The 113004-nt window shown below is 63.9% G+C and carries 103 protein-coding genes (2 of these 103 cut by a window edge); 54 read left to right on the top strand and 49 right to left on the bottom strand.

What is annotated here, in order from left to right; translation table 11 throughout:
- The 3 genes from DNK59_RS17805 to fba all read left to right on the top strand — a co-directional run.
- Positions 1 to 82 carry the 3' end of a hypothetical protein gene (locus DNK59_RS17805; protein ID WP_092308959.1) on the top strand. It extends 140 nt beyond the left edge of the window, so the window shows 82 of its 222 coding nt (coding positions 141–222); its start codon lies off the left edge, out of view; it ends in the stop codon at positions 80 to 82.
- 60 nt (positions 83 to 142) lie between these two features.
- Positions 143 to 472 carry an MliC family protein gene (locus DNK59_RS17800; protein ID WP_110724084.1) on the top strand — a complete coding sequence of 110 codons (330 nt, stop codon included), beginning with the start codon at positions 143 to 145 and terminating at the stop codon, positions 470 to 472.
- A 211-nt stretch (positions 473 to 683) separates the two neighbouring features.
- Entirely contained in the window at positions 684 to 1748 is a 1065-nt protein-coding gene (gene fba, locus DNK59_RS17790; RefSeq protein WP_003229012.1) for a class II fructose-bisphosphate aldolase, read from the top strand.
- A 142-nt stretch (positions 1749 to 1890) separates the two neighbouring features.
- Here fba and DNK59_RS17785 read toward each other — a convergent pair whose 3' ends face one another.
- Positions 1891 to 2562, bottom strand: a complete 672-nt coding sequence (locus DNK59_RS17785; RefSeq protein WP_092308965.1) for a polysaccharide lyase family 7 protein — start codon at positions 2560 to 2562, stop codon at positions 1891 to 1893.
- Between the two features lie 317 nt (positions 2563 to 2879).
- Here DNK59_RS17785 and DNK59_RS17780 point away from each other — a divergent pair, with 317 nt between their 5' ends.
- Genes DNK59_RS17780 through DNK59_RS17770 form a run of 3 tightly spaced genes read left to right on the top strand, consistent with a single transcriptional unit; the run spans position 2880 to position 5878 of the window.
- Positions 2880 to 5003: a bifunctional diguanylate cyclase/phosphodiesterase gene (locus DNK59_RS17780; protein WP_092308968.1), complete on the top strand. Its 2124-nt coding sequence runs from the start codon at positions 2880 to 2882 to the stop codon at positions 5001 to 5003.
- Between the two features lie 42 nt (positions 5004 to 5045).
- Positions 5046 to 5558 (top strand): M48 family metallopeptidase, encoded by a 513-nt coding sequence (locus DNK59_RS17775; RefSeq protein ID WP_110724082.1) that lies wholly within the window; start codon positions 5046 to 5048, stop codon positions 5556 to 5558.
- Positions 5559 to 5581: 23 nt separating this feature from the next.
- Positions 5582 to 5878, top strand: coding sequence for a helix-turn-helix domain-containing protein (locus DNK59_RS17770; protein WP_011063952.1), 297 nt, complete (start codon positions 5582 to 5584; stop codon positions 5876 to 5878).
- Between the two features lie 3 nt (positions 5879 to 5881).
- Here DNK59_RS17770 and DNK59_RS17765 read toward each other — a convergent pair whose 3' ends face one another.
- Complete coding sequence (locus tag DNK59_RS17765) at positions 5882 to 6334, bottom strand: GNAT family N-acetyltransferase (protein ID WP_092308974.1); 453 nt, start codon at positions 6332 to 6334, stop codon at positions 5882 to 5884.
- A gap of 277 nt (positions 6335 to 6611) precedes the next feature.
- Here DNK59_RS17765 and DNK59_RS17760 point away from each other — a divergent pair, with 277 nt between their 5' ends.
- On the top strand, positions 6612 to 7349 hold the full coding sequence (locus DNK59_RS17760; RefSeq protein WP_110724081.1) for an ABC transporter substrate-binding protein: 738 nt from the start codon (positions 6612 to 6614) through the stop codon (positions 7347 to 7349).
- Between the two features lie 105 nt (positions 7350 to 7454).
- Here the strand turns inward: DNK59_RS17760 and yccS are convergent, their stop codons facing one another.
- From yccS to betI, 9 genes are all read right to left on the bottom strand, one after another.
- The gene (yccS, locus tag DNK59_RS17755) at positions 7455 to 9629 is read right to left on the bottom strand and encodes a YccS family putative transporter (RefSeq protein ID WP_110724080.1); all 2175 of its coding nucleotides are present in this window, start codon (positions 9627 to 9629) and stop codon (positions 7455 to 7457) included.
- Positions 9630 to 9827: 198 nt separating this feature from the next.
- Positions 9828 to 11006, bottom strand: a complete 1179-nt coding sequence (locus tag DNK59_RS17750) for an NAD(P)/FAD-dependent oxidoreductase (protein ID WP_110724079.1) — start codon at positions 11004 to 11006, stop codon at positions 9828 to 9830.
- A 39-nt stretch (positions 11007 to 11045) separates the two neighbouring features.
- Entirely contained in the window at positions 11046 to 12383 is a 1338-nt protein-coding gene (dbpA, locus tag DNK59_RS17745) for an ATP-dependent RNA helicase DbpA (protein ID WP_256596449.1), read from the bottom strand.
- Positions 12384 to 12558: 175 nt separating this feature from the next.
- Positions 12559 to 13989 (bottom strand): multidrug transporter subunit MdtD, encoded by a 1431-nt coding sequence (gene mdtD, locus DNK59_RS17740; RefSeq protein ID WP_110724077.1) that lies wholly within the window; start codon positions 13987 to 13989, stop codon positions 12559 to 12561.
- A gap of 75 nt (positions 13990 to 14064) precedes the next feature.
- Entirely contained in the window at positions 14065 to 15402 is a 1338-nt protein-coding gene (locus DNK59_RS17735; RefSeq protein ID WP_110724076.1) for a TldD/PmbA family protein, read from the bottom strand.
- Positions 15402 to 16844 (bottom strand): TldD/PmbA family protein, encoded by a 1443-nt coding sequence (locus DNK59_RS17730; RefSeq protein WP_110724075.1) that lies wholly within the window; start codon positions 16842 to 16844, stop codon positions 15402 to 15404. Before DNK59_RS17730 ends, DNK59_RS17735 begins: the two co-directional genes overlap by 1 nt.
- Before the next feature lie 212 nt (positions 16845 to 17056).
- Positions 17057 to 18760, bottom strand: a complete 1704-nt coding sequence (betA, locus tag DNK59_RS17725) for a choline dehydrogenase (protein ID WP_110724074.1) — start codon at positions 18758 to 18760, stop codon at positions 17057 to 17059.
- 142 nt (positions 18761 to 18902) lie between these two features.
- Positions 18903 to 20375, bottom strand: a complete 1473-nt coding sequence (gene betB, locus DNK59_RS17720) for a betaine-aldehyde dehydrogenase (RefSeq protein ID WP_110724073.1) — start codon at positions 20373 to 20375, stop codon at positions 18903 to 18905.
- Between the two features lie 81 nt (positions 20376 to 20456).
- On the bottom strand, positions 20457 to 21077 hold the full coding sequence (gene betI / locus DNK59_RS17715; RefSeq protein ID WP_092309001.1) for a transcriptional regulator BetI: 621 nt from the start codon (positions 21075 to 21077) through the stop codon (positions 20457 to 20459).
- Between the two features lie 486 nt (positions 21078 to 21563).
- On the opposite strand from betI, the gene DNK59_RS17710 reads away from it, so the two are divergent.
- Complete coding sequence (locus DNK59_RS17710) at positions 21564 to 23516, top strand: BCCT family transporter (RefSeq protein WP_256596448.1); 1953 nt, start codon at positions 21564 to 21566, stop codon at positions 23514 to 23516.
- Positions 23517 to 23703: 187 nt separating this feature from the next.
- Here the strand turns inward: DNK59_RS17710 and choV are convergent, their stop codons facing one another.
- The 3 genes from choV to DNK59_RS17695 form a co-directional block, all read right to left on the bottom strand.
- Entirely contained in the window at positions 23704 to 24882 is a 1179-nt protein-coding gene (gene choV, locus DNK59_RS17705) for a choline ABC transporter ATP-binding protein (RefSeq protein ID WP_092309004.1), read from the bottom strand.
- Positions 24879 to 25724, bottom strand: coding sequence for a choline ABC transporter permease subunit (choW, locus tag DNK59_RS17700; RefSeq protein ID WP_060841472.1), 846 nt, complete (start codon positions 25722 to 25724; stop codon positions 24879 to 24881). Before choW ends, choV begins: the two co-directional genes overlap by 4 nt.
- 65 nt (positions 25725 to 25789) lie before the next feature.
- The gene (locus tag DNK59_RS17695) at positions 25790 to 26734 is read right to left on the bottom strand and encodes a choline ABC transporter substrate-binding protein (protein ID WP_110724071.1); all 945 of its coding nucleotides are present in this window, start codon (positions 26732 to 26734) and stop codon (positions 25790 to 25792) included.
- 427 nt (positions 26735 to 27161) lie between these two features.
- On the opposite strand from DNK59_RS17695, the gene DNK59_RS17690 reads away from it, so the two are divergent.
- Together DNK59_RS17690 and DNK59_RS17685 are read left to right on the top strand one after the other, a co-directional pair.
- Positions 27162 to 28538 carry an L-serine ammonia-lyase gene (locus tag DNK59_RS17690; protein WP_110724070.1) on the top strand — a complete coding sequence of 459 codons (1377 nt, stop codon included), beginning with the start codon at positions 27162 to 27164 and terminating at the stop codon, positions 28536 to 28538.
- A gap of 446 nt (positions 28539 to 28984) precedes the next feature.
- Positions 28985 to 30088, top strand: a complete 1104-nt coding sequence (locus tag DNK59_RS17685) for a GlxA family transcriptional regulator (RefSeq protein ID WP_060841469.1) — start codon at positions 28985 to 28987, stop codon at positions 30086 to 30088.
- Here DNK59_RS17685 and aac(6') read toward each other — a convergent pair whose 3' ends face one another.
- Positions 30089 to 30535 (bottom strand): aminoglycoside 6'-N-acetyltransferase, encoded by a 447-nt coding sequence (gene aac(6'), locus DNK59_RS17680; RefSeq protein WP_092309012.1) that lies wholly within the window; start codon positions 30533 to 30535, stop codon positions 30089 to 30091. It abuts the gene before it with no gap.
- 66 nt (positions 30536 to 30601) lie between these two features.
- Positions 30602 to 30865: a hypothetical protein gene (locus DNK59_RS17675; protein WP_016962894.1), complete on the bottom strand. Its 264-nt coding sequence runs from the start codon at positions 30863 to 30865 to the stop codon at positions 30602 to 30604.
- A 271-nt stretch (positions 30866 to 31136) separates the two neighbouring features.
- On the opposite strand from DNK59_RS17675, the gene DNK59_RS17670 reads away from it, so the two are divergent.
- Genes DNK59_RS17670 through DNK59_RS17665 form a run of 3 tightly spaced genes read left to right on the top strand, consistent with a single transcriptional unit; the run spans position 31137 to position 32853 of the window.
- Positions 31137 to 31643 carry a PAAR domain-containing protein gene (locus DNK59_RS17670; protein WP_110724069.1) on the top strand — a complete coding sequence of 169 codons (507 nt, stop codon included), beginning with the start codon at positions 31137 to 31139 and terminating at the stop codon, positions 31641 to 31643.
- A 10-nt stretch (positions 31644 to 31653) separates the two neighbouring features.
- Positions 31654 to 32421: a hypothetical protein gene (locus tag DNK59_RS31675; RefSeq protein ID WP_146249912.1), complete on the top strand. Its 768-nt coding sequence runs from the start codon at positions 31654 to 31656 to the stop codon at positions 32419 to 32421.
- A 3-nt stretch (positions 32422 to 32424) separates the two neighbouring features.
- On the top strand, positions 32425 to 32853 hold the full coding sequence (locus DNK59_RS17665) for a DUF4952 domain-containing protein (protein ID WP_110724068.1): 429 nt from the start codon (positions 32425 to 32427) through the stop codon (positions 32851 to 32853).
- A 333-nt stretch (positions 32854 to 33186) separates the two neighbouring features.
- Here DNK59_RS17665 and DNK59_RS17660 read toward each other — a convergent pair whose 3' ends face one another.
- The 5 genes from DNK59_RS17660 to DNK59_RS17640 all read right to left on the bottom strand — a co-directional run bounded on the left by DNK59_RS17660 (position 33187) and on the right by DNK59_RS17640 (position 37955).
- Positions 33187 to 34347 (bottom strand): gamma-butyrobetaine dioxygenase, encoded by a 1161-nt coding sequence (locus DNK59_RS17660; protein ID WP_110724067.1) that lies wholly within the window; start codon positions 34345 to 34347, stop codon positions 33187 to 33189.
- 25 nt (positions 34348 to 34372) lie between these two features.
- Positions 34373 to 34849, bottom strand: coding sequence for a thioesterase family protein (locus DNK59_RS17655; protein WP_110724066.1), 477 nt, complete (start codon positions 34847 to 34849; stop codon positions 34373 to 34375).
- A gap of 108 nt (positions 34850 to 34957) precedes the next feature.
- On the bottom strand, positions 34958 to 35923 hold the full coding sequence (locus DNK59_RS17650) for an L-carnitine dehydrogenase (RefSeq protein ID WP_092309021.1): 966 nt from the start codon (positions 35921 to 35923) through the stop codon (positions 34958 to 34960).
- A 111-nt stretch (positions 35924 to 36034) separates the two neighbouring features.
- Positions 36035 to 36922: a 3-keto-5-aminohexanoate cleavage protein gene (locus DNK59_RS17645; protein ID WP_060844836.1), complete on the bottom strand. Its 888-nt coding sequence runs from the start codon at positions 36920 to 36922 to the stop codon at positions 36035 to 36037.
- Positions 36923 to 37010: 88 nt separating this feature from the next.
- Positions 37011 to 37955 (bottom strand): choline ABC transporter substrate-binding protein, encoded by a 945-nt coding sequence (locus DNK59_RS17640; protein ID WP_110724065.1) that lies wholly within the window; start codon positions 37953 to 37955, stop codon positions 37011 to 37013.
- Between the two features lie 194 nt (positions 37956 to 38149).
- Between DNK59_RS17640 and DNK59_RS17635 the strand changes: the two genes are divergently transcribed.
- Positions 38150 to 39109: a GlxA family transcriptional regulator gene (locus DNK59_RS17635; protein WP_110724064.1), complete on the top strand. Its 960-nt coding sequence runs from the start codon at positions 38150 to 38152 to the stop codon at positions 39107 to 39109.
- A gap of 53 nt (positions 39110 to 39162) precedes the next feature.
- On the opposite strand, the gene DNK59_RS17630 is transcribed toward DNK59_RS17635, so the two are convergent.
- From DNK59_RS17630 to DNK59_RS17615, 4 genes are all read right to left on the bottom strand, one after another.
- Positions 39163 to 39579: a DUF3010 family protein gene (locus DNK59_RS17630; RefSeq protein WP_110724063.1), complete on the bottom strand. Its 417-nt coding sequence runs from the start codon at positions 39577 to 39579 to the stop codon at positions 39163 to 39165.
- Between the two features lie 34 nt (positions 39580 to 39613).
- Positions 39614 to 39937, bottom strand: a complete 324-nt coding sequence (locus DNK59_RS17625) for a helix-turn-helix domain-containing protein (RefSeq protein WP_092309031.1) — start codon at positions 39935 to 39937, stop codon at positions 39614 to 39616.
- On the bottom strand, positions 39921 to 40175 hold the full coding sequence (locus DNK59_RS17620) for a type II toxin-antitoxin system RelE/ParE family toxin (RefSeq protein ID WP_110724062.1): 255 nt from the start codon (positions 40173 to 40175) through the stop codon (positions 39921 to 39923). The genes DNK59_RS17625 and DNK59_RS17620 overlap by 17 nt, the downstream gene beginning before the upstream one ends.
- Positions 40176 to 40274: 99 nt before the next feature.
- A complete protein-coding gene (locus tag DNK59_RS17615) occupies positions 40275 to 41189 on the bottom strand; it encodes a LysR family transcriptional regulator (RefSeq protein ID WP_110724061.1) in 915 nt (304 codons plus the stop codon).
- Between the two features lie 181 nt (positions 41190 to 41370).
- Between DNK59_RS17615 and DNK59_RS17610 the strand changes: the two genes are divergently transcribed.
- Genes DNK59_RS17610 through DNK59_RS17600 form a run of 3 tightly spaced genes read left to right on the top strand, consistent with a single transcriptional unit; the run spans position 41371 to position 43623 of the window.
- On the top strand, positions 41371 to 42708 hold the full coding sequence (locus tag DNK59_RS17610) for a nucleobase:cation symporter-2 family protein (RefSeq protein ID WP_110724060.1): 1338 nt from the start codon (positions 41371 to 41373) through the stop codon (positions 42706 to 42708).
- Positions 42709 to 42766: 58 nt separating this feature from the next.
- Positions 42767 to 43276 (top strand): nucleoside deaminase, encoded by a 510-nt coding sequence (locus DNK59_RS17605; RefSeq protein WP_110724059.1) that lies wholly within the window; start codon positions 42767 to 42769, stop codon positions 43274 to 43276.
- Complete coding sequence (locus DNK59_RS17600; protein WP_110724058.1) at positions 43273 to 43623, top strand: hydroxyisourate hydrolase; 351 nt, start codon at positions 43273 to 43275, stop codon at positions 43621 to 43623. The genes DNK59_RS17605 and DNK59_RS17600 overlap by 4 nt, the downstream gene beginning before the upstream one ends.
- 40 nt (positions 43624 to 43663) lie before the next feature.
- On the opposite strand, the gene DNK59_RS17595 is transcribed toward DNK59_RS17600, so the two are convergent.
- Positions 43664 to 44065, bottom strand: coding sequence for a lysozyme inhibitor LprI family protein (locus DNK59_RS17595; RefSeq protein ID WP_110724057.1), 402 nt, complete (start codon positions 44063 to 44065; stop codon positions 43664 to 43666).
- 235 nt (positions 44066 to 44300) lie between these two features.
- Here DNK59_RS17595 and DNK59_RS17590 point away from each other — a divergent pair, with 235 nt between their 5' ends.
- From DNK59_RS17590 to DNK59_RS17540, 11 genes are all read left to right on the top strand, one after another.
- Positions 44301 to 45278: a dipeptidase gene (locus DNK59_RS17590; protein WP_053154285.1), complete on the top strand. Its 978-nt coding sequence runs from the start codon at positions 44301 to 44303 to the stop codon at positions 45276 to 45278.
- Between the two features lie 78 nt (positions 45279 to 45356).
- The gene (locus tag DNK59_RS17585) at positions 45357 to 45887 is read left to right on the top strand and encodes a 4-vinyl reductase (protein ID WP_016962810.1); all 531 of its coding nucleotides are present in this window, start codon (positions 45357 to 45359) and stop codon (positions 45885 to 45887) included.
- A gap of 15 nt (positions 45888 to 45902) precedes the next feature.
- Entirely contained in the window at positions 45903 to 47963 is a 2061-nt protein-coding gene (gene dgcA / locus DNK59_RS17580; RefSeq protein WP_110724056.1) for a dimethylglycine demethylation protein DgcA, read from the top strand.
- A 204-nt stretch (positions 47964 to 48167) separates the two neighbouring features.
- Complete coding sequence (gene dgcB / locus DNK59_RS17575; RefSeq protein ID WP_110724055.1) at positions 48168 to 50117, top strand: dimethylglycine demethylation protein DgcB; 1950 nt, start codon at positions 48168 to 48170, stop codon at positions 50115 to 50117.
- Positions 50117 to 51337, top strand: a complete 1221-nt coding sequence (locus DNK59_RS17570) for an electron transfer flavoprotein subunit alpha/FixB family protein (RefSeq protein ID WP_110724054.1) — start codon at positions 50117 to 50119, stop codon at positions 51335 to 51337. The genes dgcB and DNK59_RS17570 overlap by 1 nt, the downstream gene beginning before the upstream one ends.
- A 9-nt stretch (positions 51338 to 51346) precedes the next feature.
- Complete coding sequence (locus DNK59_RS17565; protein WP_092309051.1) at positions 51347 to 52117, top strand: electron transfer flavoprotein subunit beta; 771 nt, start codon at positions 51347 to 51349, stop codon at positions 52115 to 52117.
- 1129 nt (positions 52118 to 53246) lie between these two features.
- Complete coding sequence (locus tag DNK59_RS17560) at positions 53247 to 56699, top strand: GMC oxidoreductase (protein WP_110724053.1); 3453 nt, start codon at positions 53247 to 53249, stop codon at positions 56697 to 56699.
- A gap of 129 nt (positions 56700 to 56828) precedes the next feature.
- Positions 56829 to 58697, top strand: coding sequence for a hypothetical protein (locus tag DNK59_RS17555; protein ID WP_110724052.1), 1869 nt, complete (start codon positions 56829 to 56831; stop codon positions 58695 to 58697).
- A 47-nt stretch (positions 58698 to 58744) separates the two neighbouring features.
- Positions 58745 to 60001 carry a metallophosphoesterase gene (locus DNK59_RS17550; RefSeq protein WP_110724051.1) on the top strand — a complete coding sequence of 419 codons (1257 nt, stop codon included), beginning with the start codon at positions 58745 to 58747 and terminating at the stop codon, positions 59999 to 60001.
- Positions 60002 to 60444: 443 nt separating this feature from the next.
- Positions 60445 to 61680 carry a molybdopterin-dependent oxidoreductase gene (locus DNK59_RS17545; protein ID WP_110724050.1) on the top strand — a complete coding sequence of 412 codons (1236 nt, stop codon included), beginning with the start codon at positions 60445 to 60447 and terminating at the stop codon, positions 61678 to 61680.
- A 14-nt stretch (positions 61681 to 61694) separates the two neighbouring features.
- Positions 61695 to 62078, top strand: a complete 384-nt coding sequence (locus DNK59_RS17540) for a hypothetical protein (RefSeq protein ID WP_110774690.1) — start codon at positions 61695 to 61697, stop codon at positions 62076 to 62078.
- Between the two features lie 159 nt (positions 62079 to 62237).
- On the opposite strand, the gene gbcA is transcribed toward DNK59_RS17540, so the two are convergent.
- Positions 62238 to 63533, bottom strand: a complete 1296-nt coding sequence (gene gbcA / locus DNK59_RS17535; RefSeq protein WP_110724048.1) for a glycine-betaine demethylase subunit GbcA — start codon at positions 63531 to 63533, stop codon at positions 62238 to 62240.
- A gap of 290 nt (positions 63534 to 63823) precedes the next feature.
- Between gbcA and gbcB the strand changes: the two genes are divergently transcribed.
- The gene (gbcB, locus tag DNK59_RS17525; RefSeq protein WP_092309067.1) at positions 63824 to 64924 is read left to right on the top strand and encodes a glycine-betaine demethylase subunit GbcB; all 1101 of its coding nucleotides are present in this window, start codon (positions 63824 to 63826) and stop codon (positions 64922 to 64924) included.
- A gap of 70 nt (positions 64925 to 64994) precedes the next feature.
- Here gbcB and DNK59_RS17520 read toward each other — a convergent pair whose 3' ends face one another.
- The 3 genes from DNK59_RS17520 to DNK59_RS17510 form a co-directional block, all read right to left on the bottom strand.
- Complete coding sequence (locus tag DNK59_RS17520) at positions 64995 to 65822, bottom strand: nitrilase-related carbon-nitrogen hydrolase (protein WP_110724047.1); 828 nt, start codon at positions 65820 to 65822, stop codon at positions 64995 to 64997.
- A complete protein-coding gene (locus DNK59_RS17515; RefSeq protein WP_110724046.1) occupies positions 65819 to 67264 on the bottom strand; it encodes a cytosine permease in 1446 nt (481 codons plus the stop codon). The genes DNK59_RS17520 and DNK59_RS17515 overlap by 4 nt, the downstream gene beginning before the upstream one ends.
- Positions 67265 to 67546: 282 nt before the next feature.
- The gene (locus DNK59_RS17510) at positions 67547 to 68587 is read right to left on the bottom strand and encodes a low specificity L-threonine aldolase (protein ID WP_110724045.1); all 1041 of its coding nucleotides are present in this window, start codon (positions 68585 to 68587) and stop codon (positions 67547 to 67549) included.
- 100 nt (positions 68588 to 68687) lie between these two features.
- Between DNK59_RS17510 and DNK59_RS17505 the strand changes: the two genes are divergently transcribed.
- From DNK59_RS17505 to fdhA, 8 genes are all read left to right on the top strand, one after another.
- Positions 68688 to 69428, top strand: a complete 741-nt coding sequence (locus tag DNK59_RS17505; protein WP_110724044.1) for a TraX family protein — start codon at positions 68688 to 68690, stop codon at positions 69426 to 69428.
- Between the two features lie 399 nt (positions 69429 to 69827).
- Complete coding sequence (locus DNK59_RS17500; RefSeq protein ID WP_047306418.1) at positions 69828 to 71081, top strand: serine hydroxymethyltransferase; 1254 nt, start codon at positions 69828 to 69830, stop codon at positions 71079 to 71081.
- Positions 71082 to 71104: 23 nt separating this feature from the next.
- Positions 71105 to 72355, top strand: a complete 1251-nt coding sequence (locus DNK59_RS17495) for a sarcosine oxidase subunit beta family protein (protein WP_016964291.1) — start codon at positions 71105 to 71107, stop codon at positions 72353 to 72355.
- 14 nt (positions 72356 to 72369) lie between these two features.
- On the top strand, positions 72370 to 72672 hold the full coding sequence (locus tag DNK59_RS17490) for a sarcosine oxidase subunit delta (protein ID WP_011063902.1): 303 nt from the start codon (positions 72370 to 72372) through the stop codon (positions 72670 to 72672).
- Positions 72669 to 75686: a sarcosine oxidase subunit alpha gene (locus tag DNK59_RS17485; RefSeq protein WP_110724043.1), complete on the top strand. Its 3018-nt coding sequence runs from the start codon at positions 72669 to 72671 to the stop codon at positions 75684 to 75686. The genes DNK59_RS17490 and DNK59_RS17485 overlap by 4 nt, the downstream gene beginning before the upstream one ends.
- A gap of 157 nt (positions 75687 to 75843) precedes the next feature.
- Positions 75844 to 76476 carry a sarcosine oxidase subunit gamma gene (locus tag DNK59_RS17480; RefSeq protein ID WP_110724042.1) on the top strand — a complete coding sequence of 211 codons (633 nt, stop codon included), beginning with the start codon at positions 75844 to 75846 and terminating at the stop codon, positions 76474 to 76476.
- A gap of 155 nt (positions 76477 to 76631) precedes the next feature.
- Positions 76632 to 77489: a formyltetrahydrofolate deformylase gene (purU, locus tag DNK59_RS17475; RefSeq protein ID WP_110724041.1), complete on the top strand. Its 858-nt coding sequence runs from the start codon at positions 76632 to 76634 to the stop codon at positions 77487 to 77489.
- Positions 77490 to 77610: 121 nt separating this feature from the next.
- The gene (fdhA, locus tag DNK59_RS17470) at positions 77611 to 78810 is read left to right on the top strand and encodes a formaldehyde dehydrogenase, glutathione-independent (protein ID WP_110724040.1); all 1200 of its coding nucleotides are present in this window, start codon (positions 77611 to 77613) and stop codon (positions 78808 to 78810) included.
- A 205-nt stretch (positions 78811 to 79015) separates the two neighbouring features.
- On the opposite strand, the gene DNK59_RS17465 is transcribed toward fdhA, so the two are convergent.
- Complete coding sequence (locus DNK59_RS17465; protein ID WP_092309094.1) at positions 79016 to 79288, bottom strand: hypothetical protein; 273 nt, start codon at positions 79286 to 79288, stop codon at positions 79016 to 79018.
- Positions 79289 to 79581: 293 nt separating this feature from the next.
- On the opposite strand from DNK59_RS17465, the gene DNK59_RS17455 reads away from it, so the two are divergent.
- Both DNK59_RS17455 and DNK59_RS17450 read left to right on the top strand, forming a co-directional pair.
- On the top strand, positions 79582 to 79872 hold the full coding sequence (locus DNK59_RS17455) for a type II toxin-antitoxin system RelB/DinJ family antitoxin (protein ID WP_016963051.1): 291 nt from the start codon (positions 79582 to 79584) through the stop codon (positions 79870 to 79872).
- Entirely contained in the window at positions 79832 to 80152 is a 321-nt protein-coding gene (locus DNK59_RS17450; protein ID WP_371920300.1) for a type II toxin-antitoxin system YafQ family toxin, read from the top strand. The genes DNK59_RS17455 and DNK59_RS17450 overlap by 41 nt, the downstream gene beginning before the upstream one ends.
- A 62-nt stretch (positions 80153 to 80214) precedes the next feature.
- Here DNK59_RS17450 and DNK59_RS17445 read toward each other — a convergent pair whose 3' ends face one another.
- From DNK59_RS17445 to DNK59_RS17435, 3 genes are all read right to left on the bottom strand, one after another.
- Positions 80215 to 80778, bottom strand: a complete 564-nt coding sequence (locus tag DNK59_RS17445; RefSeq protein ID WP_110724038.1) for a hypothetical protein — start codon at positions 80776 to 80778, stop codon at positions 80215 to 80217.
- A 150-nt stretch (positions 80779 to 80928) separates the two neighbouring features.
- Entirely contained in the window at positions 80929 to 81603 is a 675-nt protein-coding gene (locus DNK59_RS17440) for an anti-sigma factor domain-containing protein (RefSeq protein ID WP_110724037.1), read from the bottom strand.
- Positions 81600 to 82244: a sigma-70 family RNA polymerase sigma factor gene (locus DNK59_RS17435; protein WP_256596447.1), complete on the bottom strand. Its 645-nt coding sequence runs from the start codon at positions 82242 to 82244 to the stop codon at positions 81600 to 81602. Before DNK59_RS17435 ends, DNK59_RS17440 begins: the two co-directional genes overlap by 4 nt.
- Before the next feature lie 185 nt (positions 82245 to 82429).
- Between DNK59_RS17435 and DNK59_RS17430 the strand changes: the two genes are divergently transcribed.
- The 4 genes from DNK59_RS17430 to DNK59_RS17415 all read left to right on the top strand — a co-directional run bounded on the left by DNK59_RS17430 (position 82430) and on the right by DNK59_RS17415 (position 85439).
- Entirely contained in the window at positions 82430 to 82993 is a 564-nt protein-coding gene (locus DNK59_RS17430) for a DUF2780 domain-containing protein (protein ID WP_092309112.1), read from the top strand.
- 145 nt (positions 82994 to 83138) lie between these two features.
- Complete coding sequence (locus tag DNK59_RS17425; protein ID WP_047306408.1) at positions 83139 to 83567, top strand: DUF350 domain-containing protein; 429 nt, start codon at positions 83139 to 83141, stop codon at positions 83565 to 83567.
- A 10-nt stretch (positions 83568 to 83577) separates the two neighbouring features.
- Positions 83578 to 84285, top strand: a complete 708-nt coding sequence (locus DNK59_RS17420) for a DUF1190 domain-containing protein (protein ID WP_110724035.1) — start codon at positions 83578 to 83580, stop codon at positions 84283 to 84285.
- Positions 84282 to 85439: a glutathionylspermidine synthase family protein gene (locus tag DNK59_RS17415; protein ID WP_110724034.1), complete on the top strand. Its 1158-nt coding sequence runs from the start codon at positions 84282 to 84284 to the stop codon at positions 85437 to 85439. The genes DNK59_RS17420 and DNK59_RS17415 overlap by 4 nt, the downstream gene beginning before the upstream one ends.
- Here DNK59_RS17415 and DNK59_RS17410 read toward each other — a convergent pair whose 3' ends face one another.
- Entirely contained in the window at positions 85440 to 86327 is an 888-nt protein-coding gene (locus DNK59_RS17410; protein ID WP_110724033.1) for an acyltransferase, read from the bottom strand.
- Between the two features lie 204 nt (positions 86328 to 86531).
- On the opposite strand from DNK59_RS17410, the gene DNK59_RS17405 reads away from it, so the two are divergent.
- From DNK59_RS17405 to DNK59_RS31815, 5 genes are all read left to right on the top strand, one after another.
- A complete protein-coding gene (locus tag DNK59_RS17405) occupies positions 86532 to 87032 on the top strand; it encodes an ATP-dependent zinc protease (RefSeq protein WP_110724032.1) in 501 nt (166 codons plus the stop codon).
- 59 nt (positions 87033 to 87091) lie between these two features.
- A complete protein-coding gene (gene creB / locus DNK59_RS17400; RefSeq protein WP_110724113.1) occupies positions 87092 to 87772 on the top strand; it encodes a two-component system response regulator CreB in 681 nt (226 codons plus the stop codon).
- A complete protein-coding gene (gene creC / locus DNK59_RS17395; RefSeq protein WP_110724031.1) occupies positions 87772 to 89190 on the top strand; it encodes a two-component system sensor histidine kinase CreC in 1419 nt (472 codons plus the stop codon). The genes creB and creC overlap by 1 nt, the downstream gene beginning before the upstream one ends.
- Positions 89191 to 89281: 91 nt before the next feature.
- Positions 89282 to 90658, top strand: coding sequence for a cell envelope integrity protein CreD (gene creD / locus DNK59_RS17390; protein WP_256596446.1), 1377 nt, complete (start codon positions 89282 to 89284; stop codon positions 90656 to 90658).
- Entirely contained in the window at positions 90651 to 90821 is a 171-nt protein-coding gene (locus DNK59_RS31815; RefSeq protein WP_158288756.1) for a hypothetical protein, read from the top strand. The genes creD and DNK59_RS31815 overlap by 8 nt, the downstream gene beginning before the upstream one ends.
- Here the strand turns inward: DNK59_RS31815 and DNK59_RS17385 are convergent.
- Entirely contained in the window at positions 90818 to 91447 is a 630-nt protein-coding gene (locus DNK59_RS17385) for a glutathione S-transferase N-terminal domain-containing protein (protein ID WP_110724029.1), read from the bottom strand. The two genes, DNK59_RS31815 and DNK59_RS17385, sit on opposite strands and share 4 nt — an antisense overlap.
- A 100-nt stretch (positions 91448 to 91547) precedes the next feature.
- Here DNK59_RS17385 and DNK59_RS17380 point away from each other — a divergent pair, with 100 nt between their 5' ends.
- Positions 91548 to 92000, top strand: a complete 453-nt coding sequence (locus tag DNK59_RS17380; protein ID WP_110724028.1) for a hypothetical protein — start codon at positions 91548 to 91550, stop codon at positions 91998 to 92000.
- On the opposite strand, the gene DNK59_RS17375 is transcribed toward DNK59_RS17380, so the two are convergent.
- From DNK59_RS17375 to DNK59_RS17345, 7 genes are all read right to left on the bottom strand, one after another.
- Positions 91947 to 92135 (bottom strand): hypothetical protein, encoded by a 189-nt coding sequence (locus tag DNK59_RS17375; RefSeq protein ID WP_110724027.1) that lies wholly within the window; start codon positions 92133 to 92135, stop codon positions 91947 to 91949. The genes DNK59_RS17380 and DNK59_RS17375 overlap by 54 nt on opposite strands.
- Positions 92132 to 93253, bottom strand: coding sequence for a PepSY domain-containing protein (locus DNK59_RS17370; RefSeq protein WP_110724026.1), 1122 nt, complete (start codon positions 93251 to 93253; stop codon positions 92132 to 92134). The genes DNK59_RS17375 and DNK59_RS17370 overlap by 4 nt, the downstream gene beginning before the upstream one ends.
- A 63-nt stretch (positions 93254 to 93316) precedes the next feature.
- On the bottom strand, positions 93317 to 95746 hold the full coding sequence (locus DNK59_RS17365; RefSeq protein ID WP_110724025.1) for a TonB-dependent siderophore receptor: 2430 nt from the start codon (positions 95744 to 95746) through the stop codon (positions 93317 to 93319).
- A 180-nt stretch (positions 95747 to 95926) separates the two neighbouring features.
- Complete coding sequence (locus DNK59_RS17360) at positions 95927 to 96904, bottom strand: FecR domain-containing protein (protein ID WP_110724024.1); 978 nt, start codon at positions 96902 to 96904, stop codon at positions 95927 to 95929.
- Positions 96901 to 97419, bottom strand: coding sequence for an RNA polymerase sigma factor (locus DNK59_RS17355; protein ID WP_110724023.1), 519 nt, complete (start codon positions 97417 to 97419; stop codon positions 96901 to 96903). Before DNK59_RS17355 ends, DNK59_RS17360 begins: the two co-directional genes overlap by 4 nt.
- Positions 97420 to 97711: 292 nt before the next feature.
- Positions 97712 to 98419, bottom strand: coding sequence for a PolC-type DNA polymerase III (locus tag DNK59_RS17350; protein ID WP_110724022.1), 708 nt, complete (start codon positions 98417 to 98419; stop codon positions 97712 to 97714).
- On the bottom strand, positions 98416 to 100350 hold the full coding sequence (locus tag DNK59_RS17345; RefSeq protein ID WP_110724021.1) for a putative nucleotidyltransferase substrate binding domain-containing protein: 1935 nt from the start codon (positions 100348 to 100350) through the stop codon (positions 98416 to 98418). Before DNK59_RS17345 ends, DNK59_RS17350 begins: the two co-directional genes overlap by 4 nt.
- Positions 100351 to 100609: 259 nt before the next feature.
- On the opposite strand from DNK59_RS17345, the gene DNK59_RS17340 reads away from it, so the two are divergent.
- Entirely contained in the window at positions 100610 to 101056 is a 447-nt protein-coding gene (locus DNK59_RS17340; RefSeq protein WP_092309163.1) for a response regulator, read from the top strand.
- A 76-nt stretch (positions 101057 to 101132) separates the two neighbouring features.
- On the opposite strand, the gene DNK59_RS17335 is transcribed toward DNK59_RS17340, so the two are convergent.
- Positions 101133 to 103310, bottom strand: coding sequence for a malate synthase G (locus DNK59_RS17335; RefSeq protein WP_110724020.1), 2178 nt, complete (start codon positions 103308 to 103310; stop codon positions 101133 to 101135).
- Between the two features lie 555 nt (positions 103311 to 103865).
- Between DNK59_RS17335 and DNK59_RS17330 the strand changes: the two genes are divergently transcribed.
- Complete coding sequence (locus DNK59_RS17330; protein WP_092309169.1) at positions 103866 to 104384, top strand: glycine cleavage system protein R; 519 nt, start codon at positions 103866 to 103868, stop codon at positions 104382 to 104384.
- Positions 104385 to 104609: 225 nt separating this feature from the next.
- Here DNK59_RS17330 and rarD read toward each other — a convergent pair whose 3' ends face one another.
- The 5 genes from rarD to DNK59_RS17305 all read right to left on the bottom strand — a co-directional run bounded on the left by rarD (position 104610) and on the right by DNK59_RS17305 (position 110421).
- A complete protein-coding gene (rarD, locus tag DNK59_RS17325; protein WP_110724019.1) occupies positions 104610 to 105497 on the bottom strand; it encodes an EamA family transporter RarD in 888 nt (295 codons plus the stop codon).
- Positions 105498 to 105747: 250 nt separating this feature from the next.
- On the bottom strand, positions 105748 to 106722 hold the full coding sequence (locus DNK59_RS17320) for a serine/threonine protein kinase (protein ID WP_110724018.1): 975 nt from the start codon (positions 106720 to 106722) through the stop codon (positions 105748 to 105750).
- A 141-nt stretch (positions 106723 to 106863) separates the two neighbouring features.
- The gene (locus DNK59_RS17315) at positions 106864 to 108768 is read right to left on the bottom strand and encodes a PhoX family phosphatase (RefSeq protein WP_110724017.1); all 1905 of its coding nucleotides are present in this window, start codon (positions 108766 to 108768) and stop codon (positions 106864 to 106866) included.
- Positions 108769 to 108851: 83 nt separating this feature from the next.
- Positions 108852 to 109616: a TOBE domain-containing protein gene (locus tag DNK59_RS17310; RefSeq protein WP_110724016.1), complete on the bottom strand. Its 765-nt coding sequence runs from the start codon at positions 109614 to 109616 to the stop codon at positions 108852 to 108854.
- 64 nt (positions 109617 to 109680) lie between these two features.
- Positions 109681 to 110421, bottom strand: a complete 741-nt coding sequence (locus tag DNK59_RS17305) for a ComF family protein (protein WP_110724015.1) — start codon at positions 110419 to 110421, stop codon at positions 109681 to 109683.
- Positions 110422 to 110512: 91 nt separating this feature from the next.
- Between DNK59_RS17305 and bioB the strand changes: the two genes are divergently transcribed.
- The 3 genes from bioB to DNK59_RS17290 all read left to right on the top strand — a co-directional run.
- Positions 110513 to 111568: a biotin synthase BioB gene (bioB, locus tag DNK59_RS17300; RefSeq protein WP_060844800.1), complete on the top strand. Its 1056-nt coding sequence runs from the start codon at positions 110513 to 110515 to the stop codon at positions 111566 to 111568.
- Positions 111569 to 111700: 132 nt separating this feature from the next.
- Positions 111701 to 112879 (top strand): 8-amino-7-oxononanoate synthase, encoded by a 1179-nt coding sequence (gene bioF, locus DNK59_RS17295; protein ID WP_110724014.1) that lies wholly within the window; start codon positions 111701 to 111703, stop codon positions 112877 to 112879.
- Positions 112872 to 113004 carry the 5' portion of an alpha/beta fold hydrolase gene (locus tag DNK59_RS17290; RefSeq protein WP_110724013.1) on the top strand. 599 nt of this gene lie beyond the right edge of the window, so 133 of the gene's 732 nt are visible here — the first part of the coding sequence; the start codon lies at positions 112872 to 112874; its stop codon lies off the right edge, out of view. Before bioF ends, DNK59_RS17290 begins: the two co-directional genes overlap by 8 nt.

Raw genomic sequence — 113004 nt, 5'->3', positions numbered from 1 at the left:
GGTGATCAACAAACGCCTGGGCCCCGAAGGCCTGGAGAAGTACGAGACACCGTCAAAGACCAGGGAACAGGGTTGCCCTTGACCGGTCAGATCGGATAACGCAATGCGCTGGAGCCTCCGGGCTGTCGGCCGAGGAACATTGATGAAAGCTTTGATCGCCGTGGCGATGCTGGGAGCCTTGGCCGGTTGCGCCAGCCTGAACCTGCTCAAGTCGCCGGCCACCGACAACTGGACGACCTGGACCTGCGACAGCCAGGCCCAGGTGCTGTGGCGCTATACCGACGACAGCCGCAAGGCAGTCGACGTGCGCCTGGGGGGCGACGACCAGGTGCGGCGCCTGAAGCTTGAGCCCAGTGGTTCGGGCTCGCTGTACAGCGACGACATGCTGGCGTTTCACGTCAAGGGCGAGGAGGGCCTGGTCTACTGGGTCGCCACCAACGACCTGATCGGCCGCGGCTGCAAGGCCATGTAGGAGCTGGCTTGCCAGCGAATGCGGCCTTCCAGACCTGTGCAAGGTTCAAGGTCGCTTTCGCCGGCGAGCCGGCTCCTACAGGGCTGTAGAGAATTGGTTTTAACGGATACAACAGAGCGGGCCGACCCCCGATCTGCAATCACTTGAACAGCAGTCGCCGCTACGGCAGGCTTGCACGATTAACGACCCTCGACCGGGAGAGACACACACAATGGCACTCATCAGCATGCGCCAGATGCTGGACCACGCAGCCGAGTTCGGCTACGGCGTTCCAGCCTTCAACGTCAACAACCTTGAGCAGATGCGCGCCATCATGGAAGCCGCTGACAAGACTGACTCTCCGGTGATCGTCCAGGCTTCGGCCGGCGCCCGCAAATACGCCGGTGCGCCGTTCCTGCGCCACCTGATCCTGGCCGCCATCGAAGAATTCCCCCATATCCCGGTGTGCATGCACCAGGACCACGGCACCAGCCCTGACGTCTGCCAGCGTTCCATCCAGCTGGGCTTTTCCTCGGTGATGATGGATGGCTCCCTCGGCGAAGACGGCAAGACCCCGACCGACTACGAGTACAACGTGCGCGTCACCCAGCAGACCGTGGCCATGGCCCACGCCTGCGGCGTGTCGGTAGAAGGCGAGCTGGGCTGCCTGGGCTCCCTGGAAACCGGCATGGCCGGTGAAGAAGACGGCATCGGCGCCGAAGGCGTGCTGGATCACAGCCAGATGCTGACCGACCCGGAGGAAGCCGCGGACTTCGTCAAGAAGACCCAGGTTGACGCCCTGGCCATCGCCATCGGCACCAGCCACGGCGCCTACAAGTTCACCAAGCCGCCTACCGGCGACGTGCTGGCCATCGACCGCATCAAGGAAATCCACAAGCGCATCCCCAACACCCACCTGGTGATGCACGGTTCGTCCTCGGTTCCGCAAGAGTGGCTGGCGATCATCAACCAGTACGGCGGCGACATCAAAGAAACCTACGGCGTGCCGGTTGAGGAAATTGTCGAAGGCATCAAGTACGGCGTGCGCAAGGTCAACATCGACACCGACCTGCGCCTGGCGTCCACCGGTGCCATGCGCCGCCTGATGGCCACCAACCCGAGCGAGTTCGACCCGCGTAAATTCTTTGGCGCCACCGTGACCGCCATGCGCGATGTGTGTATCGCTCGTTACGAAGCCTTCGGCACCGCCGGCAACGCTTCGAAGATCAAGCCGATCTCCCTGGAAGCGATGTTCCAGCGTTACCTCAAAGGTGAGCTGAACGCCAAGGTCAACTAAGCCTTGGGGTCATCCGGAAAGCCCGCAGCGATGCGGGCTTTTTTTGTGTCCGGCATTTCTGTCTCCGCGGGCGTTGGCTGGCCAGCGAAGAGGCCTCTGGGCATGCGCAGGGCTCAAGGCAGCCTGCGCCGGCAGGAGGGGCCTATATTTTGTTGTGGTCGATATCCAGCTTGGAGAAGGTCACCTTGCCGCCTTCACTGGTGTAGCCGCTGTTGTCCTGTACATAAACCCCGGCCTTGAAATACAGCGGCTTGTCGCGCCAGCTCGCGCTCAACTGCCCGTCCCATTGCTGGCCGGCGGCACTGAGTTCCAGGGCGCCGCCTGGGCTCAGATGGATCAGGTAGGAAAAATCGCGATTCAGGGGCACGTTTTCGGCCAGGGTGATGACCCGGCCCTCTTCGTCGTCCGGGCGCATGCGCACCTTGGCCACGATAGTGCCGCTGCCTTTGCTGGTCTTGTACTGGTACTCCACTTTGACCAGGGGCTTGGTGCTGTTGTAGGCGTGAATCTGGCCCACGACGATCTTGCCCGACGACGGCACCTGGTTCACCGCTAGGGTGGCGTGCAGCAGGTTGTCGGCTTCGGGGTAGGTCCAATTGCGCAAAGTGCCGTCGGCGTAGGTTTCGCGCAGCTCGGTGCGCGGATAGATGGCGTTCTCGGTCTTCGAGCCGGTGACTGGTGACCAGAAGAACAGGGTGCCACTGTCGGAGTGGAAGTACCGGTCCTTGAAGCCTTTGACCAGTGTCGGGGTGTCGATGGTCGCCGGTGGGTTGCCGACGGGAACGCTGAGGTTCCAGGTTGCCAGATCGATCATGCTGGAGACTCCGCAATGGGGAAGGTCTGGTGCAGGGCGCCGAAGGCTTTAGCCTGCGCTTCTCAGGGCGTCTTTATAGCGTAGAAGCGGCTGCCTGGAATGTCCGTATGGCGGATAAATGGCGTCAGCAAAATGTCTAAATGCCATCTTCCCCGGGTTCTATAAGGCATAACTGTGACCGTTAGTCGGGTGCCGGGGCCATTGGTGAAGCGATGGCGGGGTGGCAGCTTCTGCTTTTCAGGATCCGGGTCTAGAGTGCTTTCGTATTTGTCAGGTTTTCTCACCCGTTCAGTCTTATTACAGACAAGAGAAGCAGCATGGAATGCGTGCAACCGGAGGCCCTCGAAGGCGACTCCACTCTTCTGATCGTTGATGACTATCCTGAAAACCTCCTGAGCATGCGGGCACTGTTGCAGCGCCAGGACTGGCGGGTGATGACCGCGGCCTCTGGTCTTGAGGCCCTGAGCCTGCTGCTCGAGCATGAAGTGGATCTGGTCCTGCTGGATGTGCAGATGCCCGGCATGGATGGTTTCGAAGTGGCCCGCCTGATGCGCGGCAGCCAGCGCACGCGTTTGACCCCGATCATCTTCCTCACCGCCAACGAACAGTCCCAGGACGCCGTGATCAAGGGTTATGCCAGTGGCGCGGTGGATTACCTGTTCAAGCCGTTCGACCCGCAGATTCTCAAGCCCAAGGTCCAGGCGCTGCTGGAGCACCAGCGCAATCGTCGCGCTCTGCAGCAGCTCAGTCATGATCTGGAGGTGGCGCGGGCGTTCAACGCCTCGGTGCTGGACAACGCTGCCGAAGGCATCCTGGTGGTGGACGAGAGCGGACGGGTGCGCTACGCCAATCCGGCGGTTTCGCGCTTGCTCAATGCCCAGGTGAAAGAGCTGGAGGGGTCGCTGTTCCTCGACTATCTGCAAAAACCCCATGTTCCCGACTGGAGCGAATCCGAGCTCCTGGCCTGCTATCGACGCGGGCAGACCTATCGCCTGCATGACGCTCTGCTGCGTACCGTGCCCGGCCAGCAGCTCAGCGTGGCGTTGTCCTGTGCGCCCTTGCCCAGTGAGCAGAAGGCCATGGTGGTGACCCTGCTGGACATGTCCGAAGTACGTCACCTGCATCAGCAACTGGAATATCAGGCGGTCACCGACCCGCTCACCGGGCTGCTCAACCGCCGCGGTTTCTACCAGACGGTGGAAAACATCCTGTTGCGCGGTGATCGTCCGGGCAAGACGCTGGTCCTGCTCTACCTGGACCTTGACGGCTTCAAGCGGGTCAACGACTCCCTGGGGCACGATGCCGGCGATCGGGTGCTGCGCTGGGTGTCCGAGCAGTTGAAGGAGTGCCTGCATTCCTTCGACATTCTCGGACGCATGGGCGGTGATGAGTTCACGGCCCTGCTGGAACTGAGCTTCCCCGAGCAGGCGGCGAAAATCGCCGAGAGGCTGATCGAGCGCCTGTCCATCAGCCAGCAGATCGACGGTCTGGAGGTGGTGCTGGGCGCCAGCATCGGCATCGCCATCTATCCCGACTGCGGCTCCAATCTGGACGGCCTGCTGCGGGCGGCGGACATCGCCATGTACGAAGCCAAGCGCGCGGGCCGCCAGCAATACCGCTACTACGATCACGAGATGAATGGCCGTGCACGTTCCCGGCTGATGCTCGAAGAAAGCGTGCGCAGCGCCGTGGAGCGCAAGGAATTCACCCTGGTGTATCAACCTCAGGTGGCCATCGCCGATGGTCGTTTGCGCGGCTTCGAAGCCTTGTTGCGCTGGCGCCACCCGAGTGTCGGCGATGTGCCGCCGGGGCTGTTCCTGCCGCTGCTGGAAGAGGCGCGGCTGATCAGTCGCCTGGGCAGTTGGATCTATCAGCAGGGGGCCGCCCAGCGCAAGGACTGGGAGCAGGTGTTCAGCCCCGATCTGGTGCTGGGGGTCAGTCTCAGCGCCACCCAGTTCGGCATGCCCAATCTGGCCAATGAACTGCGTCAGGTGCTGGTGCGCCATGGCTTGCAGCCGCGCCAGCTGGAAGTGGAGGTCACCGAGGCGGCGTTGACCCAGAACCTGGCCGAGACCCGCAAGCAGTTGCAGCAGTTGCATCAACTGGGAGTGCGGGTGGCCCTGGACGACTTCGGCTCGGGCAGTTGCTGCCTGGCCTATCTGCGTGACCTGCAACTGGACACCCTCAAGCTCGACCGGCACCTGATCGCCCGCTTGTTGACCTCGCCGCGTGACGCCGCCATCGCCCGCAGCGTGATCGACCTGTGCAAGCAGTTCGGCTTGCTGGTGATCGCCGAAGGCGTGGAAACCCACGAGCAGTACCAATGGCTCAAGGCCAACGGTTGCGAATACGTGCAGGGGTTCCTGGTGGCCCGGCCGCTGACCGCCGCCAGCGCCAGCCAGTTTGCCCAGCCCTTTGACTGGAGCGCGTTGCCGGCCTGAATTCGCTACACTGGCGGCCTTCGTACCTTGCGCTGCCCCTCCATGACCGCACTCAAATACCTCCAGGCCTATCCCGTCGCCCTGCAACAGCAAGTGCGTCAGCTGATCGTCGAAGATCGCCTGGGGGAGTACCTCAGCGGGCGTTATCCACACAAGCATGCGGTGCAGAGCGACAAGGCGCTGTACAGCTACGCCCTGGAGCTGAAGCAGGAATACCTGCGCAACGCGCCGGCCATCGACAAGGTGCTGTTCGACAACCGCCTGGACCTGACCCACCGCGCCCTTGGCCTGCACACCACGGTGTCCCGGGTGCAGGGCGGCAAGCTCAAGGCCAAGAAGGAGATCCGCATTGCCTCGCTGTTCAAGGAGGCGGCGCCGGAATTCTTGCGGATGATCGTGGTGCACGAGTTGGCGCACTTCAAGGAGTCGGAGCACAACAAGGCGTTCTACAAGCTCTGCGAGCACATGCTGCCGGGCTATCACCAGCTGGAATTCGACCTGCGGGTCTACCTGACCTGGCGCGACTTGCAAGCCAGGGCGGGGACGGCGGATTAATTCATGGCAATAGGGAGTGAGCGATGGATGTAAGCAAGACCAAGAGCAGTTTCTACCGCCGCCTGTATGTGGCGTATCTGATCGACAGCGGGCTGGCCAGCAGCGTACCGGCGCTCACCGAAGTCACCGGCATGCCCCGGCGCACCGCCCAGGACACCATCGCCGCCCTGGCGGACCTGGACATCCTCTGCGAATTCGAACAGCAAGATGGCGCCCGCAATCACGCCGGGCGCTACCGGATCCACAACTGGGGCGCCATCGACAAGGGCTGGATCGAGCCCAACCTGCGGCAGATCAAGGCCGTGCTGGGCTATCCCTGATACTCAGGACCGGCGCATGCCAATGTGCGCAATACCGTCTTCCAGGTATTGCTCGCCCGCCACCACGAAACCGTAGCGACTGTAGTAGGCCTGCAAGTGAGCCTGGGCCGAGAGGTAGATCGGGGTGTCGGGCCAATGCCGTTCTGCCTGCTTCAGCGCCTGCTCCATCAGGGTGTGGCCCAGGCCCTGGCCGCGCGCCTGTTCAGCAATGAGCACGCGGCCGATCACCACATCACCGCCCTGGGAGATCGGGTCCAGCAGGCGCAGGTAAGCCACTAGCCGGTCACCGTCCCAGGCCATCAGGTGGCAGGTGTCGCCCTCCAGGTCACGGCCGTCGACCTCTTGATAGGGGCATTTCTGTTCCACGACAAAGACTTCGGTGCGCAGTTGCAGGATGGCGTACAGCTGTTCCTTGCCCAGATCGGTGTGATGCTTGCAGACCCATTCGATGGTCATTTCCAGCTCCTCTAGAAAGTGCTGCGCGAAATACTAGGCACATCGCCCGAGGATGTCTTGTGGGTTAACGCGGTGAAGTTGTTTCTGTGAGATAGGTCAAAATGCCATTACTGCGCTAACCGGCATTTGTCTTCTTTGTGTAATCTGTTTTCAAGTCCTGCGCATTGGCTTTGATGAGCTAATGTTAGGACCTGGGGCGAGCCGTCGAGCGCGGGTCGCTTCCCTTGAGTGTGGGCTGGAACGCGCCGGGCTCAGTGCCCGCTAAGGATCTATTAGCATGCTGCGATTGCATCGAGCGTTAGCCTTGATCGGATTGCTGTTGCTGGGCCACAGCGCTTCTGCGGAGAAATTGCGACTGGTCGCTGATGCCTGGCCGCCCTTCACCGACGCGACCCTGGTCAATGGTGGCGTGGCCACCGACATCGTCAGTACCGCACTGTCCCGCGCCGGCTATGCCAGCGAGTTCGAGCAGGTGCCCTGGGCCCGGGCCCTGCTGGGCATCGGCGAGGGTCGCTACGACGTGCTGGTCAATGCCTGGTACAACGAGGAGCGCACCCACCTGGGGCAGTTCTCCGCGGAGTACATGCTCAACCGGGTGCGCTTCCTCAAGCGCAAGGACGCCCCGCTGGAATACAGCAACCTCAAGCAGTTGCACGATTACCCGGTGGCCGTGGTGCGTGGCTATGCCTATTCCCCGGAGTTCGACAACGACCCGGACCTGCAGAAGGTCCCGGTGCACAACTTCGCCATGGCGGTGCGCATGCTGGCGGCGGACCGGGTCAAGCTGACCCTGGAAGATGAGTACGTCGCCCGTTACTACCTGGCCCGCGAGTCACCGCGGGTGCGCAACGCCGTGGAGTTCCTGCCCAAGCCGTTGAGCGAGAACAGCCTGCATATCCTGGTGAGCCTGAAGAATCCCGAGCATGCGCAGATCGTGGCCCGGTTCGACCGGGAGATTGCCGCCATGAAAGCCGACGGCAGCTACGATCGCCTGCTGCGCCAGCACGGTATGTGAGAGGGGCAGCGGCAAGCTTCGAGCGGCAAGCGCCAAGCTAAAGCCGTTCGCACAGTTCTTGCCGCTTGTAGCTTGTAGCTTGTAGCTTGAAGCTTGCCGCTGCTCTCAAGCTGCCTTGATCAAGTGCGCCGCCAGGGTCCGCAACGGGCCCAGTTGGCGGCAGATCAGTGCCAGTTGGGTCTGCACCAGACGCTGGCCTTCGTCGATCTCATCCGGCATCTGCTCCAGCTCATTGGCCAGCGCTTCCTCGGCATCGCTGTGGATGGCGATCGGGGTCTTGTTGGACAGGCCCTGGGCGATTTCATCGATGCTCGCCGCCAGGCTGACGCCCGCGCCATTGATCAGCTGTTCGCGAACCTCGTCTGGGAGTCGGGTTTCCCGGTGTGCGCCCAGGCCCGACAGGTAGCTGAGCAGGGTGTGGGACAGCACCAGGAAGCGGAAGCCCACGTCGGCCTCCTTACGGAAATGCCCCGGCTCCATGAGCATGTTGGCCAGGGTGGTGGACAGCGCCGCATCGGCGTTGTGGGCATTGCGCCGGGCCAGGCGGTAGGCCAGGTCGTCGCTCTTGCCGGCGGCGTACTGCTGCATGATCTGGCGCAGGTAGATGCTGTTGCAGGTCAGGGTGTTGGCCAGCACCTTGTTCAGGCGCCGGCCCTGCCAGTCCGGCAGGAACAGGAACACCGCCAGCCCGGCGATCAGGCTGCCCAGCAGGGTATCGAACAGCCGCGGCAGGAACAGCCCGTAACCGTCGCCCACCTGGTTGAAGCAGAACAGCACCATCAGGGTGATCGCGGCGGTGGCCAGGGTGTAGCGGGTGGTGCGGTTGGTAAAGAACACCACCCCGGCGGCGATGGCGAACAACGACTGCACCAGGGGGCTGGGGAACAGGTCGAACAGCGCCCAGGCGATGGTCAGGCCGATGGCCGTGCCGACGATCCGCTGGCCCAGCTTGCGCCGGGTGGCGCCGTAGTTGGGCTGGCAGACGAACAGCGTGGTGAGGATGATCCAGTAGCCCTGGGACGGGTGGATCAAATGCACCATGCCGTAGCCGATGCTCAGCGCCAGGGGCAGGCGCAGGGCATGGCGAAACAGCAGCGAAGTTGGCGTCATCTGGGTGCGCAGGCGGGTCCAGACATCCTTGAGGTTGCGTGGCGAGCGATCCAGCAGGCTGCTGTCGGTGGCGTCGGCCAGGGCGTCGGGGTTGCTCGCGTCGCTGAGCAGGCGATCGAGGGTGCCGAGGTTCGCCGCCAGGGCCCGCAGCGAGCGCAACAGCCCGCGCCAGGCCGGGTTGCTCTGGATCCGCAGGTGCTCCAGGGACGCGTCCAGGTCGCTCAGGGCCTCGGCGAAGCTGGCGTCATAGACGAATGGCTGGCGCAGCTGGATGGATTCCGCCAGCGCCCGGCAGGCCTTGCCCTGTTGGCGCAGCAGGCGCTGGCAGCGGAACAGCACGTCGCTGTGGAAGAACGCATCGGCCAGGGCGTTGTACGGGTAATGGGACGAGCTGGCGCGTTCGTGGATGTCCTGGGCGAGGAAGTACAGCTTCAGGTAGCGACTGACCTTCGACCCCGGCCGGCCATTGCCGACCCGGTGCAGGATGATCTCCTTGGCCGCGTTGAGGGCCGCCACCACCTTGCCGTTCTGCTGGGCCAGCTCCAGGCGCCGGGCCTCCACATCCAGCTGGCGGATCGGCTCGAACAGCGACGACTTGAGCTTGAGGTAGAAACCCAGCTCGCGAAACAGCCGGGCCAGGCTCTGTTGCACCGGCTGGTTGGAAAACAGCGCCTGCCACAGCACCGAGAGCAGGCCGTACCAGGCGGCGCCGGCCACCAGCAGCACCGGCTCGTGCCAGAAATCGATCACCGCGCCGCCGCGCTGGTCGACGCCGATCATGGTGTAGACCGAGAGAATCAGGGTCGCCGAGGCAATGGCGCCATAACGTTCCCCCAGCGCCCCGAGCATGGTCAGGCCGAAGCTGGCCAGGGCCAGGGCAATGGCGAAGATCCAGGGGTAGGGGAACAGCAGCTCCACCGACAGCGCGGCAATGCTGAAACACACCAGGGTCACGGCCAGGGCGTTGAGCCGGCCTTGCCAGCTGTCGTCGGTTTCCGCCAGGGCGCTGGCGATGATGCCGAGGAACAGCGGGATCAGCAGGCCCATTTCATCCTGATACCAGCACAGCGCCATGCTGCCGGTCAGGGCGATGAACACCCGCACGCTGTAGCTGAATTTATCCAGCGCCCAGAGGCGGCGCAGAGACTGACGAAAAGAGGTCGATGACATGGAGTGGGACAGGCCTTCCGGGGCGATGCAGCTAAATTGAGCCAGTATTGACGACGGCGCAATGCCGCCGTCACATCTGCCAGCAAATTCTGTTCCGTGAATGCCAGGCGTCGCCCGCTGTCATGCCCCACGGGCGTGCTGGCGAAAAATGCCGGCGCTTTCGCGAGCAAGCTCGCTCCTACAGGGGAGGGGGTGGAATCAGACGTATTGTGCTGCCGCGTAGCCCGAGGCCCAGGCCCACTGGAAGTTGAAGCCGCCCAGGTGGCCGGTGACGTCCAGCACTTCACCGATGAAATACAGCCCCGGGCTTTTCAGCGATTCCATGGTCTTGGACGACACTTCGCGGGTGTCGACCCCGCCCAGGGTCACTTCGGCGGTGCGGTAGCCTTCGGTGCCCGCCGGCACCAGTTGCCAGTTGCCGAGTTTCTGCGCCACGTCCGCCAGCTCCGCCGGGGTGTACTGCTTCATGGGCTTGGAGACGAACAAGTGCTCGGCCAGCAGGCCGGCCATCTTCTTGGTGAAGATCTCCCCCAGCAGGGTTTTCAGTTCGCTGTTGGGGCGCTCGGCCTGCTGCTGTTGCAACCAGCCCAGGGCATCGTGGTCCGGCAGCAGATTGATCTCGACGCTGTCGCCGGGCTGCCAATAGGACGAAATCTGCAGGATCGCCGGACCACTGAGGCCGCGGTGAGTGAAGAGGATGTTCTCGCGGAAGCTCTGCCCGTTGCAGCTCACCAGGCAGTCCACCGATGTGCCCGACAGCTCGCCGCACAGTTCCTTGAGCTGGTTGGTGATGGTGAACGGCACCAGGCCGGCGCGGGTCGGCAGCAGCTCGTGGCCGAACTGCCTGGCCACTTGATAGCCGAAGCCGGTGGCGCCCAGGGTCGGGATCGACAGGCCGCCGGTGGCGATCACCAGGGACTGGCACTGCACCGCGCCCAGGGTGGTCTGCAGCAGGTAGCCGGACTCAAGCTTCTCGATCTGCTGGATCGAGGTGTCCAGGCGCAGTTCCACGCCCACCTGATCGCATTCGTCGAGCAGCATGCCGAGGATGTCGCTGGACTTGTTGTCGCAGAACAGCTGGCCGAGCTTCTTCTCGTGGTAAGGCACGCCGTGCTTGGCCACCAGGCCGATGAAGTCCCACTGGGTGTAGCGGGCCAGGGCCGATTTGCAGAAATGCGGGTTCTGCGAAAGGAAGTTGGCGGGCTCGGTGTACATATTGGTGAAATTGCAGCGGCCACCGCCGGACATCAGGATCTTCTTGCCGGCCTTGTTGGCGTGGTCCAGCAGCAGTACTTCACGACCCCGGCCGGCCGCGGTCAGGGCGCACATCAGCCCGGCCGCGCCAGCGCCGATGATCACGACTTGGGTAGAACGCAAAACGGTGTCCTCGCACAAATTTGTGTAGGGGCGGTGGGGTTAGAGGACGCGTACGCGCAGCGAGCGGCCCTTGATCTTGCCGTTGTTCAAACGCTGCAGCGCCTGCATGCCCACGGTGCGTTCAACCGCCACATACGACTGGAAGTCGAAGATCGCAATCTTGCCGACCTGGGCGCCAGGGATCCCGGCGTCGCCAGTCAGTGCACCGAGAATATCGCCCGGGCGCACTTTGTCCTTGCGCCCGCCAGCGATGCACAGCGTGCTCATCGGTGGCTGCAGCGGGGCGCCGCCCTGGGACTTGAGGTTGTCGATCTGATCCCAGTTCAGTGGGGTTTTCTGCAGCTGTTCGATGGCTTGCGCGCGATGGGCTTCGGACGGCGCGACAAGGCTGACCGCGATACCTTTTTCGCCCGCGCGACCGGTACGGCCAACGCGGTGAATGTGGATTTCCGAATCGCGGGCCAGCTCGACGTTGATCACCATGTCCAGCGCATCGATGTCCAGGCCACGGGCGGCCACGTCGGTGGCGACCAGTACCGAGGTACTGCGGTTGGCGAACATTGCCAGCACCTGATCGCGGTCACGTTGTTCCAGATCGCCGTGCAGGCCGACCGCAGAGATGCCTTTGGCGGTCAGGTGATCGACGGTTTCCTGCACTTGCTGCTTGGTGAAGCAGAAAGCGACGCAGGAAGCCGGACGGAAGTGGTGCAGGACCTTGGTCACTGCGCTCATGCGTTCTTCCGGGGAAATCTCGTAGAAACGCTGTTCGATCTGGGTGTCGTCGTGGAACGCTTCGGCTTTCACCGTCTGCGGATCACGCATGAATTTCGACGCCAGTTGCTTGATGCCCACCGGGTACGTGGCGGAGAACAGCAGGGTCTGCCGGCGCGACGGGGTCTGCTCGATGATGTCTTCGATGGCGTCGTAGAAACCCATGTCGAGCATGCGGTCGGCTTCGTCGAGGATCAGCGTGTTCAGGCCATCAAGCACCAGCGAACCCTTGCGCAGGTGTTGCTGGATACGCCCCGGGGTGCCGACGATGATGTGGGCGCCGTGTTCCAGGGAAGCGATCTGCGGGCCGAAGGACACGCCGCCACACAGGGTCAGCACCTTGATGTTGTCTTCGGCGCGGGCCAGGCGGCGGATTTCCTTGGCCACCTGGTCGGCCAGTTCGCGGGTCGGACAGATCACCAGGGCCTGGCAGCCGAAGTAGCGCGGGTTGATCGGGTTCAGCAGGCCGATGCCGAAGGCTGCGGTCTTGCCGCTGCCGGTCTTGGCCTGGGCGATCAGGTCCATGCCCTTGAGAATCACCGGCAAGCTTTGCGCCTGGATCGGCGTCATCTGGGCATACCCGAGGGAGTCGAGGTTAGCCAGCATGGCGGGAGACAGGGGCAAAGTATTAAAAGCGGTGGCAATGGTGGTCACGGGACTGGCCTGCAAAACAAAATGTCGCGCAGTGTATCAGTCCCGCTCCCAGAACCTGCAAGTTCTGGACGAGCAACCGCACTAGTGGCAAGTGGCGAGCTGCAAGCTGCAAGTGGTTTGCCGCTGCTCAGTGTTCGATGTGCTGTTCCTCGACCTTGCGCGCCCTTCGGCCATCGGTGGGCGACAGCTGGAGGAAGATCGCCGCCGCCAGCATCGCCATGATGCCCACTGTGAGGAAGGTCAGCTGGAAGGCACCGAGCACGGTGTCCACGCCGTCATTGCCCACTTGTGCAGTGAAACCACCCAGCAGCGCACCGGCACAGGCGACCCCGAGGCTCAGGGACAGTTGCGCCACCACCGACAGCAGGCTGTTGCCGCTGCTGGCGGCGGCGTCGTCGAGATCGATCAGGGTCACGGTGTTCATGGCCGTGAACTGCAGCGAGTTGATCGCTCCCAGTACCGCCAGCATGGCCAGCAGCAGCGGGTAGGGCGTCTGTTCGCTGACCAGCCCCATGCTCGCCAGCATCAGGCCCAGGGCCAGGGTGTTGCCGGTGAGCACGATGCGGTAGCCCAGGCGCTCGATCAGTGGCCGGGCGATGGATTTGGCGAACATGGCCGCGGCCGCCAGGGGCAGCATGCTCATCCCCGCCTGGGACGGTGAATAGCCCAGGGCCACCTGCAGCAGCAGCGGCACCAGGAACGGCAGGGCGCCGCTGCCCAGGCGCGCGAACAGGTTGCCGAGGATGCCCACGGCAAAGGTTCGGACCTTGAACAGCGACGGGGCGAACAGCGGATTGTCGACATGTCCGGCCCGCAACCAGTAGGCCGCCAGGCAGGCCAGGCCGCCGAACAGCAGCAACATCACCCGCAGGTGCGGCAGGTGCAGTTCACCCAGGCCTTCCATGGCGATGGTGATCAGCACCATCGCCGCGCCGAACAGCACGAAGCCCAGGCCGTCGAAGCGCGTGCGTTCGCTGCCCCGCAGGTCGGGAATGAAGCGCCATACCGCGTAGCAGCCCACGGCGCCCACCGGCAGGTTGATCAGGAAGATCCAGTGCCAGGTCAGGTACTGCACCATCCAGCCGCCCATGGTCGGGCCGATCAACGGCCCCAGAAGCCCCGGAATGGTAATGAAGCCCATGATCCGTACCAGCTCCGAGCGCGGGTAGGCCCGCAGCACCACCAGCCGCCCTACCGGCAACATCAGTGCCCCGCCCAGGCCCTGGATCACCCGGGCGCCGATCAGTTGGCTCAGGGTGTTGGACAGGGCGCACAGCAGCGAACCGACGCTGAACAGCAAGATGGCGCCGAAGAAGATCTTCTTGGTGCCGAAGCGGTCGGCGATCCAGCCCGAGGCCGGGATCAGCAGGGCCACGGTGAGCATGTAGGCGATGATCACCCCCTGCATGCGCAGCGGGTCCTCCGCCAGGTCCTGGGCCATGGCCGGCAGCGCGGTGTTGAGGATGGTGCCGTCCAGGGACTGCATGAAGAAGGCGATGGCCACTACCCAGGGCAGCCAGCGGGCAGTGGTGGCATCGAGCGGCGAGCGTTCGGGCATGGGGTCTCCAAAGGGCAGCGACAAGCGGCAAGCCATAAGCCTCAAGCTTGCCGCTGACAGCTTGCGGCTTGTCGCTTACAAGGTCAGGGTCAGGCGGCTGATCAGTGCTCCGGGCAGGTGCATTGAGGCGGTCTGGCGCTGGCCGTAGGTACTGGCCGACAGCAGCAGCTCCCGCTGTTCGGTCAGCGCTTCCAGCTGCGAACCCAGCAGGCTGTAGACGCTGTCGTCGAAACGCATGGTGCTGACCGGGGCCTGGATCTCGCCGTTTTCCACCCAGAAGGTGGCGAAGCGGGTCATGCCGGTCAGGCGCGCCGCCGGCAGGTCCGAGTAGTTCAGGTACCAGAGGTTGCTGATGTACAGGCCGGTGCCCAACTGCTTGAGGATCTCCTGCTGGGGCAATTGCCCCGCCGCCATGTTCAGCGCGCTGGGGTATTCGCCGCTGCCGGCGCCATTGCTGCTCAGGTCGTATTCGGCGGCGCTGCGGGAGTTGATCAAGCGCTCATTGGCCGCGCCCCGGGCGATCAGCGACAGGTCGCTGCGCGGGTAGCCTTCGTCGGAAAACGCCGGGCTCAGGGAGCCGCTGACCTGTTCGTCGAGGGCTATCAGCGGGCTCAGGGCGGCGTCGCCGGCATAGAGTTTCTGCAAGGGGCTGTGCTTGCTGGCAATCGATTGGGCCGAGAAGCCGCCCCAGGCCAGCATGCCCATGATCTCCTCCAGGGCTGCCGGTGCCAGGTAGGCCCGGTACTGCCCGGGCGCCAGGGTGCGCAGCGGGCGACCGAGGAACTCCAGTTGCCGGCGGGCCTGATCGAAGCGCTGGGCAAAGGCGTCGCTGTCCCAGGCGTGTCCGGCATAGCTGGCCTTCACCGCTTCGCCGTTGGCGTGGAACAGGCTGAAGTCGAAATTGAAGCTATTGGCCTGGTGCCAGCCGAAAGCCCCGGCGGAGCTGGCGAAGCCGCGACTGATGGGGCCGGCGGCGTAGATGCCCACCAGATCCAGGCCTGCCGCCGCGCGGCCGATCTGCGCCACCACCTGTTCGCTGCCGGGCAGCGGGTGTTCCTGTACGTGATGGGATTGCCACTGGCTGTGGTTGAGCATCAGGTAGGGGTCCGCCGGTAGTAACGGCAGGGTGTCCCGCAACTGTTGCAAGCCCTCGGCCAGGCGCTGGCGATCGACCTCGGGGTCATTGCTCAGGGTGATGTCCAGGTCGGCGTGACGGCCATCATCGATCAGCTTGAAACGCAGGCTGGCCTGTTGCACCTGCCCGGCCTGGCGCACCTTGGCGTGGTTGAAGCGGATGAACTCCGAGGCTTCGGCCGAGTAGCTGAGGGTGAACTGCTCCGGCGCCCTGATTGTCTCCCGCAGCCAGTGCACCAGATCCTTGAACTGCTGGGCCTGATTCATCGTCCTGGTCATCAGGCGTCTCCTCCGAATACGTCAATCTTGCCGAACACGCAGGCCGGCGAAGCATGGCCGACGCGGATCACCTGGTTGGGCTCGCCCTTGCCGCAGTTGGGCGTGCCCAGGACCTGAAAGGTGCTGCGATCGCCCACCGCGCTGAGGTTGCGCCAGAACTGCGCGGAAATGCCCCGGTAGTTGGGGTTCTTGACCACGCCCTTGAGCTCGCCGTTTTCGATCAGTTGGCCCCATTCGCAGCCGAACTGAAACTTGTTGCGCGCATCGTCGATGGACCAGGAGCGGTTGGTGGACATCAGGATGCCGTTTTCGATCTGGCCGATCAGGCGTTCCAGTGGCTGGTCGCCGGGTTCGACGTTGAGGTTGGCCATACGGTCGATCGGTGCGCGGTTCCAACTGCTGGCGCGGCTGTTGGCAACGCCATCCAGGCCGCTGCGGTATTGCGACAAGGCGCCGCCCAGGGGACGCACCAGCAGGCCCTCGCGAATCAGGAACTGCTTGCTCGCCGCGGTGCCGTCGTCGTCATGGCCGTAGCTGGCCAGCTCCTCTGGAATCTGTGGGTCGAAGGTCACGTTGAGCAGGGAGGAGCCATATTGCAGGCGGCCGAAGTCTTCCTGTTTGACGAAGCTGGTGCCCGCGTAGTTGCGTTCGTCGCCGAGAATGCGGTCCAGCTCCAGGGGGTGGCCGATGGATTCGTGGATCTGCAGCATCATCTGGTCCGGCATCAGCAGCAGGTCCCGCTGGCCTTGCGGGGTGTTCGGCGCCAGCAGCAGTTGCAGGGCCTGGTCGGCCACCCGGGGCGCGGCCCCCAGCAGGCCGCAGCGGCTGATCACATCGCCGGCGCCCTGCTGGCCGAAATTCTCCCGTCCCAGGCTGCGGGTCTGGCTGTCGCTGCCGTCGTAGGCAGTCACGTCCAGGCCCGGGTAGACGAAACGCTGGGCCTGGCGCAGCTCGGCGCCGGCGCTGTTGAGGTAGATCTGCTCGACCTGGGTCACGCCGATGCCCACCTGCCAGTTCACCAGGCGTTCATCCTTGGGCACCGAGGCCGACTCGTCGCCCAGTAACTGGTAGCAATCGCTGAGGGACGGGAAAGCTTGCTCCAGGTTCGGCGACAGGTAGTCCGCACGGTGGCTGGACACCGGCTGCTCGCGCAGGTCCAGCAGGGCATGGGCGGCAATCACCCGGGCCTGTTGCTCGGCGCGGTCGAGGGCCGCTTGCAGGCCGCGCGGCGACAGGTCGTTGGTGGCGGCGTAGGCTTCCACGCCACGTACCCGCACGGTCAGCATCGCCCCTTCGTCACGGCCCAGGCTCGGTGGTTCGGCAATGTTCTTGCGTACCGACAGGTACTGGTTCGACTCGCGCACATAGCGCAGGGAAAAGAATTCGGCGCCCGTGCGCAAGGCAGCGAAGCGCTGCTTGAGCTGGGGGTGAAAGTCGAACATGGGGACCTCCTTGTGAGGCGCGCGAGCGGGCTGGCGCGTTTCGCCAGCAAGCCGGCTTCTACAGGTGTAGAGGCTGATGGGCTCTGGGGCGAAGGGGATGTGCAAGTTGCAGAACTGTAGCCGCTGCCGAAGGCTGCGATCAAGGATGTCGTTCGGGGGGAGGCGGGGAAGTGAAGAAGGGCGCCGACCCTTGCGGTCGGCGCCCGTGTCGCTTACTGAGCGGTCGCTGTGACGTCGCGCAGAGGCTTGCCACGTACCGGAGCCTCGCCGGCTACGTAGTAGTCGGCCTTGCTGCGGGGCAGCGGCTGACGGCCACGGATCTTGTCGGCGATTTTCTCGGCCATCATGATGGTCGGCGCGTTGAGGTTGCCGGTGGTGATGATCGGCATGATCGAGGCATCCACCACGCGCAGGCCCTGCATGCCGTGCACGCGACCCTGGCCGTCGACTACCGCCATGTCGTCGGTGCCCATCTTGCACGAGCAGGATGGGTGGAACGCGGTCTCGGCGTGCTCGCGGATGAACGTGTCCAGTTGCTCATCGGTTTGCACGTCGATACCCGGGCTGATTTCGCGACCGCGGAAGGCGTCCAGGGCCGGCTGCTGCATGATTTCCCGGGTCAGGCGGATGCCGTCGCGGAATTCCTGCCAGTCCTGCTCGGTGGCCATGTAGTTGAAGAGGATGCTCGGGTGCTGGCGCGGGTCCTTGGACTTGAGCTGCACGCGACCACGGCTCGGCGAGCGCATGGAGCCCATGTGCGCCTGGAAACCGTGCTCTTTCACACCGTTGCTGCCGTTGTAGTTAATCGCCACGGGCAGGAAGTGGTACTGGATGTTCGGCCAGGCGAATTCCGGACGGGTACGGATGAAACCGCCGGCTTCGAACTGGTTGCTGGCGCCGATGCCGGTGCCGTTGAACAGCCACTCGGCACCGATGGCCGGCTGGTTCCACCACAGCAGCGATGGGTACAGCGAGACAGGCTGGGTGCAGGCGTATTGCAGGTACAGCTCCAGGTGGTCCTGCAGGTTCTCGCCGACGCCCGGCAGGTCGTGAACCACCGGGATGTCCAGGCTTTCCAGCAGGGCCCGCGGGCCGACGCCGGAGCGTTGCAGCAGTTGCGGCGAGGCGATGGCGCCGGAGCTGACGATCACTTCCTTGCGGGCGCGGGCTTCCACGCGCTCTTCGGTGCTGCCTTGCAGGTAGCTCACGCCCACGGCGCGCTTGCCCTCGAAGAGGATCTTGTCGGTCAGGGCGTGGGTGACGATGGTCAGGGTCGAACGCTTCTTGGCGATGTCCAGGTAGCCACGGGCAGTGCTGGAGCGACGGCCTTTGGGGGTCACGGTACGGTCCATCGGGCCGAAGCCTTCCTGCTGGTAGCCGTTCAGGTCTTCGGTACGCGGGTAACCGGCCTGCACGCCGGCTTCGACCATGGCGTGGAACAGCGGGTTGTTGCCGGCCTTGGGCGTGGTCACGCTGACCGGGCCTTCGCCACCGTGGTAGTCGTTGGGGCCGATATCACGGGTTTCCGCCTTGCGGAAATACGGTAGGCAATCCAGGTAGGTCCAGTCTTCCAGGCCTGGCAGTTTGGCCCAGCCGTCGTAGTCCATGGCGTTGCCGCGGATGTAGCACATGCCGTTGATCAGCGACGAGCCGCCCAGGCCCTTGCCGCGACCGCACTCCATGCGCCGACCGTCCATGTGTGGCTCCGGGTCGGTTTCGTAGGCCCAGTTGTAGCGCCGTCCTTGCAGAGGGAAGGCCAGTGCCGCGGGCATCTGGGTCCGGAAGTCGAAACGGTAGTCCGGGCCGCCGGCTTCCAGCAGCAGGACGGTGACGCCTTCGTCTTCAGTCAGACGGGTCGCCAGGGTGTTACCGGCCGAGCCGGCACCCACAATGATGTAATCGAATTCTTGGGCCATTGGAGCCTCCGTGGAGAGCTGCAAGCCTCAAGCTTCAAGCTGCAGGGACGGCAGCGAAGCGGGCTTGGCATTGAATGGGGAGCAGGCGGCAAGCCGGGCTGTTGCCTGGGCTTGCCGCTGATAGCTAGCTACTTGCCGCTGCTCAGAATACTGAGCTGTAGTCGCCGAGTTCGACCTGCACCGACTTGATGCGGGTGAAGTTGTTCAGCGAGCTGATGCCGTTCTCACGGCCAACACCCGACTGCTTGTAGCCGCCAACCGGCATCTTGGCGTCGGACTCGCCCCAGGCGTTGATCCAGCAGATACCGGCTTCGAGCTGATGAATCACGCGGTGGGCGCGGTTCAGATCCTTGGTGACGATACCGGCGGCCAGGCCGAAGTCGGTGTCGTTGGCACGGCGGATCACTTCTTCCTCGGTTTCGTAAGTCAGGATCGCCATCACCGGGCCGAAGATTTCTTCACGGACGATGGTCATGTCGTCGCTGCAGTCGGTGAATACGGTTGGTGCCACGAAGGCACCCTTGGCGAATTCGCCGTCGGTCAGGCGCTCGCCGCCGCACAGTACGCGGGCACCTTCTTCTTTACCCTTGGCGATGTAGCCCAGCACGCTTTCCATGTGCTGGAAGCTGACCAGCGGGCCGAAGTTGGTGTTTTCGTCTTCCGGGTTGCCGATACGGATGCGCGCCACGCGCTCGGCGATCTTGGCTTCGAAAGCGGCTTTCAGGTGGCTCGGTACGAACACGCGAGTGCCGTTGGTGCAGACCTGACCGGAGCTGTAGAAGTTGGCCATCATCGCGGTGTCGGCGGCACGATCCAGGTCGGCGTCGTCGAAGATGATCAGTGGCGACTTGCCGCCCAATTCCATGGTCACGTCTTTGAGCGACGAGCTGGAAGCGCTGGCCATGACCTTCTTGCCGGTGTCGGTGCCGCCGGTGAAGGAGACTTTCTCGATGCGCGGGTGCTCGGTCAGCCAGGTGCCGACTTCACGGCCGCTGCCGGTCAGGACGTTGAACACGCCGGCCGGTACGCCGGCTTCGGTGTAGATCTCGGCCAGTTTCAGGGTGGTCAGCGAGGTCACTTCGCTGGGCTTGAAGATCATTGCGTTACCGGCGGCCAGGGCTGGCGCGGATTTCCACAGGGCGATCTGGATTGGGTAGTTCCAGGCGCCGATGCCGGCGACCACGCCCAGCGGCTCGCGGCGGGTGTAGACGAAGGACGTGGTGCGCAGCGGGATCTGCTCGCCTTCGATGGCTGGAACCAGGCCAGCGTAGTATTCCAGCACGTCGGCGCCGGTGACGATGTCCACGTACTTGGTTTCGGAGAAGGCCTTGCCGGTGTCCAGGGTTTCCAGAGCGGCCAGTTCGTCATTGCGCTCGCGGAGGATGTCCACGGCGCGACGCAGGATGCGCGAGCGCTCCATGGCGGTCATGGCGGCCCAGATCTTCTGGCCTTTTTCGGCGCTGACCACGGCGCGTTCCACGTCATCAAAGGTCGCACGTTGCACTTGTGCGAGAACTTCACCGTTGGCCGGGTTGATGGCATCGAAGGTAGCGTCGCTGCCGGCATCGGTGTAGCCGCCGTCGATGTAGAGTTTTTGCAGTCCGAAACGGGCCATAGTGTCCTCGCAAGTGCATTAAGTAGTGGGCTTGACCACCGGGCGTGTCCCGAAGTTCAGGGCGCGCTGATCAGTGGCGGTTCAGGGGCCGAGCGTCTCTTTTGTGCTCTGGCGATCCTGCTTAGCCAGTTGTAGATCCATGTATTCGTAAGCGATCCGTATCGCCTGGTCGGTGTCGAATGCATCACCCGACAAGGCACCACGCAGCCACAAACCGTCGATCAAAGCCGCCAGGCCGCGGGCGGCCTTGCGCGCATGGTAGAGCGGCAGGGCACGGCGGAACTGGCAACACAGGTTGGAATACAAGCGGTGGTCGTTGATCCGCTGCAACCTGTGCAAATCGGGCTGGTGCATGCTGGAAGCCCAGAAGGCCAACCAGGTTTTCATTGCCGGGCCGTTCACCTGGCTGGCATCGAAGTTGCCCTCGATGATCACTTTCAGGTGAGCGCGCGGGCTGTCGTCCGTCAGGGCCTGGCGGCGTGCTCTGACGCCTTCGTTGAGCATGCTCATGATGTAACCCATCGTCGCTGCGATCAGGCCGTTCTTGTCCCGAAAGTAGTGACTGATGATGCCGTTCGAAACACCGGCCAAACGGGCGATCAGCGCAATGCTGGCGTCCCCCATTCCGACCTGATCGACCGCTTGCAGCGTGGCTTCGATCAATTGCTGGCGGCGTATGGGTTGCATACCGACCTTGGGCATCTGATACCTCTCCTTAGGCCCGTCGACAGGCGAATCACGCCGCTCGACTTGTGAGCCAGTCTATTTTGTTTTGATTGAACGTTCAATCAACAAAGAATAAGATCTGCGACAAATCGTCGCTGCCTGGGGAGGTTTTCCTACTCGCGGACGGCGGGAAAACGACCTCCGAAATAGCCCAAAACTTACACGTGGCATGGCGTGGACCGGCAAGAGTAAGAACGTGTTGAAGGGGCAGGACGCTCCGGGGAACAGACGACGAGCTGCAGGTTCGTCACTGACCTTGGATGCGGGTGCGCAACGCGGCTTTTGCGGTTTCGGGCTTTTTCGGGGTGTCTTTATATCACCCGACGATCGGCTGCCAACTAACCGATTGGTCGGGTGCGGTGTTGCCTTGTGTCCTTCTCTCGCACTGCCTGGAGCATCTGTGCAATGAGTTCTGCCTCTCTTATAAAGACCCCACCGGAGAAGGTGCGGGTCAACGGTTGGGTGTTCTACACCTCCACCGCGCTGATCCTGTTGTTGACCGCCATTCTGATCATCGCCCCGCAAGAGGCCGGCAGATTGCTGGGCATTGCCCAGGCCTGGTTGTCCCGCAGCTTCGGCTGGTACTACATGGTGGTGATCGCCGCTTACCTGGTGTTCGTGGTGGGCCTGGCGTTCTCCTCCTACGGCAAGCTCAAGCTGGGGACCAAGCAAGACACCCCGGACTTCAGCTACGGCGCCTGGGCCGGGATGCTGTTCTCCTCCGGCATCGGCATCTCGTTGCTGTACTTCGGTGCTTCCGAGCCCCTGGACCACTACTTCAATCCGCCGGAAGGCGTACCCGGCAGCAACCTGGCGGCCCGCCAGGCGCTGCAACTGACCTTCCTGCACTGGGGCCTGCACGGCTGGGCGATCTATGCGCTGGTGGGTTTGGCGGTGGCGTACTTCGCCTACCGGCATAACCAGCCGCTGGCGCTGCGTTCGGCGTTGTATCCGCTGGTGGGCGAGCGCTGGGTCAAGGGCGCGGCCGGTCACGCGGTGGACGGTTTCGGCATGTTCGTGACCCTGCTGGGCCTGGTGACCAACCTGGGGATCGGCTCGATGCAGGTGTCTTCCGGCCTGGAAAACCTGTTCGGCATGGAGCACAGCAATACCAACCTGCTGATCGTGATCATCGTCATGAGCACGGTGGCCACCATCGCCGCAGTGTCCGGCGTGGAAAACGGCATTCGCCGCCTGTCCAACCTGAACATCGTGCTGTTCAGCGGCTTGCTGATCTTCGTGCTGCTGTTCGGCCCGACCCTGCACCTGCTCAACGGCTTCGTGCAGAACATCGGTGACTACCTCAACGGCGTGGTGCTCAAGACCTTCGACCTTTATGTGTATGAAGGCGACAACGCCAAGTCCGACCGCTGGCTGGGCCTGTGGACCCTGTTCTACTGGGCCTGGTGGATTTCCTGGGCGCCATTCGTAGGCATGTTCATTGCGCGTATTTCCCGTGGCCGCACGGTGCGTGAACTGGTGGCCGGCGTGCTGCTGATTCCCCTGGGCTTCACCCTGGCCTGGCTGTCGATCTTCGGCAACTCGGCCCTGGACCTGGTGGTCAACCAGGGCGCGGTGGAACTGGGCAAGACCGCCCTGGAACAACCGTCCATGGCCATCTACCAGCTGCTTGAGCATTACCCGGCGTCGAAGATTGTCATCGGCGTATCGATCTTCGTCGGCTTCGTGCTGTTCCTGACCCCCGCCGACTCCGGCGCGGTGATGATGGCCAACCTGTCCTGCAAGGGTGGCAACGTCGACGAAGACGCCCCGCACTGGCTGCGGATCTTCTGGTCGGTGGTGATCACCCTGGTGACCATCGGCCTGTTGTTCGCCGGTAACTTCGAAGCCATGCAAACCATGGTGGTGCTGGCCGGCCTGCCGTTCTCGGTGGTGTTGATCTTCTTTATGTTCGGCTTGCACAAGGCCATGCGTCAGGACGTGCAGATCGAGCAGGAACAAGCGCAACTGGCCGAGCGTGGTCGTCGCGGCTTCAGCGAACGCCTGAGCCAGCTGGACCTGCAACCGACCCAGTCGGTGGTGCAGCGCTACATGGACAAGCACATCAGCCCGGCCCTGCAGGAAGCCGCCGCGCAACTGCGCAACCTGGGCCATGAGGTGCAGGCCAACCTGGGCAAGTCCAAGAACCTGCTGGGCCTGCGGGTGGAAATGGAGGAGGGCAATCCCTTCGTCTATGAAGTGAGCCTGGACGGCTACCTGGCGGCGCCGAGCGAATCGGCCCAGCCGGAAGGGGCGGACAGCGAAGTGCGCAGCCGTTTCTACCGCGCCGAGGTCTACCTGCACAACGGCAGCCAGGAATATGACCTGATGGGCTTCACCCAGGAGCAGATCACCCGTGATGTGCTCGATCAGTTCGAAAGCCATCGGCAGCTCCTCGGCCGTGTCTATAGCTGAGTGAAGTAACGGACCGCTCCCGAGGGGGCGGCTCCACCCGCTGCAGGAGCCGGCTTGCCGGCGAAGGCGCCGGTAACAGCGCTGCAAGGCTTGAGGGCCTGTTCGCTGGCAAGCCAGCTCCTACAGAAGGGGGTGTGTCGTTAAAGCAAAACGCCGCGATTGCTCGCGGCGTTTTTGTGTCTGCTGCTTAACCCAGGTTCTTGCCGAGCAGCGCGTGGTAGAGCTCGCTGTCGCCAAGGATGCCCACCACTTTCTGGTTGTCGTGGAGCACCAGTTTGTTGCCGGTCTGGTAGCGGATCTGCAGCGCGTCGCGCATGCCGATGTTGGAGTCCACCAGGGTCGGACGTCGGCCCAGCTCTTCCACCGACTGCCCCGGAGCCCAGTTCTGCAGGTCCATGTGCGAGCCGTTGCGCCGCGCGCCCTTGATGGTGTTGCCTTCCGCCAGGTCGAGCCAGGAGTCGCCACCCGGGTCCAGGCACACCGAGCCGTTGACCCGCTTGCAGTTGTCCAGGCTGCGCATCAGGCTGCGCCCGCAGAGCACGTTCAGCGGATTGGTGTGGGCGACGAAGGTGCGCACATAGTCGTCCGCCGGATTGAGCACGATCTCTTCCGGATTGCTGTACTGGATGATCCGTCCGTCTTTCATGATGGCGATGCGGCTCCCCAGCTTCAGGGCTTCGTCCAGGTCATGGCTGACGAAGACGATGGTCTTGCTCAGCTTGCGTTGCAGCTCCAGCAGCTCGTCCTGCAGACCCTGGCGGATCAGTGGGTCGAGGGCCGAGAAGGGTTCGTCCATCAGCAGGATGTCGGCATCCATGGCCAGGGCGCGGGCCAGGCCCACACGCTGCTGCATGCCGCCGGAGAGTTCATCGGGCTTCTTGTTGCGCCATTGGGTCAGGCCCACCAGTTCGAGCTTTTCGTCCACCAGCTTGCGCCGTTCCTTCTCGGGACGGCCCTGCATCTCCAGGCCGAAGCTGATGTTCTCGCGCACCGTCAGCCAGGGCATCAGGGCGAACTTCTGGAACACCATGGCAATGCGCTTGGTGCGCATCATCTTCAGCTCGGCGGGGGTGCAGGAGGCAATATCGATCTGCTTGCCTTCGTGCTCGACGAACAGCTTGCCGCGACTCACGGTGTTGAGGCCGTTGATGCAGCGCAGCAGGCTGGACTTGCCGGAGCCGGACAGGCCCATGAGTACGCAGATCTCGCCTTTCTGGATGTCCAGGCTGGCTTTTTCCACGCCGACGATCTGCCCGGTCTTTTTCAGGATCTCGTTGCGGGTCATGCCCTGGTCCAGCAGCTTGAGTGCTTCGCGAGGGTCCTTGGAGAAGATAACGTCGACGTTATCGAAGCGGATTATGCTCATGCATCACCCCCTACTTTGGCTTCAGGTTGTTTGCAGATTCGGTCGAGCATGATCGCCAGCAACACGATGGCCAGGCCGGCTTCAAAGCCCAGGGCAATGTCGGCGGTATTGAGTGCGTTGACCACCGGTTTGCCCAGGCCGTCGGCGCCGACCAGGGCGGCGATCACCACCATCGACAGCGACAGCATGATGCATTGGGTAATACCGGCGGCGATGCTCGGCATGGCGTGGGGCAGCTCAATGCGCGACAACAACTGACGGCGCGAACAGCCAAAGGCCTTGCCCGCATCCATCAACTCTTGTGGAACATCGCGAATGCCCAGGTAGGTCAGGCGAATCGGCGCGGCGATGGCGAACACCACGGTGGAAATCAGCCCGGGCACCACCCCCAGGCCGAACAGGGTCAGGGTCGGGATCAGGTAGACGAATGTGGGAACGGTCTGCATCAGGTCCAGGACCGGACGCATCATGGTGTAGAACAGTGGCTTGTGCGCTGCGACGATTCCCAGGGGCACGCCGATCAGCACGCAGACCAGGGTGGCAAACAGCACCTGGGCCAGGGTTTCCATGGTTTCCTGCCAGTACCCCAGGTTGAGGATCAGCAGGAACGACAGCACGACGAAAACAGTCAGGCCCCATTTGCGCTGGATCAGGTGCGCCAGCAGGGCGATCAGGCCGATCAGGGCCAGGGGGTTGAACCAGGTCAGCGCGAACGTCACGCCGTGGATCATGGTTTCCAGGGTGGTAGCGATCGCATCGAAGGTGCTGGCACCGTGTTTCGTCAACCACTCTACGAAAGCCGCGATGTACTGGCCCAGGGGGATTTTCTGATCAGTGAGCATGGTATTGAACGTCCGCATGCAAGGAAAAAACAGCCCGGGCGGGCAAGCCCGCCCGGCGTAAGCGATTACTCGGCAAGCTTGGCTTTCACGGCGGCAAGTCCTGGTTTACCGTCGATGGTGGTCACCCCGGCGAGCCAGGTATCGAGCACTTCTGGGTTTTTCTTCAGCCAGGCCTTGGCGGCCGCGTCAGGCTTCATCTTGTCGTCCAGCACGTTGCCCATCAGGGTGCTTTCCATGTTCAGGGTGAACGACAGGTTCTTCAGCAACTGGCCAACGTTGCTGCACTCGCTGGTGTAGCCCTTGCGGGTGTTGGTGTAGATGGTGGCCTGGCCGAAGTTGGGGCCGAAGTACTCGTCGCCCCCGGTCAGGTACTTCATCTTGAAGCGCGTGTTCATCGGGTGCGGTTCCCAGCCCAGGAACACCACCGCGGTGTCGCGTCGCTGAGCGCGCTCGACCTGGGACAGCATGCCCGCTTCGCTGGATTCCACCACCTTGAAGCCGGCGTCCTTGAGGCCGAAGGCGTTCTTGTCGATCATCGTCTGGATGGTGCGGTTGCCGTCGTTGCCCGGCTCGATGCCATAGATCTTGCCGTCCAGCTCCTTCTTGAACTTGACGATGTCGGCGAAGTCTTTCAGGCCCTTGTCATACAGCGACTCGGGAACGGCCAGGGTGTACTTGGCGTTTTCCAGGTTGGCCCGCACGGTTTCCACGGTGCCGGCTTCGCGGTAGGCCTTGATGTCGTTTTCCATGGTCGGCATCCAGTTGCCGAGGAACACGTCCATGTTCTTGCCGTCGGCCAGGGACTTGTAGGTCACCGGCACGGAAATCATCGTGGTCTTGGTCTTGTAGCCCAGGGCGTTGAGCACGACGCTGGTGGTGGCGGTGGTCACGGTGATATCGGTCCAGCCGACATCGGAGAAGTTTACGGTACTGCATTGTTCCGGTTCTGCAGCGTGTGCCAGAAGCGGCAGACTCAGCATGGCGGCCAACAACAACGGGGAACCTTTCATAGGGGGGACTCCTGGATGTTTTTCTGGCGGCGTATGGACCGCGCTTATAAGTGTGGCGGTTGGTGTGCCGGGGACAGCTCTACCACCGAGCCTTGCAATCGAGTCGAGACTGATCATGTACCAGTGAAAAACTGTCGCCTACGGGGTGCGTCGTATCCAGTACAGGGAGGGTCGCATCCAGTGTCGGTGAGGTCGCTTACAGTGTTTCCGGGCATTTTTTCCTGCATCTGCACTGCAAAAAACGCCCAGAACCCGAGCCTCGCGCCAGGCGGCGTTGGTGGGCATGAGTGAGTCGGTGTCAGACGCCGCGAGTGGCTGTAAAAGCCTGATGATGCGCCCTTCTCGGCGGATTGCAGCTTGAGCGTAGCAGCTCCGTCAGAGGGCGTTTTCGACGCCTGGACTGTGCTCATCGAGGAGTTACGCAGTAATGGCTATCAGTGTTTTCGACTTGTTCAAGATCGGCATCGGCCCCTCCAGTTCCCATACCGTCGGCCCCATGCGCGCGGCCGCGCTGTTCGTCCAGGCATTGAAGGAAAGGCACCTGCTGGAGCGGGTGCGGCGGGTCGAGGTGCAGCTGTTCGGCTCGCTGTCGGCCACCGGCATCGGCCATGGCAGCGACAACGCGGTGATCATGGGGCTGATGGGGGAGTGGCCCGACGCGATCGACCCCGCGCTGATCGGTCCGCGCATCCAGCAACTGCGGGAAACCGACACCTTGCTGCTGGACGGACGCCTGCCAGTGCCGTTCGTCTGGGCTCGGGACATGCGCCTGCTGGACGAGAACCTGCCCTTTCACCCCAACGCCATGACCCTGGTGGCCGAGGCTGAAGGCACGGAGCTGTACCGCGATACTTTCTATTCAGTGGGTGGCGGTTTTGTCGTCGACCAGGCCCAGGCCGAGAGCGGCGTGGCGGACCTGGATCGCAGCGAGCTGCCTTATGACTTCTCCAGTGCGGTGGAACTGCTCGATCTGTGCCAGAAGCACAACCTGCGGGTCGCCGAGCTGATGCTGGCCAACGAGAAGGTCTGGCGTTCGGAGGAGGAAATTCGCAGCGGCCTGATGGCGCTCTGGCGTGCCATGCAAGATTGCGTGGAACAGGGGCTCAAGCATGAGGGCATCCTGCCTGGCGGGCTCAATGTGCGTCGGCGGGCGGCCAAGCTGCATCGCAGCCTGCAGGAGTTGAACAAGCCCAATGTGATCGGCTCCACCTTGAGCGCCATGGAGTGGGTCAACCTGTTCGCCCTGGCGGTGAACGAGGAGAACGCCGCCGGTGGACGCATGGTCCCCGCCCCCACCAACGGCGCGGCGGGGATCATTCCGGCGGTGCTGCACTACTTCATGAAATTCAGCGAGGACGTGACCGACGCCAACGTGGTGGACTTCTTTCTCGGCGCGGCGGCCATCGGCATCCTGTGCAAGAAGAACGCCTCGATCTCCGGGGCCGAAGTCGGCTGCCAGGGCGAGGTGGGTTCGGCCTGCGCCATGGCGGCGGCGGGGCTGGCGGAGATCCTTGGCGCGACCCCGGAGCAATTGTGCAACGCCGCGGAAATCGGTCTGGAGCACAACCTCGGCCTGACCTGCGATCCGGTGGGCGGGCTGGTGCAGGTGCCCTGCATCGAGCGCAACGCGATTGCCGCGGTGAAGGCGATCAATGCCGCGCAGATGGCCTTGCGCGGTGACGGCCAGCACTTCATTTCCCTGGACCGGGTGATCCGCACCATGCGCGATACCGGGGCCGACATGCACGACAAGTACAAAGAGACTTCTCGTGGTGGCCTGGCGGTGAGCGCGGTGGAATGCTGAGTCGCCCTCGATGGCTGGCCGGCTGCGAACCAGGGACGCCGGCGCGCGCAAATGGCTCACTCGGGCCGCGGCGCGCCACCTTTTAGCGCGTCGCGAATAGACAAGTTGTCCGGCGCGCCGGCGGACCTGTCCGTTGGTCGGCGCGCTGCGCTTTGAGTGACACTCGCCGGCCTCGGCGCAACGCCTTGGCGGCCCAAGTGCTACCTAACTGCTCACCGTTTTTGTCGGCGCCTGTGCGCCGCACCTTTCGGCGCTTCTTATCCGCACTTTGCCAAGGGCTATATAGACGGCTCGCGACGTCGTTTTCAGGAGTTATTGAATGCCCATTCAACTTTAGGCATGGCAATTGCTCTGTGAATACCAAGCCCGCCTCCGAAGAGTCGCAGGGCACATAAAAAGAGCCTCCGCCTGAGGCCATCACCCGCTTTGTGTGAGGAGATATCGCGATGACGTCGTTCAACTCCGGGGCCCAACCCCAGAACCGTGCGCCTCAATCCATCGGCTTTCTGCTGCTGGACAATTTCACGCTGATTTCCCTGGCCTCCGCAGTCGAACCCCTGCGCATGGCCAACCAACTGTCCGGCCGCGAGCTGTATCGCTGGACCACCCTCAGCGTCGATGGCGGTCAGGTCTGGGCCAGTGACGGTCTGCAGATCACCCCCGACGCCTCCATGCACAAAGCTCCCAGCCTCGACACCGTGATCGTCTGCGGTGGCATCGGCATCCAGCGCACCGTGACCCGCGAACATGTGTCCTGGCTGCAAAGCCAGGCGCGCCAGTCCCGTCGCCTCGGCGCGGTGTGCACCGGCAGCTGGGCCCTGGCATGCGCCGGCCTGCTGGACGGCTTCGATTGCAGCGTGCACTGGGAGTGCCTGGCGTCGATGCAGGAAGCCTTTCCCCGGGTCGCCATGAGCACCCGCCTGTTCACCCTCGACCGCAACCGCTTCACCAGCTCCGGCGGCACCGCGCCGCTGGACATGATGCTGCACCTGATCAGCCGCGATCACGGCCGTGAGTTGTCGGCGGCGATCTCGGAAATGTTCGTCTATGAACGCATCCGCAACGAACAGGATCACCAGCGCGTGCCCCTCAAGCACATGCTCGGCACCAACCAGCCCAAGCTCCAGGAAATCGTCGCGCTGATGGAGGCCAACCTCGAAGAGCCGATCGACCTGGACGAGCTGGCGGTGTACGTCGCCGTGTCCCGGCGTCAGCTGGAGCGGCTGTTCCAGAAATACCTGCACTGTTCGCCGTCGCGCTACTACCTCAAGCTGCGGCTGATTCGCGCCCGGCAGTTGCTCAAGCAGACGCCGATGTCGATCATCGAAGTGGCTTCGGTCTGTGGTTTCGTCTCCACGCCGCACTTCTCCAAGTGCTACCGCGAATACTTCGGCATTCCGCCGCGTGACGAGCGCATCGGCTCCAACACCACCCAACAGGTGGCGATGATGCCGCTGCCGCAAGCCATGGTCCTGGCGCCGCTGTCCGGGCCGCTGTCGGCCCTGAGCCAGGCGCGCAACGAGTCGACCTTCGCCAGCGTGCGCCTGTAGTTACAGGCGCTTCTTGAAATACACCACGCGCTCGGTTTCCTCGAAACCCAGCGCGTGGTGCAGGGTCTGGCTGGGCAGATTGTCCAGGCTGGTATCCGAGGCGATTTCCACACACCCCGCCTGTCGTCCCCATTGGCTGACCTGTTCGATCAGCCGCTGGGCGATGCCCTGGCGCCGATACTCGGGCGCTACATAGATCCCTTCGAGGAACACCACCGGCGAGCTGTCGGTGCCGTTGACGTAGTCGTGGCGCAACGCCGCCTCGGCCAGTCCCACCGCCACCCCGTCTGTCCCATGGGCCAGCCAGCAGCCATAGCGCTGAGGCTCTGCCAGCATCTGGCGGATTTCCGCGAGGTGCTCCTGCGGCGGGCAGTCGGGCCATAGCTCCAGACGCAATTGCAGCCAGCCGGCCTGCTCGCTGACGGCGCCGGGTTGAATGCTGATCATGAGGAAAATGCCTGTGTCGGTCTGGGAAGAGCGGACTCTAGCAACCGACTCAGGCGTTGGGAAAGTTCACGCGCGCTTGTGCTGCAGGTATTCGGCCAGGGCTGGCAGCAACTGACGGTCGATGGCCTGGCGCACTGCCGGCAGAATGGTCGCATTACCGGTGAGCATCTGCTCCACCATGCCCTTGAGCGCCTTGGCCCGCGCGTCGCTCAAGCCCCTTACCGCACATTCGCAAGCCTGCTCGGCGCTGGCGCCTGCGGGCATTTCGAAACCCAGGGCCCGGAGTTGCCCCAGCAGGTCGTCCTGGTCAATCAGATCCGCATGCATCATGACTTTTATCCTTGTTCAGGGAGCGTGGTCGTCAACCGATTCTGGTAGTGCGTCCGGGTGGCGGCAAGGGCAGATTGTCGCGATGGCCCGTTTACCTATGAACAGGTCGTTTTCGGCTAACTCGGTAGTCTGGAGCCTGTCATCGCGCAGCTATGGATCTGACTTGCATTTCAGATTTTTCTTCCTTGTTTGACCTGGCTCCTGGCGGCATAAGAGAGGCGGCAATGATTCAGGCGTTATCGCCGAACGCCATTTTCAAGGAGCAATCATCATGTCAGGGAAGCCCGCCGCTCGTGTCTCCGATCCCACAGCCTGCCCGATTCCCGGGCATGGCGTGAATCCTATAGTCAGTGGATCGCCCGATGTCATTTTCGATGGATTAGCTGTTGCTCGTGAGGGGGATCAGACGGCTTGTGGAGCGGCGCTGACGGGTAACTTGATCAGTAATGTCTTGATCAATGGCCGACCTGTTGCCACTACCGATTCGCTGGGCAGCCACGGCAACGTCGTCATTGGTGGATCGGGAACGGTCATTATCGGGACTACGGTCACTGTTGCTGAATTCACGCCCATCACCCCCGTGGTCATTCAGCAGCGACACAATGCGCAGTTTGAATTACTGGATGCCGATGGCGAACCGGTGCCAGATTTCAAATACAAGGTAGTGACGCCAGACGGCAAGGTATATCGGGGGATTACGGATCACGAGGGATTGACGCAACGGATTTTTACTGATGTCAGCGAATTCCTCCAAATAGAGCCGGATGACGTTGTTTGAGGTGTTGCTTATGAGTCGGATTGTGCTTGCGAATAATGTGCATGCTACTACTCGGGATGTAAGTGCTCGGCAAATAGTAGAAGTAACAACCAAGTATGTGAGGCGGGCGGATGACAAGGGTTGGCTGGGCTTTAGGCCCATGTTTCCCCATGAGGCGAGCTTTGTCTATTTGTGTGAATACACCAAATTGATCATGCTGAAAGTCTCAGGAAGATATACCCATTTTCAAGTGGTGGATGGTAATAGCGGTTTTGTGGGTAAGGAAGTTGCTTTGAGTCATCATAATGTCCCTTTATATCTGTCTGACATTGGGCCAGAAAAAAAAGCAGCAACGATTCGCGTGAAATACGCGAATTTAGAGAAAGAGGTCAGGTCAGAAATCAAGAATTTTGCATTCACTCAGCAGTGGGCCGTGGCTGAGTTTTCAGGAGTCAGCGTAAGGGTTACGCTTAACAGCGTCTGGGGCAGGGAGTTTACGCCCATAGCCCCAGGCAGGCACCGAATCATGGCTCCGGATTTCTCTCACGCGGGAGTTGATACGTCGGGATATAGAGCTGCTTATCCTGGAAGGGTGATTTGCACCGATGTCTGGTTTCCCATTGCCTTGGAAGGTACGGAAACCAACAGCACTCGATATATACATATTGGGCATATCTCAGAAGGGTGTGTAACGCTCTATGAGTTAATAAGGTGGAATGCTTTATATGAGTATCTGATCAATAAGCGTATGCCTGGGCTTCAGGGAAGATTTGTTGGTTATCTAATAGTGGAGCAGTAGCTTATGAGGTCGTTTTTCAGTATTTGTGTGTTTGTATTTCTGTGTCTGTCTTCTCTCGCTGCCTCGGCAGCGGATGAGTGTGGAGATTTTTTGAAGGCGATGGTGGGGGCTTCAGACACTATTGAATATGTTAAGTGCGAGTCGGAGCCGGAGAGGCAAAGTGCGCCTTTGACCGCTCTATATCGGATTAAAGGAAAGGATGCACAAGTAGTAGAACGGTATCTGCATGATAAGTTTGGTGTGAGTGAGTATCTGAAGTTTGTTTGTTGTGTCTGGGAGGTTAGAGGGATGACCTCTTACGAAGATAAGAAGACCGGTATCATGTATCACATTAGAATGAGCTCGGAAGAAACTATCTACAGTAAAAGAGATGACTGGGAGAAGATTGGCTATTTTTATATTACGGTTGTTCGTTTCATGGAAGATGTTTGATCAAACAAGGTTGTAGTTTTTATCTTTGTTCTGCGGAAATTACTGGATGGGTTGCCGAGGGCCGACGAGAGCCAGCATGGCGGCTTATCGTCATGGCCCTTTTACCTATGAACACGTCGCTTTCGGCTAACTGGAGTCTGGGCCGAATCGGCAGACTGCAACCAGCGGGCGTCGTGATGGTTTGGTCACCTTCTCACCGCAGCTCCTCAGCAGTAGTCCCTGCCTCGATCCTGTCACGGCTTGATCGGGGCTTTTTTTCGTCTGTGGAGGGCTCGTCGGCATGTTTCGCCGGCAAGCCGGCTCCTACCGGAGCCGGGGGTGGCGGGATGGGGATCAGCGCTGCAGCACGAGGATTCTGGAGAGCAGCTCGTCGCGGTCGATGTAGCAACCCTGGAAGTGCCGGGCGCCGCTGGCCGGGTCGAAGGCGTTGCGTGCGTGCAGGGTGCGGCGGTTGTCGAAGCACCACAGCTGGCCCGGATCGAGGCGGCGGATCACGCGGAATCTTGCTTCGCGGGTCAGGGCGATAAAGCGGCGGTAGGCGTGGTACAGACGGGGCATCTGCTCCACCGAGGTGTCGAAAGGCCCCCGCAGGAAGTTGGCCATGCGGATTTCCGCCACTTCGCCCAGGGCATCCAGGGCAATGATCGGCGCCAGGCAGCGGTAGTCGCTGTGGTGGTCCTTGTTGCGAAATTCCACGGGTGTTTCGCACAGCGTCAGAAAGGCCTCGGGGTCTTCACGGCGCAAGGCATCGGCGATGGCGAAGCCGTCGACGAAGATGCTTTCACCGCCCTCGGCGTCATTGACCAGGCAATGCAGGAACTGCAGCCCCGGTTGCAGTTCGCGGGTGGGCAGGTCGCTGTGCAGCGGCAGGTTGAAAGCGGTGTAGGCGTTGCTGTCGGCATCGGCCTTGGATTGCACGTTGAACAGCACGCCGAAGTTGCTCTCGCGGATGAATGCAATGCGCCGGGCGATCATGGCCAGCGAGCCGGGTTCGGTGGGCACGCCACGGACTTGGGTCAGACCGATGTCGCGCAGGGCCAGCAACCATTGCAGCAGCGTCTTGGTGTCGTCCATCAGGGCCTGGTAGTCGAATACCGGCAGTTCCAGGCGGCTGTCCCACAGCTGGCTCTGCGCCTTGTTGGCGCGGCGCTCCTCGCGGGATTGCTCGTCATAGGCGTGGGCCCGCAACCAGCCGGGGTCGAAGCGACTCTGGTGGCCGTCCGACCAGTCGAGGCACAGGCAGCCTTGGCTATCGATGTGCGCCCCGTGGCAGCCGAGGTCCTCGGCCACATCGACGATTTCCAGCACCTGTTCGCGGGTCACGCTGTAGACGCATTGCGTGCAGGGGCAGTTGTCCCGCAGCCACTGATGGTGAAAGGGGCTGAGGCGATCATCGGCCCAGCGCACCTGAACCCGGTCCGGCAGTACCTGAACGGCGCTCAACGGGCTGATCAGCGGGTAATGGCGATAGTCGGCAAAGGCGGCAGTGTTCACGGTGATCTCCTTTTCGGGCGGGTAGCTATTGCGCTGCGGGCAGGCCGATGACCCGGCCGATGTAGGCGGGGCGCGGCAGGTCGGCCTGTTCGGCGGCCAGAGCTTGCAGGCGCTGCAGCACCGGCTCGCTGAACGGCGCCGAACGCGGTCCGGCCAGGTCGACGTGAAGCAGCATCTGCTCGTTGCCGGCCAGCTCCTGGGGATCACCGGCCCTGTGCAGGCTGTGATACAGGTGCAGGCGCTTGCGGTCGTGGCCGATGATCTGGGTGCGCACTTCGACCTCGGTGTCCTGCTTCACTTCGTGCAGGTAGTTCAGGTGCAGTTCCAGGGTGAACAGCGAGTGACCGCTGGCTTCGCGGTTGTCGCTGTCCAGGCCGAGGCGATCCATCAGGGCGTCGGTGGCGTAGCTGAAGATCAGCAGGTAGAAGGCATCGCGCAGATGGCCGTTGTAGTCGACCCAATCGCTGACGATGCGGGTGTTGTAGGTGGTCAGGGCAGGCATGGGATCACCGTTTGGATGTCGGCGCCGACTTACCGGCGAAGGCGTTCTTCGGGGCGCAGCAAGGCTGCACTGGACGCTTCGCCGGCAAGCCGGCTGCTACGGGTTGGGTTAGTCGTGAAAGTGCATGCCGTGCTTGGCCTTGGTGGTTTTCACCGCCTCCAGCACCGCCAGCAGGCAGTCATCACGATAGCGCTCCAGGGCCGAAATGCTGTGGCTGCCCAGTTGCTCGGCCGTGCCTTCGACCACGTCGTCGATCAGTTTGTCGGTCAGCTCCGGGGCCGGCAGATAGGTCCAGGGCAGTTGCAGCGCCGGGCCGAACTGGGCCATGAAATGGCGCATGCCGGCGTCGCCCCCGGCCAGGGTGTAGGTGAGGAAGGTGCCCATGAACGACCAGCGCAGGCCGGCGCCAAAGCGGATCGCGTCGTCGATCTCCCCGGTGGTCGCCACGCCGTCGTTGACCAGGTGCAGGGCTTCGCGCCACAGCGCTTCGAGCAGGCGGTCGGCGATGAAACCCGGCACTTCCTTGCGCACGTGCAAGGGGCGCATCCCCAAGGATTCATAGACCTGGATCGCCGCCTGGATCGCTGCGGGTGCGGTGCGCTGGCCGCCCACCACTTCCACCAGCGGCAGCAGGTACACCGGGTTGAACGGGTGGCCCACCACGCAGCGTTCCGGGTGGGTCGAGCCCTCATAGAATTCGCTGGGCAGCAGGCCCGAGGTGCTGGAGCCGATCAGGGCATCGGGCTTGGCCGCAGCGCTGATCTTGCTGTGCAGCTCCAGCTTGAGTTCCAGGCGCTCCGGAGCGCTTTCCTGAATGAAGTCGGCGTCTTTCACGCACTCTTCGATGGTGCTGACAAAGCGCAGGCGCTGTGGCGAGGCGCCTGGGGCCAGCCCCTGTTTTTCCAGGGCGCCCCAGGCATTGGCGACCCGTTTGCGCAGCGCGGCTTCAGCGCCTGGGGCCGGGTCCCAGGCCACCACGTCCAGGCCGTGGGCCAGGGCGCGGGCTACCCAGCCGCTGCCGATCACGCCGCTGCCCAGGGCGGCGAAGGTCTTGATCTCGGTGATAAAGGTCATTGCGTACTCCAGATAAACAACCCGTAGGAGCTGGCTGCCAGCGAAGCTGTCGGCGGCCTTGCGGGCCTCTTCGCGAGCAAGCTCGCTCCTACAGGGGGAGGGGGGTGTGGGTTAGCCGCGCTGTTTCAGGCCCATCTTCTGGCGGCCTTCGGCGGGCGTCAGGACACGGGCGCCGAGGCGGCTGAGAATTTCCGTGGCCCGTTCCACTAGCTGGCCGTTGGTGGCGAGCACGCCGCGGTCCAGCCACAGGTTGTCTTCCAGGCCAACCCGCACGTTGCCCCCCAGCAGCACCGCCTGCGCGGCCATGGGCATCTGCATGCGGCCGATGCCGAAACCGGCCCAGACTGCGTCCGCCGGCAGGTTGTCGACCATGGCCTTCATGGTGGTGGTGTCCGCCGGGGCACCCCAGGGAATGCCCAGGCACAGCTGGAACAGCGGGTCGTCCAGCAACCCTTCCTTGATCATCTGCTTGGCGAACCACAGGTGGCCGGTGTCAAAGATCTCCAGCTCGGCCTTCACCCCCAGCTCCTGGATGCGTTTGGCGCCGGCCCGCAGTTGGGCCGGGGTGGAGACGTAGATGGTGTCGCCGTCGCCGAAGTTGAGGGTGCCGCAGTCCAGGGTGCAGATCTCCGGCAGCAACTCCTCGACATGGGCCAGACGGGTCAGGGGCCCCACCAGATCGGTGTTGGGGCCGAACTCCATGGGGCGTTCGCCGGCGCCGATCTCCAGGTCGCCGCCCATGCCGGCGGTGAGGTTGACGATGATGTCGATGTCGGCCTCGCGAATCCGCTCCATGACTTCGCGGTACAGCGCCACATCCCGGCTGAACTTGCCGGTTGCCGGGTCGCGCACATGGCAGTGGACCACGGTGGCCCCGGCCTTGGCGGCTTCCACCGCGGCGGCGGCGATCTGTTTCGGGGTGACCGGCACGTGGGGGCTCTTGGCGGTCGTGTCGCCAGCACCGGTGAGTGCGCAGGTGATGATGACGTCGTGGTTCATGGTGCGGTTCCTTACAGGCGGGTTTGCTGGGGGCGTGAGGTGGCCTTGCGCAGCCCGGGGCGGGCTGCGGGGCGCAAGCGTTGCTGGTTTATTTACTGGTCAGTTGCAGGTGTTCGGCGGCCGGCTTGCCATCGAAGGTGGTGACCCCCTCAAGCCAGCGCTGCTGGTCCTGCGGGTGGTCCTTGAGCCACTGGCGGGCGGACTCCAGGGCGTCCTTGTGATCCAGCAGCGGCTGCATCATGCGGCTCTCGTCCTCGGCGCTGAAGGTCAGGTTGGTCAGCAGCCGGTGCACGTTCGGGCATTGCTCGGCATAGCTCGGCGCGGTGACGGTCCACACCGTGGCCTGGCCTTCGTTCGGGCCCAGGGCATCCTGGCTGCCACTGAGGTAGGTCATCTTGAAGTTGACGTTCATCGGGTGCGGCGCCCAGCCGAAGAACACGATGGCTTCGTTGCGCTTCACTGCCCGGGCCACTGCCGACAGCATGCCGGCCTCACTGGACTCCACCAGCTGGAACTTGCCCAGGCCGAATTGGTTCTTGGCGATCATTTCCTTGATCTGGGTGTTGGCCCCCGAACCGGGTTCGATGCCGTAGATCTTGCCCCCCAGCTCCTTCTGGAACTTGGCGATGTCGGCGAAGGTCTTCAGGCCCTTGTCCGCCAGGTAGGCGGGCACGGCCAGGGTGGCGCGGGCGTCCTTGAGGCTGGGCTCGGCCAGGACCTTGACCTGATTGGCCTCGACGAACGGGGTGATGGTCTGGGTCATCAGCGGGTTCCAGTAGCCGAGGAACAGGTCCAGGCGCTGGTCGCGGATGCCGGCGAAGATGATCTGCTGCGAGGCGCTGGTCTGCTTGGTCTTGTAGCCGAGGCCGTCGAGCAGGACTTGGGTCATGGCGCTGGTGGCGATCACATCGGTCCAGTTGACCACCCCCAGGCGCACGTTCTGGCAACTGGGGGCGTCGGCGGCCATGGCCCCTGACATCAGAAAAACGCTACCACTAAGCGCAAGCACACAGCGGCTGATCAGTCGTTTCATGAGGGTTCCCTCGGCAGGTCGTTATTGTCGGTCCCGGCGTCTTGGTGCGTCGGTGAGCTCAAGTTACGCAGGCGCCGCGCACGGCAAACGCACAGCGGCGACCGACTCTTGCACTGCAGCGACCTGGGCCCTTGTGGCTCTGGGGCATTTGGCGTATCACAGGGCCCACGCTGGCCGTCACCGGAGTGCGTTGCATGTCCCAGGACTTCTACTTCCTGCTGATGCCGGGGTTCTCCGCCATCGGTTTCATTTCCGCCATCGAGCCGCTGCGGGTGGCCAATCGCTTTCGTGGCGAGCTGTATCGCTGGCATGTGCTCAGCGCCGACGGCGGCGCGGTGCTGGCCAGCAACGGCATGTCGGTCAATGTTGACGCGGCCCTGGAGCCGCTGAAGAAGGGGGCGACCCTGTGGGTGGTGGCTGGCTTCGAGCCGTTGAAGTGCCTGACGCCAGCCCTGGAGCACTGGCTGCGACGCCTGGACATGGAGGGCGTGACCCTCGGCGGCATCGATACCGGCAGCGTGATCCTCGCCGAGGCCGGGCTGCTGGAGGGGCACCGGGTGACCCTGCACTGGGAGGCCATCGAGGCGTTCAAGGAGTCCTATCCGCAGTTGAGCGTGACCCAGGAGTTGTTCGAGATCGATCGTCGGCGTATCACCTGTGCCGGTGGCACCGCGTCCATCGACATGATGCTCGACCTGATCGCCCAGGCCCACGGCCCGCAACTGGCGATCCAGGTCAGCGAACAGTTCGTGCTCGGGCGCATCCGTCCGCGCAAGGATCACCAGCGCATGGAAGTCGCCAGCCGCTACGGCATCAGCAACAAGAAGCTGGTGCAGGTGATCGGCGAGATGGAGCAGCACAGCGAGCCGCCCCTGAGCACCCTGGCTTTGGCCGAGTCGATCAAGGTTACCCGGCGCCAGCTGGAGCGCCTGTTCCGCCTGCACCTGAACGACACCCCGAGCAACTTCTACCTCGGCCTGCGCCTGGAGAAAGCCCGGCAACTGCTGCGCCAGACCGACATGAGCGTGCTGGAGGTGAGCATCGCCTGCGGCTTTGAGTCACCGTCCTACTTCACCCGCAGCTACCGCGCGCGTTTCGTGAATTGTCCGCGGGAAGACCGGCGTCAGTCGGGGGGTGGCCGGGAGCTGGTTTGACTCGGGCTCGGTAGCGCTGGCGAGCCCGTTCGCCGGCAAGCCGGTTTCTACGATTATTTTTTGAGCAGGGCGGCGCAGGCCGCTTTGTAGGCTTCGTGCTGGTACTTGTTGAGGCTCGCCGGCAGGGCGAAGTCGTGCTTCTTGTGCTGGGCATTGATGGTCTGCGGCGACAGCAGGGTCACTTCGCAGTGTTCCAGCAGTTGCAGCACGCCTTCGATCTTGAAGGTGGTGGGGCCGCCGGCAAACTCGCCTTTCTTGCTGCGTTTCTTGATGGCGATGCGGGTGATCCCGTGTTCGCGGACAAAAGCGCCGACCTGGGCGGCGAAGGCCCGGACGTTGCCCGCTTCATCGTCGTCTTCCAGGGCGATCTTCTTGGTGGCCAGCGGCTGGTGCTGCGGCGTGCCGTCTTGCAGGGAGGCGAGGGCGAAGATGGCTTCGCTGCCTTTGATCTCGATACCGCAGATGCTCATGAGTAACCCTTTCAATCGTTGAGTGGGGCGCAGCTTACAGCTCCAGCTGGTCGGCGCGTATACCGAAGGCGGCGGCAATTTTTTCCCGGGTGCTCTTGCGGGGTCGGGCCACGCTCTCTTGTTGGGCGAAGGCCGGCTGAGAGATCCCCAGCCGCTTGGCAACCTCGTCCTGGGTCAGGTGCAGGTGCTCGCGCCAGGCCCGGATCGGCGTGGCGCCATCGACCATGCGGCTGACCACGCCATGGGGGATCAGATCAGGCTCATTCTGCTGCGCAATGTACTGCGCGTAGGGAATCACCACGAACGCCGGCTTGCCGTCCGGGCCGTGGATGATCTGGATGTCAGTAGGTGCGTTCATCACGTTTTTTGACCTCTTGAACACTGACGATATGGATAACCCCGTCCCAATCAAACAGCACGCGGTACTGGCCAACCCGCAGGCGATAGGCATAGGTGTGGCCGGACAGGGCTTTGACGTTGCCGCTGGCGGGCATGTCGGCCAGCAGGGAAATCGCATCACGAACCTGGAGCTGGTGCTCGTGGTGCAGTCGCAGCAGCTGCTTGACCGCTTTTCTACTCCAGAGGATTTCGTTCATGGCGGACTATATAAGCCTTTTATAAGGATTGCGAATCCTTGCTTATATTTTCTGTCCGGCCAAGCGCAGAACCTTGTCCCTTTGTTGCCCGTGCCGCGGTTACCAGGTCGTGGACTGCCCGCGCCGGTCTACCTCGTACACCTTCTGTCGTAGCAGGCGTTCCTTGAGCCAGCGTTCGGCCTTGCCCATCGCTCGCTGCCGGGCCCACAGCAGGTCCACGCCCACCAGCCAGTCGGTGTGGGGGTAGGCGCCCAGTTGCAGTTCCACCAGTTCGCCCTTGGCCAGTTCGCGCTGGATCAGTTGCCGGGGCAGGGTGGCCCAGCCCAGGCCGGCGCGGACCATCTCCAGCAGCGCCAGGTAGTTTTCCGCCTGCCACAGTTGGCTGCAGCGCAGGTACTCGCTGCTGGGCAGCTTGTCGGCGTGGGCGCTGAATGCCAGGCGCCGGTGCCCATGCAGGTCGTCGAAGGTCACGCTGTCGAGTCGCGCCAGCGGATGGTCCGGGTGGCAGACGTGCAACATGATCAGCTTGCCCAACTGCTGGAACTCCAGTTCCCGGGGGTAGCCGGGCTGGGAGAAGGCGATCCCCAGCATGGCCTCGCCCCGGGCCACCAGTTCGCTGGCATCGCCGGACAGCGGATGCCGGATCAGCAGGTCGACATAGGGAAAGGCCTGTTCGAACTCGCGCAAGACCGGCATCAGCGGGCCGTAAGGGGTTTCGATGACGAGCGTCAGTTGCGGCTCCAGCGCCTGGGACAGGCAGTCGGCACTGGCCTGCAGGGTCAGGCAGCGCTCCAGCACCGCCTCGGCCTGCAGCAGCATTTTGCGTCCGCTGGCAGTCAGTACCGGGCTGCGGCTGCTGCGGTCGAACAGTTCCACCCCCAGGTCCGCTTCCAGGTTGGCGATGGCCACGCTGACCGTGGACTGGGTCTTGCCGAGCTTGCGTGCAGCGGCCGAAAACGAGCCGGTTTGCGCGGCTTGGACGAACATTTGCAGTTGTTCCAGTGAAAAGCGCATCGCGTCTCCCGATCCAAGCACAGGCTGGTGCAATCCATCGTTAAAAACGATGGGTGCTCATTTGTTGCATCGCATTCAAGCACAGATCATGGGCGCCGACGTTCGTACATCCTGCCGGGGCATTGCCCCCGGATGCCTGCCAGAACAACGACAAGAGCTGCACTTACAGGAGATCTGCGACATGAACACTCCCCGGGTTCACCCAGTGGACGAGGTCCTGCCCGTTCGCCAGTTGTTCACCTTCGGCCTGCAGCACGTGCTGGTGATGTACGCCGGTGCGGTGGCGGTGCCCTTGATTCTAGGCAATGCCCTGGGCCTGGCCCCGGCCCAGGTGGTCTTGTTGATCAACGCCAACCTGCTGACCTCGGGTATTGCCACCCTGATCCAGACCCTGGGCTTCTGGCGGTTCGGCGCGCGCCTGCCGCTGATCCAGGGCTGCTCCTTCATCGCCCTGGCGCCGATGATCATGATCGGCAAGCAGTTCGGCTTGACCGAAGTGTTCGGCGCGGTGATCGCGGCGGGTCTGATCACGATAATCCTGGCGCCGCTGTTCAGCCGCCTGCTGCGGTTCTTTCCGCCGGTGGTGATCGGCAGCCTGATCACCATCATCGGCATTTCCCTGATGCCGGCGGCGGCCATCTGGCTGGGGGGCGGCAACCCGACGGCGGCGGATTTCGGCGCGCCGGCCAACCTGCTGCTGGGCCTGGCCACGGTGGCGGTGACGTTGGTGATCTACGGCAAGTTCTCCGGGTTCATCGGCAACCTCAGCGTGCTGATCGGCCTGCTGGTGGGTAGCCTGATCGCCGCTGCGTTCGGCATGACCCACTTCGCCCAGGTCGGCGACGCGGCCTGGTTCGAACTGAGCCCGCCCATGGCTTTCGGCACCCCGCAGTTCTCCCTGATGCCGATCCTGATCATGACCCTGGCGATGCTGGTGATCATGGCCGAGACCACCGGCAACTGCCTGGCCATCGGCACGCTCACCGGCAAGCCGACCACCCAGCGCACCCTGGGCGATGCCTTTCGCGCCGACGGCCTGTCAACCATGCTCGGTGGCCTGTTCAACAGCTTTCCCTACAACGCCTTTACCCAGAACACCGGGCTGATCGCCCTTTCCAAGGTCAAGAGCCGCTTCGTGGTGGCCGCCGCCGGGGCAATCATGCTGCTCATGGGCCTGTTTCCCAAGCTCGGCGCCCTGGTGGCGGCGGTGCCGACCCCGGTGCTCGGCGGCTGCGCCATCGTCATGTTCGGCATGACCACCGTGGCCGGCATCCAGGAGCTGTCGCGGGTAAGGTTCGAAGGCACCCGCAACGCGATCGTCGTCGCGGTGTCGGTCAGTGTCGGCGTGCTGCCGATGTCCTTTCCGGCGCTGTTCGCCCAGGCCCAGGGGCCCCTCAAGCTGCTGCTGGAAAGCGGCATCTTTCTCGGTGCCATCACCGCCATCGTCCTCAATCTGCTGCTCAATCCCCGCGAGCCGGCGGCCGACGTGCTGTCGGCCGCCGCTGGGGTCAATGACTGAAGGTTGCTTTCCAACCCGTCTTTTTCGGCGGGACTCTGCCCATGAAAAGGAGGTCACCATGACCCAGATGCTTTCTCCCATCCCAGCCGGCGTCAGCGAGCTGGACCTGCAACTGCTGCGCCAGAGCATCCAGCTCGCCGAAGAGGCCAAGGCCCGTGGCCGCCACCCGTTCGCCGCCCTGGTGGCGGATCGTCACGGCAAGATCGTCGCCAGTGCCGGCAATAACTCCATGCCCCCCGAAGGCGACCCGACCCAGCACGCCGAACTGGCTGCCGCAGCCAAGGCGGCCAGGCTGCTGAGCCCCCAGGACCTGGCCGAGTGCACCCTGTACACCAGCGCCGAGCCCTGCTGCATGTGCGCCGGGGCCATCTACTGGACCGGGATTGGCCGGGTGGTCTACGCGCTGTCCGAACACGCCTTGCTGGAGCTGACCGGCGATCATCCGGAAAACCCGACCTTTTCCCTGCCGTGTCGTGAAGTCTTTGCCCGCGGGCAACGGCAGATCCCGGTGTTCGGGCCAATGCTGGAACGCGAAGCGGCCCGGGCCCATCTGGGGTTCTGGAAATGAACGGTGGGGTGTCCATCCACGTGGTGGATGTCGCCAGCGGCAAGGTGGCCGAAGGCATGGCGGTGCGGGTGTTGCGCCTGGGCGGGGAACTGCTTTGCCAAGGGCGGATTGGAGGCAACGGTTTGCTGAACGAGCTGGAGCAGCAGGCGGCGAGCTTCGGGCAGGGCATCTACCAGGTGGAACTGGACGTTGCGGCGTTCTATCGCGAGCAAAGCCAGGGGCTGCCTGGGCTGCCCTTCCTCGATGTGCTGGTGTACCGCTTTGGCCTGGATGACCCGCGCCAGCACTACCACTTGCCGTTCAAGCTCACCGCCTGGGGCGTGTCGTGCTTTCGCGGCGGCGCTTGATCACGCCGCGGCCCCCTGACCCGCTCCTACCGCTGGCGGGTCATTCCTGGGCGATGGACTCGATGAATTCCGAACGCTCGTCGCTCATCCGTGCCAGACAATCGTTGGTGGCGATGGTGTAGGCCTTGGTCCCGGGCTTGGCCGGGAAGGATTCCATCGCACAGTCGGCTTCGCGCTGTTTCTGCCATAACTGCTGGGCGTTCTTGACCTTGGCGCTGATGTCGGCCAGTTGCGCCTTGTCGTTGCCGTACAAGGTGCCCAGGCGCTCCAGCAGGCTCTGCACGTTGTCACTCAGCAACTGTTCGGCGGTGGTGCGGTTGTAGGTCGCGCATTCCAGGGTCTGCACGTCGTTTTCCACGCCGTCGCAGGGCGTGTTGTCGGCCTCTTCGGCCGCCTGTACGCCGGTCGCTATCAGTGCCAAGGCCAGGAAGATCGATTTCATTGCAGCGCTGTCCTCATCCAGTGAAGCTTTCGTTGAAGCGGCGAATTCTGGCGCAAGCCCCCGGCAAAGAACAGAGGTGGCCCATGCCCTCTGTCAGGCCCTTTGTCGGTGCTTGACGCTTTCGGCAATTCCCCTGTCGTTTTTGCACCCAGGCGCCCCGGCCCTCAAGCATATGCTGACCCCAAAGCGCCGGCAGACGATTCGGCGCATGAATCGCCAACAAGGGGACAGCCTGATGAGCCCAGCCGAATTACACGCCGACAGCATCGTTATCGACGGGCTGATCATTGCCAAGTGGAACCGTGAGCTGTTCGAGGACATGCGCAAGGGCGGCCTGACCGCAGCCAACTGCACGGTGTCGGTCTGGGAAGGGTTTCAGGCCACGGTCAACAACATCGCCTCCAGCCAGAAACTGATCCGCGAAAACAGCGACCTGGTGATGCCGGTGCGTACCACCGCGGACATCCGCAAGGCCAAGGAGCTGGGCAAGACCGGCATCCTCTTCGGCTTCCAGAATGCCCATGCCTTCGAAGACCAGATCGGCTACGTCGAGGTGTTCAAACAGCTGGGCGTGGGCATTGTGCAGATGTGCTACAACACCCAGAACCTGGTGGGCACCGGCTGCTACGAGCGCGACGGCGGGCTCTCCGGGTTCGGCCGCGAGATCGTCGCCGAGATGAACCGCGTCGGGGTGATGTGCGACCTGTCCCACGTCGGTTCCAAGACCAGCGAGGAAGTGATCCTCGAATCCAAGAAGCCGGTTTGCTACTCCCACTGCCTGCCGTCCGGGCTCAAGGAACACCCGCGCAACAAGTCCGATGCGGAGCTGAAATTCATCGCCGACCATGGCGGTTTCGTCGGCGTGACCATGTTCGCGCCGTTCTTGGCCAAGGGCATCGATTCGACCATCGACGACTACGCCGAAGCCATCGAATACACCATGAACATCGTCGGTGAGGATTCCATCGGCATCGGCACCGACTTCACCCAGGGCCACGGCCAGGACTTCTTCGAATACCTGACCCACGACAAGGGCTACGCCCGGCGCCTGACCAACTTCGGCAAGATCATCAACCCCCTGGGCATCCGCACCGTGGGCGAGTTCCCCAACCTCACCGAAACCCTGCTCAAGCGCGGCCACAGCGAGCGCGTGGTGCGCAAGATCATGGGCGAGAACTGGGTCAATGTCCTCAAGGACGTCTGGGGCGAGTAAACCTCTCCAGCCCCCTTATCCGATTTCCCCCTGCCGTTCGCGCAGGGGCATTCACTGAATTTCTGGAGTCACGTTTCCATGGCCAAGATCGCCCCGCAATTGCCTATCGAAGTCGACAGCGAAACCGGTGTCTGGACCTCCGACGCCCTGCCGATGCTCTACGTGCCGCGGCATTTCTTCGTCAACAACCACATGGGCATCGAGGAAGTGCTGGGGGCTGAAGCCTACGCCGAGATCCTCTACAAGGCCGGCTACAAGTCCGCCTGGCACTGGTGCGAAAAGGAAGCCGAATGCCACGGCCTGGAAGGCGTCGCGGTGTTCGAACACTACATGAAGCGCCTGTCCCAGCGCGGCTGGGGGCTGTTCAAGATCCAGGACATCGACCTGGATAAAGGCACCGCCAGCGTCAAGCTCGAACACTCGGCGTTCGTCTACGTGTACGGCAAGGTCGGGCGCAAGGTCGACTACATGTTCACCGGCTGGTTCGCCGGCGCCATGGACCAGATCCTGGCCGCCCGGGGCAGCAAGATCCGCACCGTGGCAGAGCAGGTTTACGGTGGTTCCGAAGAAGGCCACGACGATGGCCTGTTCGTCGTCAAACCGTTGTAAGCGGAGTTAAGAAAAATGGCTTTCGAAGCGATGTTCCAGCCGATCCAGATCGGCAAACTGACCATCCGCAACCGCGTGCTGAGCACCGCGCACGCCGAGGTCTACGCCACCGACGGCGGCATGACCACTGAACGGTATGTGAAGTACTACGAAGAAAAGGCCAAGGGCGGCATCGGCCTGGCGATCTGTGGCGGCTCCTCGGTAGTGGCCATCGACAGTCCCCAGGAATGGTGGAGCTCGGTGAACCTGTCCACCGACCGCATCATCCCGCACTTCCAGAACCTCGCCGACGCCATGCACAAGCATGGCGCCAAGATCATGATCCAGATTACCCACATGGGCCGCCGCTCGCGCTGGGACGGCTTCAACTGGCCGACCCTGATGTCGCCGTCCGGGGTGCGCGAGCCAGTGCACCGCGCCACCTGCAAGACCATCGAGCCGGAAGAGATCTGGCGGGTGATCGGTAACTACGCCCAGGCCGCGCGCCGGGCCAAGGCCGGCGGCCTGGACGGCGTCGAACTGTCGGCGGTGCACCAGCACATGATCGACCAGTTCTGGAGCCCGAGGGTCAACAAACGCACCGACGAATGGGGCGGTACCTTCGAGAAGCGCATGCGTTTCGGCCTGGAAGTGCTCAAGGCGGTGCGCGCTGAAGTCGGTGACGACTTCTGCGTCGGCATGCGCCTGTGCGGCGACGAATTCCACCCGGACGGCCTGTCCCACGAGGACATGAAGCAGATCGCCAAGTACTACGACGACACCGGCATGCTGGACTTCATCGGCGTGGTCGGCTCAGGCTGCGACACCCACAACACCCTGGCCAACGTGATTCCCAACATGAGCTTCCCGCCGGAGCCGTTCCTGCACCTGGCGGCGGGCATCAAGGAAGTGGTCAAGGTGCCGGTGCTGCACGCGCAGAACATCAAGGACCCGAACCAGGCCACGCGGATTCTCGAAGGCGGTTACGTCGACATGGTCGGCATGACTCGCGCGCACATGGCCGACCCGCACCTGATCGCCAAGATCAAGATGGGCCAGATCGACCAGATCAAGCAGTGCGTCGGCGCCAACTACTGCATCGACCGCCAGTACCAGGGCCTGGACGTGCTGTGCATCCAGAACGCCGCCACCTCCCGTGAATACATGGGCGTGCCGCACATCATCGAGAAAACCACCGGCATCAAGCGCAAGGTGGTGGTGGTCGGCGCCGGTCCGGCCGGTATGGAAGCCGCTCGCGTCGCCGCCGAACGTGGCCACGAGGTGACCCTGTTCGAGAAGAAGGACGCCATTGGCGGGCAGATCACCACCGCCTCCAAGGCCCCGCAACGGGACCAGATCGCCGGTATCACCCGCTGGTATCAGCTGGAGCTGGCGCGCCTGAAAGTCGACCTGCGCCTGGGCACCGCGGCGGACACCGCGACCATCCTCGACCTGCGCCCCGACGTGGTGGTGCTGGCCGTGGGCGGCCATCCGTACATCGAGCAGAACGAACACTGGGGCGCCGAAGAAGGCTTGGTGGTCAGCAGCTGGGACATCCTCGACGGCAAGGTGGCACCGGGCAAGAACGTGCTGGTGTACGACACCATCTGCGAGTTCACCGGCATGTCGGTCACCGACTTCATTGCCGACAAGGGCTCGCAAGTGGAGATCGTCACCGACGACATCAAGCCGGGCATCGCCGTGGGCGGTACCTCGTTCCCCACCTACTACCGCAGCCTGTACCCCAAGGAAGTGATCATGACCGGGGACCTGACCCTGGAGAAGGTCTACCGCGAGGGCGACAAGCTGGTGGCGGTGCTGGAGAACGAATACACCGGCGCCCGCGAGGAGCGGGTGGTGGACCAGGTGGTGGTGGAAAACGGCGTGCGTCCCGACGAGGAGCTCTACTACGGGCTCAAGGAAGGTTCGCGCAACAAGGGCCAGATCGACGTCGAGGCACTGTTCGCGATCAAGCCGCAGCCGTGCCTGAGCGAGACGGGGGAGGGCTACCTGTTGTTCCGCATCGGCGACTGCGTATCCCAGCGCAACACCCATGCCGCGATCTACGACGCACTGCGCCTGTGCAAGGACTTTTGACGGCAGCGGCAAGTTTCAAGCGGCAAGCGGCAAGTTAAAGCAGGTGTTCGGCAGTGCTTTTGCTTGTCACTTGCCCCTGACGCTCTGTAAGGACTTTTAGCCGCCGTTGCAGGTTTTGAGCGGCCAGTGAGAGCGGATGCTCAGCCCTGCTTTTTTCTTGCCGCTTGAAGCTAGCCGCTTGCAGCTGACCCTAAGGTGATTGTGATGTTGAACACCCTTCTTCCCATTCTGTTGTTCGCCGCCGTCGGCCTTGCGCTCCTCGGCGCGCTGCGGCGCGTGGCCCTGTGGCGCCAGGGGCGGGCTTCCAAGGTCGATCTGATCGGCGGCCTCTTGGCCATGCCCAAGCGCTACATGGTGGATCTGCACCATGTGGTGGCCCGGGACAAATACATGGCCAACACCCACGTGGCCACCGCCGGCGGCTTTGTCCTGGCGGCGGTGCTGGCGATCCTGGTGCATGGTTTCGGCCTGCACAGCCGCATCCTCGGCTACGCCTTGCTGCTGGCCACCACGTTGATGTTCGTTGGCGCGCTGTTTGTCGCCAAACGCCGGCGCAACCCGCCGGCGCGGCTGTCCAAGGGCCCGTGGATGCGCCTGCCGAAAAGCCTGCTGGCATTCTCGGTGAGTTTCTTTGTAGTGACCCTGCCGGTGGCCGGGATCCTCCCGGAACACTTTGGGGGCTGGGTGCTGGCGGCGATCCTGGCGGTCGGCGTGCTGTGGGGCGTGTCTGAATTGTTCTTCGGCATGACCTGGGGCGGGCCGATGAAGCACGCCTTCGCCGGGGCCCTGCATCTGGCCTGGCATCGGCGCGCCGAGCGCTTTGGCGGCGGCCGCTCCACCGGCCTCAAACCGTTGGACCTGGAAGACCCGAGCGCGCCCCTGGGCGTGGAAAAGCCCAAGGACTTCACCTGGAACCAGCTGCTGGGCTTCGACGCCTGCGTGCAGTGCGGCAAGTGTGAGGCGGCGTGCCCGGCCTTCGCCGCTGGCCAGCCGCTGAACCCGAAGAAGCTGATTCAAGACATGGTGGTCGGCCTGGCCGGTGGCACCGACGCGCAGTTCGCCGGCAGCCCCTACCCTGGCAAAGCCATTGGCGAACATGGCGGCCATCCGCATCAGCCGATCGTCAACGGCCTGGTGGACGCCGAGACCCTGTGGTCCTGCACCACCTGCCGCGCCTGCGTCGAGGAGTGCCCGATGATGATCGAGCACGTCGATGCCATCGTCGACATGCGTCGCCACCTGACCCTGGAGAAGGGCGCGACCCCGAACAAGGGCGCCGAGGTCCTGGAAAATCTCATCGCCACCGACAACCCCGGCGGCTTCAACCCGGGCGGACGGATGAACTGGGCGGCGGACCTGAACCTGTCCCTGCTCAGCGAAAAGCAGAGCACCGACGTGCTGTTCTGGGTCGGCGACGGTGCCTTCGACATGCGCAACCAGCGCACCCTGCGGGCCTTCGTCAAGGTACTCAAGGCGGCCAAGGTGGACTTCGCCGTGCTCGGCCTGGAAGAGCGCGACAGCGGCGACGTGGCCCGACGCCTGGGCGACGAGGCGACCTTCCAGCTGCTGGCCAAGCGCAATATCCAGACCCTGGCCAAGTACCGCTTCAAGCGCATCGTCACCTGCGACCCGCACAGCTTCCATGTGCTGAAAAACGAGTACGGCGCCTTCAACGGCAACTATCTGGTGCAGCACCACAGCACCTACCTGGCTGAACTGATCGACGCCGGCGCGCTGAATCTGGGCCAGCACAAGGGCAGCAGCGTGACTTATCACGACCCGTGCTACCTGGGGCGCTACAACGGCGAGTACCAAGCGCCGCGCGACGTACTGCGGGCGCTGGGCATCGAGATCAAGGAAATGCAGCGCTCGGGCTTCCGTTCCCGTTGCTGCGGCGGTGGCGGCGGTGCGCCGATCACCGACATTCCGGGCAAGCAACGGATTCCCGACATGCGCATGCAGGACATCCGCGAGACCGGCGCCGAACTGGTGGCCGTGGGTTGTCCACAGTGCACGGCGATGCTCGAAGGGGTGGTGGAGCCGCGGCCGATGATCAAGGACATCGCCGAACTGGTGGCCGATGCCTTGCTCGAAGACGCCGCCCCGGGCAAAGCCCCGGCGGCGCTGAAACCCGAACCTGCGGAGGTGCACTGATGAGCGAGATTATCCGCCGCGATCCCCGCGCCGAGTGGATCGCCCGCAACCGCCTGCACCCGCTGCATGCCGCCATGCAGCCGGCGCAGCACAGTTGGATGGGGCCCAACGGCCTGATCCGCAAGAACCCTCACGGCGTCGGTTTCATCGGGCCCAACGGTCTCAAGCGCATCGATCGCAGCGGCGCCCAGCAGGGCGGCAGCGCCAAGCGCACGGCGGCCGCCGAGGTGCAATTGCCGCTGCATCAGGTGGCGCAGCCGGCGTTCTACATCAGCGTGGTGCCGGACATGGTCGGCGGCCGCCTGAGCAGCCACGACCGCGACCTGCTGGGCCTGGCCCGGCAACTGGCGGGCGAGGACGGCGCGGTGCTGGCGGTGGTGTTTGGCGAACACAAGGAATCGGCCTTTGCCACCGCAGGCGTCGACCGCTTGCTGGTGCTGCAGGGCAGCGAATTCGACGGTTATGCACCGGAGCAACGGGTACAGGGCCTGCGGGCTGTGGATAACCAGTTCAGCCCGCGTCACTGGCTGCTGCCCGACAGCCGCACCGGTGGCGGCGAGCTGGGCCGGCGCTTTGCCGCGGCCCTGGGCGAACGCCCGGCGACCCGGGTCTGGCAGGTCAAGGACGGGCAGTGCATTGGTCGCGCCGGTGCCGGCCTGCAAGACCTGGCGCGCCCGGCGCCACGCCTGATCCTGGCGGCGGCCGAATGCGCCGAGCCGGTCAGCGAAACCCGCCACGAAGCCTTGCCGGTGGAGTTATCCACAAGCGTGGCCCGCAGCCTGGCGCGGATCGAGGACCTGGGCGCGGTGGCGGTGGACCCGGCGGCGATTCCCATGGCCGAGGCCGAATTCATCTTTTCCGGGGGCAACGGGGTCAAGGACTGGCCGCTGTTTCACCAGACTGCCGCGGCCCTTGGGGCTACCGAGGGCGCCTCGCGGGTGGCGGTGGACGACGGCTTCATGGCCCGCGACCGGCAAGTGGGGGCCAGTGGTATCTGGGTCACCGCGCGGGTCTATGTGGCGGTGGGGATTTCCGGGGCGATCCAGCACCTGCAGGGCATTGGTGCCTGCGACAAGGTGGTGGCGATCAACCTTGACCCGGGCTGCGACATGATCAAACGCGCCGACTTGTCGGTGATTGGCGACAGCGCGGAAATTCTCAAGGCCTTGATCGCGGCGGTAGCGGCCTACCGCAACGACGCCAAGCGCGATGCGGCTTAAGGGGACGTTATGAACAGCAATGTGATCAGCCTGGTATCGATTGGCGCGCACCCGACCTCCGGCCGCCCACGGCGCGCTGAACAGGACGCCCGCGCGGTGGAGCTGGGCCTGCAGCTGGCGGGTGAGCAACTGCAGGTGCTGCATGCCGGCGACGTCGCCGAACCGGCCCTGCGCGCTTACCTGGGCATGGGCCTGGAGCAGTTGCATGTACTGGAACAGCCGCCGGGTGCCGATGCCCTGCCGGTACTGACCCAGTACCTGCGCGACGCGGGCGCCCAGGTGGTGCTCACCGGCAGCCAGGCGGAAACCGGCGAAGGCTCCGGCATGCTGCCGTTCCTGCTGGCGGAGAACCTCGGCTGGCCCCTGGTGGTGGGGCTGGCGCAGGTCGAGTCCCTGAGCGACGGCGTGGCTCATGTGCTGCAAGCCTTGCCCCGTGGCCAGCGGCGCCGGCTCAAAGTGCGCCTGCCGTTTCTCGCCACTGTGGATAACGCCGCGCCGAAACCGCGCCAGAGCGCCTACGGCCCGGCGCGCCGTGGCCTGTTGCATGCCGATCAGGTCGTGGTGGTGGAGGACGAATTGTTCACAGCCTCCAGCCTGCAACCGGCCAAACCCCGACCCAAGCGCTTGAAAGTGATTAAGGCCAAGAGCGGCGCCGACCGCATGAAGGCTGCCACCGCCAAGGCCAGCGGCGGCACTGGCCAGGTACTCAAGGGCGTGAGCCCCGAAGCGGGCGCCGAGGCCATTCTCAAACTGCTGATCGAAGAAGGCGTAGTGCGCTGAGTTCAAGGTTATGCACAGCCCTCGCGCCGCACAGCCACTGTAGGAGCCGGCTTGCCGGCGAAGGGGCCGTCATGCATGTGCACAATTCTCGGCCTCGCCGTTCGCTGGCAAGCCAGCTCCTACCAGAGGTGCGGCATGGTTACTCACAATCCCTGTGCGCGGACCTGTGGATAAGGTGTTCGCGCCTTGCTCAAGCCCACGCGGAACAGGCCCTGCAGCCGTCTGTACGAAATTTGATCAGCCTAAGTTGGCGTTTTTCATGGCTTTTTTTCCTGGGCAGGGCGATAGCCAAAGCGACTTTTACACAGCACTTGCCCCCAAAGTCTGTTGGCGCTTCTGTGGATAAGATGTTCGCTTAGCGCTGCAGGCCTTACAGTACGTGCCTTGTGCGGTTTTGATCAAAAAATAGCCAAATGCGGCTTTTCCTCTCAGTTACCTCGCCAGGAACCCGATAATTCGCGGCTTTCGGGGGTTTTCCACAGTGCGCCGGGTCATTCACCACAGTTGCCCCCAAAGTCTGTTGGCCGTTCTGTGGATAAGGTGTTCGCCTTCAGCTACAGGCCGCTGATGACGTGGCTTTCAGGTTGTTGTTCAAAAACTGATCAATGCTGCCAATATCCGCTGTTTTCGCATAAGTCACGGTTTTTATTGGCATTGACCGACGAACTATCCCCACCCCTGGTGCACTTGCCCACAGTTGCTGTGGGTCAAGGTGTGGATAAGGTGTTCGCCAACGGCTGGACCCCTTGCTATTCATAGCTTGCCCGGCAATAGGTCAAATTTCATACAGTTCTAAGGGCTTTCTTGACACTGGCAATGGGCCTGTCTTCACTGAGTCTTCAAGGACTTAGCGGCAACTTATCCACATCCGGCTCAGGGAGCGCAGGCAATGGATTGTCGTTCATCGCAGGTTTATCCGACCGGGGCCCCCCTCCCTCGACGTACCCGTCGCCGTGCCGCCAACCAGCGCGCACGCCTTTAACCCTGTCCTGCGCTTTGTTCCGTTACTGACTGCACTGCTGTTGTTCCAGGCGCCTGGGCCTGCCTGTTCGGCTGCCTGCGCGTCAACGGATGCACCCCACTAGAGGCGACCCACGAGTTGCCCCATCTGCCTGAGAGGAACACCGCCATGACTCGGATCGCGACCCCCATCAGCGAGATCCAGGAACACTACGACGTGATTGTCATCGGCTCCGGCTATGGCGGTGGCATTGCCGCCTCCCGACTGTCCCGGGCCGGGCGCCGTGTCTGCCTGCTGGAGCGGGGGCGGGAGATCCAGCCCGGCGAGTACCCCAATACCCTGGCCAGCGCCACCGAGGAATTGCAGGTGCATGACCCCGAAGGTCATATCGGTTCGCGTACCGGGCTTTTCGACCTGCACGTCAACGCCCAGCAGAACGTGGTGGTGGGCTGCGGGCTGGGAGGTACTTCGCTGATCAACGCCAACGTCGCCCTGGAACCCGAACCCGAGGTGTTCGACGATCCGCGCTGGCCCCAGGCGGTGCGCGAACACCGCGACACCCTGCTCAAGGAGGGCTTCGCCCGGGCCCGGGAGATGCTCAAGCCCAACCCCTATCCGGATGCGGCGCCGACCTTGCCCAAGCTGGTGGCGCACCGCAAATCCGCGGAATTTCTCAAGCAGGGCGCGCACTTCTACAAACCGCCGATCAACGTGACCTTCAACAAGCTGGCCAACAACCTCAACCATGTCGGGGTCGAGCAACTGCCTTGCAATCACTGTGGCGACTGCGTCTCGGGTTGTAACAACAAGGCCAAGAACACCACCTTGATGAACTACCTGCCGGACGCCAGCAATCATGGCGCCGAGATTTTCTGCCAGGCCCAGGTGCGCTATCTGGAGCGTGACGGTGACGGCTGGATCGTGCACTTCCAGTACCTGGACAGCGGCCGCGAGAGGTTTTCGGCGCCGACCCTGTTCGTCAAGGCCGACATCGTCGTGCTCAGTGCCGGCACCCTGGGCTCCACGGAAATTCTCCTGCGCTCCAAGGCCAAGGGCCTGTCCACCTCGGCCCAGCTCGGCGAACACATGAGCGGCAACGGTGACATCCTCGGCTTTGGCCATAACTGTGAGCAGACCATCAATGGCATCGGCTTCGGCACGCACGCGGCCAACGAACTCAAACCCGTGGGGCCGTGCATCACTTCGGTCATCGACATGCGCACCGAAGGCGACTGGCGCAGCCGCATGGTGATCGAGGAGGGCTCGATTCCCGGCGCCCTGGGGCGGGCCATGGTGCCCAGCATGGCGCTGTTCGCCGGGACCCTGGGCAAGGCCACCGACAATAGCCTCAGCGGCCAGTTGGGCTACAAGGCACGCGAGGCCGAGAGCTTTGTGCGCGGGCCTTACTACGGCGCCCTGCACAACATGCAGACCTACCTGATCATGAGCCACGACGACGGCCGCGGGCGCATGCTGCTCGATGACCAGGACCAGCTGCGCATCGACTGGCCGGGCGTTGGCGAGCAACCCAACGTGGTCCTTGGCAACGAGCGCCTGTACCAGTGCACCAAAGCCCTGGGCGGGATCTGGGTGGAGAACCCGATCTGGACCCAACTGCTCAAGCACAGCATCGTCTCGGTGCACCCGCTGGGGGGCTGCGTGATGGGTGAGGATGCCGCGCAGGGTGTGGTCAACCACAAGGGCCAGGTGTTCAGCGGCGCCACTGGCACGGACGTCTACCCCGGGCTGTACGTGGCCGACGGCGCGGTAATCCCGACCTCGCTGGCGGTCAATCCGCTGCTGACCATTTCGGCGGTCAGCGAGCGCAACATGCGCCTGCTGGCCGAGGACCGTGGTTGGAAGATCGACTACAACCTGCCCTCGGCCCCCCGCAAGGCGGTGCCTGCGCCGACCCTGGGCGTGCAGTTCAGCGAAACCATGAAGGGCTATTTTTCCACCGACTTCACCCAAGCCCAGGGCACCGATCTGGCGCTCTACCAAGCGGCGGCCCAGCGTGGAGAAGCGCAGCACTCGCCCATCGAATTCACCCTGACCATCACCGCCGATGACCTCGACCGGATGATCAAGGAACCCGCGCACGCCGCGACCCTGGTCGGCACCCTGAATGCCCCGGTGCTGTCGGCCCAGCCCCTGGTGGCCAGCCACGGGGTGTTCAACCTGTTCGAGGAGTTCCAGCAGCAGGTGGGCGTGCGCCACATGAACTACGACATGCGCCTGACCGCCGAGGACGGCAATGAATATTTCTTCAGCGCCTTCAAGACCGTGCCCGAAGACCACGGCGTGCTGAATATCTGGCCCGACACCAGCACCCTCTACGTGACCCTGTACCGCGGCCGGGACAAGAGCGGTGCAGTGCTGGGCAGCGGGGTGATGCACATCCTGCCGGCGGACTTCGCCCGGCAGATGACCACCATGAAGGTGCTCAACGCGCGCAACGAACGCGAGCGCATCGAGGCTTTGGCGCGCTTTGGCAAGTTTTTCGCCGGGATTCTCTGGGAGAGCTACGGCGGGGTGTTCGCCGGGGATATCTACTTCAACCCCGACGCGCCGCCGCGGCTGAAACGGCCCCTGGACGCGCCGGTGCCGACCGTGCATTTCTTCCAGACCGAGGATCATGTGCACCTGCGCCTGACCCGCTACCAGGCCGGCAGCAAAGGCCCGGTGATGCTGGTGCACGGGCTGGGTGTGGGCTCCAACATCTTCTCCACCGACACCATCCAGACCAACCTGCTGGAGTACCTGTGCAAGCACGACTATGACGTCTGGCTCCTGGATTTCCGGGTCAGCATCCTGCTGCCGGCGAGCAAGCAGGAATGCAATGGCGACCAGATCGCCGCCTACGACTTCAAGGCCGCCATCGGCCAGATCAAGCAGGCGACCGGGGCCCGCGACGTGCAATGCGTGGTGCATTGCTATGGCGCCACGACCTTCTTCATGTCGCTGCTGGCGGGCCTGCAGGACGTGCGTTCGGTGGTCTGCTCGCAGATTGCCGCCGACACCGTGGTGGCCACCGCCACCGGGATCAAGGCTGGGTTGCACCTGCCGGGCGTGCTCGACGCCATCGGCATCAGGTCGCTGACAGCCTATGCCGACAGCAAGGAAAGCCTGTTCAACCGGCTCTACGATACGGCGCTCAACGGTTACGCACGGATCGAGGCCCAGGGCTATTGCACCAACCCGGTGTGCCACCGCATCACCTTCATGTACGCCTCTTTGTACCGCCACGACACCCTCAACCAGACCCTGCACGACAACCTGCACGAGCTGTTCGGCGCCTCCAACATCGAAACCTTCGAGCACCTGGCGCTGATCTGTCGCAAGGGCCACCTGGTGGACTTCAAGGGGCGCGACGTCTACATGCCGCATTTCGACCGGCTGAAGCTGCCGATCTGCTTCATCAGCGGCGCCGACAACCAGTGCTACCTGCCGCAAAGCACGCAGAAGACCTACGAGCGCCTGTGCCAGCTGCACGGCCCCGAGCTGTTCAGCCGCCATGTGGTGCCGGGTTACGGGCATATCGACTGCATCTTCGGCAAGAACGCGGTGGTGGATGTGTACCCGCTGATGCTGGCGCACCTGGAAAAGACCGCCCGGGGCTGACCCCGGCCAGCCCGCGGCGCGGTCGCCGCGGGCGTGGGCCACGTCAGGGAACAGGGGCCGCGGCAAGCACGCTTCGCCGCTGAGTGCGGGCTGCGGCGGCCGCTACACATGGATGCAGGGAAGGTTGCGATGAACGCTTATATCCGCTGGTTCCAACGCTTCATCTGGCTGGGCATCGCCATGAACATGGTGTTCGCCCTGCCGGCGCTGTTTGCCCCGGCGCTGCTGACCGCGGTGGTCGGCCTGCCGCCGGTGCTGTCCGATCCCTGGCTGGAAAACACCGGCATGCTGCTGGTGGGCATCAGCCTGTTCTACATGCCTTCGGGCTGCAACGCGCCGCGTTTCGTGGTGCATTCCTGGCTCTGCGTGCTGTCGCGGCTGATTGCCGTGGCGTTCTGGATCTACCTGATCGACACCAGCAATCAGTCCCAGGTGTTCGTGCCCATGCTCATGGGCGACCTCGGCATGTTCCTGGCGCTCGGCATCCTGCTGTACCTGGGCAGTGCTCCGGCCAATCGGCCCGGGGCCTTGCTCTGTGCCGGGCTGCGGGCCCTGCGTGAACACTGGGCCGCCTGCTGGGCGCGCCACGGCTTTCGTGTCGGCGTCCTGGTGTCGCTGCTGGTGCTGGGTTTTGTTGGCTACCAGACCTGGGTCAACATGCTGCGCGAGGTGCCCCAGCCGCCGGAAGCCTCCGACGAGGATCACTTCAAGTACGCCGCCATCGGCCTGGGCATCGAAGCGCGGATTCCTTACTACCTGTTTGCCGTGCTGCCGCAGATGTGCCCGGAAAAGCTCCCGCGCCCCGGTGGCTACGAGGTCTTCGGCTTTCTCTACGAGAACGGCCGGGACCTGCCGGTGGGCATGGCCAAGCGGCAGTTGGGCTACCCGACGGTGGAGCCCAACTGCGCCCTGTGCCACACCGGGGCCTACCGCGCCAGCGCCAGCGATGTGTCCCAGGTGGTGCCCACCGCACCGGCCAACCTGATGCAGCTCCAGGCCTTCCAGTGGTTCGCCTACGATTGCGCCAGCGACCCGAAATTCACCGTGGACGCGGTGATGAACGCGATCAACGCCAAGTTCCAGCTGGGCTTTATCGAGCGCCTGTACAACCGCTACCTGATCATCCCCATGGCCAAGGGCGCGCTGCTCAAGCAGAAGCAGGCCTATGCCTGGCAGAAGCTGCGGCCGCAGCAGGGGCCGGGGCGCACTGACACCTTCAACCCGACCAAGATGGTGGTGTTCGGCTTCCCCGACGACTCCACTATCGGCACCGTGGACCTGCCGCAGATCTGGAACCAGAAGCCCCGGGAGTCGATGTACCTGCACTGGGACGGCAACAACAACCAGATTCGCGAGCGCAACTACGCGGCGGCGATGGCCGTGGGCGCGACCCCGCAATCGGTGCTGCCGCAGAGCTTCAACCGGGTCACCAACTGGCTGCTGGGGCATAAGCCACCGGCCTGGCCGTTCGCCCTCGATCAGGCCAAGGTGGCCCAGGGCAAGCCGCTGTGGGAGGCCAACTGCGCTGGTTGCCATGATTTCGGCAAGGCCGACACCGGCCAGGTCACCACCAACATTCAGGCGCTGGGCACCGACCCCCATCGCCTGGACTCCTTCACCACCGGGTTGGTCCAGGCCTTCCACGGCTTCAAGAAGCCGCCGTTCGACTTTGGCGCCTATCGCAAGACCCAGAGCTACAGCAACACCCCCACCGATGGCATCTGGCTGCGCGCGCCGTACCTGCACAACGGCTCGGTGCCGAGCCTGTGGGACCTGTTGCAGGCGCCGGAGCTGCGGCCCCAGGTGTTCTTCACCGGATCGGATGTGTATGACCCGCAGAAGGTCGGCTTCATCACCAGCGGCCCGACGCTGCAGGGCCCTGGCTACTTCAAGTACGACACGCACCTGGAGGGCAACAGCAACAGCGGCCACCTGTATGGCACGCAGCTGTCCGCGGAGCAGAAGTGGCAACTGATCGAGTACATGAAAACCCTGTGACGCCGCTGCGGCGTTTGTGCGGATGGACCACCAAGAGGGATGCCGACATGTCATTTGTGAGCAATCTGGAACATGAATACGAACAGGCCAAGGCCCGGGTCGAGGGGTTGTTGGCCAGGCTCGACCTGGCCTGGAAAAAACTCGCCAGCCAGCTTGAGCCGGCGCAGTTGCAGGCGATCGTGCAACTGCTGCAGCGGGCCCATGACCAGGCGCAGTACGCCCTGATCCACGGCGACCTGCCCCCCGGTCAGGCGCCGGTGCCCTGGGAACTGGCCCACGGCCTGTCGGTGCTGCACCTGGGCAACGCCAAGCCCTTGCCGCAAACGGTGGCCGAGCTGCAGACCCAGGTGATGAAGGACGGCACCCTGCTGGGCTGTCGCCAATGGGAACTGCTGGACCTGCGCTGGAGCGAGGCCCTGCTCAACTGGATCGAGAACCTGCACAAGCACGCGCCCTTCGGCACCAACCCGGCGCTGATCGAGATGGCCGACAACGTATTGCTGGACATGGCCGGGGACTGGGGCACCGGCTACTTCCAGGACCATTCGGCGGCGCAGCGCGTGGCGGACCTGATCAGGCAGGACCAGCCGGATGTCACCATCCATCTTGGGGACGTGTACTACGCCGGCACCAGTACCGAGGAGGGCGCCGACCTGGTCGACTGGCCCCAGGGCAGCCTGGCGTCATTCAGCCTCAACTCCAACCACGAAATGTACAGCGGCGCCCATGGCTATTTTGCCGAGATCAATGCGCTGTTTCCCAAGCAGCAGGGCACCAGCTACTTTGCCCTGTTCAACAGCCACTGGCTGATCGTCGGCCTGGACAGCGCCTATGCCGCCGACGAAATGAACCTGTACATGGACGGCAACCTCAATGCCCTGCAGCAGCAATGGCTCAAGGACCTGGTGGCCAGCAAGGGGCAGGGGCGCAAGATCATCGTGCTCAGCCATCACCAGGGGCTGGACATTAGCGGCCAGCAGCAGACCGTGCTGTACAAACAGGTAGTCGCCGCCCTGGGGCGGGTGCCGGACTACTGGTACTGGGGGCACCTGCACAACGGCATCTGCTACGCGCCCAGGGAGGGTATGTACGGTCGTTGCATCGGCCACGGAGCCATTCCCTATGGCGTCACCAGTGAGTTGAAGGGCAATCCCCAGGTGCTGTGGTCGGAAACCCTGTCGGCGGACGATCCGAACTACCCGCTGCGGGTGCGCAACGGCTACGTCCGGGTGAAGTTGCAGGGCAAGGCGTTGACGGAAGAGTTCATGGGCGAGAACGGTGCCGTCAGTTGGCCGCTTGGTTGACGCTGGAGATGGATGCGCAGCCGGCCCCGTAAGCTTCGAGGACGGCTGAGAGCCATTGCTTGGCATGCCGCAAAAGATCGAAGTGCCGCTGTAGCGGCACTTCACGGCCCAGGGCGAGCAGTGGGCCGAAGCTCAGTGTTTCCACCACCTAAGGTGAAAGGCCACAAATTCCCGGGCCTGCGGCTACGCTGTGGGGGATGGCTTCGCAGACGCTCACCATTGTTCAGGCACTGGAAAGCGCGATTCTTCGTTCAGGCCATTTCTGTGCATCGCTCACCGGAGAAACGTCCCATGGATGGTCTTATCGTCAGGTTCCGCACCGGACCCCCAGCCCCTGTTCGCCCGCCTCTGTCTATGCCGGTTGCCCAGCCTTGTCTTGGCGCCACTGATCTTGTGCCCGCCGATTCCGAGCTGACTCGTCGTCATCCATCCGGAGAACCCCGATGAACCCTTTCGACAAGCGTGGCGGTCTGGATCGCCGACATTTTCTAAAGGCCAGCGTCCTCGCCAGCCTTGGTCTGGCGACTCAGCCTTTGCAGGGCTTGGCCGCAAGCCTGGAGCAACAACCGTTTGCCAACGGCGAGCGTGAGCTGATCGCCTATCCGCAGAAGCGACCACTGATGCGCATTACCACTCGGCCACCGCACCTGGAGACCCCGTTCGAGGTGTTCAACCAGGGCCTGTTGACCCCCAATGATGCTTTCTTCGTGCGTTATCACCTGGCCAACATTCCAACCCGGATCGATCCGCAGACCTATCGCCTGAAGGTCCTGGGTCGTGTCCGCCAGCCGCTGGACCTGAGCTTGCAAGCGCTCAAGGCGCTGGGCGAACCGGTGGAGTGGGTGGCGGTGAATCAATGCTCCGGCAACAGTCGCGGCTATTTCGAGCCTCGGGTGTTTGGCGCGCAACTGGGACATGGGTCGATGGGCAATGCGCGCTGGACGGGCGTGCCGCTGCGCAGGGTGCTGGAGCAGGCGGGAGTCGAGGACAACGCTGTTCAGGTCACCTTTCGCGGGCTTGATCAGCCCATCCTGCCGATGACGCCGACGTACACCAAGGCGCTGGATATCAACCATGCATTGGCGCCGGAGCCGTTGATCGCCTGGAGCATGAACGGTGAGGATCTGCCCTTGCTCAATGGCTACCCGATCCGCCTGGTGGTGCCGGGTTACTTCGGCACCTACTGGACCAAGCACTTGAGTGAGATCGAAGTCATTGATCATGAGTTCGAGGGTTTTTTCATGAGCAAGGCCTATCGAGTGCCCGCCAACGACAGTCTGTCCGTGCCGCCGGGGAGTGAGCTGAAAGACAGCCGCCCGATCACGGTGATACCGGTACGTTCATTCGTCACCAGCTTGAGCCATGAACAGCGCCTGCCGCTGGGGCAGTTGCAGGCCCTGCGCGGCATTGCCTTCGACGGCTCCGGTAGCGGTATCCAGAGCGTGGAGTTTTCCGATGACAACGGCCTGACCTGGCAGCCCACCCGATTGGGTGAAAACCTGGGGCCGTACTCGTTTCGCGAATGGCTCGCGGACTGGAAGCCGCGTCAGCGCGGCATCGTCCAGTTACAGGTGCGTGCGCGCAACGCTCAGGGCCAGACCCAGCCAACGACCCCGATCTGGAATCCCGGTGGCTATGCCCGGCACTCCATCGAGTCGCTGCCATTGCACATCATTTGAAAGGGTCTCACGCCATGCACAGACTTCGTCACGTCCCGCTCTTCACACTGGTTGCGTTGGTCTTGTTGACGCACTCAGCGTTGAGCGGGGCCGCGCCACTGAGCATTGAACTGCCCACGGAAACCGCGCGCTTTGAGCCGTCCCCGCTGCCGGGATATGCGATTGCCAGCGGCAAATGCAGCATTTGCCATTCCGCGGACTATATCCAGTTGCAACCCCCTGGCATGAGCCAGTCACAGTGGCGCGGCGAGGTGAGCAAGATGCAGCACGCCTTTGGCGCGCCAATCGATGATCAGGAGGTGGATGTGATTGCCGCTTATCTGGCACAAACCTATTCGGGAGAGCCACGCGCCAAGGCGGCCGAGACCTCGGGGGCAGCTTCCATCGGGACGCCATGAGCGCCCATGGGCAAGCGGTGCGATTGCCGGTCGAGGCAGCGGTCCGGCCAGCGGGCGCTGGTCGGGCGCTAGCGTCATGATCGCCAAGGGCGAGAAGACATTATCAAGGGGGGGGCGAGGGAGGCAGGGGGCGAGCTGGCTCACCCCCTGCCAGGGTGTTTAGCCGGTGACCGGCACGCCCTTGAGGTAGGGCGCCGGTTCCGCGCCAAGGTTGCTCAGCATGCGCTCGCTGTACCAGTCGACGAAGTTGACCACGCCGAATTCGTAGGTCTTGGAGTACGGACCCGGCTGGTAGGCGGTAGAGTTGATGCCGCGCTGGTTTTCTTCCGCCAGGCGCCGGTCCTGGTCGTTGGTGGCGTCCCACACCTGGCGCATGCGCTCGACGTCGTAGTCGACACCTTCCACCGCGTCCTTGTGCACGATCCACTTGGTGGTGACGATGGTTTCCTGGGCGCTGATGGGCCACACGGTGAACACGATGATGTGGTCGCCCATGCAGTGGTTCCACGAATGTGGCAGGTGCAGGATGCGCATCGAGCCCAGATCCGGGTTCTTGATCCGGCCCATCAGTTTGGCGCAGCCCTGCTTGCCGTCCAGGGTCATGGACACGGTGCCCTTGAGCAGCGGCATGCGCACGATGCGGTTGCGCAGACCGAAGCTGGCATGGGCGTAAGGGATCTTTTCGGCTTCCCAGGCGGCGGCGGAAGCGGCCACGTGGTCCTTGAACGCCTGGTCGGCCCGCGGGTCGGTGACGTCGTCCCATTCCAGCAGGGTTTTCAGCAATTCAGGGTGCGAGCCGCTGCAGTGGTAGCACTCGCGGTTGTTCTCCAGCACCAGCTTCCAGTTGGCCTTTTCATGCAAGGTGGTCTGCACCGCCACCTTGGTGTTCTCCATGTCGTAGGGCTCCATGTAATGGGCCAGGGTCGCCAGGAAGTCGTCGATGGCCGGCGGATTCTCGGCCAGGGAAATGAAGATGTAGCCGCCGGCGGTCTTCACGTTCACCGGTTTCAGGCCGTACTGCTTCATGTCGAAGTCGGCGCCCATCTCGGTGCCGGCGAACAGCAGGCGGCCGTCCAGCTCGTAGGTCCACTGGTGGTAGTGGCAGACCAGCTTGGCCACCTTGCCCTTGTCGCTGGTGCACAACCGCGAGCCGCGGTGGCGGCAGACGTTGTGGAAGGCGTGGACCACGCCGTCGGCGCCACGGATGACGATGATCGGGTTCTTGCCGATCTGCAGGGTGATGTAGTTGCCCTTGGTGGGGATCTCGCAGGTCATGCCAGCGATCAGCCATTCCTTCTGGAAGATCTCCTGCATGTCGATGTCGAACAGCCTTTCATCGCAGTAGAAGGGCTGCGGCAGGGAGAAGGTCCGCTCGCGCTCCTGCAGCATCTGTGCAGTGGCCTTGCGTGCAGGTTCCAGTGGATCGCCCAAGCTCAGGGTTGCGGTGACGTCCATCGTTCAAGTCCTCATGGCCGTTCTGTGCGGCCGGCGAATTAAATAGTGGCTACGGTGGGTGCTACGCAAGTCACGAAAAATCGGTTGTCGTGTTTGAGGCGAGTGTGGGTCCGCGGGCGCCTTGAACCTTATCCATGGGCGACATGGCCCAATCTGTTCCCGACGCGCCAGCCCCGGCAGCTGGGGGCTGGTCGCGATAAGCATGTGAATGTCGCAGATAGGTAAATGGGCGCGAGAAGCCTTACGCAGAATCGCTGACAAGACGCCGACAGTCGGCCGTGGAGAACAGCATGTCCAACACCTTCCTCAACCCGGTAACCACCCAGACCTGGGCCAATGGCCGTCACATCGTCCGTTGCGTCAAAGTCATCCAGGAAACCTGGGACGTGCGGACCTTCTGCTTCATGGCCGACCAGCCGATCATGTTCTTCTTCAAGCCCGGGCAGTTCGTCACCCTGGAGCTGGAGATCGAAGGCCAGCCGGTGATGCGTTCCTACACCATTTCCAGCTCGCCGTCGGTGCCCTACAGCTTTTCGGTAACCATCAAGCGGGTGCCGGGCGGCAAGGTGTCCAACTGGCTGCATGACACCCTGCACGAAGGCCAGGAGCTGGCGGTGCACGGGCCGGTGGGGCTGTTCAACGCCATCGACTTTCCCAGCCCGAAGATCCTCTACCTCAGCGGCGGCGTCGGCATCACCCCGGTGATGTCCATGGCGCGCTGGTTCTATGACACCAACGGCAATGTCGACATGGTGTTCATCCACAGCGCCCGTTCACCCAAGGACATCATTTACCACCGCGAGCTGGAGCACATGGCGTCGCGGATCGACAACTTCAGCCTGCACCTGATCTGCGAGAAACACGGCCTGGGCGAGCCCTGGGCCGGCTATCGCGGCTACCTGAACCACAAGATGCTGGAGCTGATGGCCCCGGACTTCCTCGAACGGGAAGTGTTCTGCTGCGGGCCGACGCCCTACATGAACGCGGTCAAGCGCCTGCTGGAAGCCGCCGGTTTCGACATGGCGCGCTACCACGAGGAATCCTTCGGCGCGACCCCGCCCGAAGCCCGCGCCGACGCCGTGGAGCATGCCGAACAGGCCGCCGAAGCACCGGAGCCGGACCTGGCCGACCTGCATCAGGTGGAGTTCACCGCTTCCGGCAAGAGCATCCGCGTGGCCCCGGGGGAAACCGTGCACGCCGCTGCGGCCAAGCTCGGCCTGATGATCCCCAAGGCTTGCGGCATGGGCATCTGCGGCACCTGCAAGGTGCTCAAGCTGGGTGGCGAAGTGGCGATGGAGCATAACGGCGGGATCACCGAGGAAGACGAAGCCGAAGGCTACATCCTGTCCTGCTGCAGCGTGCCCAAGGGCGACGTGCGGGTGGAGTACTGATCGCCGGCAAGCCAGCTCCTACACCCATTGCCTGTAGGAGCTGGCTTGCCAGCGAACAGGGGTTGTCCGGCTACTGATACAACGCCGGGCGCCGATCCAGGTGCACATGGTTATGTTCACTGATGGACTTGTGCCAGGCCTGGGCCAGGTCCAGCTCCGCCAGCAGCAACTGCTCGGTACGCTCCCGATCCTTGCCCGCCAATGGATAGCCATCGGCATCGACGATGGTCGAGCCGCCCACCCAATGCACGCCACGCTCTTCGCCACAGCGATCGCAGGCGGCGACGAACATCCGATTGACCGCCGCGTTGGCCTGTACCCGGATCATCTCCGCCGGGCGTTCGCTGGCCGGGCGCGGGCCGTCCGGCCAGTTCACCGGCGCGCACAATAGCGCCGCCCCGGCCAGGGCCGGCAGGCGCACCCATTCGGGGAATTCCAGGTCGTAGCAGATCATCATGGCGATCGGCCCGAAGCGCGTGGCCACCACCGGCGGCGGTTCGTTGCCGGGGGTGAAGATCAGGTTTTCCTGATCCCACAGGTGCGCCTTGCGGTACACCGTCAGTGTCCCTTCGGGCTCGATCAGCGCCGCGCTGTTGGCCGCCCGCTCATCGTCCAGGCGCTCGCAGAAGCCGCCGACGATCACCACCTGCAGCTCCTCGGCCAGGGTTTTCCACAGGCTGAGGGTCGGGCCGTCGAGGGTTTCCGAAAGCGCCAGGGCTTCTTTCCGATCACGGAACACGTAGCCGCTCTGCACCAGTTCCGGCAGCACCACCACCTGGGCGCCGCGGGCAGCGGCCCGGCGGATGGCCTCGACGCTGAGGGTGCGGTTGTAGTCCAGATCGCCGATCCGTGGTGCCAGTTGCTGGCAGGCCACTTTCACAGAGCCCTGAGGAATCATTGCGCGCCTCCTTCCAGTTGCTGTTCGCTGGCCTGGATAGCCAGGCGTTCGGCTTCCAGATCCAGGTTGCGGGTCAGGGCCCAGTAGACCAGCCCGGCCACCGCAAGGCCAATCACGAAGGCGATGTCGGCCCCGCCCAGGGCCTGGGACAGCGGTCCCTGGTAGAAGCTCAGGGACATGAACGGCACCATCGCCAGCAGGCCGAAGAAGTAGGCCAGCAACCCGGCGCTGGACCAGCGACCATAGATGCCCGCGGGATTGAAGATGTGGCTGATGGCGTAATGGCCTTTGCGCACCAGGTAGAAGTCCGCCAGGTTGACTGCGGTCCAGGGCACCAGGAAATACAGCATCAGCAGGACAAAGGTGTTGAAGCTGCCCAGGTAGCTCTCGGGAATGTTCATGGCGATCAGGAAGATCACCACCGCCACCAGAAGGATGCCGGTCACCCGGCTCTTGAGCGTGGGCTGGATCGACTTGAAGCCGTCGATGGCGCTGATGCCGGTGAGCATGGCGCCGTAGCAGTTGACCGCCATGATGCCCACCAGCGCTGGCACCGCAATCAGCACGGTGAAGGTGCCGAAGCCGGGAATCAGCTGGTTGCCCACTTCGCGCACGCTGGCGATGGCGTCCGGCGAGGGCAGGGCGGAAGCCAGGAAGGCGCCCAGGGACATCAGCCACAGGGCCGAGCCGGCGGCGCCCAGGTAGGTCCAGAAGATTACTTTGCGTGATGGCGTCTGGTGCGGCAGGTAGCGCGAATAGTCGGAGACGTACACCGAATAGCTGATCTGGTAACCGGCGGCGGCCGACAGTTGGATCAAGAACGCCGACCAGGAGAAATGCGCATCGGCCACCGCGGTGTCGGCTTGCAGGGTCAGCAGGGCGCTGACGGTGAGTACCGCGAACACGCTGATCATCAGGTAGGTCAGCCAGCGCTGCACCGTGTGCAGCAGGTCATGGCCGACCACCGCAATCAGCACCGCGATGGCGATCATCAAGGTGTACCAGGGCGCCCGGGCCCCGGGAATCACCGTGTTGATGGCGTCGGTGGCGAGGATCACGTTGAACACGTTGAAGCCGATGTAGACGAACACCACCGCGGTGAAGGGCACGATGGCGCCCCGCAGGCCGAACTGGGCGCGGGACTGGATCATCTGCGGCAGGCCCATGCGTGGCCCCTGGTTGGCGTGGAAGGCCATGCAGAAGGTGCCCAGGCACACGCCGATGACGATCGCCAGGATGGCGTAGGGCAGGGCCAGGCCCAGGGCCGCGCCGGTGAAGCCGGTGACCATGGTGGTGAGCACGAAGTTGCCGGTGAACCAGAACGGGCCCTGGTGCCAGACCTTGCCGTGGCGCTCATGGCGCGGCACGTAGTCGATGGAGCGGGTTTCGATCTTCAGGCCGGAAGACTGGGCCTTTTCGGTGACGCAAGACTGAGTCGTCATGGGTGGAGCCTTTGTTTTTATAGGTCGACCCGGGAGTCTCGGACAAAGGCGGCGGATGTTGAATCAGCAGGGGCAAATAATCAGTTCAGGAATCTGTGAACTGATGTCCGGTTGCTGTTGCTGTTGCTGTAGTGGCGAGGGAGCTTGCTCCCGTTGGGTGGCGCAGCCAACCCCACGCTCGCAAGCTCTTGACTCGGTAAGGCTCTGCTCCCGCTGCGCCCCGGCCGGCGCAGCGGGAGCAAGCTCCCCCGCCACAGGAAACCCTCCGGTCAGAAAGGTGGGTCAGGCGCTCATCACGGTGCGGATGTCGGCCGCCAGTTCGCGCACGCGCTCTTCTTCGGTGTCCCAGGAGCACATGAAGCGCGCGCCGCCCTTGCCGATGAAGGTGTAGAAGCGCCAGCCCTTGGCGGTCAGCGCGGCAATCGCCGGTTCCGAGAGTTGCAGGAACACGCCGTTGGCCTGCACCGGGAACATCAGCTCCACGCCAGGGATGTCGGCCACCAGCTGGGCCAGCAACTGTGCACAGTGGTTGGCGTGGCGGGCGTGCTTGAGCCAGGCGTCGTTTTCCAGCAGGCCGACCCAGGGCGCCGAGAGAAAGCGCATTTTCGAGGCCAGTTGCCCGGCCTGCTTGCAGCGGTAGTCGAAGTCTTCCGCCAGCTGGTGGTTGAAGAACAGGATCGCTTCCCCCACCGCCATGCCGTTTTTCGTGCCGCCAAAGCACAGCACGTCGACGCCGGCCTTCCAGGTCAGTTCCGCCGGGGTGCAGCCGAGGAAGGCGCAGGCGTTGGAGAAGCGCGCGCCGTCCATGTGCAGGTTCAGCCCCAGTTCCTTGCAGGTGGCGCTGATGGCGCGGACTTCTTCCGGGGTGTAGACGCTGCCCACTTCGGTGGCCTGGGTCAGGGTCACCACCCGCGGCTTGGGATAGTGGATGTCCTGGCGCTTGAGGGCGATCTCGCGGATCGATTCCGGGGTCAGCTTGCCGTTCTGGGTGCCGGCGATCAGCAGCTTGGAACCGTTGGAGAAGAACTCCGGAGCGCCGCACTCGTCGGTTTCGACGTGGGCGGTTTCCGAGCAGATCACGCTGTGGTAACTCTGGCACAGCGACGACAGGGCCAGGGAGTTGGCGGCGGTGCCGTTGAAGGCGAAGAACACTTCGCAGTCGGTTTCAAAGAGCTTGCGGAAATAATCGGCGGCGCGAGCGGTCCACTGGTCGTCGCCGTAAGCGCGCTCGTGGCCGTGGTTGGCCTGCTCCATGGCGGCCCAGGCTTCGGGGCAGATGCCGGAGTAGTTGTCGCTGGCGAATTGTTGGCTCTTGTCGGTCATGGCCGGCTCCGTGGTCGATGATGGTGCGCACTTTACCCAAGAATAATGGCCCAGCACACGCTCTGTTTACGGCGGATTAATGCATGGCCCATAAGGATTTATGCGTGATGCAATGCTGAAAACCGACAACCGCCGGCGTGATGGGGCGCTGGATGCGCTGAAGTGGCTGGCGCTGCTGAGCATGGTGCTGGATCACCTGCGGTATGTGGGCTTGAGCCTGGACTGGCTGTACGTGCCGGGGCGCCTGGCGTTTCCCTGGTTCTGTCTGGCGATGGCGGTGAATCTGACGCGGGTTGTTGATCTGTCTGGCCATCAGGTTGGGCAATGGCGCTACCTGGGCTGGCTGCTGCTGTTCAGCGGGCTCAGTGAGATTCCCTATCGCCTGTTCGTGCCTGACCCCGACACCTTGAACGTGCTGCCGACCCTGGCCCTGGGTTTGCTGGTGGCCCGCGGCTGGCAGCGGCCTCGGCGACTGGATCGGGGGCTCGGCCTGTTGGCCCTGGTCCTGGCTTTGGGGGGCAGTGAATGGCTGATGTTCGGTGCGTTTGGGGTGATGCTGCCGCTGGCCCTGCTGCTGGTGCTGCGTCGCCCCTGGTATTTCAGCCTGCTGCCTGGAGCGCTGTGCCTGGCGGCCAATCAATGGCAGACCTTGTTCCCGGCGGCGCGCCTGGGCAATTGGGTGGCGACCTGCGGTATTGCCGCTTGTCTGTTGGCGCCACTGTTTGGGGTGATGCTGCTGCGGGCGTTGCGCGGTTGCTCGGTGCCGGCGATGCGGCGTTGGGCATATGGACTGTATCCCCTGCATTTTCTTCTGCTGCTGGCCCTGCGCGCCGCCCTGTAGGAGCCGGCTTGCCGGCGAAGGCGTTCGTTGGCTTTGCGTCTGGCTTGAGGGCCTGTTCGCTGGCAAGCCAGCTCCTACGAGGGGGAGGTGGGCGCCGCTTTTGTGTGGGAGCCGGCTTGCCGGCGAAGGCGTCCGTCGGGTTTGCGTCTGGCTTGGGGGGCTGTTCGCTGGCAGGGCGGCTCCTGCGGGGAAGGGACAGGCCCGGGCCAGAGCCGTCGGCGGGTGGCGCGGTCGGGCATTTGTCCGTGGGCGCCAAGGCATGTCGTAAACGCACCTTTGCGTGGCGTCCATAGGCATTTGAGTTCCCCTTGCCGGTCATACCATCGCATCCAAAGGGCGCAGCTTTAAGGCTGGCCTCACCGAGACGAAAGGCGCAGCGCCGCCGCTGGGAGAGACGTGATGTTCAGCAAGCAAGACCAGATCCAGGGTTACGACGATGCACTGCTGGCGGCGATCAATGCCGAGGAACAACGCCAGGAAGATCACATCGAGCTGATCGCGTCGGAGAACTACACCAGCAAGCGAGTGATGCAGGCCCAAGGCAGCGGTTTGACCAACAAGTACGCCGAAGGCTACCCGGGCAAGCGCTACTACGGTGGCTGCGAGCATGTGGACAAGGTCGAGGCCCTGGCCATCGAGCGCGCCAAGCAGCTGTTCGGCGCCGATTACGCCAACGTCCAGCCACACTCCGGCTCTTCCGCCAACAGTGCGGTGTACCTGGCGCTGCTGCAGGCCGGCGACACCATTCTGGGCATGAGCCTGGCCCATGGCGGCCACCTGACTCACGGCGCCAAGGTGTCGTCCTCGGGCAAGCTGTACAACGCGGTGCAATACGGCATCGACACCACTACCGGGCTGATCGACTACGACGAAGTCGAGCGCCTGGCCGTGGAACACAAGCCGAAGATGATCGTCGCCGGCTTCTCCGCTTACTCCAAGACCCTGGACTTCCCGCGCTTCCGGCAGATCGCCGACAAGGTCGGGGCGCTGCTGTTCGTCGACATGGCCCACGTCGCCGGGCTGGTAGCCGCCGGTCTGTACCCCAACCCGCTGCCTTATGCCGACGTGGTCACCACCACCACCCACAAGACCCTGCGCGGTCCCCGTGGCGGCCTGATCCTGGCCAAGGCCAACGAAGAGATCGAGAAGAAACTCAACGCCGCGGTGTTCCCCGGCGCCCAGGGCGGTCCGCTGATGCACGTGATCGCCGCCAAGGCGGTGTGCTTCAAGGAAGCCCTGGAACCCGGGTTCAAGGCCTACCAGCAACAGGTGATCGACAACGCCCAGGCCATGGCCGGCGTATTTATCAAACGCGGCTACGATGTAGTGTCCGGCGGCACCGACAACCATCTGTTCCTGGTCAGCCTGATTCGTCAGGGCCTGACCGGCAAGGATGCCGATGCCGCTCTGGGCCGCGCCCACATCACCGTGAACAAGAACGCCGTGCCCAACGACCCGCAGTCGCCGTTTGTCACTTCTGGCCTGCGCATTGGCACCCCGGCGGTCACCACCCGCGGATTCAAGGTCACCCAGTGCACTGAACTGGCCGGTTGGATCTGCGACATCCTCGACCACCTCGGCGATGCCGATGTCGAGGCCAATGTCGCTCGCCAGGTGGCAGCCCTGTGCGCTGATTTCCCGGTTTACCGCTGAGAGCCGCAACTGGAGCAATGACTATGCAACGCTATTCGGGCTTCGGCCTCTTCAAGCACTCTCTCAGCCACCATGAAAACTGGCAGCGCATGTGGCGCACGCCGACCCCGAAAAAGGTCTATGACGTGGTCATCGTCGGCGGTGGCGGGCATGGCCTGGCCACCGCCTATTACCTGGCCAAGGAGCACGGCATCACCAACGTCGCGGTGGTGGAAAAGGGCTGGCTGGGTGGCGGCAACACCGCGCGCAACACCACCATCGTGCGCTCCAACTACCTGTGGGACGAGTCGGCGCAGCTGTATGAGCACGCGATGAAATTGTGGGAAGGCCTGTCCCAGGACCTCAACTACAACGTGATGTTCTCCCAGCGCGGGGTCTACAACCTGTGCCACACCCTGCAGGACATCCGTGATTCCGAGCGTCGGGTCAGTGCCAACCGCCTCAACGGCATCGATGGCGAGTTGCTCAACACCCAGCAGGTGGCGGACGAAATCCCCTACCTGGACTGCTCGAAGAACACCCGTTACCCGATCCTCGGCGCCACCGTGCAACGGCGCGGCGGCGTGGCCCGTCACGACGCCGTGGCCTGGGGCTTTGCCCGGGCCGCCGACGCCCTGGGCGTGGACCTGATCCAGCAGACCGAAGTGATTGGTTTCCGCAAGGAAAACGGCGTGTGCATCGGCGTCGAGACCAACAAGGGCTTTATCGGCGCCAAGCGCGTCGGCGTGGTCACCGCCGGTAACTCCGGGCACATGGCCAAGCTCGCGGGCTTCCGCCTGCCGATCGAGTCCCACCCGCTGCAAGCGCTGGTGTCGGAACCGATCAAACCCATCATCGACAGCGTGATCATGTCCAACGCGGTGCACGGCTACATCAGCCAGTCGGACAAGGGCGACCTGGTGATCGGCGCCGGTATCGACGGCTGGGTCGGCTACGGCCAGCGCGGTTCCTACCCGGTGATCGAACACACCATCCAGGCCATCGTCGAGATGTTCCCGGTGCTGTCCCGGGTGCGCATGAACCGCCAGTGGGGCGGCATCGTCGACACCAGCCCGGACGCCTGCCCGATCATTTCCAAGACCCCGGTGCCGAACATGTTCTTCAACTGCGGTTGGGGCACCGGCGGCTTCAAGGCCACCCCGGGCTCGGGCAACGTGTTTGCCGCGAGCCTGGCCAAGGGCGAGATGCATCCATTGGCCGCCCCTTTCTCCATCGACCGTTTCCACAACGGTGCGCTGATCGACGAACACGGCGCTGCTGCGGTCGCCCACTAAAAGGACAACTCCCTATGTTGCATATCTTCTGTCCTCACTGCGGCGAACTGCGCTCCGAAGAGGAATTCCATTCGTCTGGCCAGGCGCACATTCCCCGGCCGCTGGACCCCAACGCCTGCACCGACGAGGAGTGGGGCGACTACATGTTCTTTCGCGACAACCCGCGCGGGCTGCACCACGAGTTGTGGATCCACGCCGCCGGTTGCCGTCAGTACTTCAACGCCACCCGCGACACCGTGACCTACGAAATTCTTGAAACCTACAAGATTGGCACCAAGCCGCAGTTCACCGCCAAGGCTGCTGGAGAGAAGGTATGAGCCAGAGCAATCGCCTGTCCAACGGCGGACGCATCGACCGCAACAAAGTCCTCACCTTCACCTTCAACGGCCAGACCTACAAAGGCTTTGAAGGCGACACCCTGGCCTCGGCCCTGCTGGCCAACGGCGTGGACATCATCGGCCGCAGCTTCAAGTATTCGCGGCCCCGGGGCATCTTCGCCGCCGGCTGCGAAGAGCCCAACGCGGTGCTGCAGATCGGCGCCACCGAAGCCACCCAGATCCCCAACGTGCGCGCCACCCAACAGGCGCTGTACCAGGGCCTGGTGGCCACCAGCACCAACGGCTGGCCCAGCGTCAACAACGACATGATGGGGATTCTCGGCAAGGTCGGCGGCAAGCTGATGCCGCCGGGTTTCTACTACAAAACCTTCATGTACCCGCAGTCGTTCTGGATGACTTACGAGAAGTACATCCGCAAGGCCGCGGGCCTGGGTCGCTCGCCTACCGAGAACGATCCGGACACCTACGACAACATGAACCAGCACTGCGACGTGCTGATTGTCGGTGCTGGCCCGGCCGGTCTGGCCGCTGCTTTGGCGGCTGCCCGTAGCGGCGCCCGGGTGATCCTGGCCGACGAGCAGGAAGAGTTCGGCGGCAGCCTGCTGGACAGCCGCGAAAGCCTCGACGGCAAGCCGGCGGTGGAGTGGGTGGCCAGCGTGATCGCCGAGCTCAAGTCGCTGCCGGACGTGTTGCTGCTGCCACGGGCCACGGTCAACGGCTACCACGACCATAACTTCCTGACCATTCACGAGCGCCTTACCGATCACCTCGGCGACCGCGCGCCCATCGGCCAGGTGCGCCAGCGTATCCACCGGGTCCGCGCCAAGCGCGTGGTGCTGGCCACCGGTGCCCACGAGCGGCCGCTGGTCTACGGCAACAACGACGTGCCGGGAAACATGCTGGCTGGCGCGGTATCGACCTACGTGCGTCGCTACGGCGTGGCCCCGGGCAAGAAGCTGGTGCTGTCCACCAACAATGACCACGCCTACCGCGTGGCCCTGGACTGGCTCGACGCCAGCCTGCAAGTGGTGGCCATCGCCGATGCGCGGCACAACCCCCGCGGCGCCCTGGTGGAAGAAGCCCGGGCCAAGGGCATCCGCATCCTCACCTCCAGCGCGGTGATCGAAGCCCGTGGCAGCAAGCACGTGACCGGCGCGCGAGTGGCGGCCATCGACGTCAAGGCGCACAAGGTCACCAGCCCCGGCGAATGGCTCGATTGCGACCTGATCGCCAGCTCCGGCGGCTACAGCCCGGTGGTGCACCTGGCCTCGCACCTGGGTGGCAAGCCGGTGTGGCGTGAAGACATCCTCGGTTTCGTGCCCGGTGAAGCGCCGCAGAAACGCGTGTGCGTCGGTGGCATCAATGGCGTCTACAGCCTGGGCGATACCCTGGCCGATGGTTTCGAGGGCGGTGTGCGCGCCGCCAGCGAAGCCGGGTTCCAGAGCGTCGAGGGCGTGTTGCCCAAGGCCCTGACCCGTCTTGAAGAACCGACCCTGGCGCTGTTCCAGGTGCCCCATGAAAAAGGCACGGCGCGGGCGCCCAAGCAGTTCGTCGACCTGCAGAACGACGTCACCGCCGCCGCCATCGAACTGGCGACCCGCGAAGGCTTCGAGTCGGTGGAGCACGTCAAGCGCTACACCGCGCTGGGTTTCGGCACCGACCAGGGCAAGCTGGGCAACGTCAACGGCCTGGCCATTGCCGCCCGTTCGCTGAACGTCAGCATCCCGCAGATGGGCACCACCATGTTCCGCCCCAACTACACGCCGATCACCTTCGGCGCGGTGGCCGGGCGTCACTGTGGGCACATCTTCGAGCCGGTGCGCTTCACCGCGCTGCACGCCTGGCATGTGAAGAACGGCGCCGAGTTTGAAGACGTCGGCCAATGGAAGCGCCCCTGGTACTTCCCGAAAAACGGCGAAGACCTGCATGCCGCAGTCAAGCGTGAATGCCTGGCGGTGCGCGACAGCGTCGGCCTGCTTGACGCCTCGACCCTGGGCAAGATCGATATCCAGGGCCCGGATGCCCGCGAGTTCCTCAATCGCATCTACACCAACGCCTGGACCAAGCTCGACGTGGGCAAGGCCCGCTACGGCCTGATGTGCAAGGAAGACGGCATGGTCTTCGACGACGGCGTGACCGCCTGTCTGGCCGACAACCACTTCCTGATGACCACCACCACCGGCGGCGCGGCCCGCGTGCTGCAGTGGCTGGAAATCTACCAGCAGACTGAATGGCCAGACCTCAAGGTGTACTTCACCTCGGTCACCGACCACTGGGCCACCATGACCCTGTCGGGCCCCAACAGCCGCAAGCTGCTGAGCGAAGTCACCGACATCGACCTGGACAAGGACGGCTTCCCGTTCATGACCTGGAAGGAAGGCCTGGTGGGCGGCGTGCCGGCGCGGGTGTTCCGCATCTCCTTCACCGGCGAGCTGTCCTACGAGGTCAACGTCCAGGCCGACTACGCCATGGGCGTGCTGGAGCAGATCGTCGAGGCCGGCAAGAAGTACAACCTGACCCCGTATGGCACCGAAACCATGCACGTACTGCGGGCCGAGAAGGGCTTCATCATCGTCGGCCAGGACACCGACGGCTCGATGACCCCGGACGACCTGAACATGGGCTGGTGCGTGGGCCGCACCAAACCGTTCTCGTGGATCGGCTGGCGCGGGATGAACCGCGAGGACTGCGTGCGCGAGCAGCGCAAGCAACTGGTGGGCCTCAAGCCGATCGACCCGACCCAGTGGCTGCCGGAAGGCGCGCAACTGGTGTTCAACCCCAAGCAGGCGATTCCGATGAGCATGGTCGGTCACGTGACCTCCAGCTACGCCCACAACTCCCTGGGTTATTCCTTTGCCCTGGGCGTGGTCAAGGGCGGCCTCCAGCGCCTGGGCGAGCGGGTCTTCGCGCCCCTGGCCGACGGCCGGGTGATCGAGGCGGAAATCGTTTCCTCGGTGTTCTTCGACCCCAAGGGCGATCGCCAGAACGTATGACATGAACCCGAGGCGCAGCCTGTAGCCGTTGCCGCAGGCTGCGCCAAGGTCCGCCGGACCTTCCCGGGAAGCAAAAGCTTGCGCCCGGTTCCCACGCGACCGCAGCCCCTGGCGGCGGCAACCGGAACCGGACCACAGAATAAAGGACAGGTGCTCCATGACCGCAGTCAACGTTTACCAACAGCGCCCCACCACCGGGGCCAAGGCCGAGTCGTCGTTGCATCACGCCGACCTGCCGAGCCTGGTGGGCAAGGGCCGCAAGAACGCCGGGGTGATCCTGCGCGAGAAAAAACTCCTCGGCCACCTGACGATCCGTGGCGACGGCCACGACCCGGCTTTCGCCGCCGGCGTGCACAAGGCCCTGGGCATCGAATTGCCCGGCGCCCTGAGCGTGGTGGTCAAGGGTGACAGCAGCCTGCAATGGCTGGGCCCGGATGAGTGGTTGCTGATCGTACCCAGCGGCGAAGAATTCGCCGCCGAGCAGAACCTGCGCGCCGCCCTGGGCGACCTGCACATCCAGATCGTCAACGTCAGCGGCGGCCAGCAGATCCTCGAACTCTCCGGCCCCAACGTGCGCCAGGTGCTGATGAAGTCCACCAGCTACGACGTGCACCCCAACAACTTCCCGGTGGGCAAGGCGGTGGGCACGGTGTTCGCCAAGTCGCAACTGGTGATCCGCCGCACCGGCGAAGACACCTGGGAACTGCTGGTGCGCCGCAGCTTCTCCGATTACTGGTGGATGTGGCTGCAGGATGCCGCCGCTGAATATGGCCTCAGCGTGCAGGCCTGAACCCGGCTTGGCCCGGTAGGAGCGAGCTTGCTCGCGAACTCGCGAAGAATGGATTCCCGGAAGACCACAGCGCCGTTGGATTTTTCGCGAGCAAGCTCGCTCCTACAGAGAATCGACCGCGCTGCGGTTGCCCCAACGAACAGGAGTTACTCCCCATGAGCCGCGCCCCCGATACCTGGATTCTCACCGCCGATTGCCCCAGCGTGCTCGGCACGGTGGACGCGGTGACCCGCTTTCTGTTCGAGCAGGGCTGCTACGTCACCGAGCATCATTCCTTCGATGACCGGCTTTCCGGCCGCTTCTTCATTCGCGTGGAGTTTCGCCAGCCCGATGGCCTGGACGAGCAAGGCTTCCGCCAGGGCCTGGCCGAGCGGGCCAAGGCGTTCGAGATGAACTTCGAGCTGACCGCGCCCAACTACCGGCCGAAGGTGGTGATCATGGTCTCCAAGGCCGATCACTGCCTCAACGACCTGCTCTATCGCCAGCGCATCGGCCAGTTGCCCATGGATGTGGTGGCGGTGGTGTCCAACCACCCGGACCTCAAGCCCCTGGCCGACTGGCACCAGATTCCCTACCACCACTTCCCCCTCGACCCCAACGACAAGCCGTCCCAGGAGCGCCAGGTGTGGCAGGTGATCGAGGACTCGGGCGCCGAGCTGGTGATCCTTGCCCGCTACATGCAAGTGCTGTCGCCGGAGCTGTGCCGCAAGCTCGACGGCAAGGCCATCAACATCCACCACTCGCTGTTGCCGGGTTTCAAGGGCGCCAAGCCCTATCACCAGGCCTACAACAAAGGCGTGAAACTGGTGGGCGCCACCGCGCACTACATCAACAACGACCTGGACGAAGGCCCGATCATCGCCCAGGGCGTGGAGGTGGTGGACCACAGCTACTACCCCGAGGACCTGATCGCCAAGGGCCGCGACATCGAAGGCCTGACCCTGGCCCGGGCGGTGGGCTACCACATCGAACGCAGAGTCTTCCTTAACGGCAACCGAACGGTCGTTCTTTAGCGACAAGCTGCAAGCTTCAAGCCGCAAGAGCAATGCGGCGCACACACTTCTTGCGGCTTGTAGCTTGCCGCTTGAAGCTGGTTTTTCTCTCGTCACAACAACAACTAAAGAGGTGAGTGACATGTCTGGTAATCGTGGTGTCGTGTATCTGGGCAGCGGCAAGGTCGAGGTACAGAAAATCGACTATCCAAAAATGCAGGACCCGCGCGGCAGGAAGATCGAGCACGGCGTCATCCTGCGCGTAGTCTCCACCAACATCTGCGGTTCGGACCAACACATGGTCCGTGGCCGTACCACCGCCCAGGTCGGTCTGGTGCTGGGCCATGAAATCACCGGTGAAGTGATCGAGAAGGGCAGCGACGTCGAGAACCTGAAGATCGGTGATCTGGTGTCGGTGCCGTTCAACGTGGCTTGCGGGCGCTGCCGTTCCTGCAAGGAACAACACACCGGTGTCTGCCTGACCGTCAACCCGGCCCGCGCCGGCGGCGCCTACGGCTACGTCGACATGGGCGACTGGACCGGCGGCCAGGCCGAGTACGTGCTGGTGCCTTATGCCGACTTCAACCTGCTGAAACTGCCGAACCGCGACAAGGCCATGGAGAAAATCCGCGACCTGACCTGCCTCTCCGATATCCTGCCCACCGGCTACCACGGCGCGGTGACTGCGGGCGTTGGCCCGGGCAGCACTGTGTATGTGGCCGGTGCCGGCCCGGTCGGTCTGGCGGCTGCCGCTTCGGCGCGCCTGCTGGGGGCGGCGGTGGTGATCGTCGGTGACGTCAACCCGGTGCGTTTGGCCCACGCCAAGGCCCAGGGTTTTGAAATTGCCGACCTGTCCAAGGACACCCCGCTGCACGAACAGATCGCCGCGCTGCTGGGCGAGCCGGAAGTGGATTGCGCGGTGGACGCCGTGGGCTTTGAAGCCCGTGGTCACGGCCATGCCGGTGCCCAGCACGAAGCCCCGGCCACCGTGCTCAACTCGCTGATGGGCGTGGTGCGGGTGGCGGGCAAGATCGGTATTCCCGGCCTGTACGTCACCGAAGACCCGGGCGCCGTGGACGCCGCGGCGAAGATGGGCAGCCTGAGCATCCGCTTCGGCTTGGGCTGGGCCAAGTCCCACAGCTTCCACACCGGCCAGACCCCGGTGATGAAGTACAACCGCCAACTGATGCAAGCCATCATGTGGGACCGCATCAACATTGCCGACGTGGTGGGGGTTGAAGTCATCAGCCTCGACGACGCTCCGCGTGGCTATGGCGAGTTCGATGCCGGCGTGCCGAAGAAATTCGTCATCGACCCGCACAAGCTGTTCAGCGCTGCCTGAGGACCGTCAGTAACAAAAAACGCCGCCTTCTCTGGCCGAGAACGCGGCGTTTTTTCTTCTGTAGCGAGGGAGCTTGCTCCCGATGGGGTGCGCAGCGCCCCCACCAACGTCTACGCGGTGAGCCTGATGAATCGCGCCGGCAGGTTTTACGACCGCTGCGCGGCCGAGCGGGAGCAAGCTCCCTCGCCACAGCAGCCGCTTTCAATCAGGCGATCAGCGTGGCGCGCAGGCGCCTTCCCAGCACATCCATCAGGTCGCAGCCATCGCGCAGGGGAATGGCGCAGAGCTGGGCCAGCTCCTGGGCCAGTACCGGGTCCTTGCCCAGGGCATCGCTCAGGGCCAGTTGCTCCAGCACCTGGGTCACGGCGCGGATACGGAAGGCGGCGGCTTCATGGAGCACATCCAGCGGCGCCTGAGTATCGATCAGTAGGGAGGGGATATTGCAGTCTTGCCCGGTGATGGGCATGTAGCGGTCCATAAGTAAATCTCCGTAATGAGTAAGAGATGCTTCTGACCGTAGTTCGTCGGGTCGCCAAACCCGGTCGCTATTTGAGCGACCGGCGGACTATAAGCCGCTGGTGCGTGAGGCAGCAAGGCGCTGGGGGGGGGGATGTCTTGCAGAAGGTTTCGTCCGCTATGGCGTCGCTGAACGTGCACGAGGTCCTGTTCACGAGTCGGGTCCACTGAAATCGGTTGACCGAAAAAAGCAAAACTTCCAGAATGCATTTCGTAGCCACAACGTAGCTACAAATAACCAATAGAGGTGATACCTTGGCTGCATTACTGAAAACCACTGACGTGCGTTGCCGCATAGACGAGGACTTGAAGGTGAGTGCTACTGCTGTGCTGGAAGCCTGTGGGCTGAGCCTCAGTGAGGCCATGCGCCTGTTCCTGCGTCAGGTTGTGGCCGTGCAGGGGCTGCCTTTCGAAGTGCGTGTCCCATCGGAGAAAACCGCTCGTGCCATGGCGCAGGCGCGGGAGATTCGCCGCCAGTACGATTCGATCGACGAGATGTTGAGGGATGCTGATGGCGAGGCCGGAGAGGAACCCAAAGCGCGCTGACCTGCCCAGGCAATGTGCACAAACGCCGGAGTTTAAAAAGTCCTGGGAGCGCTATCAGCGCGCAGGGCGTCGCGACATGCACGAAGTGCGCAAGGTCATGGTGCTGCTGTTCCTGGGGGAGCCGCTACCGGCGCAGTACCTCGATCATGCGCTGAAGGGGGAGTGGGACGGTTTCAGGGAGTGTCATATCGGTGGCGATTTTCTGCTGATTTATGACGTGGCCCGAGCCGGTCTTGTGACCTTTGTCGACCTGGGCAGCCATGCCGAATTGTTCAGATAGCCTCATGCAGATTCACAAACCCGCCTATTGGCGGGTTTGTGTTGCCCGCCAATCAAGCCTGATCAATAGCCTCTGCCCGGGTAGTCGAACCAGTGTTCGCCACTCAGGATTTCCTTTATGTCGGTCTCGGCCAGGATGCCTGGTACATCCCGCTGGAAGCGTGAGCGCCACTGGGGCAGCCACCAGTAGTTCAGCGCCGTGCCTCTTGGTATCAGCACCAGGGTCAGGACGGGGCGGTCCATGGCCCCGCGCTGATACAGCTGGTGGCTGCGGTCCATGAGGTCCAGGTAGTAGTCGAGGGGCAGGGACAGCATCAGGGCCGTGGTATGCACCTTTTCCGTCTGGGTTCGCTGTGGGTCCTGCAGCAGGTTCAGGGCTTCGCAGTAGTAACGCTCGGGTTGGCGGGCGAACGGCTGGGCCTCGGCAACGCCAAGAATGCCCAAGGCACTGCCGTCGTCGCGCCAGTCGGCTCCCTGACGATCGCTGAAGTGCTGGCGGATGAAACCGGTCAGGGGCCCCGGGGCCGTGTTGGCGCATTGGCTGCTATCAACCGGGGTGCCGATTCGCCAGAGCAAGACGGCGATGGCCAGAGCCAGCAGGAGACCGCTGTAGAGCGCAGCTTTCATAAGAGTCCGTTCGATGGATGGCACCAGGCAAGGCGGGGGCTTGCAGGGCAGGCAAGGGCCTGCCTGCAAGGATGCGGCGGCGGGCCTGGGCGCGGAGTTTATCCTGACGACGTTCGCGGGCAAGCCCGTTCCTGCGGCAGCAGGTGCCTGTTACAGCGCCGCCAATTGCCCCTGGTACAACACCGGCCCGGTGGGTTGCCCAGTCGGCGAGCCGCCGTGGGGCTCAAGGCTCACCGCCAGGGCGATCGGGGTGCCCAGCAGTTCACGCTGGGCCGGGCTCAGGTTGATCTTGCCCTTGCCCCCCACGGGCACCACGCCGAGGGAAATCGGCTGGCCATCGGCAGGGATCGCCCAGAGTTCCAGGCTGCGGTCCAGGCCGATGGCGGCCAGGGCCAGGGGCTCGACTTGCAGGTACTGGGCGTGGGCCTTGATCCGCAGGGCCGGTTGCTGGTCGGCGCTGAGCAGGGTGGCGCTGTAGCGCACCTGGTCGCTCTGCTGGATAAAGCCGATGTACAGGGTCGCCAGCACCGCGCAGGCGGCGAGCGCCAGACGCCAGCGCATCCACAGCGGACTCTTCTGCGGTACGTGCAGGACTTGCGGTTCTATGCGTGCCTGGATACTCGCCCAGACCCGTTCCGGCACCGCCGCTTCAGGCAGGGCTTCGGTCAGGCAGGCGAGGCTTTCCTGCCACTGCGCCAGTTCTTCGCGCAGCGCCGGGTCGTCCAGCAAGAGCATTTCGAAGCGTCGGCGGGCGGCGCCCTGCATCAGGCCGATGGCGTAGTCGGCGGCCAGGGCGCGCCGGCGTTCAGGGGGTCGATAGTTCATGATTCAAGGCACCGGCGCAGGCGTTCCATGCCCCGACGAATCCAGGATTTGACCGAGCCCAGGGGCGCAGCCAGGTGTTCGGCCAGTTCCGAGCAGGACAGGCCCTGGAAGTAGGCCACGGTGATGGATTGGCGCTGCATGCCTTCGAGGCTTTCCAGGCAGCGGTTCAGGGCCCGGGCGGCGCGGGCGCTGTCCAGCTGGTCGTGGGCCGAGGGCGTTTCATCTTCCAGCTGTTGTTCTTCGAGTTCGCCCAGGGGCCGTTCGCGGTGTTTGCGCAACTGGTCGATGGCCTGGTTGCGGGTGATGTTGACCATCCAGGTCAGGGGCGCGGACAGGTGCGGCTGGTAGCGCACGGCGTTGTTCCAGATGCGCACGAAGCTTTCTTGCAGCACCTCTTCGGCCAGATCGCGACGGCCCATGAAGCGCAGGGCGACGCCATGCAGACGCGGGGCAACCATGTGATAGAGGGTTTCGAAGGCTCGGCGGTCGCCCAGTGAACACTGGGCCAGCAGGTGCCGCAGCTGATCGGTGTCGAGGCTCGAAATGGCGATTCTCCTGACAGGAACGGGGACAAGGGCCAGCGACAGGCGCCGACTGACGCAGCCAGAGATTAGTCCAGGGTGGGTGGTTGTTCCATTCACGTCCTGTTGCCTCATGCCGGGGCCCGGGGGTGGCGCTTGTGGACGATATACGCAGCAGCGGCGGAGCTGGATGCAGGCGCCGGACGGCAGGGCGGGCGTCGGAACATTCGCTGTCGGTTTCAGTCAAATCTGTGCTTTCTCGCCGCCCGAGTCCGGACGGTTTCCCGCCCCATGAGGTTGTTTCGATGAATATTCCACGCGGTTTTGCCCTGGCTACCCTGATGACCCTGGCAGCCGGCTCGGCGTTGGCCGGCGGTTTCAGCTTGAGCGACGCGGCCAACGCCATTGCCGGCATGCAGGGCGGCGACAAGGCCGCTGCCGCCGCGCCGACTTCCCAGACCGCCGGCCTGCTGGGCACCCTGGCGCAACTCAATGTCACCCCTGAGCAGGCCATCGGCGGTACTGGCGCCATGCTCGGCCTGGCGAAGAATCAACTCAGCGGTTCCGACTATTCGCAACTGAGCCAGAGCGTACCGGGCCTGGACCAGCTCTCGGGCGGCAACGCCCTGGGCAGCCTGGGCGCCTTGAGCGGCCTGCTCGGCCAGTCTTCCGGCAAGAGTGCCGGCCTGGGCAGCGCCCTGGGCAACGTCAAGGACACCAATGACCTGAACAACGCCTTTGGCGCCCTGGGTATGGACAGCGGCATGATCGGCCAGTTTGCCCCGCTGATCCTGCAGTACCTGGGGCAGCAGGGTGTTGGTGGTTCCCTGCTGCAAAGCCTGGGCGGCATCTGGGGCGTGAACCAATAACGCTTCCCGGCCCCGGCGCGATCGGCGTCGGGGCTATCGCTCTCGGAGCTTCCCGCAAGCCCTGAAACTTTACCTTTGCGCAGTTTTCGCCCAATCCGGCCTGTGCTATATCTCGCGCCCCGTTTTCCAAGGAAGTTTGAACGCGATGTTCATGGATGCACTGAAGATGTCTTTGCCCGCCGACGCGGTGCTCGGTTTCATGCTCTACATGCTGGGCGCCGCCCTGGTGTTTGCCCTCTACGCGTTCATCTACACGCGCCTGACCCCCTATAACGAATTCGCCCTGATCCGCCAGGGCAACAGTGCCGCCTCCATCGCCCTGTCCGGCGCCTTGCTGGGCTTTGCCATTCCGGTGGCCAGCGCGATTTCCCATTCCATTTCGATCATCGATTTCCTGCTCTGGGCCGGTATCGCCGCGGTGGTGCAATTGCTCACGTTCCTGGTGGTCAGCCTGACCCTCAAGGGCCTGTCCCAGCGCATCGCCAACCAGGAAATTGCCGCGGCGATCCTGGTGGCTTCGGTCTCTGTCGGTGTCGGCCTGCTGAATGCGGCCTGCATGACCCCATCGGTCTGAGGGCGTCGGCATGAAACGCAGTAAAAGCGTGCGCCTGGTGCTGCTGGGCAGTGTGCCGTTTGCCCTGGCCGCCTGTGACGGTCAGCCCCAGGCAACCCGCGAAGTGCGCCAGACCCAGCATTTCAGCAGCGTCCGCGATTGCGTGCTGGCGCAGGTTCCGTCCGCGATCTGCCAGGGCGCTTTCGATGATGCCCGCGAGCGTGGAGAGCTGATAGCGCCGCGTTATCTCGACCTGCAACGCTGTGAAGACGACTTCTTCGCGGGCAACTGCATGGTTTCCAGTGACAACCGCGCCTACGTGCCGATTGCCAAGGGCGTCGCCCTGACCACCCAGCGCACGGTGCCGGTCCAGCCCGAGGACGAGCCACCCGAGCAGGCCAGCTCCAGCAGTTCCAGCAGCTCTGGTGGTGGTGGTGGTGGCACCCGTTCGGGGTCCAGCTTCTGGCGCTGGATCGGCCTGGACTCCACGCCCGAGCCGCGCTATTTCAGTGAGGCGCTGTACAAGGAGCGTGACGGTCGCGGCGGCTCGCAACTGAGCACCCTCAGCCAGCAGGTGGAGAACGGCAGGACCTTTTTTCACGCCAACGGTGGGCGTTTCGGCATGTCCCTGCCGGAACATTTCACCAGCAGCGGTAATCCCCTGGCCGGGGCTCATGAGGTGGTCAGCCGTGGCGGTTTCGGCTCCTCCAGTCGCAGCAGCTGGAGCTTCGGTTCTTGAAGCGCATCCCCAGCACCCCGCGGGTGGATTGGCAGGCCACGGCGGAGCAGTTGGGCTTTGCCTTCCACACTTTCGACGGCGAGCCGTACTGGGACGAGTCGGCCTACTACCGCTTCAGCCTGCGGCAGATCGAGGACGACCTGGAAGACCCGACCCAGGAACTGCACGAGCTGTGCATGGCCCTGGTGGACGAAGTGGTGGACAGCGAAGAGCTGCTGCAGCGCCTGGCGATCCCTGCGGCCTTTCACGAGTTGATCCGCCAATCGTGGAAGCAGGGCGATCCCCATCTCTACGGGCGCATGGACCTGTGCTACGACGGCACGGGCCCGGCCAAGTTGCTGGAAACCAACTACGACACGCCGACCTCGCTGTACGAGGCGAGCTTCTTCCAGTACGTCTGGCTCGAACAGCAGATGCAGCGCGGACAACTGCCGGCTGGCTGCGATCAGTTCAACAGCATCGAGGACAAGCTGCTGCAGGCCTTCGTCCAGGGCGGCTTCAAGTCGCCGATGCACTTTGCCTCGGTGCGCGATTCGCTGGAGGATCGTGGCACGGTCGAATACCTGCGCGATATCGCCCGTCAGGCTGGCCTGGGCACGCGCCTGATTGCCATCGAGGACATCGGCCTGAATGCCGGCGGGCGTTTTGTCGACCTGCTGGAGATGCCCATCGACAGCCTGTTCAAGCTCTACCCCTGGGAACAGCTGTTCAACGAAGCCTTTGGTCCGGCCATTGCCGGCAGCGGCACGCAGTTTGTCGAGCCGCCGTGGAAGGCGATCCTCTCCAACAAGGGCGCTCTGGCCCTGCTCTGGGAACGGCATGCGGGGCACCCGAACCTGCTGCCGGCGTTTATCGACGACGATCCCTCCGCCAGCCTGGGCCCGGGTTGGGTGCGCAAGCCGTTCTTTTCCCGAGAGGGCGCCAATGTGGAGATCTGCACCGAGGGCGGCGAGCGCTTGATCGAGGCCGGGCCCTACGGCGGTGGGCCGTGCATTCGCCAGCAGTTTCACCCGCTGCCGGTGTTTGCCGGCAATCACACGGTGATTGGCAGTTGGGTGATCGGCGATCAGCCGGCGGGGATTGGCATTCGCGAGGACAACTCGCCGATCACCAAGGACAGCAGTCGCTTCCTGCCCCACGTGATCAGCGATTGATCAGCGGCGTTCGCCCAGCAATTCGCTGATGCGCTGGTCCTTGTCGGTCCACAGCTGGTTGACCCAGTCCTGCACCTGCTGGCGGAACACCGGGTCGTTTTCGTAATCGCCGTGCCACAGCGCCGGGTCCAGTTCGCGGGTGCGAATGTCGATGATCACCTTGGGCACGCTGCCGCTGATCAGGTCCCAGAAGCCGGGAATGCGTTCTTGGGGATAGACCACGGTCACGTCCAGCATCGCGTCCAACTGTTCACCCAGGGCCGCGAGGACGAAGGCCACGCCGCCGGCCTTGGGCTTGAGCAGGTGCTGGAAGGGCGAGTCTTGTTGCTGGCGCTTGGCCGGGGTGAAGCGGGTGCCTTCCAGGTAGTTGACCACCGTCACCGGCTGGCGCTTGAACAGCTCGCAGGCGGCTTTGGTGATTTCCAGGTCCTTGCCTTGCAGTTCCGGGTGCTTGGCCAGGAACGCCTTGCTGTAGCGCTTCATGAAGGGGTAGTCCAGGGCCCACCAGGCCAGACCGAGGAACGGCACCCAGATCAGTTCCTTCTTGAGGAAGAACTTGAAGAACGGCGTGCGCCGGTTGAGGGTCTGGATCAGGGCCGGGATGTCGACCCAGGACTGATGGTTGCTCACCACCAGGTAGGAGGTGTCGACCCGCAGGCCATCGCCACCGCGAATGTCCCAGCGGGTGGGGATGCAGCAGGCAAAGATCAGCTTGTCGATCTCGGCCCAGGTTTCGGCGATCCACATCACCGCCCCCGAGGCGTAGTCGCGCAGGCGCCCCGGCAGGACCAGCTTGAGCAGGGCAAACACCATCAGCGGGCCGAACAGCACCAGGGTGTTGAGCAGCAGGAGCAGGGTGACGAAACAGCCGGTGAGCAGGCGGCGCATAAGGCACTCTTGGCAATCTTTTGAGCGCGCCATGATAAGCAGCTTCGGCGGGTACGCCAAATGGCAAGCGGCAAGTAGCAAGCTGCAAGCTGCAAGCGGCGAGCTCCAAGCTTGAGGCTTGAGGCTTGCAGCTGCCTTCATCCGAACCATTTGGTTGGCCACGGTCTAAAATCCCGCTGCCCCTCTCTCAAGGAATCCACTGTCGTGAAATCTGTCCTTGCTCTTGTTTCGCTGTTGGCGCTGCCGGTGATGGCCGCCGAGCCGACCCTGTATGGCCGTTACGAGTACATCCGCCTGCCGGAAATCGGTGAAACCCTGGCCGCCAAGATGGACACCGGGGCCCTGACTGCGTCGCTGTCGGCCAGGGATATCCAGACCTTTACCCGCGATGGCGAGGACTGGGTGCGCTTCCGTCTGGCCACCAAGGATGCCGGGAGCAAGGTCTATGAGCACAAGGTGGCGCGCATCAGCAAGATCAAGAGCCGTTCCGAGGAGGGCGACGAGGCCGAAGAATCGCAGTCGGCCAAGCGCCCGGTGGTGGAGCTGGAGATGTGCCTGGGCAACGTCAAGCGCACGGTGGAGGTCAACCTCACCGACCGCAGCAGCTTCAACTATCCGTTGCTGATCGGCGCCAAGGCGCTGCGGGAATTCGGCGCGGCGGTGAACCCGGCGCGGCGCTATACCGCTGACAAGCCCGACTGCTGATTGACGGGATACCGGGCATCCGGCACCGTTCGCCCACCGAATTTGCGTGCTTGGATGCCATGCCCCATATCCTGATTGTCGAAGACGAAGCGGCCATTGCCGACACCCTGATCTTCGCCCTGCAAGGCGAAGGCTTCACCACCACCTGGCTGAGCCTGGGCCACGCGGCCCTGGAGCATCAGCGGGTAACCCCGGCGGACCTGATCATCCTCGATATCGGCCTGCCGGATATCAGCGGCTTTGAAACCTGCAAGCAGCTGCGGCGCTTCAGCGAAGTGCCGGTGATGTTCCTCAGCGCCCGAGACGGTGAGATCGATCGGGTGGTGGGTCTGGAGATCGGCGCCGACGATTATGTGGTCAAGCCCTTCAGCCCCCGGGAAGTGGCAGCGCGGGTCAAGGCGATCCTCAAGCGCATGACCCCGCGAGCGGCTCCGGATGCAGCTCCGGCGCTGTTCGTGATCGACCCGGAGCGGGTGCAGATCAGCTATCGGGCCCAACCCCTGAGCCTGACCCGGCATGAGTTCCGCCTGTTGCAATGCCTGCTGGAGCAGCCCGAGCGGGTGTTCAGCCGCGAGCAGTTGCTCGATGCCCTGGGGGTGGTGGCGGATGTCGGCTACGAGCGCAATATCGACAGCCATATCAAGAGCCTGCGGGCCAAGCTGCGCCTGGTGGCGGCCGAGGCCGAGCCGATCCAGACCCATCGCGGCCTGGGCTACAGCTACAGCCCGAGCCAGGCCTGATGACGCTGGGTATCCGCATCTTCCTGGTCTACCTGCTGTTCATCAGCCTGACCGGCTATTTCGTGCTGAGCACGGTGATGAAGGAGATCCGCCCCGGCGTGCGCCAGTCCACCGAGGAAACCCTGGTGGACACCGCCAACCTGCTGGCGGAAATCCTGCGGGACGATTTCAAGGCCGGCACCCTCAGCGAGAACCGCTGGCCGCAACTGTTGCGGGCCTATGGCGAGCGGCAACCGGCGGCGACCATCTGGGGCCTGCCGAAGAATCAGGTCAACCACCGCATCTACGTCACCGACGCCAAGGGCATCGTGGTCCTGGATTCCAGCGGCCTGGCGGTGGGCCAGGATTATTCGCGCTGGAACGATGTCTACCTGACCCTGCGCGGCCAATATGGCGCGCGTTCGTCGCGCTCGCTGGCCGACGATCCCAATTCCTCGGTGATGCACGTGGGCGCGCCGATCCGCGACAACGGCCAGATCATCGGTGTGGTCACCGTGGCCAAGCCCAACAGTTCCTTGCAGCCCTACGTCGACCGCACCGAGCGCCGCCTGCTGTGGTACGGCGCCGGGCTGATCGCCATGGGCCTGCTGTTTGGCGCCTTGCTCTCCTGGTGGCTGAGCGCGGCGTTGCGGCGCATGACCGCCTACGCCCTGGCGGTCAGTGAAGGCCGCCGGGCCGAGCTGCCGCACTATCGCGGCGGCGAAATGGAGCAGTTGGCCACGGCGGTGGAGCGCATGCGCACCCAGCTCGAAGGCAAGGCTTATGTCGAGCGCTACGTGCACACCCTGACCCATGAGCTGAAGAGCCCGCTGGCGGCGATTCGTGGGGCGGCGGAGTTGCTGCAGAGCGAGATGCCCCTGGAACAGCGCCAGCGCTTCGTCGGCAATATCGACAGTGAAAGCGCGCGCATGCAGCAGTTGATCGAGCGCCTGTTGAACCTGGCGCAAGTGGAGCAGCGCCAGGGCCTGGAAGAGCGGGTCAGCGTACCCCTGGCGCCCTTGTGCAAGGAGCTGCTGAACAGCCAGCACGGGCGTATCGAAGGCAAGCAGTTGCAGGTGGAATTGTCGGTGCCGGCGGAACTGGCCTGGTCCGGTGAGCCGTTCCTGCTGCGCCAGGCCCTGGGGAACCTGCTGACCAACGCCCTGGATTTCAGCCCCGTGGGCGGCCTGCTGCGTTGCACGGCGCAGCGGGTGGAGGAGGGCGTGGAGCTGGTGCTGTTCAACCAGGGCGAGCCGATTCCGGACTACGCCCTGCCGCGCTTGTGCGAGCGCTTCTATTCCCTGCCGCGCCCGGACAGCGGGCGCAAGAGCACCGGCCTGGGGCTGAACTTCGTCGAGGAAGTGGTGCAGTTGCATGGTGGTCGGATGCACATCGAGAACGTGCCGGGCGGAGTCCAGGTGAGCGTGCGCCTGCCCTGAGGGGGGATTCTCCACAGAGTCTCCACATTGCTCCCATAAAACCCCCATGCCCGCGTCCCAGACTCTCTCCCATTCCAACTGGGAGAGCCTCATGAACCGTAACCTGACCTTCAAACTCGGGGCCATTGGCCTGTTGATCGTGCTGTTGCTGATACCGCTGTTGATGATCAGCGGCCTGATCGGCGAGCGCCAGAGCCTGCGCGACGGCGTGCTCGACGATATCGCCCGCAGCTCCAGCACCCAGCAGCAGATCAGCGGCCCGGTGATGGTGGTGGACTACCGCAAGACCGTGCGCACCTGGAAAACCGACGACAAGACCAAGAAGCGCTACCAGGAAACCAGCGAGCAACAGGGGCGGCTGTTTTTCCTGCCAGAGCATTTCGAACTGGACAGCAAGGCCCAGACCGAGTTGCGCGCCCGGGGGATCTACGAGGCGCGGCTGTTCCACGCCGACAACCACATCAGCGGCCATTTTGCCGTGCCCGAGCAGTACGGCATCAAGGAAGACTTTGCCGACTATCAGTTCGACCAGCCGTTCCTGGCGGTGGGCATCAGCGATATCCGCGGCATCGAGAACGCCCTGCAACTGCAGCTCAATGGCCAGACCCTGGACTTTGCCCCCGGCACCTTTGTCAGCTGGCTGGACGAAGGCGTGCACGTATTGTTGCCGCCCCTGGACCTGAAGAAGAGCACCCGCCTGGACTTCGCCTTCGACCTGCGCCTGCAGGGCACCGGGCAACTGCAGGTGCTGCCGGTGGGCAAGACCAGCAAGGTGCTGCTGACGGCCAACTGGCCGCACCCGAGCTTTGTCGGCAACTATCTGCCGGTGCAACGTGAAGTCACCGAGCAGGGCTTTTCGGCGATCTGGCAGACCTCGTTCTTCTCCACCAATCTGGAACAGGCCATGGAGCGCTGCGCCTACAGCAGCCAATGCCAGGACTTCAACGGCCGCAGCTTTGGCGTGAGTTTCATCGACCCGGTGGACCAGTACCTGAAGAGCGACCGGGCGATCAAATATGCCTTGCTGTTCATCGGCCTGACCTTTGCCGGCTTCTTCCTGTTCGAAGTGCTCAAGAGCCTGTCGGTACACCCGATCCAGTACGGCCTGGTGGGCGTGGCGCTGGCGTTCTTCTACCTGTTGCTGCTGTCGCTCTCGGAACACCTGGGTTTCGAGCTGGCCTATGGCGTGTCGGCGGCGGCTTGCGTGGGCTTGATCGGCTTCTATGTCAGCCATGTGCTGCACAGCTGGCGCAATGGCGCGGTGTTCGCGCTGTCGCTGGCGGCCTTGTACGGCTTGCTGTATGGCCTGCTCAGCGCCGAGGACTACGCGCTGCTGATGGGATCGCTGTTGCTGTTCGGCCTGCTGGGCGTGTTCATGGTGCTGACCCGCAAGCTGGACTGGTATGGCCTGGGACAGCGCAAGGAGCCGGCGCCCCTGCAGTTCGACCTGGAGGCCGTCCATGAGTAAGTCACTGGGCTTGCGCGAAGATCAGCGTCAGCGCGAGCGCCTGACGCAGCGGATTGGCCAGTTGTTTCCGCGGGATGCCTGGTGGCTGGTGCGCCAGCAAGCCGCTCCCCGTGCGGCAGGAGCCGGCTTGCCGGCGAACAGGCCCGAGCGCCTGACCGATTAGACCGGCGGCCGGGTCGCCAGCATCGACGGCCGCTGGCTGACCTCCAGATACCAGGCCGCCAGCTTGGGCTGCTCCTGGCGCCATTCCAGATCGGGGTGGCGGAAGTCCAGGTAGCCCAGGGCGCAGGCGACGCTGATGGCAGCCACATCGAAGTGGCTGGCCAGCTCGGCAATCGCCTCGCTCTCCAGCACCGCCAGGGCACGGCGGATCTTGTCGCGCTGGCCGTCGAGCCACTGCTCCCAGTGTTTTTCCGGGGCACGCAGGGCCAGTTCGTAGCGCACCAGTACCGAGGCGTCCATGATCCCGTCGGCCAGGGCCGCGAGGGTCAGGCGGCGCCAGCGGGCCGAGCCGTCCCGGGGGATCAGCGGGTTGCCGACGTGCTGCTGGTCCAGGTAATCGAGGATCACCCGGCTGTCATACAGCACCTGGCCGTCGGCCAGGCGCAGGGCGGGAATCTTGCCCAGGGGGTTGTCCTGGTTCAGGGCGGCGTCCGGGCTGACCGGGGTCAACTGGCTGGCGTGCAGGGCAACCCGGTTCAACTGACCGGTTTCATGCAGCAGCACCATGACCTTGCGTACGAAAGGTGATGCCGGGTTGTGGAACAGCGTCATGCTTGGGGTGGACATGAATATTCCTCGCGGGTGGGAGTCTCGCAGCCCGGGGATCTTAGCGCAGCCTGTGGCATGGACCACAGGGGCGAGTGGCAGTAGCGACAAGGAGTGATGAATGCGCAGGTCCTATCTTCTGCACGGGTTGTACAGCCTGGCCCTGACCCTGCTAGGCGCGTTGGCGGTGTATCTGGCCCTGCAGTACGAGTTTCGCCGCAAGGGCGAGGGTGAGCCGGAACTGATCATGGCGTTCGCCTACATCGCCTGGTACTGGGCGCTGCCGGCGCTGGCCCTGCCGGGACTGGCCTGCACCCTGCTGCGCCTGCGCGGTCCCGACCCGGTGACCCAGCTGTGGCGCTGGAGCCTGGCAGCCTGCTATGTGCCGCTGCTGGGGCTGGCCTTGTTCAGCGTGCTGGTGGCCATCGAGGCGTTCCAGGAAAACCGCGTGTTCATTCCGGTGATGCTGATCGGCCTCGGGCTTTCGATGTACCTGTGGCGCGGCTTCCCGGCGCCGGGTTCAGGCCGCCGGCTTGCGCCGCAACAGGCCGCGCAGGGCGATCAGCGTCGGTAGGCCCAGGCCCAGCCAGCTCAGGCTGTCCCAGAGCCCGTCGCCCAACAGCGCGGCGAACAAACCGGCGGCGCAGAGCAGGCCAAGCGCCAGGGGCGCGCCGAAGACCTTCCAGAAACTCGCTTGCCGCGGCTTCATCGACGCGCCTCCCGGATCGGCTGGCCGGCCCGTCGGCGGACGATCCACAGGTACAGGCCGCTGCCCAGGACGATGAGGGTCAGCACATCCATCGCCGCCCACAGCAGCTTCATCGGCAGGCCGCCGTAGTCACCGAAATGCAGCGGCTGGGACATGCCCATGGCGTCCATGTACCAGGGGCGCGTGCCCACGGCGGTGACCTGCAGGCTGCTGGCGTCGATCAGCACCGGGGTCAGCAGGTGCGAGGTCAGGTGGCTGTCGCCCTTGAGGAATACTGCGTAGTGATGCTCGCTGGAAAAGCGCGTGCCGGGGAAGGCGATGAAATCTGGTTGCATGCCCGGGGCCGCTTCCCTGGCGATCTCCAGCAGGCGGCTGGCCGGCGCCAGCGAAGTCAGCGCTGGGGCGTCGCGGTAGGGCGCGACCATGGCGCTGAGGCTGTCGTTGCGCCAGGCGGCGATGATCAGGTCGGCGCAGGCGCTGATCACTCCGGTGACGCCCACCACCAGGGCCCAGGTCAGGGTCACCACGCCGATCAGGTTGTGCAGGTCGAGCCAGCGCAGGCGGCGGGATTTGTCCTGGCGCACCGTGGCGAACTTCAACCGGCGCATGAACGGCAGGTACAGCACCGTGCCGGAGACGATCGCCAGCACGAACAGCAGGCCCATGAAGGCCAGCAGCAGTTTGCCCGGCAGCCCGGCAAACAGGTCCACGTGCAGGCGCAGCATGACCATCATCAATCCGCCGTTGGCCGAGGGCATGGCCACGGCCTCGCCGGTGCGGGCGTCGAGCATGAAGGTGTGGGACGAGTTGGGCTCGGTGCCAGCGGTCTTGGCCATGATCGCCATCACGCCATTGGGCTCGTCTTCGTCCCAGCCGAAATACTGCATGACCTCGTCCGGGCGATGGGCCTCGGCAGCCTTGACCAGCTGTTGCAGGTCCAGGTGCGGGGTGTCGGCGGGCATCTCCCGCAGTTCGGGGGCATCCCCCAGCAGATGGTCGATCTCGTGATGGAAGATCAGCGGCAGGCCGGTGAGCGCCAGCATCAGCAGGAACAGGGTGCAGATCAGGCTGGACCAGGTGTGGATCAAGGACCAGCGGCGGATGGTTGTGCTTTTCATTGCTTAGCCTTCAGACACAGCAAGGCCGCCCTTGGCGGACGGCCTGGTGGTTAACTCAGCCGCTTACCATTGATAGGTGGCACTGGCGACCACGCTGCGCTGATCGCCGAAATAGCAGTAGGAGGCGTCGCAAGTGGACAGGTAGTCCTTGTCGAACAGGTTGCTGGCGTTGAGCTTCAGCGAGGCGCCCTTGAGGCTGTTGTCCAGGCGGCCGAGGTCGTAATGCACGGCAGCGTCGAACACCGTGTAGGCGTTGGCCTTGCCCAGCCAGGTGTTGGCCTGGTCGCCATAGGTATTGCCGGTGTAGCGGGCCCCGGCACCGATGCCGAAGCCGTCGAGCACGCCGCTGTGCCAGGTGTAGTCGGTCCACAGGGAGGCTTGCTGGTTGGGCATCAGTTGCAGGCGGTTGCCTTGGTAGATGCCTTTTTTTACCTCGGATTTGGCCAGGGTGTACGCGGCGATGACCTTGAGGTTGTCGGTCACGTCGGACACCGCTTCCAGTTCCAGGCCCTTGACCTTCACTTCGCCGGTCTGGTTGGTGACCGACTCGCCACCGGCGCCGATGCTGGTTACCAGGACATTCTTCTGGGTCAGGTCGTAGACCGCCGCACTGAGCAGCGTGTTCGAACCCGGCGGTTGATACTTGATACCCAGCTCCCACTGTTTACCTTCCGTGGGTTTATACGATTCGGTCGGTGAAACGCTGGCGTTGCTCGCTGGCTGGAACGATTCGGCGTAGGACAGGTACGGCACAACCCCCGAGTCGAACACATAGCTCAGCGCCGCATTGCCACTGAAGTTCTTGCTGCGATCGGTGTTGGTCACGTCCTTCTTGTTGAGGTAGGTGGTGCCCTGGTGCACCCAGTCCTCGCGGCCACCCAGGGTCAGGCGCCATTGCTCCAGGGCCATCTGGTCCTGGACGTAGAGGCCGGTCTGGATGGTTTTCTGGTCGTAGTCGTAATAGGCGTTGGCGCGCGCCGGGCGGACGATCGGCTGGCCATAGACCGGGTTGAAGATATTGGTTTTGCCCCCGTCGCCATAGATCGACAGGTACGAAGTGCTGGTGCGCTGGTGATCCAGGCCGATGAGCAGCGTGTGGTCGATGTCGCCGGTGGCGAAGTTGGCCTGGAAGTTGTTGTCGACCGCGAACTGACCGATGTCCTCGTTGACGTTGGTCGAGGTACGGCTGATGTTGCCCGCCGCATCGGCCGGGGCGTAGGCATAGGAGCCCACGGTCAACTGCTGGAAGGACAGCTCCGACTTGGTGTAGCGCAGGTTCTGGCGGAACTGCCAGACATCGCTGAACCGGTGCTCGAAGGCGTAGCCCAGGGCGTAGTAGGTGCGGTCATAGAACTCGTAGTCCGGGTCGCCCAGGTTCTTGTGATGGGAGACTTGGCCCAAGGGCGATTTGATCTTGGTGCCCTGGATCGGCATGAACTGGCTGGTGGCGCCGGTATCGTCGCGGGTGAACTGCGAGAGCAGGGTCAGGCTGGTGTCGGGATCGATGTTCCAGGTCAGGCTGGGGGCAATGTTGTAGCGCTTGTTGTCGATGTGGTCGACCTGAGTGCCAGCATCGCGCACCACGCCGCTGAGCCCGTAGAAGAACTGGCCTTGATCGTCGATCTTGCCGGTGCTGGCGAAGTTGATCTGGCGGTAGTTGTCGCTGCCGTACTGGATCTGCACGGCATGGCTGGTGGCTGCGCTGGGGCGCCTGCTGACCATGTCCAGCAGGCCGCCCGGCGGGGTCTGGCCATACACCGAGGACGCCGGGCCACGTAGCAGGGCCAGGCGATCGAGGTTCCAGGTTTCCGCTTTCGGGTTGGCATATACGCCGCGGGGCAGGGGCAGGCCATCGAGGAATTGGGTGGGCTCGAAGCCACGCACGCGCATCCAGTCATAGCGGGTGTCGCTGCCGTAGCTGGCGGAAACGATGCCAGGCATGTAGCGCACGGCGTCGTCGAGATTCTGCACGTTACGGTCTTCCATCTGCTGGCGGGTAGCGACGGAGATCGAGCGCGGTGCTTCGACCAGCGCGGTGTCGGTCTTGGTGCCGGCGGCGGTACGCGTGGCAAGGTAACCGTCGGCCGGGCCCCAGGCACTTTCGCCAGCCTGCTGGCCGGTGATGTTGGTTTCCGGCAAGGCGACCACGCCGTCGGTGCTTGCCGCCAGGCTGTAGCTGCCGGCACTGCTGTGTTGCAACTGCAAACCAGTGCCTCGCAGGGCCTCACGCAGGGCGCCGGGGGCATCGAACTGGCCCTTGACCGGGGCCGAGGTCTTGCCCGCCGCCAGGGACGGATCGAGGCTCAGGGCCAGGCCGGCCTGGCTGGCGATCTGGTTCAGGGTGCTGGCCAAGGGCGCGGCCGGCAGGTCGTAGGCGCGCACGCTGGACGCTTGCTCGGCGGCCATCAGGCCCTGGCTGGCCAGCGGGGCGCAGAGGGCGATGGCGACAGCCAGCAGGCTGGGGCGTAACAGGGTGTCTAGCGAGCGGGACATGGGGCGGCTCCTGAATGGAAATGTTTCGCAATTGCCTAGGTGCCGGACGAGATTGGAAAAGTGATAGGGCGGATTGAAAATAATTTCGATTCGGATGGATGGTGGGCGCTTCGCTGGCAAGCCAGCTCCTACGGGATCGGTGTAGGAGCCAGCTTGCTGGCGAAGGTCGCGACACCGATCTCAGCGTTTGGCGTCGGTCTTGGCCGTCACGGTTACCCACCAGTCGGTGTGCCGCTCGATCTGCACCGGCAGGGTCGGCAGCAGGGCATTGAGCGCGAGGTCAGTGTCCTGCAGCGGAAAGCTGCCGGTAATGCGCAGGTCGGCCACTTCCGGGGCTACGCCCAGGTAGCCACGGCGATAACGACCCAGTTCGGCGATCAGGTCGCCGAGGCGGATGTTGTCCACCACCAGCATGCCCCGGGTCCAGGCGTCGGCCCCCGGGGTCAGGCTCGGCAACGGCTCCAGGCCAGCGCGGCGCATCAGCACTTGCTGGCCCTGCTTGAACACCTGCTCGCCCTGAGCGGCTTGCGGTCGCGCCGCCACCGCCGATTGCAGCACCCCGAGGCGGGTGCCCTGGTCTTCACGCTGGACCAGGAACCGCGTGCCCAGGGCGCGCATTTGGCCGTCGCGGGTTTCGACGATGAAGGGGCGGCTGTCGTTGTGCCCGGTTTCGATGAGGATTTCGCCTTCCTGGAGAACGATCCGGCGCTGCTTCTCATCGAAGCGCACATCCAGTGCACTGTGGGTATTGAGGTTGATCACCGTACCGTCTGTCAGGCGCAGGGTGCGCTGCTCACCGGTGGCGGTGCGCTGGTCGGCCAGCCAGTAATCCACTGGCAGGTAACGCTCCCCGGCAAACAGCGCCAGCCCGACCACCAGCACCACGCTGGCGACTCCACGCCCCAGCTTGCGCACCTGCCGGCGCAGGCCTTCGCGCGATTGCAGCAAGGCGTTGCGCGCAGGCCCCGAGGCGACGCTGACACGCTGGTCGAGCATGCCCAGTTGGCGCCAGGCCCGGGCATGTTCTTCATGGGCGGCGTGCCATTTGGCGAACTCCTCGCGCTCCAGTGCGCTGGCATCGCCATCCAGCGACAATTGCCAGGCGATGGCGGCGTCCAGCACCCGTGCCGACACCGGTTTGCAACTGATGGGGGTCATAGCGGCTCCCCGTACAGGGCGATGTAGCACTGGCGAATACCCTGGGCCAGGTACTGGCGCACCCGAGGCACCGAAACCCCGAGCCGCTCGGCGATCTCGGCGTGGCTCAGGCCGTCGAGGCGGCTATGGAGGAAGGCCATGCGCGCCTTGCTCGAAAGCTTGCCCAGCAGGCGGTCGATGGCCTTGAGGTCTTCGAGGATCATCTGTTGTTGCTCCGGCGAGGGCTGCTCACCCTCGGGAATCAACATCAGTTCGTTGAGGTAGGCCTGTTCCAGCGCGGCGCGGCGGAAATAATCGAACAGCAGGCCCTTGGCGATCGCCACCAGGAATGCCCGGGGCTCCCGGGGCGTCTTGAGTTCGTCACGGCCCAGCAGGCGCACGAAGGTGTCCTGGCTGAGGTCCTCGGCCCGCTGGCTGCAGGCCACGTTGCGCCGCAGCCAGGCCAGCAGCCAACCACGATGGTCGCGATACAACGCACCAACCAGCTCATTGCGAGGGCTTTGGACTGACGACAACGGGACTCACCAATCGGGAAGGTTAAAGTAACGAGAATTATTCGCGATTGTCGCAGAGGCGAAACAGTGGCGCAATTGACGTCGGTCGGCTGCCTTGCTGCTGAAGGTGGCTGGTGCTGAAGAGGTTGGTCGGCAGAGAAAGCCGTTGTGGCGAGGGAGCTTGCTCCCGCTGGCGTGCGCCGCACGCCCAAGGCTCTGTGTCAGGTGGAACCGGGACTCGGGTTTTACGGCCGCTGCGGGGCCGAGCGGGAGCAAGCTCCCTCGCCACAGGTATCTGCGCCGTTGCGATGGATCAGAACGAAGGGGCCTGCTGCCGGCGTCTCCACTGGCTGAGGCGCTGTTGCAGGTTCAGCGGGCTGTGGATCTGTTGCTGGCGGGCGCGGTTGAACAGGATCAATGCCAGTTCCGCGGTGGCCAGGGCGTCGGCCGCTGCGTGGTGACGCTCCGCGACTTGCAGCTTGAACCAGTCGACCCAGTCATCCAGCCCGGCTTCGCGGATCGGGGCCTCTGGGCAGAGCATGGGCGCCATGTCCGCGACGTCGAGGAAGCGGTGCTGCAGGCGATAGCCCAGGCTGTCCTTCAAGGCCCGGCCGAGCATGTGCTGGTCGAAGGGCGCATGAAAGGCCAGCAGCGGGCTGTCGCCGACGAACTCCATGAAATCCAGCAAGGCTTCCACCGGATCGCAGCCGGCGGCGATGGCGCTGGGGCCCAGGCCGTGGATCAGCACGCTGGGGCTGAGTTTGTGGCCCTCGCGTTGCAGGGTGCGCTCGAACTGCTGGCTGAAGTCGATGGCACCGTCCTCGATCACCACCGCGCCGATCGACAGCACCTGGTCGCGGTTGAGGTTGAGGCCGGTGGTTTCCAGGTCCACCACCACCCAGCGCTGTTCGCGCAGGCTGCCGTCACCCAGTTCGGTGAAGGCGGGCAGGCGGTCGCGGCGTTGTTGCTGCTCGGCGGTCAGTACGCTGACGGCGGGACGGAACCAGGCAAACAGGCTCATAACTGGTACCGCAGGGCCAGGCTGCTTTGCAGGCGCTGGGCCTGGCGCAGGGACTCGCGCAGGATGCGCCGGTCCAGGTGGTTCAGGCTGTCCGGGTCGACGCGGTTGGAATAGGGCTGGTTCTCCCGGGTCTGGCGTTGATGCTGTTGCATGCGGGTCTGCTGGATGAAGTGGTAGGCCTCTTCATAAGCCGCGCCGTCCAGGGGCTCGATGACTTGCCTGGACACCAGCTGGCGCAGGCGCTCCAGGGTATTGATCGCGCCGATGCCGTTGGCCAGGGCCAGCAGCCGGGCGCCGTCGACGAAGGGCGTGAGGCCCTGGACCTTGAGGTCGAGGGTGGCCTTTTCGCCGTTCTTGCGGGCCAGCACGAACTCGCGAAAACGCCCCACCGGCGGGCGCTGGCGCAGGGCGTTTTCCGCCATCATGCGCTGGAACAGGCGGTTGTCCGCGACCTGGTCGAGGATGCCCCGGCGCAGCTGTTCGGCGCCCTGTTCATCGCCCCAGACCACCCGCAGGTCGAAATAGATGCTCGAACCCAGGAGGTTTTCCGGGGTCGCCTCACGGATGAAGGCGGCGAAGCGCCGGGACCATTCGGCGCGGGACAGGCACAGCTCGGGGTTGCCGGCCATGATGTTGCCCTTGCACAGGGTGAAGCCGCACAGCGCCAGGCTCTGGTTGATCTGCTGGGCAATGGGCAGCAGCTTGCCGCGAATTTCCGCGGCGTGGGCGGCGTCCCGGGCTTCGAACAGGATGCCGTTGTCCTGATCGGTGTGCAGGGTCTGTTCGCGCCGGCCTTCGCTGCCAAAGCACAGCCAGCTGAAGGGCACGCCGGGATCGCCCTTGTCGGCCAGGGTCAGTTCGATCACCCGGCATACGGTGTGATCGTTGAGCAGGGTGATGATGTGGGTGATCTGGGTCGAGGAGGCGCCGTGGGCCAGCATGCGTTCCACCAACTGGCCGATCTCGCCCCGCAGCGCCACCAGATGCTCGACCCGGGGTGCGTTGCGGATGGTCCGGGCCAGGTGTACCAGATCGACCCGTTGCAGGGAGAACAGGTCGCGTTCGGACACCACGCCGCACAGGCGCTGCTCCTTGACCAGGCAGACGTGGGCGATATGGCGCTCGGTCATGGCGATGGCGGCGTCGAAGGCGCTGTGGTCCGGGCTGAGAAAGAACGGCGCCTGGGTCATGTGGCGTTCGATGGGCTGGTTGAGGTCCTGGCTGCCGTCGGCCACCACCTGGCGCAGGTCGCGCAGGGTGAAGATCCCCAGGGGCGCCTTGTGTTCGTCCACCACCACGATGCTGCCCACTTGCTGTTCGTGCATCAGCGCCACGGCTTCGCGCAACGGCGTCTGCGGACTGCAGGCCACCGGGTGACGCATGGCTAGCTCGCCGAGGCGGGTGTTCAGCGAATACTGGGTGCCGAGGGTTTCCACGGCCTTCTGCTTGACCTGCTGGTTGACCTGATCCAGCAGGCTGCTGACCCCGCGCAGGGCGAAATCGCGGAACTCCGCGGACAGGGCGAACAGTTTGATGAAGGCGTTCTTGTTCAGTTGCAGGCAGAAGGTGTCTTCGGCAGCGCGATGTTCGGTGCGGGTCGCCCGTTCGCCGAGCAAGGCGGCGAGGGGAAAGCACTCGCCGGTGGTGATTTCGAAAGTGGTTTCGGTGCTGCCCTTGGCGGCGTGGGTGCGTTCGCCCACGACCCGGCCCTGCTTGACGATGTAGAAGTGCTCGACCGGACCGTCGGCCGGCTTGATGATGCTCTCGCCCGGCCCATAGAAGCGCAGCTGGCATTGCTCCACCAGGTAGGCCAGGTGGAGGTTTTCCATCTGGTTGAAGGGCGGGAAGCGTTGCAGGAACTGCACGGTCCCCTGGATGTTCTGCAACACCGCGGTCTTGCCGGCCTGGGTGAAGGCGTCCGCTTTACTCATAACGATTACCGCAGTCTTTTTGGAGTTGTTGTGGTCGTATCACGGCAATGGTCGGCGCCTGGGGCGGGAGTGCCCATTGGACGTAAGTCTAGGTAGCGGTCGCTTTCCAGGACATTTGGCTTTGAGCCTGCGGTCATCCATGCGAAAACGCTCTGATCGGGGCTCTTGGCAATTTTTCCGACGAAGTGCACATTGGAAGCCTGCTTAGCGATGTCTGACCACAGTGCTAGGGGATTGATTGGTTCATGTAGAGAAATGTATGCCCGACCACGATATTTTGAGTGACGCCGAGCGCGAGGCTCTGAGCGAGGCCATGCTCGAGCCGGACCTGCCCGCTCAGCGTGTGCTCATTGCCGATGACGATAAGGATGCCCGGGAGCTGCTTGCGGAGATTCTGGGTCTGGATGGCATTCGCTGCATGACCGCAGCCAGCGGCAAGGCCGCTCTCGAACTGCTCGAATCGAACAAATCCATCGGCCTGCTGATCACTGATCTGCGCATGGCGCCCTGCAGTGGCCTGGACCTGATTCGCCGGGTGCGTGAATCGGAGCGGGCGGCGCTGCCGATCATCATCATTTCCGGTGACGCCGATGTGCGCGACGCGATTGCCGCCATGCACCTGAGCGTGGTGGATTTCCTGCTCAAACCCATCGATACCGGCAAGCTTCTGGCCCTGGTCAAGCATGAGCTGGGAGTGGTGCGCTAGAAGGCTTTCGACACTGGCAATAAAAAAGCCCCGGTCCACAGGACCGGGGCTTTTTCATGGGTGTTGCCAGGCGTTGTTACAGGCCGTTCTTGGCCTTGAACTCGCGACGGCGACGGTGCAGGACCGGCTCGGTGTAGCCGTTGGGCTGCTGGGTGCCTTCGATCACCAGTTCCAGGGCTGCCTGGAAGGCGATGTTGCTGTCGAAGTCCGGCGCCAGCGGGCGGTACAGCGGGTCGCCGGCGTTCTGCCGGTCAACCACCGGGGCCATGCGCTTGAGGCTTTCCAGCACCTGCTCCTGGGTCACCACGCCGTGGCGCAGCCAGTTGGCGATGTGCTGGCTGGAGATGCGCAGGGTGGCGCGGTCTTCCATCAGGCCGACGTCGTTGATGTCCGGCACCTTGGAGCAGCCCACGCCCTGGTCGATCCAGCGCACCACGTAGCCGAGAATGCCCTGGGCGTTGTTGTCCAGTTCGTTCTTGATCTGCTCGGCCGACCAGTTGGTATCGCTGGCCAGGGGGATGGTCAGGATGTCGTCCACCGAAGCGCGAGGGCGCTTGGCCAGTTCGGCCTGACGGGCGAACACGTCGACCTTGTGGTAGTGCAGCACGTGCAGGGCAGCGGCGGTTGGCGACGGCACCCAGGCGGTATTGGCACCGGCCAGCGGGGGGGCGGTTTTCTGTTCGAGCATGGCGGCCATCAGGTCCGGCATGGCCCACATGCCCTTGCCGATCTGTGCGCGGCCTTGCAGGCCGGTGGACAGGCCGATGTCGACGTTCCAGTTCTCGTAGGCGCCGATCCATTTCTCGGCCTTCATGTCGGCCTTGCGCACCATGGCGCCGGCTTCCATGGAGGTGTGGATCTCGTCGCCGGTGCGGTCGAGGAAGCCGGTGTTGATGAACACCACGCGCTCGCTGGCGGCCTTGATGCAGGCCTTGAGGTTGACCGTGGTGCGGCGCTCCTCGTCCATGATCCCGACTTTCAGAGTGTTGCGCGGCAGGCTCAGCACGTCTTCGATGCGACCGAACAGTTCGTTGGTGAACGCGGCTTCTTCAGGGCCGTGCATCTTCGGCTTGACGATGTACACCGAGCCGGTGCGGCTGTTCTTGCGCGAGGTGTTGCCGTTGAGGTTGTGGATCGCCGCGAGGCTGGTGACCAGGCCGTCGAGGATGCCTTCCGGCACTTCGTTGCCGTGCTTGTCGAGGATCGCGTCGATGGTCATCAGGTGACCGACGTTGCGCACGAACAGCAGCGAACGGCCGTGCAGCTTCACCGGCTCGCCGTTGACGCCGGTGTATTCGCGGTCGGCGTTCATGGTGCGGGTGAAGGACTTGCCGCCCTTGGCGACTTCTTCCGCCAGGTCGCCTTTCATCAGGCCAAGCCAGTTGCGGTAGATCACCACCTTGTCATCGGCATCGACGGCGGCGACCGAGTCTTCGCAGTCCATGATGGTGGTCAGGGCCGCTTCCATCAGCAGGTCCTTGACCCCGGCGGCATCGGTCTGGCCGACCGGGCTTGCGGCGTCGATCTGGATCTCGAAGTGCAGGCCGTTGTGCTTGAGCAGGATCGCGGTAGGGGCTGCGGCATCGCCCTGGTAGCCGATCAGTTGCGCATCGTCGCGCAGGCCGCTGTTGCTACCGCCCTTGAGGCCCACCACCAGCTTGCCGCCGACGATCTTGTAGCTCAGCGAATCCACGTGGGAGCCGGCGGTCAGCGGCGCCGACTCATCGAGGAAGGCACGGGCGAAGGCAATGACCTTGTCGCCGCGAACCTTGTTGTAGCCTTTGCCCTTTTCCGCGCCATCGGCTTCGCTGATGGCGTCGGTGCCGTACAGCGCGTCGTACAGCGAGCCCCAGCGGGCGTTGGAGGCGTTGAGGGCGAAGCGCGCATTCATCACCGGCACCACCAGCTGCGGGCCGGCCATGTGGGCGATTTCTTCATCGACGTTTTGCGTCGTGGCCTGGAAATCCGCCGCTTCTGGCAGCAGGTAACCGATGTCTTGCAGGAAGGCTTTGTAGGCCACGGCATCGTGGGCCTGGCCGGCACGGGACTGGTGCCAGGCATCGATCCGCGCCTGGAAATCGTCGCGTTTGGCGAGTAGGGCTTTGTTCTTCGGTGCCAGGTCGTGAATGACCTTGTCGGCACCGGCCCAGAACGCGTCGGCGGTGAGGCCGGTACCGGGAATGGCTTCGTTGTTCACGAAGTCGAACAGGACTCTGGCGACCTGCAGGCCACCGACTTGAACGTGTTCAGTCATTGCTTGCCTCACTCTGCTCAGCTATTTCGCTTTTCAGCTCTTCAAATTAACAATGAAGCCGGCGGCCATTTAAAGCACAACCCTGTTCACCAGTACATGCCATTGCGGGCGGCTGGGTGCTTCCAATCAACGGCAGAGCCTTGCTGATGGGGGGTTGCAGGGGTTGCAGTCAGGCCTTGGCGGACATCGTTCCAACGTTATGTAGTGCGCGCTGCGGCATACTACATGATGAATTGCGGTTGTGAAAATTAGACTAAATTCGTCGTTCCGCGACTTAAGAATGCAGTGCGGTCACGCTGGGGGATGCGGTGTTCTCAAAAAGCCGGTGGATTGTTCCATATAAATACAAAAAGTTGTACACGATTTGTGTTTTGCCCTGCGCTGCCCTCGTAGGAGTCGGCTTGCCGGCGAATGGGCCTTCGGGATTTGCGTCGGCCTCGCGGGCGCATTCGCTGGCAAGCCGGCGCCTACGCAAGCTGCTGTGATATGGGCTGGAAGGCGCGGGGATTGAGGCTGCCTATAATTGCTCTTTCATCATGAAAAGAGGGCTGCGCCATGGACCATCTCGTTCTCACGGTATTCGCCCCGGACAAGGCCGGACAGGTCGAGCGGATCGCCCAGTGCATCGCCGAACATGGGGGCAACTGGCTGGAAAGCCGCCTGTCGCGCATGGCCGGGCAGTTTGCCGGCATCCTGCGGGTCGGAGTCCCGGCCGAGGCCTACGATGAGCTGGTGGATGCCTTGCAGGGGCTGTCGGCCCAGGGCATTCGGGTGTTGATCGCCGAAAGTGGCATCGAACAGTCCTGCACCTGGAAACCCATCGCCATGGAGCTGGTGGGCAACGATCGCCCGGGGATCGTTCGCGACATCACGCGCTTGCTGGCGGAACAGGGGGTCAATCTCGAACGGCTGGTGACCGAGGTGCGCCCGGCGCCCATGAGCAGCGAGCCGCTGTTTCACGCGGAGGCAGTTCTGGCGGTGCCTCTGACCTTGTCTCTGGATGTATTGCAGTCGCGCCTGGAAACCCTGGCTGACGACCTGATGGTGGAGTTGGTGCTACGCAGCGAGGTCTGAACCCCGTCCCGCGGGTTATCCCAGTAATCCGTGCATGCGCCTGTGGATAACCTGTAGAGACCCGGCGCCAGCCCAACAGCGCCGCGGCTTAGCGTGCTCTGATCAAAAAACCAGCAGTTTCAAGGGCTTGTGCACAAAGGGCGGGGATCAGGTTGTGGATAACCTTGGGAAGAACCGCTGCAGGCCACGACTGGCATGGCCTGCAGGATGTTGGGCGTTTTTTGATCAGCGGCGGCCGCGCAGGCTCAGCCAGGCATCGACGCTGTACACCGCCAGTCCCGCCCAGATGAACATGAAGGCCAGCAGGGTGCTGGAGGACAGGTGTTCGTCAAACAGCAGCACCGCTTGCAGCAGCACCAGGGTCGGCGCCAGATACTGCAGGAAGCCCAGGGTGGTGTAGGGCAGGTCGCGGGCGGCGGCGTTGAAGCACACCAGGGGAATCAGCGTGACCGGGCCGGCGGCCACCAGCCACCAGGCTTGGGAGCTGCTCCAGAATTCGGCATGGGCGCTGCTGGCATCGGGGTTTAGCAGGAGCCAGCCCAGGGCGATGGGCACCAGCATCCAGGTTTCCACCACCAGCCCGGGCAGGGCCTTGACCGGCGCCTGCTTGCGGATCAGCCCATAGAAACCGAAGCTCAGGGCCAGGATCAGCGACACCCAGGGCAGGCTGCCCACTTGCCACACTTGCTGGGCCACGCCGACTGCCGCCAGGATCACCGCCAGCCACTGCAGGCGCCGCAGGCGTTCGCCCAGGATCAGCATGCCCAGCAGCACATTGACCAGGGGGTTGATGTAGTAGCCCAGGCTGGCTTCAAGCATGCGGCCGTTGTTCACCGACCAGACATAGGTCAGCCAGTTGGCGGCGATCAGTGTGCCGCTCAGGGCCAGGATCGCCAGACGCCTGGGGTTGTCGCGCAGCTCGCGCCACCAGCCGGGATGCTTCCACACCATCAGCAACAGAGCGCCGAACAGCGCCGACCAGAGCACCCGGTGAATGATGATTTCCACGGCGGGAACGCTGGCGATGGCTTTGAAATAGAGCGGAAACAGACCCCAGATGATGTAGGCGGTCAGGCCCAGGATGTACCCGCGACGCGGGTTGGCGGCTTGCATGCAGAGTCCTTGCTTAGGCAGCTAACAAAGCCGCGATTGTAAGGAGAATTGTCAGGACATGTCCTGACTTTTGCATCGCTCGTTTCTGTGGGGGAGGGCTTGTGGGCAATGGCGAACTTACGGGCCTCTTCGCTGGCGAGCCAGCTCCTACGGTTGGCGTTGTATCGAGGTGGACTCTTGTAGGAGCCGGCTTGCCGGCGAAGGCGACCTCATCGGCCTCTTTGCTGGCAAGCCAGCTCCTACAGGCCGGTCAGAACAGTTTGAGGGGCTCTTCGTCGAGCGCCGCCAGCTGTTCGCGCAGGGCCAGGACCTGTTCGCCCCAGTAACGCTCGCTGCCGAACCAGGGAAAGCTGTGGGGGAACGCCGGGTCGTCCCAGCGCCGCGCCAGCCAGGCGCTGTAGTGCATCAGGCGCAGGGCCCGCAGCGGTTCGATCAGGGCCAGCTCCCGTGGGTCGAAATCGTGGAACTCGCTGTAGCCATCCATCAGTTCCGAGAGCTGGCCGAGGCAGTCCTGGCGATTGCCGGCGAGCATCATCCACAGGTCCTGCACGGCAGGCCCCATGCGGCAGTCGTCCAGGTCGACGATATGGAACATCTCGTCGCGGCACATCATGTTGCCCGGGTGGCAATCGCCGTGCAGGCGGATGGTCTGGTGCGGGGTGGCCTGGTACACCTCTTCCACTCGCTTGAGCAGATCCCGGGCCACGGACTCGTAGGCCGGCAGCAGGCTCTTGGGAATGAAGCCGCCTTGCAGCAGTGTGGTCAGGGAGTCGTGGCCGAAGTTCTGCACCCCCAGGGCTTCGCGGTGCTCGAAGGGGCGGGTCGCGCCTACGGCGTGCAGGCGCCCGAGCAACTGGCCGAGGCGATAGAGCTGGTCCAGGTTGCCCGGTTCCGGGGCCCTGCCGCCGCGGCGGGGAAACAGGGCGAAGCGAAAGCCCGCGTGCTCGAACAGGCTGGCCCCGTCGTGGATGATCGGCGCCACCACCGGCACCTCGCACTCGGCCAGTTCGAAGGTGAAGCGGTGCTCTTCGAGAATGGCTTCATTGGTCCAGCGCTGGGGCCGGTAGAACTTGGCGATCAGTGGCTCGCTTTCGTCGATACCCACCTGATAGACGCGGTTTTCGTAGCTGTTGAGCGCCAACACGCGGGCGTCGCTGAGAAAGCCGATGCTTTCAACGGCGTCCAGGACCAGGTCGGGGGTCAGTGTTTCAAACGGGTGGGACATGCTTACTCCTGCTCGCAGCAGGCTGCCGCGTCCGGCCAGGCATGGTAACGCAGACGGGGAGCCAGTGGGGGAGGGTTTGCCGGTGGTTCGCCGGCGAGCCGGCTCCTACGAAGGGAGGAGCCGGTGGGCACAGCGCGAGGATCAGGCGCCGATGATGCCGCCGTCTTCCCGGGTGATGGCCATTACCGAGGAGCGTGGCTTGCCGTTGGGCAGGTGCTCGGGGAAGGTCGAGCCGCCGTTTTCTCCAGGGTGCTGGATACCGACGAACAGGGTCCTCTGGTCCGGGGCGAAGGCGATCCCGGTGACCTCGCAACCCACGGGCCCCACCATGAAACGGCGGATTTCGCCGCTCTGAGGGTCGGCGCAGAGCATCTGGTTGTTGCCCATGCCGGCGAAATCGCCGCTGTTGCTGTAGTCGCCGTCGGTGAGGATCCACAGGCGTCCAGCCTGGTCGAAGCCCAGGCCGTCGGGGCTGTTGAACATGTTCTCTGGGGTGATGTTGGACGAGCCGCCTTTGGGCTGACCTGCATGTACGCCGGGGTTGCCGGCGACCACGAACAGGTCCCAGGTGAAACTCAGGGCGCCGTGATCGTCGTTGCCGGTGCGCCAGCGCAGGATCTGCCCGTAGACGTTCTTCTCCCGCGGGTTGGGCCCGCCAACCGGTTGGCCGTCTTCGCCACGTTTGACGTTGTTGGTCAGGGTGCAATAGACCTGGCCGTCCTTGGGGCTGACCACAATCCATTCCGGGCGGTCCATGCGGGTGGCCTGGACCACGCTGGCGGCCAGGCGTGCCTGGATCAGCACCTGGGCCTGGTCGGCGAAGCCGCTGCTGGCGTCGATGCCGTTCTTGCCGTGGGTCAACTCGATCCACTGGCCCTGGCCCTTGGGCCGGTCCGGATTGCCGTCACCGGCATCGAAGCGCGCCACGTACAAGGTGCCGTGGTCCAGCAGGTCGCGGTTGGCCTTGGGGTTGCGGTGGTTGATCTGGTCGCGGCTGATGAACTTGTAGATGAATTCGCCGCGCTCGTCGTCGCCCATGTAGACCACGGCGCGGCCGTCGCGGGTTTGCGCCAGGGCGGCGTTTTCATGCTTGAAGCGGCCCAGGGCGGAGCGCTTGACCGGGGTCGATTGCGGATCGAAGGGGTCGATCTCCACTACCCAGCCGTGGCGGTTGAGTTCGTTGGGATTCTTCGCCAGGTCGAAGCGCGGGTCGTGCAGGTGCCAGTTGATCTCCTTGCTGGCCACCACGGCGCCATAGCGTTTCTGCGCAGCGTCGAACTTCTGCTCGGCATTGCTGCTGCCGAAACAGTCGGTGAAGTTTTCTTCGCAGGTCAGGTAGGTGCCCCAGGGCGTCTTGCCGTTGGCGCAGTTCTGGAAGGTGCCGAGGACTTTCTTGCCCTTGGGGTCGGCCGCGGTCTTGAGCAGGTCGTGGCCGGCGGCGGGACCGCTGAGGCGGATCGGTGTGTTGCCGTGGATGCGCCGGTTGTAGCGCGAGCCCTGGACGAACTGCCATTGGCCGTTCTTGTGCTGCACCTCGATGACCGACACGCCTTCACTGGCCTGGGCCTTGCGCACGTCTTCGGCGGACTGCGGCAGGCCGCCGTGGGGGTAGAGGTAGCGGTAGTTGGTGTACTCGTTGTTGATCGCCATCAGCGCCCGGTGCTTGTCGTCCGGGAAGGCGAACAGGCTCATGCCGTCGTTGTTGTCGCCGAACTGCACTTCCTGGGCCTGGGCGGTGCCGTTGCCGCTGGGGTCGAAGGCCGGTCCGTTCTTGGCCAGCGGCTGGCCCCAGCTGATCAGCACCGAGGACTTGTAGCCCGGTGGCAGGGTGATGCTGTCGCTGGTGGCGGCCGCAATGCCGGTAAAGCCCAGCAGCTGGCTGTTGCCGGCGCTGACACCGGCGGCCAGGGCGCTGCGGCCGAGCAGTCCGCCACCGAGAAACAGTGCGGCGCCGCACAGGGCTCCGGCACCGATGAAACCGCGGCGGCTGAGGCCGACCATCTGTTCCAGGTCGGTGGGTTGGTCTTCTTCCAATAGCAGGCTCATATCAGGCTCCCTGAAGGTTTTTGCAGCCACCTTAGTGAGCCTCCATGACGAACAGATTGCAGTCGCAAGTCGCCGGGGCCGGCTTAGAGCGGGGTGCCGAGCAGGACCTGGGCGGGGGAGAAGTGCACCTGGACGGCCTGGTTTTCTCCAAGCGCGAGGTCTTTGAGCCGGCAGGGCTCGGCCAGGGCGCAGAGGGTCTGGCCATTGGGCAGGACCACTCTGACTTCCCAGGGGCCAGCTTCGGCTTGGAGAATCTGCTCGATGGTGCCGTTCAGGCAATTGTGTCCAGTTGTTGCCGGGGTGCCGATGGGGTGCAGCTCCAGCCAGCCGGCCTTGATCAGCGCCACCACTTCGGTGCCGGCGACCAGCTCCAGGCGCTGGGTGCTGTCGTGGGTGATTTGCGCCTTGAGAATCAGGCCCTCGGCCAGACTCAGGCTGATCAGGTCGTTGCAGCCCTGGGGGGCGATGGCCTGGACCTTGCCGTGCAGCTGGTTGCGGGCACTGGTGCGCAGCATCAGGCGTCCCAGCAGGTCGAGGTCGCTGGCCTCCTCTGCGGCCTCCAGGACCTGGGCTTGCAGGGCTTGCAGGCGTTGGTAGAGGCGCAGCACGCGCAGGCCTTCGGGCGTCAGCCTGGCACCGCCGCCGCCCTTGCCGCCAATGCTGCGCTCGACCAGCGGGCTGGCGGCCAGGTTGTTCAACTCGTCGATGGCGTCCCAGGCGGCCTTGTAGCTCAGGCCGGCGCTTTTCGCCGCGCGGGTGATGGAGCCCTGTTCGGCAATGTGCTGGAGCAAGGCGATGCGCTGCGGGCGGCGGACGATGTGCTGGGTCAACAGAGTGGGCAGGGACATGGCTGGTGGGCTTCGGGCACTGAAGGTGGACAGGGAGTTTGCGACTTGGGCAATCAGAGTCAAGTCAGTCGCGGTGTTCGGCCCCTGGGGTGCGGGCCAGGCAATAGACATCCACCTGTCGGGCGCCAGCGCCCATCAGCAACTGTGCCAGGGCCTGGGCGGTGGCCCCGGTGGTGAGGACGTCGTCCACCAGGGCCAGGTGCCGGCCGGCCACGCAGGCGTTGGCGGTGAGGGCGAACGCCTGGCTCAGGTTGCGTCGCCGGGCCTGGGCATTCAGGCCCTGCTGTGCCGGGGTGTCCTGGACGCGCCGCAGCAGGTCAGGCTCCACTGTCAGGTGCAGGGGCTGTCCCAGCCATCGGGCGAGCATGTCGGCCTGGTTGAACCCCCGCTGGCGCAGGCGGCGGCGGGACAGCGGCACCGGCAGCAGGCAGTCGGGCCGGGGCAGGCCCTCATCAAAGCGAAAGTTCAGGAACTGGGCGAAAAGTTCGGCCATCAAGCGGCCAAAAGGCCATTGCTCCTGATGCTTGAAGCGGCTGATCAGGCTGTCCAGCGGGAAGTCGTAGCGCCAGGGCACGATGACCCGTTGAAAGGCGCGAGGGTGTTGCAGGCACTGGCCACAGGTCAGGCCGACGGCGAGCAGGGGCAGGGCGCAAACCGAGCATTGGGCGCCGAGCCAGGGCAGCTCATCCTGGCAGGCGCTGCACAGGGCCAGGAGCGAATCGCTGGGTTCATCGCACAGCAAACAGTTTTGTTTGTTTTTTGACCAGATGTAAACCGGTCCTTTGTATTCGGGTTGACAGTGCATGGCGCTTCCTTAAATATGCCGGACATCCGTGTCGCGGCCGCGGACCGTCCCTGTCCAGCGCCGCTTGCCAAGCATAATCAAGGAATCGCCCATGAGCGCCAGCACCACCGCTACCCTGCGTCATGACTGGACTTTGGCTGAAGTCAAAGCCCTGTTCGTCCAGCCGTTCAATGACTTGCTGTTCCAGGCGCAGACGGTGCACCGCGCGCATTTCGATGCCAATCGGGTCCAGGTGTCCACGTTGCTGTCGATCAAGACCGGCGCCTGCCCGGAAGATTGCAAATATTGTCCACAGTCCGGCCACTACAACACCGGCCTGGAAAAGGAAAAGCTCCTGGAAGTGCAGAAGGTCCTGGAGGAAGCCGCCCGGGCCAAGGCCATTGGTTCCACGCGTTTCTGCATGGGCGCCGCCTGGAAGCACCCTTCGGCCAAGGACATGCCCTATGTGCTGGAAATGGTCAAAGGCGTGAAGGCCATGGGCCTGGAAACCTGCATGACCCTGGGGCGCCTGGATCAGGAGCAGACCGAAGCCCTGGCCAAGGCCGGCCTGGACTACTACAACCACAACCTCGATACCTCGCCGGAGTTCTACGGCAGCATCATCACCACCCGCACCTACAGTGAGCGCCTGCAGACCCTGGCCTATGTGCGCGACGCGGGGATGAAGATCTGCTCCGGCGGCATCCTCGGCATGGGCGAATCTCTCGACGACCGCGCCGGTCTGCTGATCCAGCTGGCCAACCTGCCGGAGCATCCGGAGTCGGTGCCGATCAACATGCTGGTGAAAGTGGCCGGTACCCCGCTGGAGAACGCCGAGGACGTGGATCCGTTCGACTTCATCCGCATGCTCGCGGTGGCGCGGATCCTCATGCCGCAATCCCATGTGCGCCTGTCCGCCGGTCGCGAGGCGATGAACGAGCAGATGCAGGCCCTGGCCTTCTTCGCCGGTGCCAACTCGATTTTCTATGGTGACAAGCTGCTGACCACCGCCAACCCCCAGGCCGACAAGGACATGCAACTGTTCGCCCGTCTGGGCATCCAGCCCGAAGCCCGGGAAGAGCATGCCGACGAAGTGCATCAGGCCGCTATCGAGCAGGCCCTGGTGGAGCAGAAAAACAGCGAGCAGTTCTACAACGCTGCCGTCTGACCCTGTGCCGTAGGAGCCGGCTTGCCGGCGAACCCCGTGAACCGCGTGAATCCGGTGGGCGGCGGGTTGTTCGCTTCGCGGGCAAGCCCGCTGCTACGGGTAATGTGTCTGTGAGCCAACATCGAGGCCTGCATGTCTTTTGATCTCGCCGCGCGCCTCGCTGCCCGCCGTGCCGAACATCTGTATCGCCAGCGTCCGCTGCTGGAAAGCCCCCAGGGGCCGCAAGTGGTGGTGGACGGCCAGCCGTTGCTGGCCTTCTGCAACAACGACTACCTGGGGTTGGCCAATCACCCGCAAGTGATCGAAGCCTGGCGCGACGCGGCCAGCCGCTGGGGCGTGGGCGGCGGTGCGTCCCATCTGGTGATTGGCCACAGCACGCCTCACCACGAGTTGGAAGAAGCCCTGGCGGACCTCACGGGGCGCCCCCGGGCGTTGCTGTTCAGCACGGGCTACATGGCCAACCTCGGTGCGGTCACGGCCCTGGTCGGGCAGGGCGATACGGTGCTGGAGGATCGGCTCAACCATGCCTCCCTGCTGGATGCCGGGCTGCTTTCCGGAGCCCGCTTCAACCGCTATCTGCATAACGATGCCGCCAGCCTGGCCAAGCGCCTGGAAAAGGCCACCGGTAACACCCTGGTGGTCACCGACGGGGTGTTCAGCATGGACGGCGATGTGGCCGACCTGCCGGCCCTGGCCCGGGAAACCAAGGCCCGCGGTGCCTGGCTGATGGTAGATGATGCCCATGGCTTTGGTCCGCTGGGGGCCAACGGCGGCGGGCTGGTGGAGCACTTTGGCCTGGGGCTGGATGAAGTGCCGGTGCTGGTGGGCACCCTGGGCAAGGCGTTCGGCACCGCCGGGGCCTTTGTCGCTGGCAGCGAGGAGTTGATCGAAACGCTGGTCCAGTTCGCCCGGCCCTACATCTACACCACCAGCCAACCGCCGGCCCTGGCCTGCGCCACGCGCAAGAGCCTGGAGTTGCTGCGCAGCGAACACTGGCGGCGCGAGCACCTGGCCAATCTGATCCGTCAGTTCCGGCTGGGCGCCGAGCAGATTGGCCTGGAGCTGATGGACAGCTTTACCCCGATCCAGCCGATCATGGTGGGCGACAGTGCCCGGGCCGTGGCGTTGTCACGGATGCTCCGTTTGCGGGGAATTATGGTCAGTGCCATCCGGCCGCCGACCGTGCCGGCCGGCAGTGCGCGGCTGCGGGTGACGTTGTCCGCCGCCCACAGCGAGGCGCAGGTCCAGCTATTGTTAAGCGCGTTGGCGGATTGTTTCAGTGAACTGCAAACGAGGCCGAGCCATGCGTGATCGACTGATTCTGTTGCCGGGCTGGGGGCTGGGCGTGTCGCCCCTGGAACCCTTGGCTGCCGCGTTGCAGGGGCTGGATGAACACTTGCGAGTGGAGATCGAACCCCTGCCGGAGCTGACCTCCA

The sequence above is a fragment of the Pseudomonas sp. TKO26 genome, from assembly GCF_003225665.1.
GTDB lineage: Bacteria > Pseudomonadota > Gammaproteobacteria > Pseudomonadales > Pseudomonadaceae > Aquipseudomonas > Aquipseudomonas saponiphila.
Note: the sequence above shows the minus strand (reverse complement) of the source record. Positions and strands in the feature narration are given on the sequence as shown.

Bases quoted from the DNA above. Each gene is read 5' to 3' on its own strand.
- DNK59_RS17800 (WP_110724084.1), top strand. From the start codon at position 143: ATGAAAGCTTTGATCGCCGTGGCGATGCTGGGAGCCTTGGCCGGTTGC.
- fba (WP_003229012.1), top strand. From the start codon at position 684: ATGGCACTCATCAGCATGCGCCAGATGCTGGACCACGCAGCCGAGTTC.
- DNK59_RS17785 (WP_092308965.1), bottom strand. From the start codon at position 2,562: ATGATCGATCTGGCAACCTGGAACCTCAGCGTTCCCGTCGGCAACCCA.
- DNK59_RS17780 (WP_092308968.1), top strand. From the start codon at position 2,880: ATGGAATGCGTGCAACCGGAGGCCCTCGAAGGCGACTCCACTCTTCTG.
- DNK59_RS17775 (WP_110724082.1), top strand. From the start codon at position 5,046: ATGACCGCACTCAAATACCTCCAGGCCTATCCCGTCGCCCTGCAACAG.
- DNK59_RS17770 (WP_011063952.1), top strand. From the start codon at position 5,582: ATGGATGTAAGCAAGACCAAGAGCAGTTTCTACCGCCGCCTGTATGTG.
- DNK59_RS17765 (WP_092308974.1), bottom strand. From the start codon at position 6,334: ATGACCATCGAATGGGTCTGCAAGCATCACACCGATCTGGGCAAGGAA.
- DNK59_RS17760 (WP_110724081.1), top strand. From the start codon at position 6,612: ATGCTGCGATTGCATCGAGCGTTAGCCTTGATCGGATTGCTGTTGCTG.
- yccS (WP_110724080.1), bottom strand. From the start codon at position 9,629: ATGTCATCGACCTCTTTTCGTCAGTCTCTGCGCCGCCTCTGGGCGCTG.
- dbpA (WP_256596449.1), bottom strand. From the start codon at position 12,383: ATGCTGGCTAACCTCGACTCCCTCGGGTATGCCCAGATGACGCCGATC.
- mdtD (WP_110724077.1), bottom strand. From the start codon at position 13,989: ATGCCCGAACGCTCGCCGCTCGATGCCACCACTGCCCGCTGGCTGCCC.
- DNK59_RS17735 (WP_110724076.1), bottom strand. From the start codon at position 15,402: ATGACCAGGACGATGAATCAGGCCCAGCAGTTCAAGGATCTGGTGCAC.
- DNK59_RS17730 (WP_110724075.1), bottom strand. From the start codon at position 16,844: ATGTTCGACTTTCACCCCCAGCTCAAGCAGCGCTTCGCTGCCTTGCGC.
- betA (WP_110724074.1), bottom strand. From the start codon at position 18,760: ATGGCCCAAGAATTCGATTACATCATTGTGGGTGCCGGCTCGGCCGGT.
- betB (WP_110724073.1), bottom strand. From the start codon at position 20,375: ATGGCCCGTTTCGGACTGCAAAAACTCTACATCGACGGCGGCTACACC.
- betI (WP_092309001.1), bottom strand. From the start codon at position 21,077: ATGCCCAAGGTCGGTATGCAACCCATACGCCGCCAGCAATTGATCGAA.
- choV (WP_092309004.1), bottom strand. From the start codon at position 24,882: ATGAGCATAATCCGCTTCGATAACGTCGACGTTATCTTCTCCAAGGAC.
- choW (WP_060841472.1), bottom strand. From the start codon at position 25,724: ATGCTCACTGATCAGAAAATCCCCCTGGGCCAGTACATCGCGGCTTTC.
- DNK59_RS17695 (WP_110724071.1), bottom strand. From the start codon at position 26,734: ATGAAAGGTTCCCCGTTGTTGTTGGCCGCCATGCTGAGTCTGCCGCTT.
- DNK59_RS17690 (WP_110724070.1), top strand. From the start codon at position 27,162: ATGGCTATCAGTGTTTTCGACTTGTTCAAGATCGGCATCGGCCCCTCC.
- DNK59_RS17685 (WP_060841469.1), top strand. From the start codon at position 28,985: ATGACGTCGTTCAACTCCGGGGCCCAACCCCAGAACCGTGCGCCTCAA.
- DNK59_RS17675 (WP_016962894.1), bottom strand. From the start codon at position 30,865: ATGATGCATGCGGATCTGATTGACCAGGACGACCTGCTGGGGCAACTC.
- DNK59_RS17670 (WP_110724069.1), top strand. From the start codon at position 31,137: ATGTCAGGGAAGCCCGCCGCTCGTGTCTCCGATCCCACAGCCTGCCCG.
- DNK59_RS31675 (WP_146249912.1), top strand. From the start codon at position 31,654: ATGAGTCGGATTGTGCTTGCGAATAATGTGCATGCTACTACTCGGGAT.
- DNK59_RS17665 (WP_110724068.1), top strand. From the start codon at position 32,425: ATGAGGTCGTTTTTCAGTATTTGTGTGTTTGTATTTCTGTGTCTGTCT.
- DNK59_RS17655 (WP_110724066.1), bottom strand. From the start codon at position 34,849: ATGCCTGCCCTGACCACCTACAACACCCGCATCGTCAGCGATTGGGTC.
- DNK59_RS17650 (WP_092309021.1), bottom strand. From the start codon at position 35,923: ATGACCTTTATCACCGAGATCAAGACCTTCGCCGCCCTGGGCAGCGGC.
- DNK59_RS17645 (WP_060844836.1), bottom strand. From the start codon at position 36,922: ATGAACCACGACGTCATCATCACCTGCGCACTCACCGGTGCTGGCGAC.
- DNK59_RS17640 (WP_110724065.1), bottom strand. From the start codon at position 37,955: ATGAAACGACTGATCAGCCGCTGTGTGCTTGCGCTTAGTGGTAGCGTT.
- DNK59_RS17635 (WP_110724064.1), top strand. From the start codon at position 38,150: ATGTCCCAGGACTTCTACTTCCTGCTGATGCCGGGGTTCTCCGCCATC.
- DNK59_RS17630 (WP_110724063.1), bottom strand. From the start codon at position 39,579: ATGAGCATCTGCGGTATCGAGATCAAAGGCAGCGAAGCCATCTTCGCC.
- DNK59_RS17625 (WP_092309031.1), bottom strand. From the start codon at position 39,937: ATGAACGCACCTACTGACATCCAGATCATCCACGGCCCGGACGGCAAG.
- DNK59_RS17620 (WP_110724062.1), bottom strand. From the start codon at position 40,175: ATGAACGAAATCCTCTGGAGTAGAAAAGCGGTCAAGCAGCTGCTGCGA.
- DNK59_RS17615 (WP_110724061.1), bottom strand. From the start codon at position 41,189: ATGCGCTTTTCACTGGAACAACTGCAAATGTTCGTCCAAGCCGCGCAA.
- DNK59_RS17610 (WP_110724060.1), top strand. From the start codon at position 41,371: ATGAACACTCCCCGGGTTCACCCAGTGGACGAGGTCCTGCCCGTTCGC.
- DNK59_RS17605 (WP_110724059.1), top strand. From the start codon at position 42,767: ATGACCCAGATGCTTTCTCCCATCCCAGCCGGCGTCAGCGAGCTGGAC.
- DNK59_RS17600 (WP_110724058.1), top strand. From the start codon at position 43,273: ATGAACGGTGGGGTGTCCATCCACGTGGTGGATGTCGCCAGCGGCAAG.
- DNK59_RS17595 (WP_110724057.1), bottom strand. From the start codon at position 44,065: ATGAAATCGATCTTCCTGGCCTTGGCACTGATAGCGACCGGCGTACAG.
- DNK59_RS17590 (WP_053154285.1), top strand. From the start codon at position 44,301: ATGAGCCCAGCCGAATTACACGCCGACAGCATCGTTATCGACGGGCTG.
- DNK59_RS17585 (WP_016962810.1), top strand. From the start codon at position 45,357: ATGGCCAAGATCGCCCCGCAATTGCCTATCGAAGTCGACAGCGAAACC.
- dgcA (WP_110724056.1), top strand. From the start codon at position 45,903: ATGGCTTTCGAAGCGATGTTCCAGCCGATCCAGATCGGCAAACTGACC.
- dgcB (WP_110724055.1), top strand. From the start codon at position 48,168: ATGTTGAACACCCTTCTTCCCATTCTGTTGTTCGCCGCCGTCGGCCTT.
- DNK59_RS17570 (WP_110724054.1), top strand. From the start codon at position 50,117: ATGAGCGAGATTATCCGCCGCGATCCCCGCGCCGAGTGGATCGCCCGC.
- DNK59_RS17565 (WP_092309051.1), top strand. From the start codon at position 51,347: ATGAACAGCAATGTGATCAGCCTGGTATCGATTGGCGCGCACCCGACC.
- DNK59_RS17560 (WP_110724053.1), top strand. From the start codon at position 53,247: ATGACTCGGATCGCGACCCCCATCAGCGAGATCCAGGAACACTACGAC.
- DNK59_RS17555 (WP_110724052.1), top strand. From the start codon at position 56,829: ATGAACGCTTATATCCGCTGGTTCCAACGCTTCATCTGGCTGGGCATC.
- DNK59_RS17550 (WP_110724051.1), top strand. From the start codon at position 58,745: ATGTCATTTGTGAGCAATCTGGAACATGAATACGAACAGGCCAAGGCC.
- DNK59_RS17545 (WP_110724050.1), top strand. From the start codon at position 60,445: ATGAACCCTTTCGACAAGCGTGGCGGTCTGGATCGCCGACATTTTCTA.
- DNK59_RS17540 (WP_110774690.1), top strand. From the start codon at position 61,695: ATGCACAGACTTCGTCACGTCCCGCTCTTCACACTGGTTGCGTTGGTC.
- gbcA (WP_110724048.1), bottom strand. From the start codon at position 63,533: ATGGACGTCACCGCAACCCTGAGCTTGGGCGATCCACTGGAACCTGCA.
- gbcB (WP_092309067.1), top strand. From the start codon at position 63,824: ATGTCCAACACCTTCCTCAACCCGGTAACCACCCAGACCTGGGCCAAT.
- DNK59_RS17520 (WP_110724047.1), bottom strand. From the start codon at position 65,822: ATGATTCCTCAGGGCTCTGTGAAAGTGGCCTGCCAGCAACTGGCACCA.
- DNK59_RS17515 (WP_110724046.1), bottom strand. From the start codon at position 67,264: ATGACGACTCAGTCTTGCGTCACCGAAAAGGCCCAGTCTTCCGGCCTG.
- DNK59_RS17510 (WP_110724045.1), bottom strand. From the start codon at position 68,587: ATGACCGACAAGAGCCAACAATTCGCCAGCGACAACTACTCCGGCATC.
- DNK59_RS17505 (WP_110724044.1), top strand. From the start codon at position 68,688: ATGCGTGATGCAATGCTGAAAACCGACAACCGCCGGCGTGATGGGGCG.
- DNK59_RS17500 (WP_047306418.1), top strand. From the start codon at position 69,828: ATGTTCAGCAAGCAAGACCAGATCCAGGGTTACGACGATGCACTGCTG.
- DNK59_RS17495 (WP_016964291.1), top strand. From the start codon at position 71,105: ATGCAACGCTATTCGGGCTTCGGCCTCTTCAAGCACTCTCTCAGCCAC.
- DNK59_RS17490 (WP_011063902.1), top strand. From the start codon at position 72,370: ATGTTGCATATCTTCTGTCCTCACTGCGGCGAACTGCGCTCCGAAGAG.
- DNK59_RS17485 (WP_110724043.1), top strand. From the start codon at position 72,669: ATGAGCCAGAGCAATCGCCTGTCCAACGGCGGACGCATCGACCGCAAC.
- DNK59_RS17480 (WP_110724042.1), top strand. From the start codon at position 75,844: ATGACCGCAGTCAACGTTTACCAACAGCGCCCCACCACCGGGGCCAAG.
- purU (WP_110724041.1), top strand. From the start codon at position 76,632: ATGAGCCGCGCCCCCGATACCTGGATTCTCACCGCCGATTGCCCCAGC.
- fdhA (WP_110724040.1), top strand. From the start codon at position 77,611: ATGTCTGGTAATCGTGGTGTCGTGTATCTGGGCAGCGGCAAGGTCGAG.
- DNK59_RS17465 (WP_092309094.1), bottom strand. From the start codon at position 79,288: ATGGACCGCTACATGCCCATCACCGGGCAAGACTGCAATATCCCCTCC.
- DNK59_RS17450 (WP_371920300.1), top strand. From the start codon at position 79,832: ATGCTGATGGCGAGGCCGGAGAGGAACCCAAAGCGCGCTGACCTGCCC.
- DNK59_RS17445 (WP_110724038.1), bottom strand. From the start codon at position 80,778: ATGAAAGCTGCGCTCTACAGCGGTCTCCTGCTGGCTCTGGCCATCGCC.
- DNK59_RS17440 (WP_110724037.1), bottom strand. From the start codon at position 81,603: ATGAACTATCGACCCCCTGAACGCCGGCGCGCCCTGGCCGCCGACTAC.
- DNK59_RS17430 (WP_092309112.1), top strand. From the start codon at position 82,430: ATGAATATTCCACGCGGTTTTGCCCTGGCTACCCTGATGACCCTGGCA.
- DNK59_RS17425 (WP_047306408.1), top strand. From the start codon at position 83,139: ATGTTCATGGATGCACTGAAGATGTCTTTGCCCGCCGACGCGGTGCTC.
- DNK59_RS17420 (WP_110724035.1), top strand. From the start codon at position 83,578: ATGAAACGCAGTAAAAGCGTGCGCCTGGTGCTGCTGGGCAGTGTGCCG.
- DNK59_RS17410 (WP_110724033.1), bottom strand. From the start codon at position 86,327: ATGCGCCGCCTGCTCACCGGCTGTTTCGTCACCCTGCTCCTGCTGCTC.
- creB (WP_110724113.1), top strand. From the start codon at position 87,092: ATGCCCCATATCCTGATTGTCGAAGACGAAGCGGCCATTGCCGACACC.
- creC (WP_110724031.1), top strand. From the start codon at position 87,772: ATGACGCTGGGTATCCGCATCTTCCTGGTCTACCTGCTGTTCATCAGC.
- creD (WP_256596446.1), top strand. From the start codon at position 89,282: ATGAACCGTAACCTGACCTTCAAACTCGGGGCCATTGGCCTGTTGATC.
- DNK59_RS31815 (WP_158288756.1), top strand. From the start codon at position 90,651: ATGAGTAAGTCACTGGGCTTGCGCGAAGATCAGCGTCAGCGCGAGCGC.
- DNK59_RS17385 (WP_110724029.1), bottom strand. From the start codon at position 91,447: ATGTCCACCCCAAGCATGACGCTGTTCCACAACCCGGCATCACCTTTC.
- DNK59_RS17380 (WP_110724028.1), top strand. From the start codon at position 91,548: ATGCGCAGGTCCTATCTTCTGCACGGGTTGTACAGCCTGGCCCTGACC.
- DNK59_RS17375 (WP_110724027.1), bottom strand. From the start codon at position 92,135: ATGAAGCCGCGGCAAGCGAGTTTCTGGAAGGTCTTCGGCGCGCCCCTG.
- DNK59_RS17370 (WP_110724026.1), bottom strand. From the start codon at position 93,253: ATGAAAAGCACAACCATCCGCCGCTGGTCCTTGATCCACACCTGGTCC.
- DNK59_RS17365 (WP_110724025.1), bottom strand. From the start codon at position 95,746: ATGTCCCGCTCGCTAGACACCCTGTTACGCCCCAGCCTGCTGGCTGTC.
- DNK59_RS17360 (WP_110724024.1), bottom strand. From the start codon at position 96,904: ATGACCCCCATCAGTTGCAAACCGGTGTCGGCACGGGTGCTGGACGCC.
- DNK59_RS17350 (WP_110724022.1), bottom strand. From the start codon at position 98,419: ATGAGCCTGTTTGCCTGGTTCCGTCCCGCCGTCAGCGTACTGACCGCC.
- DNK59_RS17345 (WP_110724021.1), bottom strand. From the start codon at position 100,350: ATGAGTAAAGCGGACGCCTTCACCCAGGCCGGCAAGACCGCGGTGTTG.
- DNK59_RS17340 (WP_092309163.1), top strand. From the start codon at position 100,610: ATGCCCGACCACGATATTTTGAGTGACGCCGAGCGCGAGGCTCTGAGC.
- DNK59_RS17335 (WP_110724020.1), bottom strand. From the start codon at position 103,310: ATGACTGAACACGTTCAAGTCGGTGGCCTGCAGGTCGCCAGAGTCCTG.
- DNK59_RS17330 (WP_092309169.1), top strand. From the start codon at position 103,866: ATGGACCATCTCGTTCTCACGGTATTCGCCCCGGACAAGGCCGGACAG.
- rarD (WP_110724019.1), bottom strand. From the start codon at position 105,497: ATGCAAGCCGCCAACCCGCGTCGCGGGTACATCCTGGGCCTGACCGCC.
- DNK59_RS17320 (WP_110724018.1), bottom strand. From the start codon at position 106,722: ATGTCCCACCCGTTTGAAACACTGACCCCCGACCTGGTCCTGGACGCC.
- DNK59_RS17315 (WP_110724017.1), bottom strand. From the start codon at position 108,768: ATGAGCCTGCTATTGGAAGAAGACCAACCCACCGACCTGGAACAGATG.
- DNK59_RS17310 (WP_110724016.1), bottom strand. From the start codon at position 109,616: ATGTCCCTGCCCACTCTGTTGACCCAGCACATCGTCCGCCGCCCGCAG.
- DNK59_RS17305 (WP_110724015.1), bottom strand. From the start codon at position 110,421: ATGCACTGTCAACCCGAATACAAAGGACCGGTTTACATCTGGTCAAAA.
- bioB (WP_060844800.1), top strand. From the start codon at position 110,513: ATGAGCGCCAGCACCACCGCTACCCTGCGTCATGACTGGACTTTGGCT.
- bioF (WP_110724014.1), top strand. From the start codon at position 111,701: ATGTCTTTTGATCTCGCCGCGCGCCTCGCTGCCCGCCGTGCCGAACAT.